Below are 113,670 nucleotides of genomic sequence, written 5' to 3'. Positions count from 1 at the left end.
GGCCGCGACGCTGCTCGGCTGGACGGAGGTGACCGAGGCGCGGATGCCCGAGGCCGCCGAGGCCCTGCGCCGCAGCGGAGCCGGAGCCGTGCTGGTCAAGGGCGGGCACCTCGTCGGGGACACGAGCACGGACGTGCTGGTGGACGACGACGGCGCGCTGGCCGTGGCGGCCCAGCGGGTCGACACGGCGAACACGCACGGCACCGGGTGCACCCTCGCCTCGGCGGTCGCGGCGCTCCTCGCGCAGGGGGTGCCGCTGCGCGACGCGGTCCAGGAGGCGAAGGCGTACCTCACGCGGGCGATCGCGGCCGCCGACGGGCTCGGCGTGGGGCACGGTCACGGGCCGGTCCACCACTTCGTCGACTGGTGGGAGCCCTCCCGCGGCCGTCGCTAGAGTGGCCGCCGACCGTCCAGCGAGGCACCGTCCCCCTCACCCGAGGAGCTCACCCTTGAGCAAGCCCGTCGTCCTCATCGCCGAAGAGCTGTCGCCCGCCACCCTCGAGGCCCTCGGGCCGGACTTCGAGACCCGCTCCTGCAACGGCGCCGACCGCGGCGAGCTGCTCGAGGCCATCAAGGACGTCGACGCGATCCTCGTCCGTAGCGCCACCAAGGTCGACGCCGAGGCCATCGCCGCCGCCAAGAACCTCAAGGTGATCGCCCGCGCGGGCGTCGGCCTCGACAACGTCGACGTGCCCGCCGCGACGCAGGCCGGCGTGATGGTCGTCAACGCGCCGACCTCCAACATCGTCAGCGCCGCCGAGCTCGCGATCGCCCTGCTCCTCTCGGTCGCGCGCAAGATCCCCGCCGCGCACGGGAGCCTCAAGGCCGGGGAGTGGAAGCGCTCGAAGTTCACGGGCGCCGAGCTGTTCGAGAAGACCGTGGGCGTCGTCGGTCTCGGCCGCATCGGCGTGCTCGTCGCGCAGCGGCTGAGCGGCTTCGGGATGAAGGTCCTGGCCTACGACCCGTACGTCCAGGCCGGCCGCGCCGCGCAGATCGGCGCCCGCCTCGTTCCCCTCGACGAGCTGCTGGCCGAGGCGGACTTCATCACGATCCACCTGCCCAAGACCCCCGAGACCGTCGGCCTCATCGGCGAGGAGGCGCTGCGCAAGGTCAAGCCGAGCGTGCGCATCGTCAACGCCGCGCGCGGCGGGATCATCGACGAGAAGGCGCTCTACGACGCCATCGTCGACGGCCGCGTCGCCGGTGCCGGCATCGACGTGTGGGCGAAGGAGCCCACGACCGACTCGCCGCTCATGACCCTCGAGCAGGTCGTCGGCGTCCCGCACCTCGGTGCCTCGACCGACGAGGCCCAGGAGCGCGCGGGCATCGCGGTCGCGAAGTCGGTGCGCCTGGCGCTCGCCGGCGAGCTCGTGCCCGACGCGGTCAACGTGCAGGGCGGGGTCATCGCGGAGGACGTGCGCCCCGGCATCCCGCTGACCGAGAAGCTCGGCCGGATCCTCTCCGGGCTCACGGGTGCGGTGCCGCAGTCGCTCGACGTCGAGATCCGTGGTGAGATCGCCGAGCAGGACGTGCGCGTGCTCGAGCTCGCGGCGCTGCGCGGGCTGTTCGCCGACGTCGTGGAGGAGGCCGTGACGTACGTCAACGCTCCGGTCCTCGCGAAGGAGCGTGGCCTGGAGACGCGGCTCGTCACCGAGCGCACCAGCCCGGACTACCGCAACCTCGTGACGCTGCGGGCGACGGCGGCCGACGGGACGCAGACCAGCGTCTCCGGCACGCTGACCGGCCCGAAGCAGGTCGAGAAGATCGTGGCCGTCGACGGTCTCGACGTCGAGGTCGTGCCCACGGACCACATGCTGTTCCTCCGCTACGAGGACCGGCCCGGCATGGTCGGCGTCATCGGCAAGCACCTCGGCGAGGCCGGGGTCAACATCGCCGGCATGCAGGTGGCGCGCGCGGCGCAGGGCGGGGAGGCGCTCGTCGCCCTCACCGTCGACAGCGCGGTCCCGGCGAAGGTGCTCGAGGGCATCGTCAGCGAGATCGGCGCCACCTCGGGCCGCGTCGTCGACCTGGATTGAGGACGTCGCCCAGGGGCGGCGCGGCACGCCCGCGCCGCCCCTCGCCGCGGGGTGAGCGCTGATGCTCTACCCCCTCGTCCGCGCCGTGCTGACGCTCGCGCGGCTGGTCTACCGCCCGCGCGTCGAGGGCCGGGACAACGTGCCGCTGACGGGTCCGGTGATCCTCGCCAGCAACCACCTGTCGTTCCTCGACAGCATCGTCATCCCGCTGATGGCGCCGCGGGACGTCGCCTTCCTGGCGAAGGCGGAGTACTTCACCGGCCCCGGCAAGGGGGTGTGGTTCACCCGCGCGTTCTTCTCGGCGCTGCAGGCGATCCCCGTGCAGCGGCACGACACGGCGGCGGCCACCCGCTCGCTGCACTCGGCGCTCGAGGTGCTGCAGCAGGGCGGGGCGTTCGGCATCTACCCCGAGGGCACGCGCTCCCGGGACGGCCGGCTCTACAAGGGCCGCGCCGGCGTCGCGTGGCTGGCGCTCGAGTCGGGCGCGCCGGTCGTCCCCGTCGCGGTGCTGCGGACCGACCAGCTGCTGCCGGTGGGCGCGAAGGTCCCGCGGTTCGTCCGCATCACCGTGCGCTTCGGCACCTCGCTGTGCGCCGACGACCTTCCGCCCGGGCTGAGCCCGGCCGAGCTGCGCCGGGCGTTCACGGACCGGGTCATGGACGAGATCGCCGCGCTCTCGGGGCAGCAGCGCGCCGACGCGTACGCCGGTGGGAGCGACGCCGCCGTCTAGCCCCTTCCCCGTGATCATGCACATCCTGGGGCGCCCCTTCCCCGTGATCATGCAGATCCCGGGGGCGCGTCCACCCGTGATCATGCAGATCCCGGGGGCGCGTCACCCGTGATCATGCAGATCATGGAGTCCTTGCGTGAAGCGGCCGTTCCCGCTCCGTCGTGATCATGCAGATCCTAGGGCCCGGGACCTGCATGATCACGACGTACGCGGTGGTGGGCTGCGAGCCGAGCGCCCCCAGGATCTGCATGATCACGAGCCGGAGGAAGCGGAGGATCCCCTACGCCGCGCCCAGGATGTGCATGATCACGGGGAGCGCGGGCGGCGCGAGCGCCGATGCCGGACCCCAGGACGTGCATGATCACGGGAGTGATGGTGGGCCGGATGGCGAGACGGCTGTGCGCATGCTGGACAGCCCGAACTAGGCTGCCTCCCCGTGACGCAGACCTACCGCATCGCGACCATCCCCGGCGACGGCATCGGCCCCGAGGTGGTCGCGCAGGCCACGAAGGTGCTCGACGCGGTCCTCGCGTCGGAGGGGGCGAGCGCGGCATACACGGAGTACGACCTGGGCGCCCGCCGCTACCACGCGACCGGCGAGACGCTGCCGGACAAGGTGCTCGAGGAGCTGCGCGGCGTCGACGCGATCCTGCTCGGTGCGGTCGGCGACCCGAGCGTCCCGAGCGGCGTGCTCGAGCGCGGCCTGCTGCTGCGCCTGCGCTTCGAGCTCGACCACTACGTGAACCTGCGCCCCAGCAAGCTGTTCGAGGGCTCCACCACTCCGCTCGCCGGCAACCCGAGCATCGACTTCGTCGTCGTGCGCGAGGGCACCGAGGGGCCGTACGTCGGCAACGGCGGCGCGATCCGCGTCGGCACGCCGCACGAGGTGGCCAACGAGGTCAGCGTCAACACGGCGTACGGCGTGGAGCGCGTCGTCCGCGACGCCTTCCGCCGGGCCCAGGCCCGCGAGCGCAAGCACCTCACGCTGGTGCACAAGAACAACGTGCTCGTGCACGCCGGCCACCTGTGGTCGCGCACGGTCGCGGCGGTCGCGCCGGAGTTCCCCGACGTCACGACGGACTACCTGCACGTCGATGCCGCCACGATCTTCATGGTGACCAGGCCCGAGCGCTTCGACGTCATCGTCACCGACAACCTCTTCGGCGACATCCTCACCGACCTCGCCGCCGCGGTCACCGGTGGCATCGGCCTCGCGGCCAGCGGCAACGTCAACCCGGACCGTACGGCGCCCAGCATGTTCGAGCCGGTCCACGGCTCCGCGCCCGACATCGCGGGCAAGGGGATCGCCGACCCGACCGCCGCGATCCTGTCGGTCGCGCTGCTGCTCGAGCACCTGGGGCACGCCGACGCCGCCCGCCGGATCGAGGCCGCCGTCGCCGCCGACGTCGCCGAGCGGGGCAGCACCCAGCGCAGCACCGACGAGGTGGGCGCGGCGATCCTCGGCCGGCTGGCCTAGCTGGGCCTACGCGCTGGCGTACCCCACCCGGAGCAGGGCACGATGTCCTCGTGCGGCTGGTGCACTGGGGCCCCAAGCGCGCGCGAGGCACCACCCGGCCGCTGGACGACCATCGGGCCCGAGGGTTCCCCGCGCACCGCGCCCTGCTCGCGCGCACCCTCGTCGCGCCGCTCGCCCCGGGCCGCAAGCCCGACGTCATCTACGTCGCCCTCCACGCCGACGCGGTGACCGAGCGCGCGTGGACCGCCCGCGAGACCCGGGCGCAGGCCGAGCGGGCGGTGGCCGACCTGCTCGCCCACGTCGACGCCGTCACCGGGCTGCCGTGGGCGCTGGAGGCCGACCTGCTGGTGAGCGCCGCCGAGGAGATGGCCATCTACAGCCTGTTCGAGGGCGGGGTGTCGAGCCGGCAGGCGCAGCTCGCCTGGCGCCGGTGGAAGGACGAGCAGCCGTACGGGCCGGTGACCGGCCCGCGCGACGCGGTCACCGAGGCCAAGCGAGCCGCGGTCCGGGAGCGCGTGCTGCGGGCCGAGTGGGCGCAGGCGTGGGCGGTCTGGGCCGCCCGGGCGCGGGTGCGCGGCGACGACCCGCTCGAGCGGGCGCTCCGCTAGGACGCGCCGAGGTGCCGGCGGCTACCGTTGCCCCATGGCCCTCGTCCGCAAGCCCACCAGCAACCCGCTCGGCGCCGCCGAGCGCACCGCCCTGCTCGAGGACCCCGGTTTCGGCCGGGTGTTTACCGACCACATGGTGCACATCCGCTGGGACAGCGCGCAGGGCTGGCACGACGGCGAGCTGGTGCCCTACGGCCCGCTCGCGCTGGACCCGGCCACGGCGGTCTTCCACTACGCGCAGGAGATCTTCGAGGGGCTCAAGGCCTACCGGCAGCCCGACGGCAGCGTCGCGGTGTTCCGCCCGCAGGCCAACGCGGAGCGGCTGCGCCGCAGCGCCCGTCGCATGGCGATGGCCGAGCTGCCCGACGAGCTCTTCCTCGAGTCGGTCGAGGCGCTCGTCCAGCAGGACCTCGACTGGGTGCCGACGAAGGACGGTCAGGCGCTCTACCTCCGCCCGTTCGTCATCGCGACGGAGGTCGGACTCGGCGTGCGGCCGAGCGCGGCGTACTCCTACCTGCTCATCGCCTCGCCGGTCGGCGCGTACTTCCCCCGCGGCGTGCACCCCGTGACGGTCTGGCTGTCGACGGAGTTCACCCGGGCCGCACCCGGCGGCACCGGCGAGGCCAAGACCGGCGGCAACTACGCCGCGTCCCTCATCGCGCAGCAGCAGGCCGCGGCGCAGGGGTGCGACCAGGTCGTCTGGCTCGACGCGGCAGAGCACCGCTGGGTCGAGGAGATGGGCGGCATGAACCTCTGCTTCGTCTACGGCACGGGCTCGGACGCGCGCATCGTCACGCCCGAGCTGACCGGCACACTGCTCCCCGGCATCACCCGCGACAGCCTGCTGACGCTGGCGGGCGACCTCGGCTACGCGGTCGAGGAGCGGCGCATCTCCACCGAGGAGTGGCGCGAGGGCAACGCCTCGGGCGCGATCAGCGAGGTCTTCGCCTGCGGCACCGCGGCGGTCATCACGCCCGTCGGCCAGGTGAAGTCGGCGGCGGGGGAGTGGAGCGTCGGCGACGGCGGTTCCGGGCCGGTGGCCCTGCAGCTGCGCCAGGCGCTGCTCGACATCCAGCACGGCGCGGCGCCCGACCCGCACGGCTGGATGCACCGCATCGGCTGAGCGCTACGCGCGCACCCGCATGAGCACGCCCGCCTTCAGTGCCACGAGACCACTGAGGAGGGCGAGCGTGAGCCCGTTGGCGGCGCAGATCGCGACGTCGCGCTGCAGCACGCCGTAGACCAGCCAGCCGACGACGCCGCTGCCGAACACCAGCAGGTACGGCCAGGAGATGTCCTCCGCGCTGCCCCGCCGCCACGTGCGCAGCAGCTGGGGCAGCCAGGCGCCCGTGGTGAGGGCGCCGGCGAGCAGGCCGAGGGTGGCGAGGGTCATGACGTGCTCTCCCTGGCGACGAGGTGGTGCGGGGCGGGTGCGGTGGGGGTGGCGAGCAGGCCGGCGAGGCGCAGCACGCACTCCCGGCCCTGCTCGGCGAGGTCCTGGTGGACGGTGGTGAGGCTGGGGCCGCTCGTCGCGGCCTCCTCGACGTCGTCGAAGCCGACGACGCCGAGCCGGTCGGGGACGCTGACCCCGCGGTCGCGGGCGGCGGCGAGGACGCCGAGGGCGAGGACGTCGGTCGCCGCCAGCACGGCCGTACGTCGGTCGCCCATCGTGTCGAGCAGCCGCGCAGCGGTCGCGCGGCCCTCGGCGCGGGTGTTGCCGCGGCAGCGGAGGACCTCGGGCTCCACGGGCAGCGCCGCGCGGTAGCCCTGGAGGCGCTCGCGGGCCACGCCCGCGCCCAGCTCCCAGACGAGGACCACGAACCGCTCGTAGCCGAGGCCCACGGCGTGCTCGGCGGCCGCGCGCGCCCCCGCGAGGTTGTCCACGCCGAGGTGCGGGACGCCGGGCAGTGCCGGGCTGCCGAGCGTGACCAGCGGGATGCGCCGGTCGAGGACCGCGGCGAGCCCCGGGTCGTCCTCCTCGAGCGCGAGCGCGACGAACGCGTCGACCGCGCTGTCCATCACGCGGGTGCGCGCGCGGTCTCCCACGGCCTGGACGATCTGCAGCGACAGCTCCTGGGCGGCAGCCTCCTCGGCGAGGCCGCGCATGAACGACGAGGTGCCCGGGTCGGTGAAGGCGTACGGCAGGGCCTCGTTGAGCAGCAGCCCCAGCACGCCGGTCGACCCGCGCCGCAGGGTGCGGCCGACCGCGCTGGGACCGCCGTAGCCGAGCGTGCTGGCGGCGTGCAGCACCCGCTCGCGGGTGGCGGGGGCGACGCGCTCGGGGTAGCCGTACGTGTTGGACACGGTCATGCGCGAGACGCCCGCCTCGCGGGCGACGTCGTCGAGCGTGATCCTGGCCATGCGCTTACTGTATCCATACAACCCACGTCCGTGCAGCCCCTCCCGCGATCGCGCTCGGGCCGCTGTGGCAGACTGGTCGGCATGTCCGCCTCGACGGAGATCATTGGCTAGGCGCGCCGGCTCCCCGCCAGCGCGCAGACCTCTCGCACCCGCGGGGGGTCTTTTGCTTTTCCAGCCCCTGTCGCCCTCAGATCCGAAGGACCCCCATGAGCCCGGTCGACGACTTCCAGGTCTACGACACGACGCTGCGCGACGGCGCGCAGCAGGAGGGCCTCGCGCTCACCGTCGCCGACAAGCTGGCGATCGCGCGGCACCTCGACGACCTCGGCGTCGGCTTCATCGAGGGCGGCTGGCCCGGTGCGAGCCCGAAGGACACGGAGTTCTTCCGCCGTGCGCAGACCGAGCTCGAGCTCCGGCACGCGACGCTCGCGGCCTTCGGCTCGACGCGGAGGGCGGGCGTACGCGCCGCCGACGACCCGCTGGTCGCCGCCCTGCGCGACTCGCAGGCCCCGGTCGTGACGCTCGTCGCGAAGTCCCACGCGCTGCACGTGGAGAAGGCGCTGCGCACCGACCTCGCCGAGGGCTTGGCGATGCTGCGCGACACCGTGACGCACCTGCGCGCGGAGGGACGGCGGGTCTTCGTCGACGCCGAGCACTTCTTCGACGGCTACCGCTACGACCCGCAGTACGCCCTGGAGTTCGTCCGCGTCGCAGCCGAGTCCGGCGCCGAGGTCGTGGCGCTCTGCGACACCAACGGCGGCCTGCTGCCCGACGAGCTGACCGACACGGTGCACGCGGTCCTCCAGGGCAGCGCCGCGAAGCTCGGCATCCACTGCCACAACGACGCCGGCTGCGCGGTCGCGAACACGCTCGCCGCCGTCGAGGCGGGGGCGACGCACGTGCAGGGGACGCTCAACGGCTACGGCGAGCGCACCGGCAACGCCGACCTCGTGACGATCGTGGCCAACCTCGAGCTCAAGAAGCGCATGAAGCTGCTGCAGGGAACGGGGTTGGTGGAGGCGACGCGGGTCGCGCACGCCGTCAGCGAGATCACCAACATCCCGCCGTACGCCCGGCAGCCCTACGTCGGCAGCAGCGCGTTCGCGCACAAGGCCGGCCTGCACGCCAGCGCCATCAAGGTCGACCCCGACCTCTACCAGCACACCGACCCGTCCTACGTCGGCAACGACATGCGCCTGCTCGTCTCCGAGATGGCCGGCCGCGCCAGCGTCGAGCTCAAGGGCCGCGAGCTCGGCTACGACCTGTCGGGCGACCGCGTGCTCGTCACCCGGCTGACCGACCGGGTCAAGGCGATGGAGGCGCAGGGCTACACCTTCGAGGCCGCCGACGCGAGCTTCGAACTGCTGCTGCTCGAGGAGGTGGAGGGCAGGCGCCGCAGCTGGTTCGACGTCGAGTCGTGGCGCGTCGCCGTGGACTCCCGCGGCAACGCGCACTCCGAGGCCGTCGTCGCCGAGGCGACGGTCAAGGTGCACGCCGGGGGAGCGCGGCACGCGGCGATCGGCGAGGGCAACGGCCCCGTCAACGCGCTCGACGCGGGCCTCCGGCAGGCGCTGCGCACCGCGTACCCCGTCCTGGACGGGTTCGAGCTCGTCGACTACAAGGTGCGCATCGTCGACGCCGGCAACGGCACGGGCACGGGCGCGCTGACCCGCGTGCTCATCACGACGAGCGACGAGCGCGGCGAGACCTGGACGACGGTGGGCGTGGGGGCGAACATCATCCAGGCCTCGTGGGAGGCGCTGGTCGACGCGCTGTCGTTCGGGCTGCTGCGCGCGGGGGTCCCGGCGGCGGGCTGACCCCGGCTGGCCTGGCCCCTTTTGCGAACAAGGGCACCCAGTAGCGCTCGGAGTGCGACTAGGTGCCCCCGTTCGCTCGGGCCCGCACCGAACGGGGTGCCCCAGTGCTGCTCCGAGCGGCACTGGGTGCCCCTGTTCCGTCCGCGCGGCCCGCCCCATCGCGCACGCGGCCTTCCGCTGCGCCACCGAGTACGACAGCCTGCTCCCATGAGGAACTCGCTCGTCGTGCCCGCCCTCGTCACCACCGCGCTCGTCGTCGGCAGCGGCGTGGCGGCGGCCACGTCGCGCACCCCCGCGCTCACGAAGGTCTGCGTGAGCACGAAGACCCACGCGGTCACCGCCCCCGTCCGCAACCGCTGCGCGAAGGGCACCACGCTCGAGACGGTCGGCACGAGCGCCAAGCCCGGCCCGAGCGGGCCGGCGGGGCCCGCGGGTCCTGCAGGAGTCCCGGGGCCGCAGGGCGTGCCGGGACCGCAGGGGAGCCGCGGACCGGTCGGCTCGCCCGGGCCCACGGGGTCGCCCGGCCCCAAGGGCGACCCCGGTCTCACGAGCCGGCGCGTCGTCACCCAGCCCGACCCGCTGCCGGCCGGGCAGTCCATCAGCATCAACGCCAACTGCCTCGGCACCAACGAGGTGGCGGTCGGTGGTGGCGGGCAGACCAACGGCCTCGGCACGATCTCGGACTCGTACCCCAACGGTGCGACGACCTGGACCAGCGTCATGAAGAACACCTCGAGCGTGACCATCACGGTGACCGCGTACGCCGTCTGCGTCACCCTCGCCGCCTCCTGAGCGCCGGCGGCCGACGGAGGGACGCGCGCACCGACTAGCCTTCCGGGGTGCGTATCGCGAGGTTCTCCCGTGGCGACGCGGTGTCCTTCGGCGTGATCGACGGCGACCCGGCCCAGCCGGACTCCCTGTCGGTGACGGCGATCGCCGGGCACCCGTTCGCGCCCTTCCAGCTCGCCGGCGAGCCGACCCACCTCTCCGAGGTCCGGCTGCTGGCGCCCGTCCTGCCCAGCAAGGTCGTCGGCGTCGGCAAGAACTACGCCGAGCACGCGCGCGAGATGGGCGGCGAAGCGCCTCCGGTGCCGCCGATCTTCCTCAAGCCGAGCACGTCGGTCATCGGCCCGCAGGAGTCGATCTCGCTGCCGCACGGGCACGGCGAGGTCCACCACGAGGCCGAGCTCGCCATCGTCATCGGGCGGCTCTGCCGCGACGTGCCCGTCGCCCGCGCGCACGAGGTGATCCTCGGGTTCACGTGCGGCAACGACGTGACCGACCGCGACCTGCAGAAGTCCGACGGGCAGTGGGCGCGGGCCAAGGGCGCCGACACGTACTGCCCGCTGGGGCCGTGGATCGACACGACCGTCGATCCCGCGGACCTGCGGATCAGCGCGACCGTCAACGGCGAGGTGCGCCAGGACGGCACCACGGCGGACCTGCTGACAGGGGTCTCCGAACTGGTGGCCCTGGTCTCCGCGGCGTTCACGCTGCTCCCCGGCGACGTCATCCTCACCGGCACTCCTGCCGGCGTCGGCCGCATCGACGAGGGCGACGAGGTGGCGGTGTCCATCGAGGGCATCGGCACGCTGAGCAACAGGGTGGTGGCCCGTGCCTGACAGCCCGATCCGCGTCCGCTTCTGCCCGTCCCCGACGGGCAACCCGCACGTCGGCCTGGTCCGCACCGCGCTGTTCAACTGGGCCTGGGCCCGTCACGTAGGCGGCACCTTCGTCTTCCGCATCGAGGACACCGATGCCGCACGCGACTCCGAGGAGTCGTACGACGCCCTCCTGGACACGTTGCGCTGGCTCGGTCTGGACTGGGACGAGGGCCCCGAGGTCGGCGGCCCGCACGCGCCCTACCGCCAGTCGCAGCGGATGGACCTCTACGCCGACGTCGCGCGCCGGCTGCTCGAGGCAGGGCTCGCGTACGAGTCGTTCTCGACGCCCGAGGAGGTCGAGGCGCGCCGCCGGGCGGCCGGCCAGGACCCGAAGCTCGGCTACGACGGCGCCGACCGCGGGACGAGCGCGGAGCAGGCCGCCGCGTACCGCGCGGAGGGGCGGACCCCCGTCCTGCGCCTGCGGATGCCCGACGAGGACCTCGTCTTCGACGACCTGGTGCGCGGCGAGGTGCGCTTCGCAGCAGGCAGCGTGCCGGACTTCGTCATCGTGCGCGGTGACGGCTCGCCGCTCTACCCGCTGGTCAACCCCGTCGACGACGTGCTCATGGGCATCACCCACGTGCTCCGCGGCGAGGACCTGCTCTCCTCGACGCCTCGCCAGCTCGCGCTCTACCGCGCGCTCGGGCAGATCGGCGTCGGCAGCGGTGAGCCTCCGCTGTTCGGCCACCTGCCCTACGTCATGGGCGAGGGCAACAAGAAGCTCTCCAAGCGCGACCCGCAGTCCGCGATCGGCTACTACCGGGACGCGGGCTTCATCCCCGAGGGGCTGCTGAACTACCTGGCTCTGCTGGGCTGGTCGATCGCCGACGACCACGACGTCTTCTCCCTCGCCGAGATGGTCGAGGCGTTCGACATCAGCCGCGTCAACCCCAACCCCGCGCGCTTCGACCTCAAGAAGTGCGAGGCCATCAACGCGGAGTGGATCCGCCGCCTCGCGCCGGAGGACTTCGCGGTGCGGGCCGCCCGCCAGCTCCAGCTCGACGGGTACGTCGCCGACCCGCCCACTGCTGAGCAGCAGCGGCTCCTCGACGGCGCGACCCCGCTGGTGCAGGAGCGCGTGACGTTGCTGGCGCAGGTCTCCGCGATGACCGGGTTCCTGTTCACCGACGAGGTCGTCGTCGCCGAGGACGCCCGCGGCCAGCTCGACGCTGCCGTGCTCGACGCCGCGGCGTCCGCGCTCGAGGCCCTGGGGGAGTGGGACACTGCGGCGATCGAGGCCGCCCTGCGCGCCGCGCTCGTCGACGGGCTGGGGCTTAAGCCGAAGAACGCCTTCGGCCCCGTACGCGTCGCCGTGACCGGCCGCCGCGTCTCGCCGCCGCTGTTCGAGTCGATGGAGCTGCTCGGCCGGGAGTCCTCGCTGTCCCGGCTGCGCGCCGCGCGCGCCTCGCTCGGCTGATGGCCCGCGTCACGGCGGTCCTGTTCGACGTCGACGACACCCTCGTCGACCACAGCGGGGCCGTCGTCCGCGGCTTCCTCGCCAAGCTCGGCTCGGTGCTCCCCGACCTCGACGCGGAGATCCAGCAGCGCGCCGTCGAGGAGTGGCGGCGGCTGGAGGAGCTGCACTACACGCGCTACCTCGCGGGCGAGCTGACGTGGCAGGGGCAGCGCCGCGAGCGCGTCCGCGACGTCCTGCGCTGGCTCGAGCTGCCCGAGGTGAGCGACGAGCAGCTCGACGCGTGGTTCGAGGGCTACCGGCAGGCGTTCGACGCGACGACGGAGGTCTTCGCCGACACCCTCGAGACCCTCGACGCGCTCGGCGTCCCCACGGGCGTCATCAGCAACAACGAGACGGCCAACCTGCTGGCCAAGCTCTCGCGCGTCGGGCTCGGCGAGCGGTTCGATGTCGTGCTGTGCCCCGCGGAGGGCGGGCTGCCCGCCAAGCCGCACCCGGAGGCCTTCCTCGCCGGCTGCCGGCAGCTGGGGAGCGACCCGGCCACCACCGCGTACGTCGGGGACCGGCTGCGCACCGACGCCGTCGGCGCCCGCGACGCCGGGCTCGTCGGGGTGTGGCTCGACCGGCGCGGCCGGGAGCGCGAGCTGCCCGCGGGTGTCGTCCGGATCGGCGCGCTGCCCGAGCTGCTGGCCCTCGTCGGCTGACCTGCTGGTTCGCATCACCCGGCCGCGTCCGGTACAGTTCTTCCTCGTGGTCAGGGGCGGCCGAGAGGTCGAGCCTGAGCGCATTGGGGTATGGGGTAATTGGCAGCCCGGCTGATTCTGGTTCAGCTAGTCTAGGTTCGAGTCCTGGTACCCCAGCTCCGGGTCGTCGGCACGGGATCTGATCCACGTCGATGTCCAGGCACGGCCCCGTTGTGTAGTGGCCTAGCACGCCGCCCTCTCAAGGCGGTAGCGCGGGTTCGAATCCCGTCGGGGCTACCGAGCGGCCAAGGCCCGCACCTCTGCCGAGGTGCGGGCCTTCGTCGTTCCCGTGGTACGCGCCCGCCCCTGTCGCCGCCCCCTCTCGTGATCATGCACGTCCTGGGGCTCAGGATCTGCATGATCACCGCGACGACAGACTCCCGTGATCATGCACGTCCTGGGCCGCGTGCTGGGGGTTGCGCACCAGAGCCGCGTCCTGCAGCCATGGCCCGAGACCGGGCTCGGAGCTCCAGGATCTGCATGATCACGGCAACCCTTGGAGGTTCGTGATCATGCACGTCCTGGGGCTGACGCCCTGCGACCACGTTCCCCGCGGCCACGTCCGGACGCCCCAGGACCTGCATGCCACGGGGGAGTCAGGACGGGCGGGTCAGCGCCTCGGACAGCCGCGCCGCGGCCGCGAGCAGGGCGGGCGCGTGCAGGCGGCCGGGCTGGCGCGTGAGCCGCTCGATGGGGCCGGAGATGCTCACCGCGGCGACGACCTTCGCGCCGGGACCGCGTACGGGTGCGGAGACCGACGCGACGCCGGCCTCGCGCTCCCCGACCGAGGCCGCCCAGCCCCTGCGGCGGACGGCGGCGAGGTTCGGCGCGGTGAACTTCGCGCCGCGCAGCCCCTTGTGCATCCGCTCGGGCTCCTCCCAGGCCAGCAGCACCTGGGCCGCGGACCCTGCCGCCATGCTCAGCGCCGTACCCACGGGGATGCTGTCGCGCAGGCCGACGGCACGCTCGACCGCAGCGACGCAGACGCGGTTGTCCCCCTGGCGCCGGTAGACCTGCGTGCTCTCCCCGGTCTGCTCCTGCAGCGCGGTCAGCACGGGCCCGGCGACCGCGACCAGCCGGTCCTCGCCCGCCGCTGCCGCGAGCTCGCCGCACCGCGGCCCGAGCACGAACCTGCCCGAGATGTCCCGTGACACCAGCCGGTGGTGCTCCAGTGCGACGGCCAGCCGGTGCGCCGTCGGCCGGGCCAGCCCGGTGGCCGCGACCAGCGCGGCGAGGGTCATCGGACCCGACTCCAGGGCGTTGAGCACCGACGCCGCTTTGTCGAGTACGCCGACTCCGCTACCCTTGTCCATGAAGCAAGATTGCCGTCTCAGGTGACGAGATGGCAAGTCGATGGGACGGAGTCGTCGGTACGGCGCCGACGGCTCGACCGGAAGGAGTGCCGCGATGGGCAAGACGCTGGCGGAGAAGGTCTGGGAGTCGCACGTCGTGCGGAGCGCCGAGGGCGAGCCCGACCTGCTCTACATCGACCTGCACCTGGTGCACGAGGTGACGAGCCCGCAGGCGTTCGACGGGCTCCGGCTCGCCGGGCGCCAGGTGCGCCGGCCCGACCTCACCATCGCCACCGAGGACCACAACGTGCCGACCTTCGGCCCGTCGGTCACCGAGGGGGCGCCCATCGCCGACCTCGTCTCGCGAACGCAGGTCGAGACCCTGCGCCGCAACTGCGAGGAGTTCGGCATCCGCCTGCACCCCATGGGCGACCAGGGCCAGGGCATCGTCCACGTCATCGGCCCGCAGCTGGGCCTCACCCAGCCGGGCGCGACCGTCGTCTGCGGCGACTCCCACACGAGCACCCACGGCGCCTTCGGTGCGCTCGCCTTCGGCATCGGCACCAGCGAGGTCGAGCACGTCCTGGCCACGCAGACCCTGCCGCTCAAGCCGTTCAAGACGATGGCCATCACCGTCGAGGGCGAGCTGCCCGACGGCGTCACGGCGAAGGACATCATCCTCGCGGTCATCGCGAAGATCGGGACCGGCGGGGGCCAGGGCCACGTCCTGGAGTACCGCGGCGAGGCGATCCGCGCGCTCTCCATGGAGGGCCGCATGACCATCTGCAACATGTCGATCGAGGCCGGGGCCCGCGCCGGCATGATCGCCCCCGACGAGACGACCTTCGCCTACCTGCAGGGCCGTCCGCACGCTCCGCAGGGCGCGGACTGGGACGCCGCGGTGGAGAGCTGGCGCCAGCTCGTCACCGACGACGACGCCGTCTTCGACCGCGAGGTCGTGCTGCAGGCCGCGGACCTCGCGCCGTTCGTCACCTGGGGCACCAACCCGGGCCAGGGCCTGCCGCTGTCCGCCAGCGTCCCGGACCCGGCCGACTTCACCGACGAGCAGCAGCGCCAGGCCGCCCAGCGGGCGCTGGACTACATGGGCCTGCAGCCCGGCACCCCGCTGCGCGAGATCGCCGTGGACACGGTGTTCCTCGGCTCGTGCACCAACGGGCGCATCGAGGACCTCCGCGCTGCAGCGCAGGTCCTCGAGGGCCGGCGCGTGGCCGACGGCGTCCGGATGCTGGTCGTCCCGGGGTCGGTCCTCGTCAAGCAGCAGGCCGAGGAGGAGGGGCTGGACCGCGTGTTCTCCGCCGCTGGAGCCGAGTGGCGCGGGGCGGGGTGCTCGATGTGCCTCGCCATGAACCCCGACAAGCTCGCTCCCGGTGAGCGCAGCGCCTCGACGAGCAACCGCAACTTCGAGGGCCGCCAGGGGGCCGGGGGCCGTACGCACCTCGTCTCCCCGCAGGTGGCGGCGGCGACGGCGGTCACCGGGCGACTGGCCGCACCGGCCGACCTCCAGCCGGCGCCCGTCCCCGTCGGCGCCTGAGCGCCCCGCCGAACCCCTCCTCTCCCGCGCTTCCTAGGAGCGAACCGATGCGAGCCTTCACCGTGCACACCGGCACAGCGGTCCCGCTGCGCCGCAGCAACGTCGACACCGACCAGATCATCCCTGCCGTCTTCCTCAAGCGGGTCACGCGCACCGGCTTCGAGGACGCGCTGTTCTCCGCCTGGCGCCAGGACCCCGAGTTCGTCCTCAACGACCCGCGCTTCGCCACGGGCACGGTGCTCGTCGCCGGCCCCGACTTCGGCACCGGCAGCTCGCGCGAGCACGCGGTCTGGGCGCTCAACGACTACGGCTTCCGCGTGGTCATCTCCTCGCGGTTCGCGGACATCTTCCGCGGCAACTCGCTGAAGCAGGGACTCCTCACCGCACAGGTCGACCAGTCCGTCGTCGAGCGGCTGTGGGACATCGTCGAGGCCGACCCCACCACCGAGGTGACGGTCGACCTGCAGGCCAAGCAGATCCGCGCCGGCGAGCTCGTCGCGGACTTCGACGTCGACGACTACGGCCGTTGGCGCCTGCTCGAGGGGCTGGACGACGTCGACCTCACCCTCCGGCACGCCGACGAGATCACGGCCTTCGAGGAGTCCCGCCCCTCGTGGAAGCCGCGCACGCTGCCCGTCCTCGGCTAGCCGTACCCGCTCCGCCGCCTGCCCCGCCCGGCTCCTCCGGGCGGGGCAGCGTCGTCTCCCTGACGATCGGGGATCCGAAAGCGCCTCTCCCGAGGGCCTTTCTCGAGTGGCCAGTCGCACTTCCGGACGCCTTCTCGGGGCGGTTTCCTGCTCTTCCGGGGGCTTTTTCGGCTCATCCGAGCGAGAAACGCCGGTGCGGTCGTTGTGCTCGCGCCGTTTCCGCCCTACCGTCAGCGGGAAACGAGCCATCGGCTCCACATCTCGAGACCACCCCCGGAGGGGAGCAGTGAACAGAGCTCAGTTGATCGAGGAGCTTGCTGGGCGCCTCGACATCAGTCGCCGTGACTCGCAGGCCTACATCGAGGCCGTCGTCGACATCATCCAGCGCTCGCTGGCGAAGGGCGAGAAGGTCGGCATCACCGGCTTCGGCGTCTTCGAGAAGGTCGAGCGTGCCGCCCGTACGGCCCGCAACCCCGCCACGGGTGCGGCCGTCAAGGTGAAGAAGACCTCCATCGCGAAGTTCCGTCCCGGTACGGACCTCAAGGCGATCGTCTCCGGCCAGAAGAAGCTGCCGCGCGCGGCGGCCCCGGCCAAGAAGACGGCCACCAAGGCGACGGCCACGGCGACGAAGACGACCGCCACGAAGGCCGCGGCCACCAAGGCGGCTCCGGCGACGAAGACCACCGCGTCGCGCGCGACCACGGCGGCCACGAAGACGGCCTCCACCAAGGCGACCGCGACGAAGGCGGCGGCCACGAAGGCGCCGGCGACCAAGGCGGCCGCGACCAAGACCGCGGCGACGAAGACGGCTGCGCCCGCGCGTACCACGCGCGCCGCGGCCACCAAGGCGCCCGCCAAGTCGGCGGCTCCGGCCAAGACCGCTGCGACCAAGGCCACCCCGGCCAAGACCGCAGCGCCGGCGAAGAAGGCTCCGGCCAAGCGCGCCGCGAAGAAGGCCTGACCGCGCAGCTCCGCACTCCGGCTCCGGGCCGGGTCGCCCTCGGGCGGCCCGGCCCGAGGTCTGTCTGGAGCCGGGACCCGCGCCCCGGGAGCGCTAGGGCAGCGGGAGCGTGAGAGGCGCTGCTGCCACGGCGATCCCGCGCTCGTCGACCCGCAGCCGCACGCGCTGTCCGCGGGCCAGCCCCGGCAGCTCCCCCTGGGCGCCTGCCGCGAGCTCGACCCGCCGCCCGTCGTCGAGGACGGCGGTTCCGCCTGCTGCGGCGGTGAAGTCCAGCACGGTCCCCTGCAGGACGCTCACGCGGCGCTGGCCAGCAGGGCGCGCGTCGCCGGACCGAGACCCAGGGCGCGTGCGGCCTCGAGGTCCTCGGCGGTGTCGACATCGAGGCGGAGGTCGACCCCCGCCTCCAGCACGTGCGCTCCGTCGGCGAGGTGGGCCGCGCACGACCCCGGCCCGAACGACGGCCTCACGCGCGCGGGGTCCAGCGCGGCCAGCAGCGTCGTGCCCGTGCCGGCAGCGTCGGGCACCACGGCGTACGGCACCTGCTCGGCGGCCAGCAGTGCCCGCTGCAACGAGCTGCCGCGCAGCGCCGGCAGGTCGGCCGTCATCACGCCGACGGGGCCGTCTCCGCAACGGCCGAGGGCGAACGACACCGCCTCGTTGAGCCCGGGCGGGGCGTCCTCCAGGACCTCCACGGCGTCGCCCGCCCACTCGGCCCGGAACGCCGCCACCACCGAGGACGAGGACGTCGTCACGAGCACGGGCACGCCGACGGCGAGCGCCGCCGCGGTGGCGTCGAAGGCGAAGGCCAGTGCGAGGTCGGCGCGCTGCACGCCGACCGGTGGCACGAGGCGCGACTTGGCCGCGCCGAGGTCCTTGACCGGCAGGACCAGCCTCCAGCTGCGCACGCGCGCCATCCTCCCACGCGCCGCGCGGGGCCGTCCGTGCCGACCACTGCGCCCTGGCTGGGAGACTAGGCCCGACGACACCGGGAAGGACCGGGCCCGCGCGCGGGCCCGGCGTCCCGGCTCGAGGAGGAAGGACGTCGCCGTGGTGCTCGCCCGTCGCCCCAAGGAGGGCCCGTTCCGCCAGGGCCCGGCCTACCGCACGGCCGTGGACGTGCTGAAGCCCCTGCTCATGGTGCTGACGCACAAGGACTGGTCCGGGCTCGAGCACGTCCCCGCCGACGGCGGCGTGATCCTCGTGGTCAACCACCTCTCGGTCGTCGACCCCATCGGCACCGCGCGCTTCGTGCACGACACGGGCCGCCGCCCGCGCTTCCTCATCAAGTCGAGCCTGTTCGAGGTGCCGCTGGTGGGCTGGGTGTTCCGCGGCTCGGGCCAGATCCCCGTGCACCGCGACTCCCGCGACGCCGCGAAGGCCTTCCGTGCGGCCGTGAAGGCCGTGCAGGAGGGGGAGTGCGTGGTCATCTACCCCGAGGGCACGACCACCAAGGACCCCGGGATGTGGCCGATGCAGGCCCGCACCGGTGCTGCCCGCATCGCGCTGCTGACCAAGTGCCCCGTCATCCCCGTCGCCCAGTGGGGGGCGCAGGAGATCCTCCCCCGCGGGGCGAAGGTCCCGAAGCTGCTGCCCCGCAAGCGGCTCGCCTTCCGCGTCGGTCCGCCGGTGCCGCTGGAGGACCTGCGTGAGCGCCCGATGACCGCGGAGGTCCTGCGCGACGCGACCGAGCGGATCCTCGGCGCCATCACGCACGAGCTCGAGGTCCTGCGCGGGGAGCAGGCTCCCGCGGAGCGCTACGACCCCAAGGGCGACGAGAAGTCCGGCGGAGCTGCATGACCAGCAGCGTCGCCGTCCTCGGCGCCGGGTCCTGGGGCACCGCGTTCTCCCAGGTGCTCGCCGACGCCGGCAACGACGTACGCCTCTGGGCCCGCCGCTCGTCGGCCGCCGAGGAGATCCGCAGCAGCAGGCAGAACGCCGCCTACCTGCCGGGGATCCACCTCCCCGAGGCCGTACGCGCCACCGCCGACGCCCGCGAGGCGCTCGACGGGGCCGAGGTCGTCGTGCTCGCCGTGCCGTCGCAGACGCTGCGCGCGAACCTCGCGGCCTGGGCGCCCGACCTCCCCGCGGGCGCGGCGTTCCTCAGCCTGGCCAAGGGGATCGAGTCCGGCAGCTGCCTGCGGATGAGCGAGGTGGTGACGCAGAGCCTCGCCGTCGCCGAGGAGCGGGTCGCCGTCCTCACCGGCCCCAACCTCGCCCGCGAGATCGCCGAGCGGCAGCCCGCCGCGGCCGTCATCGGCGCCCGCGACGAGGAGGTCGGGCGGCGGTTGCAGGAGGTCTGCGCCACGGCGTACTTCCGCCCCTACACCAACCCCGACGTCGTCGGCTGCGAGCTGGGTGGCGCGGTGAAGAACGTCATCGCCCTCGCCGTCGGGATGGCGGTCGGCATGGGGCTCGGCGACAACGCGAAGGCGAGCCTCGTGACCCGCGGGCTCGCCGAGACCGCGCGGCTCGGTGCCGCGCTCGGCGCCGACCCGCTGACGTTCGCCGGCCTCGCCGGGCTGGGCGACCTGGTGGCGACGTGCTTCTCGCCCCTGTCGCGCAACAGGTCCTTCGGGGAGCGGCTCGGTCGCGGTGTGCCGCTCGAGGAGACGAAGGCGCTCATCCACCAGACCGCCGAGGGCGTCGGGTCGGCGGAGTCCGTGCTCGAGCTGGCCCGGAGCCACGGCGTCGACATGCCCATCACCGAGCAGGTCGTGCGCGTGGTCCGCGAGGGAGCGTCGCCGCGCGAGGCCGTGGAGGCCTTCATGGCGCGGAGCACGAAGCCCGAGCGCTAGCGCGCGTCCAGCGCGTCGCTGAGGTCCGCCCAGAGGTCCTCGACGTCCTCGACCCCGACCGAGAGCCGGACGAGGCCCTCGGGGACGTCGGCGCTCTCCGCGGCGTGCCGGCGGCGGCGCTCGAGCGTCGACTCGACGCCGCCGAGGCTCGTCGCGGGCAGCCACAGCCGGCAGCCGGCGACCAGCCGCTCCGCGGGCTCCGCGCCACCCCGGACGTCGAGGCAGACGATCGAGCCGTAGCCCGCCAGCTGCTCGGTCGCCCGCGCGTGCCCCGGGTCCGAGGCGAGCCCGGGGTAGCGCACCCGCTCGAGCGCCGGGTGGCCCTCGAGCCGTCGGGCGAGCTCGAGGGCGTTGGCCTGCGAGCGCTCCACGCGCAGGTGCAGCGTGCGCAGGCCACGGAGCACCAGCCAGGCCTCCATCGTCCCGGGGATCGCCCCGCCCGCGGAGCGCGACTCGACGAGCGCCGCGGAGAGCTCCTCGGAGCGCGTGACGGCGACGCCGAGCAGCGCGTCCGAGTGCCCGGCGAGGTACTTCGTCGCCGAGTGCACGACGACGTCCGCCCCCAGGTCGAGCGGTCGCAGCACCAGCGGGGAGCAGAACGTCGCGTCCACGGCGACGAGCGCGCCCACCTCGTACGCGGCGGCGACGAGCGCGGGCAGGTCGGCCACGGCGAGCAGCGGGTTGGTCGGCGACTCCACCCAGAGCAGGTCCGCCCCGGGCAGCGCCGCCACGACCGCGGCGGTGTCGGCGGGGTCGACGAGGCGGACCTCGCCGACCCGCCCGAGGCGGTGCAGCCGCTCCAGCCCGACGAGCGTGCCGCTGTAGCAGCCGACGGGCGCGACGACCGTGCCGCCGACCGGCACGCGGTCCAGCACGGCGGAGACGGCGGCGGTCCCCGATCCGTACGCCGTGGCCGTGCCGCCGTCGAGCGTCCCCAGCACCTCCTCGAGCGCGGCCCACGTGGGGTTGCCGAACCGGCCGTACGCGACGGCACCGTCCTGCACGTAGGTCGAGCTGAACACCGGCGGGACCACCGCCGGGGCGCCGGGGAGGCGCTCGGGCCGCCCGCCGGCGACGACCTGGGTGGCGGGGGAGAGGGCGCGGGAGCGGGGCTGCATCGGTCCAGCCTGCCGTGCCAGGGAGCGTCGGTCGCAGGCGGTAGGGTCGCCGCGATGTCGACCCCTGCAGCACCGACCCCGGCCGCACCGGCAGAGCCGGCCACCCCGGTAGAGCCGGCGAAGCCGCGCGTCGCGCTGCTGTTCGGCGGCCGCAGCTCCGAGCACGCGGTCTCCTGCGTCTCCGCGGGCTGCGTCCTGCGCGCCCTCGAGGGCTCGCGGTGGGAGGTCGTGCCCGTCGGCATCACGCTCGAGGGCCGCTGGGTGCTCAGCGAGGGCGACGCGGACGCGCTCGCCATCACCGACGGCACGCTGCCGGAGGTGGCGGGCGACGGCCCGTCTCTGCTGCTCGCCGCCGACCCGACGACGCCGCCGCTCGTCGTGCGCGACCCCGCCGACGTGCCGGCCGTGCTGGGTGCGGTCGACGTCGTGCTGCCGCTGCTCCACGGCACGTTCGGCGAGGACGGCACCGTCCAGGGCCTGCTCGAGCTGGCCGGGGTGCGCTACGTCGGCAGCGGCGTCTTCGCCTCGGCCGCCGCCATGGACAAGGGCCACATGAAGGCCGCGCTCGTCGCGGCCGGCCTCCCCGTCGGCCCGTACGCCCTGGTGACCGACCGCGAGTGGCGCAGCGACCGCGCGGGCGCGCTCGACCGCGTGCGTGCGCTGGGCCTGCCGGTCTTCGTCAAGCCCGCGCGCGCGGGCTCCAGCGTCGGCATCACCAAGGTCTCCGACTGGGCCGACCTCGAGGGTGCGGTCGAGCTGGCCCGCCGGCACGACCCGCGGGTCATCGCCGAGGCGATGGTTCCCGGCCGCGAGATCGAGGTCGGGGTGCTCGAGGGCGAGGACGGCGCGGCGCCGGAGGCCAGCGTGGTCGCCGAGATCCACGTCGACCCGGCCCACGAGTTCTACGACTTCGCCGCGAAGTACCTCGACGGCTCCACCCGCATCAACGTCCCCGCCGACCTGCCGCCGGGCGTCGCGGACGAGGTCCGGGCGCTGGCGGTCCGCGCCTTCGACGCGCTCGGCTGCGAGGGGCTCGCCCGGGTGGACTTCTTCCTCGCCGCGGACGGCACCCCCGTCCTCAACGAGGTCAACACGATGCCGGGCTTCACCCCCGCCTCGGTGTTCCCGCAGGCGTGGGCGGCGAGCGGGGTCGACTACCCCGCGCTCGTGGACCGGCTGCTGCGCACGGCCCTGGCCCGCCCGCTCGGCCTGCGCTAGCCGCTCAGCCCGCGGGCACCACGTCGGTGCAGCCGGTGCCCCTCTCCGCCGTCGTGCGCACCGCGGCGTCGAGCGCCTGGAGCGGCGCCGTCGCGTACGCCCCCGGCACCACCAGCTCCACGGCCGGCGTGCGCGCGAAGCTCACGAGCAGCGTGCTGCCGGTCTGCGGCACGACGATCCAGTCGACGGTGCCGCCCGACATGCAGTCGAGGTCGGGGGAGGGGCCGGGCTCGCGCACGCCGCAGCGCAGCGTGATCGCGGGATACCCGTACGCCGCGGTCAGCGGGCTGCCCGGCCGGGTCGTGCGGCGGGGCTGGCCGGCGAGGGTCGCGGGGAGCGCGGCGGTGACCTTCGTGCAGGCGGCGGTCGCGGCCGCCGAGAGCCCGGGCGGCGGAGTGACGGCCGGCGGCAGGGACGAGCGGACGAGGGCGACGCCGCCCAGTCCCGCGGAGGCGACGGCGAGGACGCCGAGGGCGGGGGCGGCGAGGGCGGTGGCGCGGTTCAGAGGGCGACCACCGAGCAGGTCAGCGTGCGGGTGACGCCCTCGATCGACTGCACCGGCGTGATGACCGCCGTGCCGAGCTCGTCGAGGGTCGGGGCGGAGGCCCGCACCACCACGTCGTACGGGCCGATGACCGCCTCCGCGCTGGCGACCCCGGGCACGGCCGCGGCGGCCGTGGCGACCGCGGCGGAGGCGCCGACCTCGGTCTGGACGAGGATGTAGGCATGCACCACGGCGACTCCCTCGCTCCTGCTGCGGACCCGGCGGCCGCCGTGGACGCCGAGGTGCAGGCTACTCCGACCACCCCGACGGTCCGCGAGGCCGGCGAGTTCGCGGTCGTGGCCGCCGTCACCGCCCGCCTGCCGCAGTCCGCGCTCGTCCTGCTCGGGCCCGGCGACGACGCCGCGGTCGTCCGCGCGCCCGACGGCCGGGTCGTCGTGACGACCGACGTGCTCGTCGAGGGCGTGCACTTCCGCCGCGACTGGTCGAGCGCACTCGAGGTCGGCCGGAAGGCCGCCGCGCAGAACCTCGCCGACGTCGCGGCGATGGGCGCGGTCCCCACCTCGGTCGTCGTGGGGCTGGCGGCGCCGGCCGACCTGCCGGTGGCGTGGGCGGAGTCCCTGGCGGACGGCCTGCGGACGGAGTGCGCCGTCGTCAGCGTCAGCGTGGTGGGGGGCGACATGACGCGCGCCGGCCAGGTCGTCATCAGCGTCACCGCGCTGGGCGACCTCGAGGGCCGCGACCCGGTGACCCGCTCCGGCGCGCGGCCGGGCGACCTCGTCGTGGTCGCCGGCCGGCTCGGGCGCTCGGCGGCGGGGCTGGCCCTGCACCTGCGGGGCGACGCCGGCCTGCTGCAGCGCCACGCGGAGCTGGCGGCGGCGCACCGGGTCCCGGCCCCGCCGTACGCCGCGGGCCCGGCGCTCGCCCGCGCGGGCGCGAGCGCGCTGCTCGACACCAGCGACGGGCTGCTGCAGGACCTCGGGCACGTGGCGCGGGGGAGCGGTGTGCGGCTCGAGCTGGACGCTGCCGCCCTGGAGGACGACGTGCGCGCCCTCGCCGCGTGCGCGGAGGAGCTGGGCGAGGACCCGTGGGCGTGGGTGCTCGGCGGGGGCGAGGACCACGCGCTGGCCGGGTGCGTCCCGGCCGGGACGGCGCTCCCGCCGGGCGTGCGCGTCGTCGGCAGGGTCGTGGCGGGGAGCCCGGAGGTGGTCGTGCCGGGCGTGGCGCGGCCCGGCTCCACGGGCTGGGACTCCTACCGCTGACGCGAGCAGGCCGGCCGCCCGAGGGGCGACCGGCCTGGTGCTCAGGGCGCGACGAGCGCGACCCGGAGGGCGCTAGGCGCGCGCGACCTTGCCCGCCTTGAGGCAGGAGGTGCAGACGTTCAGGCGCTTCGGCGTGCGGCCGACCAGCGCGTGCACCGTCTGGATGTTGGGGTTCCAGCGGCGACGGGTGCGGCGGTGCGAGTGCGAGATGCTGTTGCCGAAGCCCGGGCCCTTGCCACAGACGTCGCAGTGGGAAGCCACGGAGCTCCTCCGGAGGGGGTCGTTGCGATCAGGAGTGCGCCCGGGTCGGTGCCCGGGCAACCGCAGTAGCGTACCGGACCCGGGGCGCCCGGCACCAATCCGCACCCGGGAGCGGGCCGCAGCGGACCCGCAGCGCCGGACGGCCTCCTGTCGGTGCCCCCGGCTAGTCTGCTGCGACGCCGGCAGGCGCAGGGCTGACGAGCAGGAGTCGACGTGAGCGGGAGCGGGGCGGCTGCAGCGCTCGCGGCCCCGGCCGACGCGGTGGACGGGCCGGCGATGCGGGCCTGGACGCAGCTCGCCCTGCACGCGCTGGGCGCCGCGCGCGCGGAGATCGACGCGCTCAACGTCTTCCCGGTCGCCGACGGCGACACCGGCACCAACCTCTACCTCACCCTCGAGGCCGCGGCGACGGCCGCCGCGGCCCTGCCCGACGACGCCGACCTCGCCGCCACCGTGCGGACCGTCGCGCGCGGCGCGCTGATCGGCGCGCGGGGCAACTCCGGCGGCATCCTCAGCCAGCTGCTCCGCGGCATCGCGCGCACGCTCGCCGACGAGGAGGCCCGGGCGACGCCGTGGGCCAACGCCGACCTGCTCGCCGAGGCGCTGCGCTGCGCCGCCGACAGCGCCTACGACGCCGTCGTCACGCCCGTCGAGGGGACGATGCTGAGCGTCGCCCGCGCCGCCGCCGAGGCCGCGGCGGCCGAGCCCGTCCGCGCGGTCGAGCCGGTCGTGGTCGCCGCCGCGCGCGGTGCCCGCGAGGCGCTCGCCCGCACCCCCACCCAGCTCGAGCCGCTCGCCCGCGCGGGTGTCGTCGACGCGGGCGGCCAGGGGCTCGTCGTCCTGCTCGACGCCCTGGTCGCGGTCGTGACCCGCACCCCGCTGCCGCCGCGCGCGACCGCTCCGGCCGCGGCGCCCCTGCCGCACGAGCCCGGCACCGACGGCGAGTTCGAGGTGATGTACCTCCTCGACGCCACCGACGAGGCGGTCGACGCCCTGCGACCTTCCCTCGCCGCGCTCGGCGAGAGCGTCGTCGTCGTGGGCGGCGAGGGGCTCTGGAGCGTGCACGTGCACACCGACGACGCCGGTGCCGCGGTCGAGGCGGGCATCGCCGCCGGTCGCCCGCACCGGATCCGGGTCAGCGCCCTGCGCACTCCCGCCGCCAGCGCGGCGAGGCGGGTGGTCGCCGTGCTCGTCGCCGAGCCCGCGGTGGCCGAGCTCGTGGCGGCCGCCGGCGCCCTGCCGCTCGCCGCGACCGCCGACGACGTGCTGCGGGCCGTGCGCGGCGCCCACGCCCGGGAGGCGGTGGTCGTCGCCGGGCCGGACGGACGGCCAGCGGCGGAGGTCGCCGTCCGCGCGCTCTCCCGCGACGGCGTACGCGCCTCCCTCGTCCCGCTCGAGCACGACCTGCAGGCGCTGGCCGCCGTGGCCGTCGCCGCGCCCGAGCAGCCGCTCGAGGAGGACGCCGCCGCGATGCGCGCAGCCGCGGGGGCCATGCGCTGCCGTCGGGTGGCGCCGGACCGCCTCGACGCCGAGCTCGACGGCCTGCTCGCGGGGGGCGGCGAGCTCGTGACCGTGCTCGCCCCCGAGCAGCGCGCGGCCGCTGTGGAGTCCGCGCTCCGGGCGGCGAGGCCGGCGCTGGAGGTCGTCGTCCACGCCGTCGGTGCCGCCTCCGACCTGCTCGTCGGGGTGGAGTGAGGTGCGGACCGACGAGGTGCTGGGCGCGCCGCTGTCGCGCGCCGTGGGCAGCAGCGCGGCGGCGCTCGAGAAGTCGCTGGGGCTGCGCACGGTCGGCGACCTGCTGCACCACTACCCCCGGCGCTACCAGGACCGCGGCAAGCTCACGGACCTCACCCGGCTCCCGCTCGACGAGCACGTCACGGTCATGGCCCGCGTCGAGCGCTCGAGCAGCCGGCGGACCAACGGCGGCAAGTACCTCACCACCGTCGTCGTCACCGACGGGCGGGGCAGCGTCGAGCTCACGTGGTTCGGCCGCGACCACCGGCTGCGCTCGCTCACGACCGGCAAGGTCGGGCTGTTCTCCGGCAAGGTGAGCCGCTTCCGCACGACGCTCCAGCTGCTCCAGCCCGACTTCATGCTCCTCGACCAGGACGACGACGGCCTGGAGGCGGTCGACGCCTTCACCGGCGCGCTCGTCCCGGTCTACGCCGCCTCCGCGCAGATGCCGACGTGGAAGATCGCCAAGGCCGTGCGCGTGGTCCTCGACACCCTGCCTCCGCTCGACGACCCGCTCCCGCCCGAGCTGCACGCCGAGCAGGACCTCATCTCGCTGCGCGAGGCGCTCCAGCTCGTCCACCAGCCGCGCGACCTGCGCGAGGCCGAGCAGGCCCGGCGGCGGCTGCGCTGGGACGAGGCCTTCGTGCTGCAGACCCTGCTCGTGCAGCGGCGCGTCGCCGCCCGCTCCCTGCCGGCCACGCCCCGGCCGCGGAGGGCGGGGGGACTGCTCGACGCGTACGACGCCCGCCTGCCCTTCGAGCTCACCCGCGGCCAGGTCGAGGTCGGCGCGGCGATCGAGGCGGACCTCGCCCGCACGTACCCGATGAACCGGCTGCTCCAGGGCGAGGTCGGCTCGGGCAAGACGCTGGTCGCGCTGCGCGCGATGCTCACCGTCGTCGACGCCGGCGGGCAGGCGGTGCTCCTCGCGCCCACCGAGGTGCTCGCCCAGCAGCACGCCCGCTCGATCCGCGCCGCGCTCGGCCCGCTCGCCGAGGGCGGGCTCCTGGGCGGCGCCGACAGCGGCACCCGGGTCGCGCTGCTCACCGGGTCGCTGTCGACCGCGGCGCGCCGCCGGGCGCTGCTCGAGATCGCGAGCGGCGACGCGGGCATCGTCGTCGGCACGCACGCCCTGCTCGAGGACAGGGTGCAGTTCCTCGACCTGGGGCTCGTCGTCGTCGACGAGCAGCACCGCTTCGGCGTGGAGCAGCGCGACGCCCTGCGCGCGCGGAGCACCGACCCGCCGCACGTCCTCGTCATGACGGCGACGCCGATCCCGCGCACGATCGCGATGACGGCGTTCGGCGACCTCGAGGTCTCCGAGCTCACCGAGCTGCCCGCCGGTCGCTCTCCCATCGCCACCCACGTGGTGCCGGCGGGGGAGAAGCCGCACTTCCTCGAGCGGACCTGGCAGCGGCTGCGCGAGGAGGTCGCGCAGGGCCGGCAGGCCTACCTCGTCTTCCCGCGGATCGGCGACTCGCCCACGGGCGAGGGGGGCGTCGAGGACGAGCGCGAGGAGCCGCCCGACGACGGCGAGCGCCGCCCGCCGCTGGGGCTGCTCGAGGTGGCGCCCGGGCTGGCCGAGGGCCCGCTCGCCGGGCTGCGCACCGAGGTCCTCCACGGCCGCATGCACCCGGACGACAAGGACCGGGTGATGCGGGCCTTCGCCGCGGGCGAGGTCGACGTGCTGCTCGCGACGACCGTCATCGAGGTGGGCGTCGACGTGCCCAACGCGACCGTCATGGTCGTGCTCGACGCCGACCGGTTCGGGGTCTCGCAGCTGCACCAGCTGCGCGGGCGCGTCGGGCGCGGCGGGCACGCGGGGCTCTGCCTGCTCGTGACCGACGCGGCTCCGGGGAGCGGCGCGCGCGAGCGGCTCGACGCCGTCGCGGCGACGACGGACGGCTTCGCGCTGTCCCGGCTCGACCTCGAGATGCGCCGCGAGGGCGACGTGCTCGGGGCCCGCCAGTCCGGCACCCGGTCCAGCCTGCGGCTGCTCTCCGTGCTGCGCGACGAGGACGTCATCGCCGAGGCGCGCGCCGCGGCCGAGCGCGTCATCGCCGAGGACCCCGCGCTCCAGCGCCAGCCGCTGCTGCGCCTCGCGATCGAGCAGGTCGTCGACCCGGACCGCGTCGACTACCTGGACAAGGCATGACGGGGAGCAGGGCGTGACGCGCGTCATCGCGGGCGCCGCCGGCGGGAGGCGGCTCGCGGTGCCGCCCTCCGGGACGCGACCGACCTCGGACCGCGCCCGCGAGGGGCTCTTCTCCACGCTGCAGGCGCTGGCCGGGCCGCTCGACGGGCTGCGCGTCGCGGACCTCTACGCCGGGTCCGGCGCCGTCGGCCTCGAGGCGCTCAGCCGCGGCGCCGTGGGCGTGGTCCTCGTCGAGTCGGCGCCCCGTGCCGTCGCCGTCGTCCGCGCCAACGCCGCGTCGCTGGGCCTGCCCGGCGCCGAGGTCCTCGCGCTGCCGGTCGAGCGGGCCGCCGCCGCGCCGCCGCCCGGGGGACCGGTCGACGTCGCGTTCCTCGACCCGCCGTACGCCCTCGAGGCGAGCGCCCTCGCCGCCGTCCTCGCCGACCTCGCCGCCTCGGGCTGGTTCGCCCCCGAGGCGGTCGTCGCCGTCGAGCGCGCGACGCGCGGGGGAGCGTTCCCGTGGCCGGCGGGTTTCGCGGCGCTGCGCGAGCGGGCCTACGGCGAGGCCACGATCTGGTACGCCGCGGCCCCCTAGCCCCGGCGCGCGATCAGGTCCACCACGGCGTGGCCCTTGGCGAGGCCCTGCTGCTCGAAGCGCGTCACCGGCCGCCAGTCGGGCCGGGCCCCCTCGTGCTCGACCGTCCACGCGGGCGAGGCGTGCAGCAGGGCGCTCATCTGCCCGGCGTAGTCGGCCCAGTCGGTGGCGAGGTGCAGGCGGCCACCGGCGCGTACCCGGTCGGCGGCGAGCGCCAGGAAGTCCGGGCTCACGAGCCGCCGCTTGTGGTGGCGGGCCTTCGGCCACGGGTCCGGGAAGTACGCCCGCACCTCGTCGAGCGACCCCGGCCCCAACCGGTCGCGGAGCACCTCGACCGCGTCGCCCACGACGACGCGCACGTTGCCCAGCCCGAGCGCCGCGACCTCGCCGAGCAGGGCGCCGACGCCGGGGGTGTGGACGTCGACGGCGAGCACGTCGCGCGCCGGGTCGGCGGCCGCCATGCGCGCGGTCGTCTCGCCCATCCCGAACCCGATCTCGAGCACGAGCGGCGCGGTGCGCCCGAAGAGCCCGGCCACGTCGAGCGGCCCGTCGCCCTCGACTCCCCAGTGCGGCCAGCCCGCGTCGAGGGCCCGCTGCTGGCCGGCGGTGACACGGCTGCGGCGGGGATGGAAGGAGCGGATGTGGCGCGGGTGCTCGAGGTGCACCGGGGGAGCCTAGGCCCGCCCGGCTGGTACGTTGCCCGGCGTCCGCGGCGCAGGCGGCTCCCAGCAGAGCCCCGCCCAGCAGACCCGTGCCATCAGCAGACCGTCCAGCAGGGAGGTGCTCGTGACCAGCGGTGCCAGCACGACCGTCCGCCGGTGCATCTGCCCCGGCTCGTTCGACCCCGTGACCAACGGGCACCTCGACGTCATCGGCCGTGCCGCGCGGCTCTACGACGAGGTGACCGTCGGCGTCCTCGTCAACGCCACGAAGCGCGGGCTGTTCGACCTCGACGAGCGCATGGAGATGCTGCGCGAGGTCACCGCCGGCCTCGGCCGGGTCGAGGTCGTCGCGTTCAAGGGCCTGCTCGTCGACTTCTGCCGCGACCGCGACATCCCGGTCGTCGTCAAGGGCCTGCGCGCCGTGACGGACTTCGACTACGAGCTGCAGATGGCCCAGATGAACCACCGCCTGTCCGGGCTGGAGACGGTCTTCGTCGCCACCAACCCGGAGTACTCCTACCTGTCCTCGAGCCTCATCAAGGAGGTCTCGGCCTACGGGGGAGACGTCTCGGGGCTCGTGCCCCAGACTGTGCACGCGCGCCTGCTCGAGCGGCTCCAGCCGCCCGCCGGCGCCTAGCGCCGGCCCCGGCCGGCGCGGGAGGAGGGAGCCCGATGGACGTCCACACCAAGCTCGACGAGCTCACGGCGATGGTGACCGAGGCGCGCTCGATGCCGATGTCGGCCTCGTGCATCCTCAACCGGGCCGAGGTGCTCGCGCTGCTCGACGAGGTCCGCGAGCTGCTCCCCGAGGAGCTCCACCACGCCGAGACCGTGCTCGAGGAGCGCGACGCGGTGCTCGACGACGGGCGCCGCGAGGCCGAGCGGATCATCGAGGACGCCCGCGCCGAGCAGGCCCGCCTGGTCGACGAGCAGGAGGTCGTCCAGGAGGCGCACCGCCGCGCGGTGCAGATCGTCGACGACGCGCGGTCGCTCTCGGCGCAGATGCGCGACGAGACCGACGACTACGTGGACGCGAAGCTCGCCTCGTTCGAGGTCGCGCTGGGCAAGACGCTCGCCGCGGTCACCCGCGGGCGGGAGAAGCTGCGCGCGCGCAGCGCGGAGGAGCTCGCCGCCGACGACGGCGAGGAGCTCGAGCAGGCGCCGGAGGGGGCCTACCTCGGCGACCCGTACGCCGGCGCGGGCTACGCCGAGGAGGGCGACGAGCCCGGCACGTACGCTGGTCAGCGCACCGCCCCGGGTGGCGCCGCTCGCGACGACGTGGAGCGCGGCCGCCGGATCCGGTAGTGTTGACCCTCGGTCCGACACCGGTCGTGCCGTCCTGCCCCAGGACGGGTCGTCTGGAGTCGAGCCGCCGTGGCCTCCCCCGAGGCCGTCGTGAAGGACCGCCACCATGCCACGCCGAGACAGAGAGCCGGACACGGCTCGCCTCGACCCGCGCGACCCGTTCGTGATCGACACCCGCGAACTCGGCCGCCGACCGGGCTCGATGCGCAGCCTGACCCGCTCGGTGCCCGCGCCGAAGCACCTGGGGACGGACGTGATCGGCGTGCCGGAGGGCTCCACGATGGAGCTCGAGCTTCGGCTCGAGGCCGTCATGGAGGGGGTCCTCGTGTCGGGGACGGCGCAGGGCCAGGTCCGCGGGGAGTGCGTGCGGTGCCTGGAGCCGCTCGAGGAGACCCTCGAGGTGGACCTCCAGGAGCTCTACGCCTACCCCGGGTCGTCGTCGGCCGAGGCCGACGAGGACGAGGTGCACCAGCTCGAGGGCGACCTGCTCGACCTCGAGCCCGTGGTGCGCGACGCGGTGGTGCTCGCACTGCCGCAGCAACCGGTGTGCGAGGAGGACTGCGCCGGGCTGTGCGTCGAGTGCGGCGCGCGCCTGTCGGACGACCCCGAGCACACGCACGAGGCGCTCGACCCGCGCTGGGCCGCCCTGGGCGGCCTGCTCGGGGAGCAGCGCCCCGAGCAGCCCTAGCACCACCGCACCACCCAGCAGCACCCGCAACCCCAAGCCCCACCAGTACGAGGAGTTCGTCGTGGCCGTTCCCAAGCGCCGGATGTCGCGCAGCAACACCCGCTCCCGGCGCGCGCAGTGGAAGGCGACGCCCGTCACCCTCGTCGCCTGCGAGCGCTGCCGCTCGCCCAAGCTGCCGCACACCGCGTGCGGGACGTGCGGGACCTACGCCCGCCGCCAGGTCCTGGACGTCTGAGGCCGGGCGCGCCCGTGGCGCCCGCCGCCGGCCCGGACGCGACGCGTCCGGGCCCGTCCCACCCGCGCGAGCTCGCCGAGCGGCTCGGCGTCGACTACACCGGCGCCACGCTCGAGCGTGCGCTGACGCACCGCTCCTACGCTTACGAGCACGGTGGCCTGCCCACCAACGAGCGGCTCGAGTTCCTCGGTGACGCCGTGCTCGGGCTGGTCGTGACCTCGACGCTGTACGAGCGGCACCCCGACCTGCCCGAGGGCCGGCTCGCCAAGCTGCGCGCCGCGGTCGTCAACATGCGCGCGCTCGCCGACCTCGGCCGCGCCCTCGACGTCGGGGCGCACCTGCGCCTCGGGCGCGGCGAGGAGTCCACCGGCGGGCGGGACAAGTCCTCGATCCTCGCCGACACCATCGAGGCGCTCATCGGCGCGGCGTACGTCGACGTCGGCCTCGACGAGGCCGCCGCCCTGGTGCACCGCCTGGTCGACCCGCTGCTGGACTCCGCGGCGGAGCTCGGCGCCGGGCTGGACTGGAAGACCTCGCTGCAGGAGCTCGCCGCCGCCCAGGGCCGCGGGGCCCCGCACTACGCCCTCACCAGCGACGGGCCCGACCACGCGAAGACCTTCGTCGCCGTGGTCTCGGTCGACGCCGAGCCCTTCGGCACCGGCACGGGGCGCAGCAAGAAGGAGGCCGAGCAGGAGGCCGCCGCGCAGGCGTGGGCGGCGCTGCGCGCGCTCGACGGCGCTGCCGACGCTGCTGGGACGGCTGCTGACGCCGCTGCTGACGGCGCGGCGCTCCCCACCGCCGGCTAGCCGTGCCGGAGCTGCCCGAGGTCGAGGTCGTCCGGCGCGGCCTCGAGGCCCACGTCACCGACCGCGAGCTCGCGGCCGTCGACGTCCTGCACGCCCGGGCCGTGCGCCGCCACGTCGCCGGTGCGGGCGACCTCTCCGACCGCCTGGCCGGGCGCGTGCTGCGCCGGCCCCAGCGGCGGGGGAAGTACCTCTGGGTGCCGCTCGACTCCCTCGAGGGCCCGGGCGAGGCCCTCGTCGTCCACCTCGGCATGAGCGGCCAGCTGCTCGTGCAGGACCCGGCCGCACCGGACGAGCGCCACCTGCGGGTGCGCCTGCGCTTCGCCGACGGCGGGCCCGAGCTGCGCTTCGTCGACCAGCGCACCTTCGGCGGCGTCGCCCTCGTGCCCACCGGGGCCGACGGCGTGCCGGTCATAGTGGAGCACATCGCGCGCGACCTGCTCGACCCGCTCGAGGACGACGCCGCGGTCGCCCGGGCCCTGCGGGCGAAGCGGACCCAGCTCAAGCGCGCCCTGCTCGACCAGACGCTGGTGAGCGGCATCGGCAACATCTACGCCGACGAGGCCCTCTGGCGCGCGCAGCTGCACTGGGCGCGGCCCACCGACCGGCTCAGCCGGGGCGACGCGCTCGCGGTCCTCGGCGCGGCCCGCGAGGTCATGGTCGAGGCGCTCGACCAGGGCGGCACGTCGTTCGACGCGCTCTACGTCAACGTCAACGGGCAGAGCGGGTACTTCGACCGGTCGCTCGCGGCCTACGGCCAGGAGGGCCGGCCCTGCCCGCGCTGCGGGACGCTGGTCGTGCGCGACCCCTTCATGGGGCGCTCGTCGTTCTCCTGCCCGCACTGCCAGCGCCCGCCCCGGGGCTGGCGGCGCGAGGTGCCCGCGCGCGCCCGCGAGAGCGTACGCGGCTGAGCCCGCGCCGCGCGACGACCGTCACCGGATCGAGACCGACCGTTGACGTCGTCGCAACCTGGTGAGACCCTTGAAGCCCGCCCGCAGCACATCCCGCCGTCCGCACCCGGACCGGCGAGGCGCTCGCGAGCCCGGAGACCCCGGAATCCCAGGTGGAGGACGTTCAACATGGCGAAGGCGCTCTTCGGTCACGTCGGTGGCCCGGACCCGCGGATGCTCGCGGACGTGCGCCGGCTCCAGCAGCGCGTGCGCGACCTCGAGGCCGAGGTCGCCCGGCTGCAGGCCGACAACGACACCCTGCGCACCCTCGGCGCCCTCGAGCACGAGCTCGACGGCGTCAAGATGGACCGCGTGCAGGAGCCCGCGCTCGCCTAGCGGCGGCGCGTCCCCGCGACGCAGCGCACCAGCGCAGCAGCACCCGAGCCGGTCCGCCCTGCGGGCCGGCTCGTCGCTGTGCCCGCTGGTCGCTGTGCCCTCCCGTCACGAGGCCCTGGCGCCGCCGCTCGCCCGGCCAGGGCCGACGGCCGCGTCGGCTAGCGTGCTCCTGCCGCGCACCGCGCCGGCCGCCGTCCCCGCAGACCTGTCCCGTACGCCGCTGGAGGGGGTCCCGTGCACCTCAAGAGCCTGACGCTGCGGGGCTTCAAGTCCTTCGCCTCCGCCACGACGCTGCGCTTCGAGCCGGGCATCACGGCGGTCGTCGGCCCCAACGGCTCCGGCAAGTCCAACGTCGTCGACGCCCTCGCCTGGGTCATGGGCGAGCAGGGGGCGAAGAGCCTGCGCGGCGGCAAGATGGAGGACGTCATCTTCGCCGGCACGTCCGGCCGGGCGCCGCTCGGGCGCGCCGAGGTGAGCCTCACGATCGACAACGCCGACGGGGCGCTGCCGATCGCGTACTCCGAGGTGACCGTCACCCGCACGCTGTTCCGCAACGGCGGCAGCGAGTACCAGATCAACGGCTCGGCCTGCCGGCTGCTCGACGTGCAGGAGCTGCTCTCCGACTCCGGCATCGGCCGGGAGATGCACGTCATCGTCGGCCAGGGCCAGCTCGACGCGGTGCTGTCCGCGACGCCCGAGGACCGCCGCGGGTTCATCGAGGAGGCCGCCGGCGTCCTCAAGCACCGCAAGCGCAAGGAGAAGGCGCTCCGCAAGCTCGACGCGATGCAGGGCAACCTCACCCGCCTGCAGGACCTCACCGGCGAGCTGCGCCGCCAGCTCAAGCCGCTCGGCCGCCAGGCGGAGGTCGCACGCCGCGCCCAGACCGTCCAGGCCGACGCGCGCGACGCGCGGCTGCGGCTGCTCGCCGACGACCTGGTGCAGCTCACCGCGCAGCTCGAGGCCGACGTCGCGGACGAGCGGGCGGTGCGCGCCCGCCGCGCCCAGGTGGAGGAGGCGCTCGCCGCCGCGCGCACGCAGGAGGCCGAGCTCGAGGCCCGCGCCCAGGCCGAGGCGCCGCGCGCGGCCCGCGCCCAGGAGACGTGGTACGCGCTGTCCTCCCTGCGCGAGCGGCTCACCGGCACCGCCGGGCTCGCCGGGGAGCGGCTGCGCGGCCTGGTCCGCCAGCTCGAGGCGCCGCCGGAGCGCGGGGGCGAGGGCCGGGACCCCGACGCGATGGAGCAGCAGGCCGCCCGGGTCCGCGAGGAGGAGGCGGGCCTGCTCGCCGCCGTGGGCACCGCGAAGGAGCAGCTGGGGACCGTCGTCGAGCAGCTCCGCGACGCCGAGCGCGCGCTGACGGAGGAGGAGCGGGCCCTCGCCACCGCCGTACGCGCCCGCGCCGACCGCCGCGAGGGCCTCGCGCGCCTGGCGGGCCAGGCGTCGGCAGCGCGCAGCCGCGTGGACGCCGCCGAGGCGGAGCTGGGCCGGCTCGCCTCCGCGCGCGACGAGGCGCTCACCCGCGCCGACCAGGCCAAGGTGCGCTTCGCGGCGCTCGAGACCCAGGTCGCGGGCCTCGACGCGGGCGAGGAGGACCTCGACGACGAGCACGAGCAGGCGAGCGCGGCCCTCGACGAGATCGCCGAGCGGGTCGAGGCCCTCGTCACCGAGGAGCGCGAGGCCGAGCGCGAGCGCGCCGCGCTCACGGCGCGCGTGGAGGCCCTGCGCCTCGGGCTGGCCACGCGCGACGGGGCCGGCGCGCTGCTGGCCGACGGGAGCCCCGTCGCCGGCGTGCTCGGGACCGCCGCGCGGCTGGTCGAGGTGCGCCCGGGCTGGGAGACCGCCGTGGCCGCCGCGCTCGGCGAGGCCGCCGAGGCCGTCGTCGTCGAGGGGCTGACGGGCGCGGTGAGCGCCGTCGAGCACCTGCGCGCGGGGGACCACGGGAGGGCCGGGCTGCTCGTCGCTGGCGCACCCGCCGCGGCGACGCAGCCGCTCGCGCTGCGGGAGGGGGAGACCGCCGCCCGCGAGCTGGTCTCCGCGCCCGAGCAGCTGCTGCCGGCGCTGGGCCTCCTGCTCGACGGCACGGTCGTCGTCGACGACCTCGCCGCTGCGGCCGCCCTCGTCGAGCGCGAGCCGGGGCTGCGCGCGGTGACCCGGGACGGCGACGTCGTCCGGGCCGGGTTCGTCCGCGGCGGGTCCAGCGCGGCTCCCAGCCTGCTCGAGGTGCAGGCGGCGGTCGACGAGGCGGAGCGCGCCCTGGCCGAGGCCTCCCACCGTGTCGAGCGCGCCCGCTTCGGGCTGTCGGCGGCGCGGACCGAGGGACGCGCCGCCGAGGAGCGCGTGGAGGCGGCGCTCGCCCGGCTGCACGAGTCCGACGCGCGGATGGCGGCGGTGGCTGAGGAGCTCGGGCAGCTGGGGGCGGCGGCCCGCGCCGCGGCCGCCGAGGCCGAGCGGCTCGCCACCCGGCTCCAGTCCGCGCAGGACGGGCTGGCCGGACTGCGGACGGCGGCGGAGGAGCTCGAGCAGCGCCACACCGCCGCGCAGGAGGCGCCCGACGAGGGTGAGCCGAGCCGCGAGCAGCGCGACCGGCTCGCCGAGCGCGGCGCCGAGCTGCGCCGCGCCGAGATGGAGGCGCGGCTCGCCGTCCGCACGGCGGAGGAGCGCGCCCGCGCGCTGGCCGGTCGTGCCGACGCGCTCGAGCGCGGCGCCCGCCAGGAGCGGGAGGCCCGCCAGCGCGCGGCCGAGCGCCGGGAGCGCCAGGAGCGCGAGGCCGCGGTCGCCCGCGCCGTCCTCGACGGCGCCGAGCAGGCGCTCGGCCGCCTCGCGGCCTCCCTCGAGCTCGCCGCCGAGGAGCGCACGGCCGCCGACGCCGCGCGCGCCGCCGTGGCCGAGCGGCTCGCGGCCGCCCGCTCGACCACTCGCGGGCTCGCCGCGGAGCTCGAGCAGCTCGTCGACTCCGTGCACCGCGACGAGGTCGCCCGCGCCGAGCAGCGGATGCGCGTCGAGGCGCTGCGCCAGCGCGCGGTCGAGGAGCTCGGGACCGACCCCGACGCCCTCGTCGAGGAGTACGGCCCCCACCAGCTCGTCCCGCCCTCGATCCCCGTCCCGGGCGAGCCCGAGCCGGAGGAGGAGCCGCAGCCGCACCCGTACGTCCGGGCGGAGCAGGAGAAGCGGCTCCGCACGGCCGAGCGCGCGCTGACCGCGCTCGGCAAGGTCAACCCGCTCGCGCTGGAGGAGTTCGCCGCGCTCGAGGAGCGGCACAAGTTCCTCACCACCCAGCTCGAGGACCTCAAGGCGAGCCGGCGCGACCTGCTCGACATCGTCAAGGAGGTCGACGAGCGCGTCCAGCAGGTCTTCACCGAGGCCTACGCCGACACCGCGCGCGAGTTCGAGGGCGTGTTCTCGCGCCTGTTCCCGGGCGGCGAGGGCCGGCTGGTCCTCACCAACCCGGACGACATGCTCACCACCGGCATCGAGGTCGAGGCGCGACCGCCGGGGAAGAAGGTGAAGCGGCTCTCGCTGCTCTCCGGCGGCGAGCGCTCGCTCACCGCCGTGGCCCTGCTCGTCGCGATCTTCAAAGCCCGGCCGAGCCCGTTCTACGTCATGGACGAGGTCGAGGCCGCGCTCGACGACACCAACCTCGGGCGGCTGCTCGTCATCCTCGAGGAGCTCCGCGCGAGCAGCCAGCTCATCATCATCACGCACCAGAAGCGCACGATGGAGATCGCGGACGCGCTGTACGGCGTCACCATGCGCGGCGACGGCGTCACCACCGTGATCAGCCAGCGGCTGCGCGAGCCGGGGGAGCGGCAGCCGGTCGAGGACGGGCCGCCGGAGGAGCTCCCAGCCCCCGCACAGGCGGCGACGGTATCCTCATGACCGTTATGAGTGCATTCCTGGCTGGCATCGCCGTGTCCCTGCTCCTCGCCGCGCTCGTCCTGGCGCTCGTGGCCTACCCCCACCGCGGGCGCCGCGTCCCCGGTCCCGAGGTTCTCAGCGGCGCCCTCGACCGGGTCGGCTCGAAGGTCACCGACGCCCTGGACGAGGTCTCGGCCTGACATCCGCTCCCCGCTCGGGCCCCGCTCCGGGCGGGCCCGTCCGGGTGAGAGGCTGAGGCGTGGTCACCGTCATCGTCCTCGTCGTCGTGCTCCTGCTGGTCCTCGCGGGGGTCGCCGCCGCGGCGCTGCTCGCTCCCCGCCGCCGCCGCGTGGTCCCGCCGAGCGGCGGCCGGGGTTCGACCGTGCTGCAGCCCGGCGTGGACTACCCGCCGGGCGTGGGCGACGACGTCACCGTCCCGCGGGACACGCCGACCCGTACGCTCGAGGACCTCCCGCTCCCGGGCGTCGAGGAGCCGCTGGAGGTCGACGAGACCCCGGAGCTCCTCCTCGAGCGCCCCGAGCCCGTCGCGGGCCGGCTCGTCCGGCTGCGCGCCCGGCTCTCCCGCTCCCAGACCAGCCTCGGCCGCGGCCTGCTCGCACTGCTCTCCCGCGACTCCCTCGACGAGGACACGTGGGAGGAGGTCGAGGACACCCTGCTGACCGCCGACGTCGGCGTGGGCCCGACCCAGGAACTCGTCGAGCGGCTGCGCACCCGCGTGCGCGTGCTCGGCACCCGCAGCCCCGAGCAGGTGCGCGACCTGCTCCGCGAGGAGCTGCTCGCCCTCGTCGCCCCCGAGCTCGACCGCACGCTCGCGACGACCCGGCACCCGGACGGCCGCCCCGCCGTCGTCCTCGTCGTCGGCGTCAACGGCACCGGCAAGACGACGACCGTGGGCAAGCTCGCCCGGGTGCTCGTGAGCGAGGAGAAGGACGTCGTGCTCGGCGCGGCCGACACGTTCCGCGCGGCCGCGGCCGAGCAGCTCACCACGTGGGGCGAGCGCGTGGGCGTCCCCACCGTGCGCGGCCCGGAGGGCGCCGACCCGGCGTCGGTCGCGTACGACGCGCTCGAGCAGGGCACCCAGCTCGAGGCCGACGTCGTGCTCGTCGACACGGCGGGGCGCCTGCAGAACAAGGTCGGGCTCATGGACGAGCTCGGCAAGGTCAAGCGCGTGCTCGAGCGCAAGGGCCCGGTCGACGAGGTGCTGCTCGTGCTCGACGCCACCACGGGGCAGAACGGCCTGATCCAGGCCCGCGTGTTCTCCGAGGTCGTCGCCGTCACCGGGATCGTGCTCACCAAGCTCGACGGCACGGCCAAGGGCGGCATCGTCGTCGCGGTCCAGCGCGAGCTGGGCGTCCCGGTCAAGCTCGTCGGGCTCGGCGAGGGTCCCGACGACCTCGCGCCGTTCGAGCCCGCGGCGTTCGTCGACGCCCTGGTGGAGTAGGCGGACCGACGCCTTAACGGGCCCGTAACACCCGGGCAGCCGCTGTTACGTCCCTGGAACACGTCCTCCTAGGACGCGAAACGTCGGCGCATCACTCTCTGGACCACAGTCGGTCCCCAGAGAGGTGCGGGATGCAAATCAACTCGGGTGATGCCGCGTGGATGCTCGCGAGCTCCGCGCTGGTGCTCTTCATGACCCCAGGCCTGGCGTTCTTCTACGGCGGCATGGTCCGGTCGAAGAGCGTGCTCAACATGCTGATGATGAACTTCGCGTGCATCGGCGTGGTCACGCTGCTGTGGGTGCTGTTCGGCTACTCGCTCGCCTTCAAGGGCACCAACCCGGTGATCGGCAACTTCGACGCCTTCGGCCTCAAGGGCACGATCACCGGCATCTTCGGGGCGAAGGGTGACCAGTACCCCGAGCTCATCTTCTCGGCCTTCCAGCTGATGTTCGCCATCATCACCCCGGCGCTCATCAGCGGCTCGATCGCCGACCGCGTGAAGTTCGGCGCGTGGATCACCTTCGTCGCGCTCTGGACGACGATCGTGTACTTCCCGGTGGCGCACTGGGTGTTCTACTTCAACAACGGCCAGGGCGGCTGGATCGCCGACCACCTGCACGCGATGGACTTCGCCGGTGGCACCGCGGTCCACATCAACGCCGGCGCCGCCGGTCTCGCCCTCGCCATCGTCCTGCGCAAGCGGGTCGGCTGGCCGCGCGAGCCCATGCGCCCGCACAACCTGCCGCTCGTCCTGCTCGGCGCCGGCATCCTGTGGTTCGGCTGGTTCGGCTTCAACGCCGGCTCCGCGGTGACCGCCGGCTCGGGTGCCGCCCTCGCCTTCATGAACACCCAGGTGGCCACGGCCTCCGCGGCCATCGGCTGGATCGTCGTGGAGAAGGTGCGTGACGGCCACTCGACGACCCTCGGCATCGCCTCGGGCGCCGTCGCCGGCCTCGTCGCCATCACCCCGGCCTGCGGCTCGATCAACCCGATCGGGGCGATCATCCTCGGCATCGCGGCCGGCGCGATCTGCGCCTTCGCCGTGGGCCTGAAGTACCGCTTCGGCTTCGACGACTCGCTCGACGTCGTGGGCGTCCACCTCGTCGGCGGCATCGTCGGCACGCTCGCCATCGGCGTCCTGGCGACGGGCACCGCCATCAAGGCGACCGGCTCGCTCGGCCAGGCCGGCTTCTGGGACGGCGGCGACTTCACCCAGCTCGGCAAGCAGGCGCTGGCCGCGGGTGCGGTCCTCGCGTACTCCTTCATCATCGCCGCGATCCTCGGCTTCGCGATCGACAAGACGATCGGCTTCACGGTCGACGAGGAGACCGAGGTCAACGGCATCGACCAGGGCGTGCACGCCGAGACCGGCTACGAGTTCAGCGGCTTCGGCGGCTCGCTCGGCGGTGCGGCGCGCTCGGTCATCGGCACCCAGGGCTCGCAGGAGAGGATCGACGCATGAAGCTCGTGACGGCCGTGCTGAAGCCGTTCAAGCTCGACGACGTGAAGACCGCGCTGGAGGCCTTCGGCGTCCACGGGCTGACGGTCTCCGAGGCCAACGGCTACGGCCGGCAGAAGGGCCACACCGAGGTCTACCGCGGTGCGGAGTACACCGTCGACCTCGTCCCGAAGGTCCGCCTCGAGGTCCTCGTCGACGACGCGGACGCCGAGGACGTCGTGGACGTCATCACGAAGTCCGCGCAGACCGGCCGGATCGGCGACGGGAAGGTCTGGGTCGTCCCGGTCGACACCGTCGTGCGGGTGCGCACCGGCGAGCGCGGGGCAGAGGCCCTCTAGCCGACAGGCCCGAGCGACCAGCAGGACGGCAGGAGGAAGGCGGGGGATGACGCTCTCAGGTGCACGGCCCGAGTCGGTCACCCCGCGCACCCCCGCCGAGTTCGTCGCCGAGCGCAAGGCGCTGCTGGCCCGGCCGGGACTCCCCGGTCCGGGCCGGCGGCGCGCGCTGGCCGACGCCACGGACGACTGGCTGCGGGAGATGTACGCCGCCGCCCTCCCCGGCGCGCAGGAGGGGGTCGCCCTCGCCGCCGTCGGGGGACACGGCCGGGGGTCCCTCTCCCCGGCGAGCGACCTCGACCTCGTGCTCCTGCACGACGGCGCCCGCGGGCCCGAGGAGGTCGCCCGGGTCGCCGAGGCGCTCTGGTACCCCATCTGGGACTCCGGGCTGCGGCTCGACTACTCGGTCCGCACCCCCGGCGAGGCGCGCAAGGTCGCCTCGCAGGACCTCTCGGTGCTGCTCGGCCTGCTCGACCTGCGGGTGGTCGCCGGCAGCGAGGCGCTGGGGGCCAAGCTGCGCAGCGCCGTCCTCGACGACTGGCGCTCGAGCGCCCGCGGCCGGCTCGGCGAGCTGCTCGAGTCCTGCCGGGAGCGCTGGCGCCGGGCGGGGGAGGTCGCCTTCCTCCTCGAGCCCGAGCTCAAGGAGGGCCGGGGCGGCCTGCGCGACGTCGTCGCCCTGCGCGCGGTGGCGGCCTCCTGGGTCGCCGACCGCCCGCACGGCGACCTCGACGGCGCCGCCGAGCGGCTGCTCGACGTGCGCGACGCCCTGCACCTCTCCTCGGGGCGCGCGCTCGACAAGCTGCTCCTCCAGGAGCAGGACGCCGTCGCCGCGGCGCTCGGCATCGCCGACGCCGACTCCGTGCTCCGCGTCGTCGCCGACGCGGCCCGCACCATCGCGTACGCCGGGGACACGACGTGGCGCCGGGTGGAGCAGCTGCTCGCCCCGCGCCGCCGGTCCCCGCTGTTCACCGCCCGTCGTCCGCCCCGACCCCGGATCCTCGCCCCCGGGCTCGCCGAGCACGAGGGGGAGCTGGTCTTGGGCCGAGACGGCGTCCTCGACACCGATCCCGTCCTCCCGCTGCGCGCCGCCGCGGTGGCCGCGCAGGCGGGGCTCCCGCTGTCGCCCGGCACCGCCGAGCGGCTGGCGGCGTCGAGCCCGCGCATGCCCGAGCCCTGGCCGCAGGAGGCGCGCGACGCGCTCGTCACCTTCCTCGGCGCCGGGGCGGGCACGGTCCGCGTCTGGGAGGCCCTGGACCAGGCCGGCGTCATCGAGGCGCTGCTGCCGGAGTGGGCCCTCGTGCGCAACCGCCCGCAGCGCACGCCCGTGCACCGCTGGACCGTCGACCGGCACAGCGTCGAGACCTGCGTGCAGGCGGCGTCGCTGACCCGCCGCGTCACGCGCCCGGACCTCCTGCTCGTCGCGGCCCTGCTCCACGACATCGGCAAGGGCAAGCGCCGCGGTGACCACGCCCGGGAGGGCGCCGTGCTCGCCGGGCCGGTCCTCGCCCGGCTCGGCTTCGCGCCGGCCGACGCCCAGGTGGTCGTCACGCTCGTCCGGGAGCACCTCCTGCTCGTCGACACTGCCACGCGGCGCGACATCGACGACCCGGCGACCGCGGTGCGGGTGGCCGACGCCGTCGGGTCGGTCGAGGTGCTCGACCTGCTCGCGACGCTGACCGAGGCGGACGCCCTCGCCGCCGGCCCGGCCGCGTGGTCCGACTGGCGAGCCGGGCTCGTCGCCGAGCTCACCCGGCGCGTGCGCGCCCACCTGCGGGGGGAGCCGCCGCCGCCGGCGACGCCGCTCACGCCGGAGCAGCTCGCCCTGGTCGACCAGGGCGACCTCGCGGTCGCGGTGCGCCCGGAGGGCGGCGGCTGGGCCGTCACCGTGGTCGCACCCGACCGGCGGGGCCTGCTCTCCACGGTGGCGGGCGTGCTCGCGCTGCACCGGCTCTCGGTGCGCTCCGCCGCCCTGCGCACCGAGCGCGGCATCGCCGTCGACACGTGGTCGGTGACCGCGGAGTTCGGCGACCCGCCGGTGCTCGAGGCGCTGCGCGACGACATCGACCGCGCCCTCGACCGGCGGCTCGACGTGGCCGCCCTGCTCGAGCGGCGCGAGGCCTCCCGCCCGCCCGCGCGCGGCCCGAAGGTGCCGGCCTCCGTCGAGGTGGTGGAGGGCGCGAGCGAGAGCGCCACCGTGCTGGAGGTGCGGGCGAGCGACCGGCTCGGGCTGCTCCACCGGCTGGGCCGCGCCCTCGCGTACGCCGGCATCGACGTGCGCTCGGCGCGGGTCGCGACCCTCGGCGCCGAGGCGGTCGACGTGTTCTACGTCGTCGACGGCGACGGCAGCCCGCTGGTGGCCGAGCGCGCGCGCGAGGTCTCGCGGATCCTCCGCGACGTGGCGAGCTAGCGCGCGAAGGGGCCGTCGAGCGCGGCCCACTGGAGCAGCAGCACGGTCTTCGCGTCGGCGATCCGCCCGTCGCGGACCATCGCGAGCGCCTCCGCGAAGGGCAGCTCGAGCACCTCGATGTCCTCGCCCTCCTCGGCGACGCCGCCGCCCGCGCCCGTGCGGTCGGTGGCGGTGTACGCCGCGGCGAAGCAGTGCAGCCGCTCGGTCACCGAGCCGGGGCTCATGAACAGCTCCATCACCGGCGTCAGCTCCCGCACCTCGACACCGAGCTCCTCCCGGGTCTCCCGGCGCACGGCGGTCTCGGGGTCGTCGGCGTCGAGCAGCCCGGCGGCGACCTCGACGAGCATGCCGTCCGGGTGGTCGTTGACGTACGCCGGGAACCGGAACTGCCGCGTGAGCAGCACGCACCCGCGCTCGGCGTCGTGGAGCAGGACGGCGGCACCGTTCCCGCGGTCGTAGGTCTCGCGCTGCTGGCGCTCCCACGTCCCGTCGGCGCGGCGGAGGTCGAACGTCGTACGGCGCAGGACGTGCCAGCCGTCGGAGACGACCTCCACGTCGCGCACGACGACGTCGGGGTTGCGCGCGAGGTCGCGGCCGACGGCGTCGAGGCCCGTACGCCCGCGGGAGTCCGGGACGTCCGTCCCTGCGCGGCTCACCCGACCCGCCGCTCGGGGAGGTCCTCGACGCGCTCGTAGACGGGCAGCCCGCGCTCGCGGGCGATGGCGACGTCCTGGTCCGCGCCGCGGGACTCGCCCGGCAGGCGGAGCACGGCGTCGCAGTGCTGGAGCAGCCGCTCGGCGGTCGGGTAGAGCACCTGCTCGGCCAGGGGGTCGGTCACGCCCGTGGCGCCGGCGCTGCGCAGGACCGGGAGGGCCACCCACTCGCCGATGACCGGGACGTGGCCGCGCTCGAAGACCGGCCAGGAGGCCTCCTCCAGGCGGGCGAGGTTCTGGGCCAGGAGTGCCGGGTCGTCCCCGGTCCCCGAGCGGTACGGCCCGGCGATGAGCACGAGCAGCGGTCGGTCGGTCGTGGTGGTCGTCATGGCGCTAGGATAGTCGGCAACATCGTGCAACAACAAGGGAGAACGTGCAGATGCTTGCCGCCGAGCGCAAGGAGCTGCTGCTCGCCCGCCTCGCCGCCGACGGCAAGGTCCTCGCCAAGGAGGCCGCTCTGCAGCTCGGCACCTCGGAGGACACGGTGCGGCGCGACCTGCGCGAGCTGGCGGCCGCCGGGCTCTGCCAGCGCGTCTACGGCGGGGCGCTGCCCGCGTCCCCCGCCGTCGTCGACTACGGCGCCCGGGCCGCTGTGGAGCCGGGGAGCAAGCGCCGCGTGGGTGCGGCGGCGGCCCGCCTCGTCCGGCCCGGCAGCGTGGTCGTCCTCGACGGCGGCACGACCACCCTCGCGGTCGTCGCCGCGCTCCCGCTCGAGCTCGCCTGCACGGTCGTCACGCACAGCCCGACCATCGCCTCCGCCCTGCTGCACCACCCGGCCGTCGAGGTCCTCCTCATCGGCGGGCGGCTCTTCAAGCACTCCGCGGTCGCCTGCGGCGCCGCCGCGGTGGAGGCGGCCCAGGCGTACTCCGCCGACCTGTTCCTCCTCGGCGTCACCGGCGTCCACCCCGATGCCGGCCTGACGACGGGAGACGCGGACGAGGCCGCGATGAAGCGGGCCCTGGCGGCGCGCAGCGCCGAGACGTGGGTGCTCGCGAGCGCGGAGAAGGTCGGCGCCGCCTCGCCGTACGCCGTGCTGCCGCTCGCCGAGGTCGCCGGCATCGTCACCGACGCCCCGTCGGGCTCGCCCGTCCTCGCCGCGCTCGAGGAGCGCGGCGTGCGCGTCCTCCGCACCGAGGAGGAGCCCGACGGGCGCGGCTAGGCTGGGGATCCGCGCTCGCGCACGTCTGACCCCGCCGTCGATCCCCCTGGGAAGCCGCCACCGTGTTCACCACCCTGCAGGACCGTCTCGCCGCGACCTTCAAGGGCCTGCGCGGCAAGGGCCGGCTGAGCGAGGCCGACATCGAGGCCACGACCCGGGAGATCCGGACCGCGCTGCTCGAGGCCGACGTCGCCCTGCCGGTCGTGCGGGAGTTCATCGCGGCGGTCCGCGAGCGGGCCCGCGGCGCCGAGGTCTCGCAGGCGCTCAACCCGGTGCAGCAGATCATCAAGATCGTCAACGAGGAGCTCATCGGGATCCTCGGCGGCGAGACCCGCCGGCTGCGCTTCGCCAAGACCCCGCCGACCGTCATCCTGCTCGCCGGCCTCCAGGGCGCGGGCAAGACGACGCTCGCCGGCAAGCTCGCGCTCTGGCTCAAGGGCCAGGGCCACCAGCCGCTCCTCGTGGCGGCGGACCTGCAGCGCCCCAACGCGGTCAACCAGCTGCAGGTGGTGGGGGAGCGCGCCGGTGTCGTGGTCTTCGCGCCCGAGCCGGGTAACGGCGTCGGCGACCCGGTGGCCGTCGCGCGGGCGGCCATGGCGTACGCCCGCGACAAGCAGCACGACGTGGTCGTCGTCGACACCGCCGGCCGGCTCGGCATCGACGCCGAGCTCATGCAGCAGGCGGCGGACATCCGCGACGCGGTCTCGCCCGACGAGATCCTCTACGTCGTCGACGCGATGGTCGGCCAGGACGCCGTCACCACCGCCCAGGCCTTCCTCGACGGCGTCGGCTTCTCCGGCGTCGTGCTGACCAAGCTCGACGGCGACGCGCGCGGTGGCGCGGCCCTCTCGGTCGCCAAGGTGACCGGCCGGCAGGTGATGTTCGCGAGCAACGGCGAGGGGCTCGGCGACTTCGACGCCTTCCACCCCGACCGCATGGCCTCGCGCATCCTCGGCATGGGCGACATGCTCACGCTCATCGAGCAGGCCGAGCGGACGTTCGACCAGGCGCAGCAGGCCGAGATGGCCCGCAAGTTCAGCGAGGGCGAGGACTTCACCCTCGACGACTTCCTGCAGCAGATGCAGCAGCTGCGCAAGATGGGCTCGATGTCGAAGATCTTCGGCATGCTGCCCGGGATGGGCCAGTTCCGCGAGCAGATCGAGAACATCGACGAGCGCGACCTGGACCGCACCCAGGCGATGATCCAGTCGATGACGCCGACCGAGCGGCGCGACCCGAGGATCCTCAACGCCTCCCGGCGAGCGCGCATCGCGCGCGGCTCGGGGTCCTCGGTCTCGGCGGTGAACGACCTCGTCGAGCGCTTCGGCCAGGCCCAGCAGATGATGCGCTCGCTGCGCGGCGGGGGCGGCATGCCGATCCCGGGGATGCCGGGCTTCGGCAAGAAGTCCAAGGGCCGCCAGGCGCCCCAGCAGAAGAAGGCCAAGGGCGGCAAGGTCTCGGGCAACCCCGCGAAGCGCGCGCAGCAGGTGGCCGCGCAGCCGCAGCGCACGGGGGAGAGCCCGTTCGGGCCCGCCGCGGGCGCTCAGGGCAGCGCGCCGTTCGAGCTGCCGCCGGGCCTGCGCGACCTCCTCCCGCCCGGCGGCCGCTGACCCGCGGCTGCCTTCCCGTACGGCCGCCGCTGACCCTCCGTGCGGTCCCGCGGGCGCTCGTCCAGCGCCTCCCACCCTGCTCGTGATCATGCACGTCCTGGGGGGGCCGGGGCGGGCGTGACCTGCCCGGCTGGTGCCGGGGCCCCTGCGTCTGGCACAATCGCAGGCTGCACCGGTCCGTGCGCTGGCCCTCTCTCCGGCGTCCTGGACCCCCGCAAACCCCGAGCGCCGCAGGACCGGACCCCACCCGGCGAGCCGGCGCCCGACCGCGTCCGACGAGGAGAACCCAGCCCCGTGGCTGTCAAGATCAAGCTGATGCGCATGGGCAAGATCCGCGCGCCCTACTACCGCATCGTCGTGGCCGACGCCCGCACCAAGCGCGACGGCCGCTTCATCGAGGCGATCGGCAAGTACCACCCGACCGAGGAGCCCTCGCTCATCGAGGTCGACGGCGAGCGGGCGCAGTACTGGCTCGGCGTCGGCGCCCAGCCGACCGAGCCGGTCCAGGCGATCCTGTCCAAGACGGGCGACTGGCAGAAGTTCAAGGGCCTGCCCTACGAGGAGGGCACGCTCAAGGTCGCCGCCCCCAAGGCGGACAAGAAGGCCGCCTTCGACGCCGCCGCCCGCTCGGCCGGCGACGAGAAGTCCGCGCCCGCGACCACCCCGCGCGGCGGCGGCGCCAAGAAGGCCGACGAGGCCCCCCAGGCCGCCGACGTCGAGGTCGCACCCGAGCCCGCGGCCGCAGCCGACCAGCCCGCCGAGGCGTAGGTGCTCGAGGAGGCGCTCGAGCACCTCGTCCGCGGCATCGTCGACAACCCCGACGACGTCGCCGTCGTGCGCCGGGAGAACCGGCGCGGGCGGGTCCTCGAGGTGCGCGTGCACCCCGACGACCTCGGCAAGGTGATCGGCCGCAGCGGGCGCACGGCGTCCGCGCTGCGCACCGTGCTGGGCGCCCTCGCCGGGGGCCGCCCGGTCCGCGTCGACTTCCTCGACGTCGACGAGCGGCGCTGACGCAGCGGTGGTGCAGCTCGTCGTGGGGCGCATCGGCCCCGCGCACGGCATCCGCGGCGACGTCCTCGTCGAGCCGCGCACGGACGACCCCGGGACGCGCTTCGCGCCCGGGGTCGTCCTCGTGACCGACCCGGCCGAGCGCGGTCCCCTCGAGGTCGCCGACGCCCGCGACCACTCCGGACGCCTGCTCGTGCGCTTCGCCTCCGTCGCGGACCGCTCGGCGGCCGAGGCGCTGCGCGGGACCTGGCTGGTCGTTGACGTGCCCGACGACGAGCGGCCGGAGGACCCCGAGGAGTACTACGACCACCAGCTGGTCGGCCTGCGCGCCGTCTCGCCCCAGGGCGTCGACCTGGGCGAGGTGACCGACGTCGTGCACCTGCCCGCGCAGGACCTGCTCGCGGTGCAGACCCCGGGCGGGGAGCGGCTCGTGCCGTTCGTCGCGGCGATCGTCCCCGTCGTCGACCTCGACGGCGGGCGCGTGGTCGTGGACGCGCCGCCGGGGCTGCTCGACGACGGCGAGGGCGGGGCCTGAGCGTGCGGATCGACGTCGTCACGATCTTCCCCGACTACCTCGCGCCGCTCGGCCTCTCGCTCATCGGCCGCGCCCGCGAGCAGGGGATCCTCGACCTGCACGTCCACGACCTGCGCAGCTGGACCGACGACCGGCACCGCACGGTGGACGACACGCCGTACGGCGGTGGCGCCGGCATGCTCATGAAGCCCGAGCCGTGGGGCCGGGCGCTCGACGCCGTGCGCGCCGCCGGTCCCGAGGGGGTCCGCCCCACGCTCGTCGTGCCCACGCCCGCGGGGCCTCCGTTCTCCCAGCCGCGGGCGCGCGCGTACGCCGCCCGGCCCTGGCTGGTCTTCGCCTGCGGGCGCTACGAGGGCATCGACGCCCGCGTCGCCCTGGAGGCGGCCACGGCGTACGACGTCGAGGAGCTGTCGCTCGGCGACTACGTCCTCAACGGCGGCGAGGTCGCGGTGCTCGCGGTGGTCGAGGCCGTGGCGCGGCTGCTGCCGGGCGTCGTCGGCAACGCCGAGAGCCTCGTCGAGGAGTCGCACGAGACGGGCCTGCTCGAGGCCCCGGCCTACACCAAGCCGGCCGTCTGGCGCGGGCACGCCGTGCCCGACGTGCTGCTCAGCGGCCACCACGCCGCCGTCGCCCGGTGGCGCCGGGACGAGGCGCTGCGGCGCACCGCCGCGGTGCGCCCGGACCTGCTCGCCGCCCTGCCGGAGGGCGCGCTCGACGCCGCCGACCGCCAGGTGCTCCACGAGGCAGCGGAGCCCGGCGGCGCTTGACGGGTTCGCCGGAGCCCGCCGCCGTGTGCGACACTGGTCCGTCGCGCCACCAGCTCGACGGCCGCGCCCTGCCGCAGGGGGGCACGGACGGAGACGAGCGGCGCACCACCTGACCGATCCCGGGCCGGCTCCGGCTGCGCCCGCCCACCAGGGTGACCTGTGGCACCCGAGGAGAAGCTGTGCAGAAGCTCGACGCGCTCGACGCCGCCTCGCTGCGGTCCGACATCCCGGCGTTCGCCCCCGGGGACACCCTCAAGGTCCACGTCCGGGTCGTGGAGGGCAACCGCTCCCGCATCCAGGTCTTCCAGGGCGTCGTCATCCGCCGCCAGGGCGGTGGCGTCCGCGAGACCTTCACGATCCGCAAGGTGAGCTTCGGCACCGGCGTGGAGCGCACCTTCCCGGTGCACTCGCCGATCCTCGACAAGATCGAGGTCGTCACCCGTGGTGACGTCCGCCGCGCGAAGCTCTACTACCTGCGCGACCTGCGCGGCAAGGCCGCGAAGATCAAGGAGAAGCGCGACGCCTCGGGCGCTCCCGCTCGCTGACGCGCCACCGCGCCCCGGCCCAGCGGCCGGGGCGCGCTGCTCCGGCGGCTCCTGACCGACGCACGAGAGGCCCTGCTCGCATGAGCTCGTCCGACCCGCTCGAGGGCGGGGCTCCCGCCGCCGCGGAGGCGCCGCACGGGACCTCCGGGCCGGACGGCGCAGTCGCGGCCGGCGCGCAGGTGGCGCTCGACGAGCAGGCCGCCGAGGAGCACCCCCGGGGTGCCGTGCGCCGCTGGTGGCGCCGCCTGCCGGCGTGGGCGGAGCTCCCCGTCCTCGTCGTGGTCGCCCTGCTGCTGGCGATGCTCGTCAAGGCGCTCCTCGTGCAGGCCTTCTTCATCCCCTCCGGCTCGATGGAGGACACGCTGCGCGTCGGGGACCGCGTCCTCGTCGACAAGGTGTCCTACCGCTTCGGGTCCATCTCCCGCGGCGACGTCATCGTCTTCAACGGCGCCGACTCCTTCACTTCGGAGTCGCAGTTCCCCGACGAGGGCAACGTGCTGCAGCGCGCCGTGCGCGAGGTCGGCAGCTGGGTCGGCGTGGCCCCGCCCGACGAGCGCGACTTCATCAAGCGCGTCATCGGCCTCCCGGGCGACCACGTCCAGGCCGACGGGCACGGCGCGGTGCGCGTCAACGGTGTCGCGCTGAGCGAGTCGGCGTACCTCTTCCCGGGCGACGCGCCGTCGGACACCGCCTTCGACGTGACGGTCCCCGCCGGCAAGCTCTGGGTCATGGGCGATCACCGCAGCGAGTCCGCGGACTCCCGCGAGCACATGGGGGAGCCGGGCGGCGGGTTCGTGCCCGAGAGCGAGGTCATCGGCCGCGCGTTCGTCGTCGTGTGGCCGTTCGGCCACTGGCGCGGGCTCGGTGCGCCGGGCACCTTCTCCCAGCCCGGCATCGACGGGCGCGGCTAGGCGCCCGCCCCGCGCGTCCTGCCCTAGCCTGGTCCCGTGCCCGCCACGACCCCGACGCTGCGCTACGAGCGCCAGCTCTGGCGCTCGGGAGCCGGCCCGGTCGCGGCCGTCGACGAGGTGGGGCGCGGCGCCCTGGCGGGACCCGTCTCGGTCGGTGTCGTGGTCCTCGACGAGGACGCACGCACCGCGCCGCAGGGCCTGCGCGACAGCAAGCTGCTGACCCCGGAGGCGCGCACCGCGCTCGTGCCGCGGGTCCGCCGGTGGGTGCTCGACGGCGCCGTGGGCCACGCCTCCGCCGCCGAGATCGACGCGTGGGGCATCCTCACCGCCCTGCGGGTCGCCGCCACCCGGGCGTGCGCGCAGCTGCGGGTGCCGTTCTCCTGGGTCCTGCTCGACGGCAACTACGACTACCTCTCGCGGCCCTCGCTGTTCGAGGACGAGCTGCCGGCGTGGTCCTGGGACGTCCCGGTGCGCACCCTCGTCAAGGCCGACATGCGCTGCTCCTCGGTCGCGGCCGCGAGCGTGCTCGCGAAGACCGAGCGCGACGGGATGATGGTCGAGCTCGCCCGGGAGCACCCGGTCTACGCCTGGGAGCAGAACCGCGGCTACTCCGCCCCCGCGCACCTCGCGGCGCTGGCCGAGCACGGGCCGAGCCCGTTGCACCGGCAGTCGTGGCGGCTGCCCGGCGTGGGGGAGCGGGCGGACGCGCTGCTGCCCGGGACGGACCCGTACCCCGACGAGCTGGAGCAGCTCGACCTCGAGGCGCTGCCGCGCCAGCACGTACGCGGTGGCGGAGGCACGATGGAGGCCCACCCCGACCCCGTGCCGGCTGCCGCCGGTCCTCACGGGCGAGGGACACGAGAGCAGGAGCGGGTGTGAGCGCCGAGGACCTCGAGAAGTACGAGACCGAGATGGAGCTGCAGCTCTACCGGGAGTACCGCGACGTCGTCGGGCTCTTCTCCTACGTCGTCGAGACCGAGCGGCGCTTCTACCTCACCAACTCGGTGCAGCTGGAGCCGCGGACCACCGACGGCGGGGAGGTGTGGTTCGAGGTGCGCATGTCCGACGCGTGGGTCTGGGACATGTACCGCCCCGCCCGCTTCGTGAAGAACGTCCGCGTCGTCACCTTCAAGGACGTCAACGTCGAGGAGCTCGCCAAGAGCGAGCTGGAGCCCCCGCCGAGCACCTGAGCCGGCTGGGGCGCGTCGTCCACAGCGCGCAGCTGCGTCGCAGGTCGCCGTCCTCCACAGGGACGCCCGGGACCCGGTCACCGTGCTCCGCCGAGCGCCACGATCGGGCCCGGAGGTGGTCCGCGTGGCGGTGGCGAGCAGTGCGACCAGCAGCGGGAGTCCCGCTGGTGGGCTCCCGGGCGGGAGGGGCGGGGAGCCGCGCTCGGCGGCGGCCCTGGCACCGGGGCGGGGTGCGCGGAGTCCCGGCGACCGCTCGCGCGCCGGGCTGGGCCGCTACGGCGAGGACGTCGCCGCCCGGTTCCTCGTCGAGCGCGGCCTGGTCGTGCTCGAGCGCAACTGGCGCTGCGAGCTCGGGGAGATCGACATCGTCGCCCGCGAGGGCGCGACGCTCGTGGTCTGCGAGGTGAAGACCCGCCGGTCCGGGCGGCACGGCTCGCCGCAGGAGGCGGTCACCGGCCCGAAGCTCGCGCGGCTGCGCCGGCTGGCGGTGCGCTGGCTGCTCGAGCGCGGGGTGCACCCGGGGGAGGTGCGCATCGACGTGGTGGCGGTGACCCGCGGGCGCACCGGTGCGGCGTCGGTCGAGCACCTGCGGGGCGTGGCCTGATGCCGCTCGGGAGGACGACGGCGGTCGCGCTCGTCGGTGTCGAGGGCGCGCTGGTGGACGTCGAGGCGCACCTGGCGCCGGGCCTGCCCGCCTTCGTCCTCGTGGGGCTCCCCGACACCGCCCTGTCCGAGGCGCGCGACCGGGTGCGCGCGGCGGTCGCGAACTCCGGCGAGCGCTGGCCCGGCGTGCGGATCACCGTCGGCCTCGCCCCGGCCAGCCTGCCCAAGCGCGGCTCGGGCTTCGACCTCGCCATCGCCACGGCCGTCCTGCTGGCCGCCGGCGACCCGGACCGCACGGCCCTGGACCCCGCCCTGCTCGAGCGGACCGTGCTGCTCGCCGAGCTGGGCCTGGACGGCAGGCTGCACCCCGTGCGGGGCGTCCTCCCCGCCGTGGCGGCGGCCGCGCGCTCCGGCGTGACGCGCGTCGTCTGCGCCGAGGGCAACGCCGCGGAGGCCGCCCTGGTCCCCGGCGTGAGCGTGCGGGGGCTGCGCTCGCTGCGCCAGGTCACCGCGCTGCTGCGGCACGAGCCGCTGCCGGAGGAGCCGGACCCGCCCGTCCGCGCGGGGGGAGGGGAGCCGGCCCCGGCGGGACCGCCGCCCGACCTGGCCGACGTGCTCGGGCAGCACCAGGCGCGGCACGCCCTCGAGGTCGCCGCCGCGGGCGGCCACGCCCTGCACCTGACCGGACCGCCCGGCACCGGCAAGACCATGCTCGCGGAGCGCCTCCCCGGGCTGCTGCCCGAACTCTCGACCGAGCAGGCGCTGGAGGTCACGGCCCTGCACAGCCTCGCGGGCATCCTGGACCCCGACGTCCCGCTCGTGACCCGTCCTCCGTTCCAGGCCCCGCACCACAGCGCGTCGACCGCGGCCGTCGTCGGGGGAGGGAGCGGCGTGCCCCGGCCCGGAGCGGTGTCGCTGGCCCACCGCGGTGTGCTGTTCCTCGACGAGGCGCCGGAGTTCGCCGCTCCGGTGCTCGACGCCCTGCGCCAACCCCTCGAGTCCGGTCGCGTGGTCCTCGCCAGGGCCGCCGGCACCGCCCGCTACCCGGCGCGCTGCACGCTCGTCCTCGCCTCGAACCCCTGCCCCTGCGGCCTCGCGACCGGGCGCGCGCTGGAGTGCACCTGCTCCTCGCTGGCCCGGCGGCGCTACGCCGCCCGGCTGTCAGGGCCGCTGCTCGACCGGGTGGACCTGCGCGTCGACGTCGTGCCCCCGCTGGGCGCGCTGGACGTCGGGGAGAGCACGGCCGCCGTCGGAGCCCGGGTCACCGCCGCGCGCGAGCGCAGCGCCGGCCGGCTCGCCGGCACCCCCTGGCGCACGAACGCCGAGGTGCCCGGGCGCGAGCTGCGCGCGCGCTGGCGGGTGGCCGACGACCGGCTGGTGCGGTCGGCCGTGGAGTCGGGGGCGCTGAGCCTGCGCGGCGCCGACCGCGCCCTGCGCGTGTCGTGGACGCTCGCGGACCTCGCCGGGCGCGACCGGCCGAGCGGGGACGACGTCGCGCTGGCCCTCGCGCTCCGCCTCGCCGGCACCTCGGGGCGTGCCGCGTGAGCGGGCCGGGGACCAGCGGTCCGCCGGCTGTCTGGTCATCGTCAGGACGTCAGGCGCCGCCGGTCCCGTCCTCGGCCGCCGAGGCCGAGCGGCGGGCGCTCACCGCCCTCACCCGGCTCGTCGAGCCCCCCTGCCCGCCGCTGGTCCGGCTCGTGGAGGCGTGGGGCGCGTGCGAGGTGCTCGAGCGCATCGCCTCCGACGACCCCGCGGCCGCGCTGCCGCCGGACTCGAGCGGGGGAGCGGGGGCCCGCGAGCGCCGGGAGCGCTGGCGCCAGCGGCTCGGCCGGGTGGACGTCGACCGCGACCTCGCGCTGGCGGCGCGCAGCGGGGCCCGGCTGGTCGTGCCCGGGGACGGCGAGTGGCCAGCGGAGCTCGCCGACCTCGGGGACGACCGCCCCCTCGCGCTGTGGTGCCGCGGCGCGGCCCTCGACGCGCGTCCGGCACGCGTCGCGGTCGTCGGTGCGCGGGCGGCCACGCCGTACGGCGAGCACGTGGCGGGCACGCTCGCCGGCGGCCTCGCGCAGGCCGGGCGCTCGGTCGTGTCCGGAGGGGCCTTCGGCATCGACGCCGCCGCCCACCGCGGGGCGCTGCTCGCGGGCGGGACGACCTGCGCGGTCCTCGCCTGCGGGGTGGACGTCAGCTACCCGAAGGGCAACGAGGGCCTGCTGCGGCGGGTCGCGGAGCACGGCACCCTCGTGAGCGAGTACCCCCTGGGCACGGGGGTGACGAGGGGGCGGTTCCTCGACCGCAACCGGCTGCTCGCGGCCCTGGGCCAGGGGACCCTGCTCGTCGAGGCGGGGCTGCGCAGCGGCGCGCGGAGCACCGTCGGCCACGCCCGGCGGCTGCACCGCCCGGTCATGGTCGTGCCCGGCCCGGTGACGAGCCCGGCGTCCGCCGGGTGCCACGTGGAGCTGAGGCGCGGCGACGCGGTCCTCGTCACCTGCGTGGAGGAGGTGCTCGACGTGGTCGGCCAGCTGGGCGGGGATGCCGTGGCCGACCCCAGCGACCCGCACCTGCGCCGCACCGACGCCCTCGGGCCGGACGAGCTGCGGGTGTGGGAGGCGATGCCGCTGCGCGGCGTGCTCCGCGTCGACGAGCTGTGCGGTGCCGCGGGGCTCACGGCGCCCGAGGTGCTCGGGAGGCTCGGAGCGCTCGCCGCCCGCGGGCTCGTGCAGCCGGAGGGCGGGGGGTGGCGGCGGACGTGACGGGCGCGGGAGGCGGAGCTGGCCGACACGCCGCGCGCCGAGGTGGCGCGGTGCTTGACCGTCACGAGCGCCCGGGTGACCGTGTGCTGCGATGGCAGCGTCGACGGCACCTGCGCGGGCGGCCGGGAGTGCGGACCGCGAGGAGCCGCTCCCGCCCGAGCTGGCGCGTGCCCGGGTGGAGTTCACCGAGTTCCTCCGCCTCGAGCGCGGGCTGTCCGCGCACACCGTCCGGGCGTACTCGGCGGACGTCGCCGCGCTGCTGGAGCACGCCCGGCGCATGGGCCGCACCGAGCTCGACCGCGTCGACCTCGCCGTGCTGCGCAGCTGGCTGGCCCGTCAGCGCTCCTCCGGCTGCGCCCGCGCCACGCTGGCGCGACGGGCAGCGGCCGCCCGGGCCTTCACCGGCTGGGCGGCGCGCAGCGGGCGCACCGACGGCGACGCCGGGGCCCTGCTGGCGAGCCCGCGCGGGCGCCGCACGCTCCCGTCGGTGCTCGGGAAGGACGACGCGCGCTCCGTCCTGGAGGCCGCCGCGCAGGCCGCCGAGGGCGGCGAGCCCCTCGCGCTGCGCGACTGGGCGCTCGTGGAGCTGCTCTACGCCACCGGCATCCGCGTCTCGGAGCTCTGCGCCCTCGACACCGCGGACCTCGACCGGGGGCGCCGGCTGCTGCGCGTGGTGGGCAAGGGGGACAAGGAGCGCTCCGTCCCGGTCGGGCTGCCGGCCCTGGACGCGCTGGAGCAGTGGCTCGCCGTGGGCCGGCCCGCGCTGGCCGTCGCCGCGAGCGGGGACGCCGTGCTCCTCGGCCGCCGCGGTGGCCGGCTCGACGTCCGCACCGCCCGGCGCGTGGTGCACCGGATGCTGCTCGCGGTGCCCGGAGCACCCGACCTCGGGCCCCACGGGTTGCGCCATTCGGCGGCAACAGCGCTCCTGGAGGGGGGTGCTGACCTGCGCAGCGTCCAGGAACTGCTGGGCCACGCTAGTCTCGACACGACGCAGATCTACACCCACGTGTCCGTCGAGAGGCTGAAGGCCACCTATGAGCGAGCGCACCCACGGGCGTGAGCTCCGTCCTGCCGCGGGCGGGACGACCGTGGCAGGGGGAGCGGGGAGCCAGGTGGCGGGTGCCGACCACGGCGACGAGCAGGTGCCGGGCGCGGAGCGGGTCCTCGACGCCGCTGGCGGGCTGCTGCACAGCAGCGGCACCAGTCTGTCCGCCGCCGACGCGCCCACGCTGCTCGACACGACGGACGACGACGGCCACCGCGCCGACGCGCAGCTCGACGACGCCCAGCTCGACGGTGCCCAGCTCGGCGGTGCCCAGCTCGACGGTGACCTGGTGGAGGACGCGCACCCGGACGACGCGCACCCCGGTGACGCCGCCGTCGACGAGGTCCCGGACGGGCAACCCGCCGCCGACGAGCAGCCTGCCGCCGCGCCGGCAGCCGGACCGGTCCGCCAGCCCGTGGACGAGGCGCTCATGGCGCTGTGGGTGGAGTTCAAGGAGACCCGCGCGACGGCGCTGCGCGAGCGGCTGATCCTGCACTACTCCCCGCTGGTGAAGTACGTCGCGGGCCGCGTCGGCGTCGGGCTCCCGCCCAACATCGAGCAGGCCGACCTCGTCTCCTACGGCATCTTCGGCCTGATGGACGCGATCGAGAAGTTCGACCTCGAGCGCGGCTACAAGTTCGAGACCTACGCGATCAACCGCATCCGCGGCGCCATCATCGACGAGCTGCGGGCCATCGACTGGATCCCGCGCTCGGTCCGCTACAAGGCCCGCGAGGTCGAGAAGGCCTACGCGGCGCTCGAGGCCCGGCTGCACCGCTCGCCCACGGAGGCCGAGGTCGCCGGCGAGCTCGGGATCTCGCTCGAGGAGCTGCACCAGGTCTTCAGCCAGGTCTCCTTCGTCAACGTCGTCGCGCTCGACGAGCTCATCAGCGTCGGCGGGGAGAAGGGCGACAAGCTCAGCCTCGTCGACACCCTCGAGGACACGCGCGTCGAGGACCCGGTCGCCGCGTTCGAGGGCGAGGAGACCAAGCGGCTGCTCGCCGGCGCGATCAACCTGCTGCCCGAGCGGGAGAAGATCGTCGTCACCCTCTACTACTACGAGGGCCTGACGCTCGCCGAGATCGGACAGGTGCTCGGCGTCACCGAGAGCCGCATCTGCCAGATGCACACCAAGGCGGTCCTGCAGCTGCGCAGCCGGCTCTCCGAGGGCCAGGACTAGCGAGCAGCAGCTGCTCGACGACCGGGCCGCCGCACCCGGCCGGCCGGTCTGCGACCAGGGCACGGCGCGGCGCCGGCGCGACCGGGCCGAGGGTGACCGGACCCGTCTGCGGGAGCAGCCGGACGACCGGCTCGCCGAGCAGCGCCAGCGGGTCGAGGTACGCCGTCCCCCGCAGCAGCCCCCAGTGCAGGCACGCCCCCGGGGCGCAGTGGCTGCCCGCCGTGACGAGGGTGCCGATCACCTCGCCCGCGCGCACGGCCCGGCCCACCGCCACGACCGCGACGACCGGCTCGTACGTCGTGCGGAGCGCCCCGCTCGCCACGACGGCGACCGGCAGCCCGCCGACGCGCCCCGCGAAGCCGACCCGGCCGTCGCCGGCGGCGAGCACCTGCTCCCCGTCGCTCCCGGCGAGGTCGACGCCCCGGTGCCCCGCCGCCCAGGGCACGGGCGGTGGCGCGAAGCCGCGCACGACGACCAGCGGTCCGGCGAGGGGTGCGCGCCACCCCGGGAGCGCCCAGGCGGTGCGCGCGGGGAGGGCGCCCGGGACGGGCAGCAGGCCGGGGAGCAGCCCGAGCCCGGCGACGAGCAGCGCCCGCACGAGCGCCCGGTGCCGGGGCGCGGCGGCGAGTGGGGGGCGGGGGTCGGAGGACCGTGGCTGGAGCGGCACCCCGCCACCCTGGGCGCCGAGCCCGGAGGCGGCCACCGACGACCGCCGGGCTGGGGACGGGCGGGCCTCCGCGCGCGGGGCGGGGCTGTGGACGACGGGCGGCGCCGCGTACCCGCGGCAGCGGCTAGACTGGCCCTGCGACCCGTCCGCGGGTCGACTTCGCATGCCTGCAGCAGACCCGGAGCACCGCACCGGGTCCTGTGCTCCCGGCGGCGCTCCGACGGTCCCGGCCTCGTCCGGGTGGAGCGGCGCCCGCAGGCGTCAGGCGCGCCGGGCACCCGTCCGGGGCGGACAACCGCGGCGCCCGTCCGGGCGCCATGACCAGAGGAGCGCCGGCCATGGCCGTCGTCACCATGAAGCAGCTGCTCGACAGCGGCGTGCACTTCGGGCACCAGACCCGCCGCTGGAACCCGAAGATGAAGCGCTTCATCTTCACCGAGCGCAACGGCATCTACATCATCGACCTGCAGCAGTCGCTGTCCTACATCGACCGCGCGTTCGACTTCGTCAAGGAGACCGTCGCGCACGGCGGCTCGGTCCTCTTCATCGGGACCAAGAAGCAGGCCCAGGAGGCCATCGCCGAGCAGGCGACGCGCGTGGGCATGCCCTACGTCAACCACCGCTGGCTCGGCGGCATGCTGACCAACTTCTCGACCGTCCACAAGCGCCTCCAGCGCCTCAAGGAGCTCGAGCAGATCGACTTCGACGACGTGGCCGGCTCGGGCATGACGAAGAAGGAGCTCCTCGTCCTCCAGCGCGAGAAGGAGAAGCTCGAGAAGACCCTCGGCGGCATCCGCGACATGTCGCGCGTGCCGAGCGCGGTGTGGATCGTCGACACCAAGAAGGAGCACATCGCCGTCGGCGAGGCCCGCAAGCTGGGCATCCCGGTCGTCGCGATCCTCGACACCAACTGCGACCCCGACGAGGTCGACTACAAGATCCCCGGCAACGACGACGCGATCCGCTCCGTCACGCTGCTGACCCGCGTGCTGGCCGACGCGGTCGCCGAGGGCCTCGTGGCCCGCTCCGGCGCCCGCGGCGGCGAGCAGCCCGCCGGTGACGTCGCCGGCGGCGAGCCGCTCGCCGAGTGGGAGGAGCAGCTCCTCGCCGGCCAGGGCGGGGAGCAGGCCGAGGCCGCTGCGCCGGCCGAGGCCGCTCCCGCCGCCGGCGCCTGACCCTCCGGGGTCGCCCGACCGCCGCGCCCCTGCCCGGAGCCCCGAGCTCCGGGCAGGGCCGCGGGGGTCCACGCACTGCCGCCCCCCGGTGCGGGGGCACTACCCGTACCTCCCCCGACAGAGGAGCCAGAGCTATGGCCACGATCAGCGCTGCGGACGTCAAGCGGCTCCGCGAGCTCACCGGCGCCGGCATGATGGACTGCAAGAGGGCGCTCGAGGAGTCCGACGGCGACTTCGACAAGGCCGTCGAGGTCCTGCGCGTCAAGATGGGCGCGAAGGTCGACAAGAAGGCCGGTGAGCGCACCGCCGCCAACGGCATCGTCGCCGCCGCCGAGGGCGCGCTCGTCGAGCTGCGCTGCGAGACCGACTTCGTCGCCAAGAACGAGCAGTTCCAGCAGCTCGCCAGCGACATCGTCGCCCACGTCGCCAAGACCGGCGTCGCCGACGCCGAGAAGCTGCTCGCCGAGCAGCTCAGCGACGGCGAGGTCGTCGCCGACGCGCTGAAGTCCGCCTCCGCGGTCATCGGCGAGAAGATCGAGCTCGGCTCGGTCGCGTACTTCGACGGCAAGGTCGCCGCCTACATGCACCGCCGGAGCAGCGACCTGCCCCCGCAGGTCGGCGTGCTCGTCGAGTTCGAGGGCGACGACGCGGAGGCCGCGCGCGGCGCCGCCATGCAGATCGCGGCCATGCGCCCGCTCTACGTCACCCGCGACGAGGTCCCGGCCGACCAGGTCGAGAACGAGCGCCGCATCGCCGAGGCCACGGCCCGCGAGGAGGGCAAGCCCGAGGGCGCGCTCCCCAAGATCGTCGAGGGTCGCGTCAACGGCTTCTTCAAGGACGTCGTCCTGCTCGAGCAGGCCTCCGTCCAGGACAGCAAGAAGTCGGTCAAGGCGCTGCTCGACGAGCGCGGCGTGACCGTGAGCCGCTTCGTCCGCTTCGAGGTCGGCGCGTAGCCTCCTCCCTGGAGCACCTCCCTCCGGCTCCCCGGGCTGCTGCCCGCGGGGGCCGGAGGCGCGAGGAGCCGACCCAGCGACGGGACCCGCACCACGACCGAGCAGAGGAGATCATCCCGGTGACCGCAGCCGAGCTGGACGGGGCCGCTGGCCCGCGCTACCACCGTGTGCTCCTCAAGCTCTCCGGTGAGGTCTTCGGCGGCGGCGGCTTCGGCGTCGACCCCGACGTGGTGCACTCGATCGCCGCCCAGATCGCCGACGTCGTCCGCTCCGGCTCCCAGGTCGCGATCGTCGTCGGTGGCGGCAACTTCTTCCGCGGCGCCGAGCTGCAGCACCGCGGCATGGACCGCGCGCGCAGCGACTACATGGGCATGCTCGGCACGGTCATGAACTGCCTCGCCCTCCAGGACTTCCTGGAGAAGGAGGGCATCGACACCCGGGTGCAGACCGCCATCACGATGGGGCAGGTCGCGGAGCCGTACATCCCGCGCCGCGCGATCCGGCACCTCGAGAAGGGCCGCGTCGTGATCTTCGGCGCGGGCGCCGGCATGCCGTACTTCTCGACCGACACCGCCTCGGCCCAGCGCGCGCTGGAGATCGGCGCCCAGGTCCTGCTCATGGCGAAGGCGGTCGACGGCGTCTACGACGACGACCCCCGCACGAACCCCGACGCCAAGCGGTACGCGACGGTGAGCTACCAGGAGGTCCTGCACAAGGGGCTCAAGGTCGCCGACGCGACGGCGTTCAGCCTCTGCCAGGACAACCTGCTCCCGATCATCGTGTTCAACCTGCTCGAGCACGGCAACATCGCCCGTGTCGTGGAGGGTGAGAGGATCGGGACGCTGGTGTCGAACGCGGGCTGAGCCCGCCGGACCACCGCGGACGCAGGACAGCGCTAGACAGCGCAGGACAAGGGCACGACAAGGGCACGACCAGAGCAGGACTGAAGGGGCACGCCGTGATCGACGACACCCTCCTCGAGGCCGAGGAGAAGATGGGCAAGGCCATCGAGGTGGCGCGCGAGGACTTCGCGACCATCCGCACCGGCCGGGCCAACCCGGCGCTGTTCAACAAGATCGTGGTCGAGTACTACGGGTCGTACACCCCGGTCAACCAGCTCGCGTCCTTCCAGACGCCGGACCCGCGGCTCATCGTGCTCTCGCCGTTCGACAAGTCGTCGATGGCGGCGATCGAGCGGGCCATCCGCGACTCCGACCTGGGCGTCAACCCGTCCAACGACGGCAGCGTCATCCGGGTCCCGCTGCCCCCGCTGTCGGAGGAGCGCCGCCGCGAGTTCGTCAAGCTCGCGAAGACCAAGGCGGAGGACGCCCGCGTCTCCATCCGCTCGGTGCGCCGCCACGCGAAGGAGGCCCTCGACCGCCTCGCCAAGGACGGCGACGCCGGCGAGGACGAGGTGGCGCGCGCGGAGAAGCAGCTCGAGGCGCTGACCAAGAAGCACACCGACGCCGTCGACGACCTGCTCAAGCACAAGGAAACCGAGCTCCTCGAGGTCTGAGTGAGGGACGACCGCACGGGCCCGCCCGTCGACGCGCAGCCCGCCCCGTCCGCGACAGCGGCGCGGCCCGGGCGGCGCAGCCGTCCCCACCGGCTGGACGCCCCCGTGCCGGCGCTCCCCCCGCAGGGGGACCCCCGCCACCAGGCCCCGGGCACCTCAGCCGAGGGGGAGCCGCCCGTGCCGCCCACGGGTCCGCGCCGCTCCCGGCGCACCGCGCGGCGGGCCGGCCGCAACGTCCCGCAGTCGATCGCCGTCGGCGTGGCGCTCATCGCCGTCCTGCTGGCCTCGCTCTACGTCGAGCGGGCCGCCTTCGTGGGGCTCGCCGCCGTGGCGGTCCTCGTCGCGGTCTGGGAGATCGCCGGCGCGCTGCGCACCCGCGGCGTGCGCGTCCCGGTGCTGCCGCTGGGCACGGGGTCGGTCGCGATGCTCGTCACGGCGTACACCGCGGGGGCGGGGCCGCTGCTCGGCGTGCTGCTCGTGACGTGCGCCGCCGTCCTGGTCTGGCGCGCCGTCGACGGCCCGGAGGGGTTCGTCGCCGACGCGACGGCCGGGGTGTTCACCGCCGCGTACGTCCCGCTGCTCGCGTCCTTCGCCCTGCTGCTCCTGCGCGAGCACGACGGCCCGGACCGCATCGTCGCCTTCATCCTCGCCGTCGTCGGCAGCGACGTGGGCGGCTTCGTCACGGGCGTGCTGTGGGGCCGGCACCCGATGGTGCCGCGGATCAGCCCGCGCAAGTCCTGGGAGGGCTTCGCCGGCTCCCTCGTGCTCGGCACCGGCGTCGGCGCGGCGGTCGTGCCCTGGCTGCTCGACGGCCCGGCGTGGGGCGGCGCCCTGCTCGGGCTTGCCGCGGTGGTCACGGCGACCGCCGGCGACCTCGCGGAGTCCCTCATCAAGCGCGACCTCGGCGTCAAGGACATGGGCTCGGTCCTTCCCGGCCACGGCGGGGTCATGGACCGGCTCGACTCGCTGCTCCCCACCGCTCCGGTGGCCTACCTGGTGCTCTCCCATGTCCTCTCCCGCTGAGCCCGCCCCCTCCGCCCCCGAGCCCGGGGACCGGCCCCGCCTCGTCATGGCCGCCCCGCGGCGCGGGAAGCCGCCGCGGCACCTCTCCGATTTGACGCTCGAGCAGCGCCGCGAGGCCGTCGCCGAGCTGGGGCTGCCCGGCTTCCGCGCCAACCAGCTCTCCACGCACTGGTACTCCCGCCTCGTCGACGACCCGGCGGCGATGCCCGACCTGCCGGCCCCGGTGCGCGAGCAGCTCAGCGCCGCGCTGCTGCCGGACCTGCTCCACGCCGTACGCCGCTGGGAGACCGACGCGGGCGCCACCGTCAAGACGCTCTGGCGGCTGCACGACGGCGCGCTCGTCGAGAGCGTGCTCATGCGCTACGGCGCGCGCGCCGGCTCCGACCTGCCGGGCGCGGCGACCGCGCTGCAGGGCCTCGGCGACGAGGCGGACGACGACGGCCCCGCGCCGCGGCGCAGCCGCGTGACGATGTGCGTGAGCAGCCAGGCCGGCTGCGGCATGGCGTGCCCGTTCTGCGCCACGGGGCAGCAGGGCCTCACCCGCAACCTCTCGACGGCGGAGATCGTCGAGCAGGTCCTCGCCGGGGCCCGCAGCCTGGCGCGCGGCGAGGTCGCCGGCGGGCAGGGGCGGGTCAGCAACGTCGTCTTCATGGGCATGGGCGAGCCGCTGGCGAACTACTCCGCGGTCGTCGGCGCCGTCCGCCGCCTCACCCAGCCGGCCCCCGACGGGCTCGGCATGTCGCGGCGCGGCATCACCGTCTCGACCGTGGGGCTCGCCCCGGCGATCGACCGCCTCGCCGACGAGGGGCTGCCGGTGACGCTCGCCGTGAGCCTGCACGCGCCCGACGACGAGCTGCGCGACGAGCTCGTGCCCATCAACACCCGCTACAAGGTGGCCGAGGTGCTCGACTCGGCGTGGCGCTACGCCGCGCGGACCGGGCGACGCGTCAGCATCGAGTACGCGCTGATCCGTGACGTCAACGACCAGGCCTGGCGCGCGGACCTGCTCGGCCGGCTGCTCAAGGGACGCCTCGTGCACGTGAACCTCATCCCGCTCAACCCCACACCGGGGTCGAAGTGGACCGCCTCGCGCTCGCGCGACGAGCGGGCCTTCGTGCGCGCCCTGGAGGCGCACGGCGTGGCGGTGACGGTCCGCGACACCCGCGGTCGCGAGATCGAGGGGGCGTGCGGACAGCTCGCCGCGCTCGAGCCGGGTGACGCCGGCGGCAGCGCCGGGGCCGCCGCCGGCGCGCCGACGGGGAGGGCCTGACGATGGCGAGGCTGCACCGGGTGGGGCGGCTGCGCCGCGGCTACCGGCCGCGCCAGGTCGAGGCGGCGCTCGCCGCGGTGGAGCAGGCGCTCGCCGAGGGGCGTCCGCCGAGCGCCGGCGAGGTGCGCCGGCTCGGCTTCGACCTCGTGCGCCACGGCTACGACGTGGTGGCCGTCGACCGCGCGCTCGACCGCCTCGAGCTGCGCTGCCTCGAGCGCAGCATGGCCGGCAGCCCTCCGTGGCAGGTGAGCGACGAGCTGGCGCGCGACCTCGCGGACCTGCGCGTCCTGCTCGCCGGACCGCCCGGGGCACGCCTGCCGCGGGCCGGGCTGCTGCGCAAGGGCTACGCGCAGCACGACGTCGACGCGCTGCTCGACCGGCTGCTCGACGACCTGGAGACCGCCAGCCGCGCCCTCGGCAGCGGCGCGAGCGTCGTCGAGCCCGGCCTGCGGGTCGAGGAGGTCCGCCTTGCGGTCTTCGGCCGCCGTCGCCGCGGCTACGCCGAGCGCGGCGTCGACGAGGTCCTCGACCGCGCGGTCGACCTGCTGCTGCGCCGCGACCTGCTCTCGCTGCTGCTCGGCGCGCCGGTCCGCACCCCCGAGCCGCTCGCTGAGGCGGAGCCGAGCGCCGTCCTCGGGCACGACGGCTCCGCGCTCGGCCAGACGGGCTGACCCCTCAGAGCCCGCGCGAGCGCAACCTGCGGTCCACCGCGATCTCCAGCACGACCCGCTGCGGGTTCGGGCGCGGCTCCCGGTAGCGCGCCGCGTACGCCGCCTCCGCCGCTGCGACCTCCTCCGGCGCGTCGAGCACGCGCGCAGGGCCCTCGAGCGTGAGCCACCGCGCGCGGTCCACCTGGCAGACGGCGGCCCGCCCGCCAGCGGCGGCGTGGACCGCTTTGCGCGACTCGCCGGAGGTGATGACGCGCACGACGGTCCCCCCGTCGAGGCGGCGGACGGTGAAGCCGACGGGCACGACGTGCGGGGAGCCGTCGGGGCGCAGCGTGGTGAGCGTCGCGAGGTGGCGCTCGGTGCAGAAGGCGAGCTCGTCGTCGGAGAGCACCACCCCCAGCGCCTTCTCGTACGCGCGCGCGAGCGGCTCGCCCGCCCAGTAGCCCCAGCCCTCGAGCGCGCGCCAGCCGGACGCCTCGTACAGCGCGATGGCCTCCGGCTGCCGGGTGCCGGTCTCGAGGCGCAGCGCGCGCAGGCCTCGGGCCCGCGCCTCGTCCTCGACGGCGGCGAGCAGGGCCCGCGCGACGCCGGTGCGGCGGGCGGGCTCCGCGACGTACATCCGCTTGAGCTCGCCGACGCCGGGCTCGGGCAGGTCGCAGAGCGCGACCGTCCCCACCGGCACGCCCTCGCGCTCGGCGACGACCCAGGCGAGCGGGTGCACGTCGGGCCCCAGGTCGTCGTCCTCCGGGTAGCGCACCGCCAGCTCCACCTCGGCGAGGCGGGCGAGCGCGAGCGCGGCGGGGTCGTCGGGGGCGGCCGTACGGACCTGCAGCGGAGCGGGGGAGGGCACGACCGGACCCTACGCGGGCGGCGGCGGGCCCCCGCGCGGAGGACAATGGCGGGGTGAGCTCCCGCAGCGTGGTCGTCCTCGGCTCGACCGGGTCCATCGGCACCCAGGCGGTCGACGTCGTCCGGGCCGACCCCGAGCAGCGCCTGCGCGTCGTCGGGCTCGGCGCTGGCGGCGGCCGGGTGGACCTGCTCGCCGAGCAGGCGCTCGAGCTCGGCGTGGAGGTGGTGGCCGTCTCCCGCGCGACCGCGGCGCAGGACCTCCAGCTGGCGCTGTACGCCGGGGCGCAGCGCCGCGGGTGGAGCGCGGGGGAGACCTCCCTGCCGAAGGTGCTCGCCGGCCCGGACGCCATGACCGAGCTCGCGGCCTGGGACTGCGACGTGGTGCTCAACGCCATGACGGGCTCCGTCGGGCTCGGCCCCACGCTGGCCGCGCTCGAGGCGGGTCGCACGCTCGCGCTCGCCAACAAGGAGTCGCTCGTCGCCGGCGGTCCACTCGTCCGCGCCGTCGCGCGCCCGGGCCAGCTCGTGCCGGTCGACTCCGAGCACTCGGCGCTGGCGCAGTGCCTGCGCGGTGGCCGCGCGGAGGAGGTGCGCCGGCTCGTCCTCACCGCCTCCGGCGGGCCCTTCCGCGGCCGGCGCCGCGAGGAGCTGGGCGACGTCACGCCGGAGCAGGCGCTCGCGCACCCCACGTGGTCGATGGGCCCTGTCGTCACCGTCAACTCGGCGACGCTCGTCAACAAGGGGCTCGAGGTCATCGAGGCGCACGAGCTGTTCGGGACGGCGTACGACGACATCGAGGTCGTCGTGCACCCCCAGTCGGTCGTGCACTCGATGGTGGAGTTCGTCGACGGCTCGACCCTGGCGCAGGCCAGCCCGCCGGACATGCGGCTCCCGATCGCGCTCGCGCTGGCCTGGCCCGAGCGCATCCCGGGAGCCGCCCGCCCCGTCGACTGGTCGACGGCGGCGACGTGGGAGTTCGCGCCGCTCGACGCCGCGGCCTTCCCCGCGGTGGAGCTCGCGAAGGAGGCGGGACGCCGCGGCGGCACGGCTCCGGCGGTGCTGAACGCGGCCAACGAGGAGTGCGTGGCCGCGTTCCTCTCAGGTCGGCTGCGCTTCCCGGCGATCGTCGAGACGGTGGCGCGCGTGGTGGAGGAGCACGACGGCGGGAACGCCGCGTCGCTCGACGCGGTTGTCTCTGCGGAGCAGTGGGCGCGCACCCGCGCGCAGGAGCTGCTCGCGCGGTCGGCGGACAGGGGCTGAGGGTTGTTCTGGCTGGGTGTGGTGCTGTTCGCGGTCGGGCTGCTCTTCGCGGTCTGCCTGCACGAGGCCGGCCACATGGTCATGGCCAAGGCGTTCGGCATGAAGGTGACGCAGTACTTCGCCGGCTTCGGGCCGACCGTCTGGTCCTTCCGCCGGGGCGAGACGGAGTACGGCGTCAAGGCCGTCCCCGCCGGCGGCTTCGTCAAGATCGTGGGGATGACCCCGCTCGAGCCCGTCGAGCCGGGCGACGAGGGGCGCGCGTTCTTCCGGCGCCCGCTGTGGCAGCGCACGGTCGTGCTCTCGGCGGGCTCGATCACGCACTTCCTGCTCGCCGCGGTCGTCACCTACGTCGCGGCGGTGACCACGGGACTGCCCAACATCCGCGGGGCCGAGCACTTCAGCCTCGCCTCGGCACCGCCGGTCGTGCAGGCGTACTGCGTCCCCGCCTCGACCACCGCGACGTCGTGCGCGGCGACGGACCCGGCCCCCGCGAAGCAGGCGGGGATGCAGACGGGTGACCTCGTCACCGCGGTGGGCAGCACGCGGGTCTCGACCTACGAGCAGCTCGTGCACGCGCTGCAGGCGCTGCCGGCGGGTCCGGTGGGGATCACGGTCGACCGCGCCGGCGCCGCGAAGACGCTGACGGTGACGCCCGTCCGCGTCCAGCGCACGGTCGACGGGGTGAGCAAGCAGGTCTCGGCGATCGGCGTCACCCTCGCCGACTCGGCGTACCCCGCCCCGGTCCTGCACTTCGGGGCGCTCTCCGCGTTCGGCGGGTCGGCGACCTTCGGCCAGGAGGTCGTGAGCGCCACGTTCTCCGCGATGGCCGCCTTCCCCGGCAAGGTGCCGAAGCTCGTCGACGCGCTCGAGGGCCACCCCCGCGACCCCAACACCCCGGTCAGCGTCGTCGGCGCCAGCCGGATCGGCGGCGAGGCCGTCTCCTCCGGGCACACGGTCATCGCGCTGACGGCGTTCGCCCAGCTCAACGTCTTCATCGGCATCTTCAACCTCGTGCCGCTGCTCCCGCTCGACGGCGGGCACGTCGCGGTCGCGTGGTTCGAGGCGGTGCGCAGCCGGGTGGCCCGCCGACGCGGCCTGCCGGACCCTGGACGCGTCGACTACAACAAGCTCATGCCGGTGACCTACGCCGTCATCCTCGTGTTCGGCCTCACGAGCCTGCTGGCGGTCGCCGCCGACATCGTCAACCCGATCCGCCTCAACTAGCCGCGGGCCCTGGCTCGACTAGCCTCGGACCGTCCTCCCACGACAGGAGCCCCGCCACCGTGACCGTCCCCGTCCAGCTCGGGATGCCCGCCGCCCCGCCGCGGCCGCTCGCCACGCGCCGCCGCTCGCGGCAGCTGCAGGTGGGCAGCGTCAAGGTCGGCGGCGACGCTCCCGTCAGCGTGCAGTCGATGACCACGACGCTCACCTCGGACATCGGCGCCACCCTCCAGCAGATCGCCGAGCTGACGGCCAGCGGCTGCGAGATCGTCCGGGTCGCCGTGCCGAGCCAGGACGACGCCGACGCGCTGCCGGTGATCGCGCGCAAGTCGACGATCCCCGTCATCGCCGACATCCACTTCCAGCCGAAGTACGTCTTCGCCGCGATCGACGCCGGCTGCGCGGCCGTCCGCGTCAACCCCGGCAACATCAAGCAGTTCGACGACAAGGTCAAGGAGATCGCGAGGGCGGCGGGTGACGCCGGGACGCCGATCCGCATCGGCGTCAACGCGGGCTCGCTCGACAAGCGGCTGCTCGCGAAGTACGGCAAGGCCACCCCCGAGGCGCTCGTGGAGTCGGCGCTGTGGGAGTGCTCGCTGTTCGAGGAGCACGGCTTCCGCGACATCAAGATCTCGGTCAAGCACAACGACCCCGTCGTCATGATCAACGCCTACCGGCTGCTCGCGGAGCAGTGCGACTACCCGCTCCACCTCGGCGTCACCGAGGCGGGCCCGGCGTTCCAGGGCACGATCAAGTCCTCCGTGGCGTTCGGCGCGCTGCTCGCCGAGGGCATCGGCGACACCATCCGCGTCTCGCTCTCCGCCCCGCCGGCGGAGGAGGTCAAGGTCGGGATCGCGATCCTCGAGTCGCTCGGCCTGCGCCAGCGCGGCTTCGAGATCGTCTCCTGCCCCAGCTGCGGGCGCGCGCAGGTCGACGTCTACACCCTCGCCGAGCAGGTGACGAGCGCGCTGTCCGACATCGACGTCCCCATGCGCGTCGCGGTCATGGGCTGCGTCGTCAACGGACCGGGCGAGGCGCGCGAGGCGGACCTGGGCGTCGCGTCGGGCAACGGCAAGGGCCAGATCTTCGTCAAGGGCGAGGTCATCCGCACCGTCCCCGAGGCCGAGATCGTGGACACGCTGATCGTCGAGGCCGGGCGTCTCGCCGACGCGATGCGGGCCAGCGGCGTACCCTCCGGTGAGCCCAGCGTCAGCTGGGCCTGAGCGAGCAGCGACGGGAGGGCGGGTGCTGCGTACCTCCGCCCTCCGGCTGCTCAACGTCGCCGACACCGCCGAGGCGCTCGCCCTCGTCGACGGCGACCCCGTCACCAACGCCTTCGTCGGCGCCCGGCTCCACGCGGTCGGGCTGAACGGCTGGCGGCTCGGCGCCGAGGTCTGGGGCTGGGCACCGGACGGCGTGCTGCGCTCGCTGTGCTACGCGGGCGCCAACCTCATCCCGGTGGCCGCGGACGCCGAGGCCGTCGAGGCGTACGCCGAGCGGGCCCGCGCCTCCGGGCGCCGCTGCTCCTCGATCGTCGGGCCGGCCGAGGCCGTGCTCGACCTGTGGGCGCGGCTCGAGCCGTCGTGGGGCCCGGCGCGCGAGCTGCGTCCCTGCCAGCCGCTGCTCGCGACGAGCCGGCCCTCCCCGGTCCTCGCCGACCCGCTCGTGCGCCGGGTCCGCCCGGACGAGCTCGACGTGCTGCTCCCGGCCTCGCTCGCGATGTACACCGAGGAGATCGGGGTCTCGCCGCTCGCGGGCGACGGGGGTGCGCTCTACCGCGCGCGGGTCGCCGAGCTGGTCGCCGCCGGCCGGGCGTTCGCGCGCATCGAGGACGGCTCGGTCGTCTTCAAGGCCGAGGTGGGCGCCGTGGTGCCCGGCGCCTGCCAGGTCCAGGGCGTCTGGGTCCGGCCCGACCGCCGCGGCGAGGGGCTCTCGGTCGCCGGGATGGCCGCCGTCGTCGACGCCGCGCTGCGCGACATCGCCCCGGTCGTCTCGCTCTACGTCAACGACTTCAACGCGCCCGCGCGGGCGGCGTACGCGCGGGTCGGCTTCGAGCAGGTCGGCACCTTCGCCTCGGTGCTGTTCTAGCCGCTGCTCAGCCCGCCGTGCAGGCGAGGTGCACGAAGCCCGTCGACGTGCGCGGCTCGGCGAGGTCGAGGCGCTCGCCCCCGCCGGTCCAGGCGCCGTCGACGCGCAGGCCGGCGGCCGCCAGCTCGCGGAGCACCGCGTCGACGGTGCTGAAGTGGCACAGGAAGCGGAAGCCGTGCACCTCGAGCGGCCAGGTCGCCCAGTCCTCGCCACGCTGGGCCCGGGCGGCCGTGCGCCAGTAGCCGACCAGCGCCCGGGGGTAGCGCAGCGCGCGCACGGCGCTGCGCGGCGCCTGCCGCAGCGAGGAGGGCCGTTCGAGGTAGCGCTCGAGGCGGGGCACCCGGGCGTACTCCGGGCCGTCGAGGTTGAGCGTGCTCAGCACGAAGCGGCCACCGGGTCGCAGCACGCGCCGGACCTCGGCGAGCACCCGCGCGCGGTCCTCGTGGGCGACGCAGTCGATGCCGTTGTAGCTGAAGACCACGAGGTCCTGGGACCCGCTCGCGACCCCGTCGAGGCTGCGGGCGTCGCCCACCCGGAGCTCGACACCGGGGAAGCGCGCGCTCGCGCGGGCGAGCATCCCGGGGCTGCTGTCGATGCCCTGGTAGTGCCGCGCCGACGGGGCCAGCAGGGCCGTGGTGCGCCCCGCGCCGACGCCGATGTCGAGGACGTCGCCCCGGGAGGCCTCCTCCACCGCCTCCAGGGCGGCGGTCTCGCCCGCGTCGACCGGGCCCTCGAGCACCTCGTAGCCGCGCGCGACCGCCCAGGACCCCCACGCGTCGCCGCGCGCCCGCGTCAGGGCTGCACGAAGGTCCGCCACGCCGCTCCTCTGCTGGTCCCGGAGCCCGCACCCTAGCCGCTGCCCGTCGTGCCGCTCCCTACAGCGCACCCACGGCGACGTCGCGGTGGTCGTCCAGCGTGGTGAACCCCACGGCCGAGGCGTCGCGGACCCGCATGCGCACCTGGAGGGTGACGTGGCAGTCGGTGTCGTACGCCGTCCAGGTGCCCGCCGGCACCCGTGTGCCGTCCGGCCGCTGGAGCCAGAACCCGTAGGTCCGGTGCAGCGTCATGCCCCTCGCGGCGACGGTGATGGTCGTGGTGCCGTCGTGCTGGGCGACCTGGGCGCTGCCCGAGACGGAGGCGCCGCCCACGGCCGTCAGCTGGACGCGCTCGGGCCCGCCGCCCCCCATCTGGGGCAGCACGAGCGCCAGCGCGGCGACCAGGCACGCGGCTGCGGCCCCGACGCCGACGAGGAGGCGGGTCCGCCGCTGGCGCGGCAGGGCCACCGGAGCCGCCGCGCGCTCGGCGCGCAGCGCGGTGAGCACGTCGTCGCGCAGGCGCGGAGGAGGCCCGGGCGGCACGAGCTCGCCCACGTCCGGGTCGACGGTGCCCAGCAGGGTCACGACGGGCCGCAGCTCCTCCAGCTCCGCAGCGCATCCCGGGCAGTGGGGCAGGTGCGCCTCGAGCTCGGCCGCCTCCGCCGGGGACGCCCTCCCGAGGAGGTACGGGCCCAGCCCGGAGCGCAGCTGCGCGCAGTCGCGCTCGCTCATCCGGTCCACCCCATCTCCTCCAGTGCCAGGCGCAGCGCCTTGAGCGCGTAGAACGTGCGGCTGCGCGCCGTCCCCTCCGGGATGGCGAGCTCGCCCGCGACCTCGGCGTACGACCTGCCGCGCAGGTGGACCTCGACGAGGATCCGCCGGTGGTCCGGCCGCAGCCGGCGCAGCGCGTCCTCGACCATCCAGGTGTCGAGCACCCGGTCGAGCTCGTCCGCCGGCCCGGCCCGTTCCGGTTCGTCGCCCAGGGCCAGCCGGGGCCGCACGCTCGCCGCCCGGGACGCGTCGACGAGCACGTTGCGCAGGATCGCGAAGAGCCAGGCCCGCAGGGTCGCGATCCCCGGGTCGAACCGGTCGGCCGCCCTCCAGGCCCGGACGAAGGTCTCCTGCACCGCCTCCTCGGCGGCGTGGTGGTCGCCCGTGCGGCGCAGCGCGAAGCCGTACAGCTCCCCGCCGTGGGCGTCGTAGCCGTCGCGCAGCAGCGCCTCGAGCTGGTCCGGGCCGGCAGCAGGAGCCGGCGCAGGGGCCAGCCCTGCCTGCGCCTGTCCACCGCCTCGTCCGAGCACGCCCCTGTATACGCCGGCGGAGCCGCGGTCGTTCACGCGACGGGCGGACCGGCTGTCGGCGCCCGCGGATACCCTGGCCACCTCACCGGACGCCACGTCCCCGTGCACAAGGAGCCCCCACGCGATGCTGCGGATGTCGACGCTGTTCCTGCGGACGCTGCGGGACGACCCGGCCGACGCGGAGGTCGTGAGCCACCGGCTCCTCGTCCGGGCGGGCTACGTGCGCCGCGCGGCTCCCGGCATCTACACCTGGCTGCCGCTGGGCTGGCAGGTGCTCCGCAACGTCGAGCGCGTCGTGCGCGAGGAGATGGACCGCGCGGGCGCGCAGGAGGTGCACTTCCCGGCGCTGCTGCCGCGCGAGCCCTACGAGGCCACAGGGCGCTGGACGGAGTACGGCGACAACCTCTTCCGCCTGCAGGACCGCCGCGGCGGCGACTACCTGCTGGGCCCGACGCACGAGGAGATGTTCACGCTCCTCGTCAAGGACCTCTACTCCTCCTACAAGGACCTGCCGCTCTCGCTCTACCAGATCCAGAACAAGTACCGCGACGAGGCGCGTCCCCGCGCGGGCATCCTGCGCGGGCGCGAGTTCGTCATGAAGGACAGCTACTCCTTCGACGTCGACGACGCGGGCCTGCAGGCGTCCTACGACGCCCACCGGGTCGCCTACCAGCGCATCTTCGACCGCCTCGGCCTCGACTACGTCATCGTCTCCGCTGTGTCGGGCGCCATGGGCGGGTCGGCGTCCGAGGAGTTCCTCGCACCGACCGGCAGCGGCGAGGACACCTTCGTGCGCTGCACGTCCTGCGACTACGCCGCCAACACCGAGGCGGTGCGCGTGCCCGTGCCGGACGCCCTCGACCCGGCAGCGACGGGGCCCGCGCACGTCGAGGACACGCCCGGCACGCCCACCATCGCGAGCCTCGTCGAGCTGCTGCAGGAGCGCTTCCCGCGCACCGGCCGGGCGTGGACGGCGGCCGACACGCTCAAGAACGTCGTCGTCATGCTCGTCGCGCCCGACGGCACGCGCACCCCGCTCGTCGTCGGGGTCCCCGGCGACCGCGAGGTCGACCTCAAGCGGCTCGAGGCCAACGTCGCGCCGGCCGAGGTCGAGGCCTTCACCGAGGACGACTTCACCAGGCACCCCGCGCTCGTCCGCGGCTACATCGGCCCGCGGGCGCTGGGCGAGGAGAGCGCGAGCGGCATCCGCTACCTCGTCGACCCGCGCGTCGTCACCGGCACCGCCTGGGTGACGGGGGCGGACGAGCCCGGCAAGCACGTCATCGACCTCGTCGCCGGGCGCGACTTCACCCCGGACGGCACGGTCGAGGCGGCCGAGGTGCGCGAGGGCGACCCGTGCCCGGTCGACGGCGCGCCGCTGACGATCGCGCGCGGCATCGAGATCGGCCACATCTTCCAGCTGGGCCGCAAGTACGCCGATGCCCTCGAGCTCAAGGTGCTCGACCAGAACGGCAAGCAGGTCGTCGTCACCATGGGCTCCTACGGCGTCGGCGTCTCGCGGGCGGTGGCCGCGATCGCCGAGCAGCGGGCCGACGGCATCGGACTGGTGTGGCCGCGCGAGATCGCGCCCGCCGAGGTCCACATCGTCGCCACCGGCAAGGACGACGCGGTCTTCTCCGCCGCCGAGGAGCTCGCCCGCGAGCTCGAGTCCCGCGGCCTGCGCACGCTGCTCGACGACCGCCGGGGCGTCTCGCCCGGGGTGAAGTTCAAGGACGCCGAGCTGCTCGGCATGCCGTGGATCGTCGTCGTCGGCAAGGGGCTCGCGGACGGCGTGCTCGAGGTCCGCGAGCGCGCGACGGGCGAGAAGCACGAGGTCGCCGTCGAGGGGGCGGCCCAGGCGGTGCTCGGCCTCCTCGCGGGCTGAGGGTGCCGCACCTCCCGGCGCTGCTCGGGCTCTGCGGTGCGGCCTTCCTCGCCGGGTGGGTCGATGCGGTCAGCGGCGGCGGCGGGCTGGTCCAGCTCCCCGCCCTGCTCGTCCTGCTCCCCGGGGCGGCGCCGGCGACGGTGCTCGCGACCAACAAGCTCGCGGCCGCGAGCGGCACAGCGGTGGCGGCGTGGACGTACCTGCGCCGGGTGCGTCCCGACCTGCGCACCGCCCTGCCCATGGCGGGGGCGGCACTGACGGCGTCCGCCGGCGGCGCGTTCTGCGCGACGCTGGTGCCGGCGCGGGTCTTCCGCCCGGTGGTCCTCGTCGTGGTCGTGCTGGTGGGCGCGTACACCCTGCTGCGGCCGCGGGCGGGCGAGCTGCAGCAGCTGCGCTGGTCGGGGAGCCGGCACCTGCTCACCGCGCTGGCGGTCGCGGTGGTGATCGGGTTCTACGACGGGGCGATCGGGCCGGGGACCGGCAGCTTCCTCGTCTTCGCCCTCGTCACGCTGCTCGGCTACTCGTTCCTCCAGGCCTCGGCGAAGGCCCGCATCGTCAACCTCGCCACCAACGCCGGCGCGCTCGTCGTGTTCGTCGCCCACGGCGCCCCCGACTACCCGCTGGGCGCGCTCATGGCGGTGAGCAACATCGCGGGCGGTCGCCTCGGCGCCGTGACCGCGATCTCGCGGGGCACCAGGTTCGTGCGGGTGGTCTTCCTCGCCGTCGTCGTGCTGCTGGTCGCCTCGCTGGTCCGGCAGCTCTAGCCGGGGAACGCCGTCGTGCGGCCCCGCCACAGCGCGGCGCGCACCGCGCAGGCCGCCGCTCCCGCCGCCCCGAGCTCCAGCAGCGCGGGCGATGCAGTCACCTCCACGAGGTCGAGGTACGCCGCGGCGAGCCGGTCCTCGACCCCCGCCGCGAGCTCCGCGGGGGCGACCGCCGGCACGTCGTAGCCGGGCAGCGCGGCGGCCGGGCTCGCGCCGCCGGCGGTGACCGCGGCGGCCAGCACGTCGCGGGCGGCGCGGTGCTCGGCCAGGTCGCGCCGGGCCCGGCTCGCCAGCCGGGCGGGGACGCGGGCGGCGACCACGCCGTACGCCCACGCGGCGGCGTGCTCCCCGGCCAGCGCGGCCTGGAGCGCCGCGGCCTCCGCGGGCTGCGGGCGCAGCGCGGGCGGGCTCGGCAGCGCGGGCAGCACGGGGCTGGCCAGGAGGGCGGCATGCGCCTGCTCGCTCGCGGCCACGGAGGCCAGCAGCCGGCGTACGCGCGGGGGAGCCGCCGCCAGCGCGCGCACGTCCTCAGCGGCGGAGGCGAGCTCCTCGCGGGCCAGCTCGGCCGGTCCCGCTACGGACGTGCTCCCGGGGGACGGCGTGCTGCTGACGCTGGGGGAGGCGCTCGGAGCTGCCGAGCCGGGACCGACGAGGGCCGCGAGGTGCGCGCGGTGGTCGGCGGCGGTGCGCAGCAGCAGCTCGCGCCGGGCTCCCGAGGCGGCCGCGGCGGCTCCCGCGTACGCCGTGGCGAGGGCGTCCTCGCGTGCCCGCGCCGCCGTGAGCAGGCCGGGCAGCGGGTCGGGCGCCGGGGTCGCGCTCGGGCGGGGGAGGGGGGCGTCGTGCCGGGCCACGCGGCAGCCGGCGGTGGCGGTGAGCAGCAGCAGGCCGAGGGCGCGCCGGCGGGGAACAGCGGGACTCGGCGGCACCCGACCAGCCTCGCACGCCGCCACCAGCGGGTCCGGCCCCTCCCCGCGAGCGGTACGCTGTCGTGCCGTCCGCGCCCCGCGCTGACGCCGCTGGACGACAACCGCAGAGAGGAGGGTCGACGTGGCCAGAGCCGCTTCCCGCGAAGCCCTCCTCGCGCTCCTCGAGCCCGTCGTGGCCGGGTCGGGGTGCGACCTCGAGGACGTCGAGGTGACCCCCGCAGGCCGTCGCCGGCTCGTCCGCGTGACCGTCGACCGCGACGGCGGCGTCCCCCTCGACGTGGTCGCCGACGTGTCCCGCGCGGTCTCGGACCGGCTGGACGCGGCCGACCCCTTCGGCGAGACGCCGTACGTGCTCGAGGTGTCGAGCCCCGGCGTGGGCCGTCCGCTGACCGAGCCCCGGCACTGGCGGCGCGCGGCGGGGCGGCTGGTCGAGGTCGCCGTCGACGGGGCAGCCCCGCAGGTCGCCCGGGTGGTCTCGGCCGACGACGAGGCGGTCGAGCTCGAGGGGCTCGGGCGGGTCGCGCACGCGCGGCTCGGGACCGGGCGGGTGCAGGTCGAGTTCTCCCGTCCCGGGGACGATGAGGCCGGGACGGACGAGCTCGACGAGGGCGAGCTGGACGACGACGAGCTGGACGAGGACGGGGAGGCGTAGTGGACATCGACATGGCGGCCCTGCGCGGGCTCGTGCGGGAGAAGGAGATCTCCTTCGACCTGCTCGTGGAGGCGATCGAGCAGGCGCTGGTCGTCGCGTACCAGCGCACCGAGGGCCACGCACGGCGCGCCCGCGCCGAGCTCGACCGCGGCACCGGCCACGTGACCATCTGGGCCCGCGAGGAGGACGACGCCGCCGACGGCGCCGAGCCCGAGGAGTACGACGACACCCCCGACGGCTTCGGCCGCATCGCCTCGACGACCGCGAAGCAGGTCATCCTCCAGCGGCTGCGCGAGGCCAGCGACGAGGTGACCTTCGGCGAGTTCACCGGCAAGGAGGGCGACATCGTCTCGGGCGTGGTCCAGCAGGGCCGCAACCCCGGCGACGTCATGGTCGACCTCGGCAAGATCGAGGCGCTGCTCCCGCCGCACGAGCAGGTGCCGGGCGAGCGCTACGCCCACGGCTCGCGGCTGCGCTGCTACGTCGTGGCCGTGCGCCGCGGGCCCAAGGGGCCGCAGATCGCGCTGAGCCGCAGCCACCCCGGTCTGGTCCGCAAGCTGTTCGCGCTGGAGGCCCCCGAGGTGGCCGACGGCAGCGTCGACATCGCGGCGATCGCCCGTGAGGCCGGGCACCGCACCAAGATCGCCGTGCGCGCGACGCGCCCCGGGCTCAACGCCAAGGGCGCCTGCATCGGCCCGATGGGCGCCCGCGTGCGCGCCGTGATGAACGAGCTGCACGGCGAGAAGATCGACATCGTCGACTTCTCCGAGGACCCCGCGACCTTCGTCGCGTCCGCGCTGTCGCCGGCGCGGGTCACCTCGGTGGAGGTCGCCGACCTCGAGGCGCGGGCGGCCACGGTCGTCGTGCCGGACTTCCAGCTCAGCCTCGCCATCGGCAAGGAGGGGCAGAACGCCCGCCTCGCCGCCCGGCTCACCGGCTGGCGCATCGACATCCGCAGCGACGCGGCCCCCGACCAGCGGCTGGGGCGGGCCGTCGAGCGCGAGGGTGGCGCTGCCCCTTCCGCCCGCGGCTCGGCGGGGTAGACTCGTCCGTGGTCGGTCGTGATCTGCGGCCCGACGGCGGTCCGGTCCGGACCTGCGTCGGGTGCCGGCGGCGCTCGGCCAAGCCAGACCTCGTGCGCGTGGTGGCGGTCGGGACCTCCGTGGTCGCGGACCCCGCGGCGCGCATGCCGGGGCGGGGGGCCTACCTCCACCCCGACCTGGAGTGCCTCGCGGCCGCGGAGCGGCGACGGGCGTTCGGGCGCGCACTGCGCGTGCCGGCCCCGCTCGACACCACGGCCCTGCACGACGCCCTCGCGGGCGCCGCGCGCAGCGAGGAGCCGCCCCCCCGGGCGGCAGCGAGGTCCGTTCGACCCGTGGAGGCGTCCGGTGCGCCGCGCGGTGCAAGCACCGGTTCCGTGAGAAGGCAGGTCGAGAAGCGATGAGCGCTCGATGAGCAGCCAGCGATGACCGTGCACGTCTGATAGCGGCCCGACCCAGCAGGGGACCCGGGCCAGACGAGGAGAGCAGTGGCGAAGGTCCGGGTCTACGAGCTCGCGAAGGAGCTCGGGGTCGAGAGCAAGGTCTTGCTGACCAAGCTCCAAGGCATGGGGGAGTTCGTGCGGTCGGCGTCGTCGACCATCGAGGCTCCCGTCGTGCGCAAGCTGAGGTCGGAGTTCCCCGGCACGGGGTCCGCCTCCTCGGGTGCTGCCGCGCCCGCGCCCTCCGGCGCGCCCGGCCGCCCCGCCCCCGGGCCGCGCCCGGGTCCTGCCGCAGGTCCGCGACCCGGCCCCGCGCCGGCGCCCGCTGCGGCCCCTCCCGCTCCGGCGGCTCCGGCTCCCAGCGTCGCGGCCGCCCCGGCGCCCGCTGCGCCGACGGGTCCCCGGCCGTCCGGCCCCACCCCTGCGCCGCAGGTGCCGGTGGCCCCCGCCGCGCAGGCTCCTGCTGCTCCGGTCGCCCCGGCGGCCCAGCACGGCGCTCCGAGCGCTCCCGCTGCCCCCGGCGCCCCGCGTCCGGGCGCCTCGGCCCCGCGTCCGGCTGCGGCCGGCGGCGCGCGGCCGGCTGAGGGCGGTGCCGGTCGCCCCGGCGCGGCTCCGCGTCCGGGCCCGCGCCCGGGCAACAACCCGTTCTCGTCGGGCGGCAGCAGCGGCATGCAGCGCCCGGCGGCTCCGCGTCCGGGCAACAACCCGTTCACCTCGGGCGGCACGACCGGCATGCCGCGTCCCGGTGGCACCGCCGGCCCGCGTCCCGCGCCCGGCCCCCGTCCGGGTGCTCCTGGCGCTGCCGGCCCGCGCCCCAACCCCGGCATGATGCCGCCGCGCCCGCAGCGCCCCGCCGGTCCCGGTGCGGGCCGTCCCGGCGCTCCCGGCCGTACCGGCGCTCCCGGTCGTCCCGGTGCTCCGGGCGGCGCGGGTCGTCCCGGTGGTGGCGGCGGCGGCTTCGCCGGTCGTCCCGGCGGCGGTACCGGTGCCCCCGGTGCCGGCGGTGGTGGCGGCGGCTACGCCGGTCGTCCCGGTGGTGGCGGCGGCGGTCCCCGTGGCCGCGGCGGCACAGCCGGTGCCTTCGGCCGGCCGGGCGGCAAGCCCGTCCGCGGCAAGAAGTCGAAGAAGCAGCGGCGCCAGGAGTTCGACAACATGCAGGCGCCGTCGATCGGCGGCGTCTCGGTCCCGCGCGGCGACGGCACGACCCCGGTCCGCCTGCGCCGCGGCTCCTCGCTGACCGACTTCGCGGAGAAGATCGGCGCCAACCCGGCGGCGCTCGTCACCGTGCTGTTCCGCCTCGGCGAGATGGCCACGGCGACGCAGTCGCTCGACGAGGACACGTTCCGCCTGCTCGGGGCCGAGCTCGGCTTCGACGTGCAGGTCGTGTCCCCGGAGGACGAGGACCGCGAGCTGCTCGAGTCGTTCGACATCGACCTCGAGTTCGAGGACGACGAGGACGACATCGTCGCCCGCCCGCCGGTCGTCACGGTCATGGGCCACGTCGACCACGGCAAGACCCGCCTGCTCGACGCGATCCGCAAGACCAACGTGCAGGCGCGCGAGGCCGGTGGCATCACCCAGCACGTCGGTGCCTACCAGGTCGAGCACGTGCACGAGGGCGTCGAGCGGGCCATCACCTTCATCGACACCCCGGGCCACGAGACCTTCACGGCCATGCGCGCTCGCGGTGCCAAGACGACCGACATCGTGATCCTCGTGGTGGCGGCCGACGACGGCGTCATGCCGCAGACGATCGAGGCGCTCAACCACGCCCAGGCGGCCGACGTGCCGATCGTGGTCGCGGTCAACAAGGTCGACAAGGAGGGCGCGGACCCGACGAAGGTCCGCGGCCAGCTCACCGAGTACGGCCTGGTCGCCGAGGAGTACGGCGGCGAGACGATGTTCGTCAACGTCTCGGCGCTGTCCGGGGTCGGCATCGACGACCTGCTCGAGGCGGTCCTGCTCACCGCGGACGCCGCCCTCGAGCTGACCGCCAACGCCAGCGCCGACGCGCGCGGCACCGTGATCGAGGCCCGCCTCGACCGCGGCCGCGGCCCGGTGGCGACCGTCCTCGTCCAGCGCGGCACCCTCCGCGTCGGCGACGCGGTGGTGGCCGGCGACGCGTACGGCCGCGTGCGCGCCCTGCTCGACGAGAACAACGACCCGATCGAGGAGGCCGGGCCCTCGCGCCCGGCGCAGATCCTCGGCCTGACCTCGGTGCCCGGCGCGGGGGACACGTTCCTCGTCGCCACCGAGGACCGCGTCGCCCGGCAGATCGCCGAGCGCCGCCAGGCCGCGGAGCGCAACGCCCAGCTCGCGCGGGCCCGCAAGCGGGTCAGCCTCGAGGACTTCCTCGAGCAGAGCAAGGTCGAGACGCTCAACCTCATCCTCAAGGGCGACGTGTCGGGCTCGGTCGAGGCGCTCGAGGACGCCCTGCTCCAGCTCGACGTGGGTGCCGAGGTCGACCTGCGGATCATCGACCGCGGCGTCGGCGCGATCACCGAGAACAACGTCATGCTGGCCGTGGCGTCCGACGCGGTGATCATCGGCTTCAACGTCCGGCCCGAGGGCAAGGCCCGCGAGCTCGCGGACCGCGAGGGCGTCGACGTCCGGTACTACTCGGTCATCTACCAGGCGATCGAGGAGGTCGAGGCAGCGCTCAAGGGCCTGCTGAAGCCGGAGTACGAGGAGGTCCAGCTCGGCACGGCGGAGATCCGCGAGGTCTACCGCTCGAGCAAGTTCGGCAACATCGCCGGCTGCCTCGTGCGCAGCGGGGAGATCCGCCGCAACTCCAAGGCGCGGCTCATCCGCGACGGCGTCGTGGTGGCGGACAACCTGTCCATCGGCTCGCTGCGCCGCTTCAAGGACGACGCGACCGAGGTCCGCGAGGGCTTCGAGTGCGGCATCGGCCTGGGGTCGTTCAACGACATCAAGGTCGACGACGTCATCGAGACGTTCGAGATGCGCGAGAAGCCGCGGGCCTAGGCCCGTCCCCGGTGCCGCCGGTGGGGAGACCCGCCGGCGGCACCGGCATGCCGCCCGCAGGGGTGGGACCGCGCGCGGAGGGGGAGGGGACGGCCATGTGGGTCGGCAGCCTGGAGCTGGACCTCCTCCTCGGCGACGTGCACTCGCTGAAGGAGAAGCGCTCGCTCGTCCGCCCCGTCGTGGCCGAGCTGGCCCGGCGCTACGCCGTCTCCGCGGCCGAGACGGACTCCCACGACCTGCACCGGCGCGCGGAGATCGGGGTGGCGGTCGCCTCCCCGGACGCGCGCCACGCCACCGAGGTGCTCGACGCCTGCGAGCGCCTCGTGGCGGAGCGTCCCGAGCTCGAGCTGCTGTCGGCCCGCCGACGGCTGGTCGGGCCGGAGGACGAGTAGTGCGCACGCGCCCCGAGCAAGACGGGGCGCACGACTCCGAGAGGGAACCCCGTCATGGCTGACGTCGCACGTGCCCGCAAGCTGGCGGACCGGATCAAGGTCATCGTGGCCGAGACGCTGGAGATGCGCGTCAAGGACCCGCGGCTCGGCTTCGTCACCGTCACCGACGTGCGGGTGACCAACGACCTGCAGCAGGCGACCGTCTACTACACCGTGCTCGGTGACGACGCGGAGCACGCCTCGACCGCCCTGGCGCTGGAGAGCGCCAAGGGCGTGCTGCGCAGCGAGGTCGGCCGGCAGACGGGCGTGCGGCACACGCCCTCGCTCGCCTTCAGCGCGGACGCGGTGCCCGAGACCGCCCGGCACATCGAGGACCTGCTCGCCCGCGCCGCCGCCGCCGACGCCGAGGTCTCGCGGGTGGCGGCCGGGGCGACGTACGCCGCGGGCCCCGACGCGTACCGCACCAAGGACGTGGAGGAGGACGAGGCCGGGTGAGCGCCCCGACCGGTGCGCACCCGGTCGCGGCCGTCCAGGCGGACTGGCGTGCGGCGCTCGACGACGTCGCGGCGCTGCTCGAGCGCCCGGCGGGCCCGGTCGTCCTGGCGGCGCACGTGGCTCCCGACGGCGACGCGCTCGGCAGCGTCCTCGCCGTCGCGCGCGCGCTGCGCCAGGTCGGCGTCGAGGCGCTGGTGAGCTGGGGCGAGGAGCCCCTCGAGGTGCCCCGCTCGCTCGGCGCGCTGCTCGCGCTCGACCCCGCGCTGGCGGCGGCGCTGACCCCGCCGTCCCGGCTCCCGGAGCACGTCGGGGTGCTCGCCTGCTTCGACCTCGCCTCGCGCGGGCGGCTCGGGCTCCTCTCGCCCCTGGTCGACACCGCCGAGGCCGTCGTCGCGGTCGACCACCACACCTCGCACGTGCCGTTCGCGCACGTCACCGCGCTCGACCCTGCCGCGCCGGCCACCGCCGTGCTCGCGGCGGAGCTCGTCGAGCGGCTCTCGGTGCCCCTGGACGCGGTGCTCGCGGGCTGCCTTTGGGTGGGCCTCGTCACCGACACGGGGTCGTTCCGCCACCCGTCGACGACACCGGCCGCCCTCCGGCTCGCCGCGCGGCTGCTCGACGCGGGAGCGGAGGGCGCGCGGCTCAGCCGCGCCGTCCTCGAGGAGGTGCCGGGTGCGCTGCTGCCGGTGCTCGGCGAGGCCGTGGCCGGGGCCCGCCTCGAGCCCGGCGCCCTCGGCGGCGCCGGCCTCGTGCTGGCCACGGTCCCGCGCGAGCGGCGCGCGGCCGCCGGGCTCGCCGTCGAGGAGCTCGTGCCCGTGCTCGACGTCGTGCGCCGGGCCGCCGAGGCCGACGTCGCCGCCTGCCTGCTCCAGCAGGACGACGGCGCCTGGCGGGTCTCGCTGCGCTCGCGCGGTCCGCTCGACGTGTCCGTCGCGGCCGTCGCGCTCGGCGGCGGCGGGCACCGGATGGCCGCGGGGACCACCCTGACCGGCAGCGAGGACGAGGCCGTGGCCGCCGTGCGCGCCGCGCTGGAGGCGCTCGCGTGAACGACGGGCTCCTCGTCGTCGACAAGCCCGCCGGCTGGACCTCGCACGACGTCGTCGCGCGGGTGCGCCGGCTGGCCCGTACGCGCCGGGTCGGGCACGCCGGCACCCTCGACCCGATGGCCACGGGCGTCCTCGTGCTGGGGATCGGCCGCGCGACCCGGCTGCTCGGCCACGTCGCGGCGGGGGACAAGGCGTACACCGCCACCGTGCGGCTGGGCGCGGCGACGACGACCGACGACGCGGAGGGCGAGGAGGTGTCGCGCGCCCCGGCCGCCCACCTGACGCTCGACGAGGTCCGCGCCGCGGCGCTCCCGCTGACCGGGGAGATCGCGCAGGTCCCCTCGACGGTGAGCGCGATCAAGGTCGACGGCGAGCGGGCGTACGCCGTGGCGCGCTCCGGCCGCGAGGTGGCCCTCGCCGCCCGCCCGGTCACCGTGGCCGAGTTCGCGCTGTCGGACCCGCGGGTCGTCGGGGAGTACCTGGACCTCGAGGCCTCCGTCGTCTGCTCGAGCGGCACCTACGTGCGGGCCCTCGCCCGCGACCTCGGCGCCGCGCTCGGCGTCGGGGGCCACCTCACGGCGCTCCGGCGCACCCGGGTCGGTCCCTGGACGCTGGACGCGGCGCGGACGCTGGAGCAGCTCGAGGAGGAGCTCGTCGTCCTTCCCCTGGCCGACGCGGTCGCCCGGGCGTTCCCCCGCCGCGACGTCGACGCCGGGGCAGCGGCACGGGTGCGCGTCGGCGCGCGGCTGCCCGTCGCCGGGCTGCCCTCGCCGTACGGCGTGTTCGGGCCCGGGGGCGAGGTGCTCGCGCTCGCCGAGGAGCGCGACGGGCGCAGCGCGTACCTCGCGGTGTTCGCGGCCCAGGGCTGAGGGCCCCGACCACGGGTCTGGCAGGCTTGCCCCGTGGATCTCTGGCAGGGCCTGGCGGCCGTCCCACCGGCGTACGGGCCCTCCGCGGTCGCGGTCGGCGTCTTCGACGGCGTGCACCGCGGGCACCGCGCGGTCGTCGCCCGGGCCGTCGCGGACGCGGCGGCGAGCGGCGCCGCCCCCGTCGTCGTCACCTTCGACCCGCACCCGCTCGAGGTGCTGCGCCCGGCCGCCGCGCCGCGGATGCTGACCTCGGCGCGGCACCGCGCCGAGCTGCTCGACGCGCTCGGGGTCGCGGGCGTGCTCGTGCTGCCCTTCGACCGGGAGATGGCCGCCTGGCCGCCGGAGCGCTTCGTGGCCGACGTCCTGGTCGGAGCCCTGCAGGCGCGCACGGTGGTCGTGGGGGAGGACTTCCGCTTCGGCGCGCGCGCCGCGGGTGACGTGGCGCTGCTGCGCACCCTCGGGGCGGCGGCCGGCTTCACCGTCGACGCCGTGGCCCCGGTGGGCGCGAGCGGGCACCGCTGGTCGAGCACCTTCGTGCGCGACCGCATCGCGCTCGGGGAGGTCGAGACCGCGGCCGATGCGCTCGAGCGCCCGCACCGGGTCGAGGGCACGGTCGTCACCGGCGACCAGCGCGGCCGCGAGCTGGGCTTCCCGACGGCGAACCTCGCCTTCGCGTACCGCGCGGCGGTGCCGGCCGACGGCATCTACGCCGGCTGGCTCGTGCGCCCGTCGGGGGAGCGGCTCCCCGCTGCGGTGTCGATCGGGACCAACCCGACGTTCGACGGCGTCGAGCGCCGGGTGGAGGCCTACGTGCTCGGCTTCGACGACCGCCCCGAGCAGCTCGACCTCTACGGCGAGCGCGTCGCGCTGGAGTTCGTCGCCCGCATCCGCGACACCGTCCGCTACACCGGCGTCGAGGCGCTGGTCGAGCAGATGCACCGCGACGTGCGGCGGGTCGCCGGGATCCTCGGCGTCGGGTGACGCGCGAGCAGGCTGGTAGCCTGGGTAGCGCCGTTCGATCGGCCACGGATCGAGAGCGCCCTGCGGACCAGCCCGGGGCACCGTGCAACGAAGCCCCTCGAGGAGCCCCATGCCCCTGGACGCCGCGACCAAGCAGCGCATCATCTCCGAGTACGGCGTGACCCCTGGCGACACCGGGTCCCCCGAGGCCCAGGTCGCGCTGCTCAGCCAGCGCATCCGTGACCTCACGGAGCACCTGAAGACGCACAAGCACGACCACCACAGCCGTCGCGGGCTGCTGCTCCTCGTCGGCCGTCGCCGCCGGCTGCTGCAGTACCTGGCCAAGACGGACATCAACCGCTACCGCTCGCTCATCGAGCGGCTCGGTCTGCGCCGCTAGCGCGGCAGGGAGGAGGGAGCGGCCCGCGCGGGCCGCTCCCTCCTCCTACGACAGGCCCCCCACCCCGGGCCGGCGGATCCTCCGACGGCCCCCGCAGCGGGGAGCCGCCCGACGAGGACGTCGACCGGTCCTCGGCAGTGGCCCTCGGGCCGGCCCAGCGGCCCTCCCGAGCGCTTCTCTCGAAGACCGGATGCGCCCCCCGCACGTGCGGCTCCTCCTGAGCAGAACAGGAGGGACCCGTGACGGGTTCTCAGGCCACCACCAGCGAGGGCGTCACCACCGCCTCGGCCGTCATCGACAACGGCCGCTTCGGCACCCGCACCGTCCGGTTCGAGACCGGGCGCCTCGCCCAGCAGGCCGCGGGCTCCGCGGTCGCGTACCTCGACGACGAGACGATGCTGCTGTCGGCGACGACCGCGTCGAAGTCGCCGAAGGAGCAGTTCGACTTCTTCCCCCTCACCGTCGACGTCGAGGAGCGGATGTACGCCGCGGGCCGCATCCCCGGCTCGTTCTTCCGCCGCGAGGGCCGTCCGAGCGAGGACGCGATCCTCACCTGCCGGCTCATCGACCGCCCGCTGCGCCCCAGCTTCGTCAAGGGCCTGCGCAACGAGGTCCAGGTCGTCGTGACGGTCATGGCGCTCGACCCGAAGGACCTCTACGACGTCGTCGCGATCAACGCGGCGTCGCTCTCGACGCAGATCGCCGGCCTGCCCTTCAGCGGCCCGATCGGCGCCACCCGCGTCGCGCTCATCGAGGGCCAGTGGGTCGCCTTCCCGACGCACGAGCAGCTGCAGGGCGCGACCTTCGACATGGTCGTCGCCGGCCGTGTGGTGGGCGATGACGTCGCGATCATGATGGTCGAGGCCGAGGCCACCGACCAGACTTGGCGCCTGGTCAAGGACGAGGGCGCGCAGGCGCCGACCGAGGAGGTCGTCGCCCAGGGCCTCGAGGCCGCCAAGCCCTTCATCCGCCAGCTGTGCGACGCGCAGTCGGCGATCGCCGCGCAGGCCTCGAAGGCCACCCGCGAGTTCCCGACCTACCCGGACTACCAGCCCGACGCGTACGACGCGGTGGCCGGTTCGGTGACCGACGAGCTCGCCGCCGCGCTGACGATCGCGGGCAAGCAGGAGCGCGAGGCCGAGCTCGACCGCGTCAAGGGCCTCGTGCACGAGCGCCTCGGCGAGCAGTTCGCCGGCCGCGAGAAGGAGCTCTCGGGCGCGCTGCGCAGCCTGACCAAGAAGCTCGTGCGCCAGCGCATCCTGCGCGACAAGCTGCGCATCGACGGCCGCGGCCTCACCGACATCCGCTCGCTGGCCGCCGAGGTCGAGGTCGTCCCGCGCGTCCACGGCTCGGCGCTGTTCGAGCGCGGCGAGACCCAGATCCTCGGGATCACGACGCTGAACATGCTCCGCATGGAGCAGCAGCTCGACACGCTGGCGCCCGAGACGCGCAAGCGCTACATGCACAACTACAACTTCCCGCCCTACAGCACGGGCGAGACGGGCCGCGTCGGCTCGCCGAAGCGCCGCGAGATCGGCCACGGCGCGCTCGCCGAGCGCGCGCTCGTGCCGGTCCTGCCGTCGCGCGAGGAGTTCCCCTACGCGATCCGCCAGGTCTCCGAGGCGCTGGGCTCCAACGGCTCGACCTCGATGGGCTCGGTCTGCGCCTCCACGCTGGCCCTGCTCAACGCGGGCGTCCCGCTGCGCGCGCCGGTCGCCGGCATCGCGATGGGCCTGGTCTCCGACGAGGTGGACGGCGAGACGCAGTACGCCGCGCTCACCGACATCCTCGGCGCCGAGGACGCGTTCGGCGACATGGACTTCAAGGTCGCCGGCACCAAGGAGTTCGTGACCGCGATCCAGCTCGACACCAAGCTCGACGGCATCCCCGCCTCGGTGCTGGCCGGCGCGCTGACCCAGGCCCGCGAGGCCCGGCTCGAGATCCTCGACGTCATGGGCGAGGCCATCGACGGCCCCGACGAGATGTCGCCCTACGCGCCGCGCATCATCACGGTGAAGATCCCGGTCGACAAGATCGGCGAGGTCATCGGCCCGAAGGGCAAGATGATCAACCAGATCCAGGACGAGACCGGCGCTGAGATCACCATCGAGGACGACGGCACCATCTACATCGGTGCTGCCGACGGCCCGAGCGCGGAGGCCGCGCGCCAGACGATCAACGGCATCGCCAACCCGACGATGCCGGAGATCGGGGAGCGCTACCTCGGCACCGTGGTGAAGACGACGACGTTCGGCGCCTTCGTCTCGCTGCTGCCCGGGCGTGACGGCCTGCTGCACATCTCGCAGCTGCGCAAGATCGCCGGCGGCAAGCGCGTCGAGAACGTCGAGGACGTCGTCAAGGTGGGCCAGAAGGTCCAGGTCGAGATCGCCGAGATCGACCCCCGCGGCAAGCTCTCGCTCGTCCCCGTCGTCGAGGACGAGGCCGGCGATGCCGCCGCGTCCGCCGACGCCGTGACGGCCGACGCCTGACCGTGGCCCGGAGCCTGCCAGCAGCCGTGCCCCCCGCCCGTCGGGCGGGGGGCGCGCTGCGCGTCCAGCGGGTCGGGACGACCCGCACCCTCGCCGAGCAGAGCGCCGGCGGCGGCGTCGTGCGCCGCACCGTGCTGCCCGGCGGCCTGCGGGTCGTGACCGAGGCCGTCCCCGGCGTGCGCTCGGTCGCCGTCGGCATCTGGGTCGGGGTGGGCTCGCGCGACGAGACGCCCTCGCTCGCGGGGGCCTCGCACTACCTCGAGCACCTGCTCTTCAAGGGCACGCGGTCGCGCTCCGCGCTCGACATCTCGGTGGCGATCGACGCCGTCGGAGGCGAGATCAACGCCTTCACGAGCAAGGAGTACACCTGCTTCTACGCCCGGGTCCTCGACACCGACCTGGCCCTGGCGATCGACGTGGTCAGCGACCTCGTCACCTCCTCGGTGGTGAGCAGCGCGGACGTCGAGGCCGAGCGCAGCGTGATCCTCGAGGAGATCGCGATGCACGACGACGACCCCGCCGACGCCGCCCACGAGGTCTTCACGGCCGCGGTCTTCGGCGACACCCCGCTGGGGCGCCCCGTGCTCGGCAGCGTCGACTCGATCGAGTCGCTGTCCCGCCAGGCCATCGCGGGCTACTACCGCCGCCGCTACCGCCCCGAGTCGATGGTGGTCTCGGTCGCCGGCGGCATCGACCACGCGACGGTGGTCCGCCTGGTGCGCAAGGCCTTCTCCCGCTCGGGGCTGCTGGAGTCCGGAGCGCTCCCGGCTCCCGCCCGTCTCGGCGCGACCAAGCCGCTGCGCCCGGTCGCCCCGGTCCGCGTCGTCCACCGCCCGACCGAGCAGGCCAACGTCGTGCTCGGTGTCGGGGGTGTGGCGCGCACCGACCCGCGGCGCTTCGCGCTCGGGGTGCTCAACGCCGCGCTCGGCGGTGGCATGAGCTCCCGGCTGTTCCAGGAGGTGCGCGAGAAGCGGGGCCTGGCGTACTCCGTCTACAGCTACACCGCGCAGTACGCCGACGCCGGCACCTTCTCCGTCTACGCCGGGTGCCAGCCGAAGAAGGTCGACGACGTCCTCGCCATCTGCCGCGAGCAGCTCGCGCTCGTCGCCGAGCGGGGGCTCACGGAGGAGGAGCTGCGCCGCGGGCAGGGCCAGCTGCGCGGCGGGCTCGTCCTCGGGCTCGAGGACACCGGCTCGCGGATGAGCCGGCTCGGCAAGGCCGAGCTCGTCTACGGCGAGCTGCTCGGCGTCGACGAGCTGCTCGCGCAGATCGACGCGGTCACCCTGGACGACGTGCAGGCCGTCGCCGGCCAGCTGCTCGGCGCCCGGCCGGTCGTGGCGGTCGTCGGGCCGTTCGGCGAGGACCGCGACTTCGGCGCAGCCGTCGCCTGACGCGCGCCCCCCAACACCAGCAGCAGAAGGCAGGACTCGCAGCGTGACGATGAAGGTGGCCGTCCTCGGCGCCCGCGGGCGCATGGGCTCGACCGCGTGCCGCGCGGTGGAGGCAGCACCGGACCTCGAGCTCGCGGCCGGGCTCGACGTGGGGGACGACCTCGCCGCCCTCGTGGGTGCTGACGTCGCCGTCGACTTCACGCGCCCGGACGCGGCTGTCGGCAACGCGCGAGCCTGCGTCGAGCGGGGCGTCAGTGTCGTCATCGGCACGAGCGGGATCACGGCGGAGCGGCAGGCGGAGCTGGAGGGGGTCCTCGAGGGGGCGACGGGGGCCAGCGTGCTCGTCGTGCCGAACTTCAGCATCGGCGCGGTCCTGCTGACCCGCTTCGCCGCGACGGCCGCGCGCTTCTACGAGTCGGTCGAGATCGTGGAGATGCACCACCCGCAGAAGATCGACGCCCCCAGCGGGACGGCGCGGCGCACCGCCCAGCTCGTCGCCGCCGCGCGCCGCGAGGCCGGGCTCGGCCCGCTGCCCGACGCGACCACCGACGACCCCGACGGCGCGCGCGGCGCCCGCGTCGACGGGATCCCCGTCCACGCGGTCCGGCTGCGCGGCATGGTCGCCTCCGAGGAGGTGCTGCTCGGTGCACCCGGTGAGGCGCTCACCCTGCGCCACGACTCCTTCGACCGCGAGAGCTTCATGCCCGGCGTGCTGCTGGCCCTGCGCCGCGTGCGCGAGCGGCCGGGGCTCACCGTCGGGCTCGAGGCGTACCTCGACCTCGGCTGAGCCGTGCGCGCCCGCACCGTCGTCGGGGTCCTCGTCGCCCTCGTCGTCGTCTACGCCGTCCTGCTCGGCCGGTACGCCCTCGCCCTCATGACCGACGGCGGCGCCGTCGGCGTCGCCCTGGGGACCGGCGTGCTCGGCCTGCCCGTCGTGGGGCTCGTGCTCGTCGGGCTCGAGACGCGCTTCGGGCTGGCGACGCAGCGGCTCGGCCGCACCCTCGAGGTCGAGGGCGGCCTGCCGGTCGACGACCTGCCGCGCCGCCCGAGCGGCCGGCCCGAGCGGGCCGCCGCGGACGCGCGCTTCGCCGAGCGCCGGGCCGAGGTCGAGCAGGCGCCGGGGGACTGGCGGCGGTGGTACCGGCTCGCCCTCGCGTACGACGACGCCGGCGACCGGCGGCGGGCGCGGTCCGCGATGCGCCGGGCGGTGGCGCTCGAGGCGGGCCGGACCCCGCCGTCCTGACGCGCGCGCGGGCGGGCTCCCGGCCGGGAAGTCGATCAGGTTGCCTGATCATGATCGCGGCCGACCGTACGGAGTGGTGCCCGGCCGCACGGGATCTCGTGCGGACGGCGTGCACCTGGTGGGGTCGGCCCGTGCGGCGGCCTCCGGCGCGTGCGGTCCGCCCTTCGACCGGGCAAGCACCAGCGGGCGCGCCGAGCACGAGCAACTGGGGGCGATCTCGACGAGATGTCCTCGGTGCGGCCCCCACCTGATCGGGGACCCCGATCAAATGGGGCCGAGCGTCAGCCGCGGGCGGCGGCCTCGATCTCGAACAGCTCGCTGACGCCCGCCAGCTCGAGGAAGCGGGCGAAGCGGCCGCCCGGCGTCACCCGCAGGACGAGCCGCGTGCCGAGCAGGCCGGCGCGGCGGTGGGTGGCGACGAAGGCCTGCAGGCCGCTGGAGTCGCAGAAGGTGACGCCCGTGGCGTCGACGACGAGCTCGCCGCTGTGCAGCTGGGCCAGCTCGGAGGCCAGGGACTCGCGCAGCCGCGGGCCGCTCTCGAGGTCGACCTCGCCGGTCACGACGACGGTGGTACGGCCGGGAGCGTGCTCGGCGTACCAGCTGCTGAGCTCCACCCGGTCACCTCTCCCGCGGACGCACCGGCGCACCCCCGCGCGCCTGTGCGGCGGCACGACTCCGGACCGCCTGCCTCGAAAGTACCGCTCCCCGGGGACACGGCGCACCCCGGCTCCTGGCGGTGTCCGCTCCGTGGGCAGCCGCCCAGGGCGCGGAGGGCCGGTAGGTTGTGCACATGTCCGAGGTTCCGACGGCGCCGTTCGGCCGCGTCCTGACCGCGATGGTCACGCCCTTCCTGCCCGACGGTGCGCTCGACGTCGAGGGGTGCGCCCGGCTGGCCCGGACCCTCGTCGACGCGGGCAACGACGGCCTCGTCGTCAACGGCACGACGGGGGAGTCGCCCACGACGAGCGACGAGGAGAAGCTCGTCGTCGTGCGCACCGTGCTCGACGCGGTCGGCGACCGCGCGCAGGTCGTCGCGGGCGTCGGCACCAACGACACCCGGCACAGCATCGAGCTCGCGCAGGCCGCGGCCGAGGCCGGGGCCCACGGCACGCTCGTCGTCACGCCGTACTACTCCAAGCCGCCGCAGGCCGGGCTGGTCGGCCACTTCGCCGCGGTCGCCGACGCGACGCCGCTGCCGGTCATGCTCTACGACATCCCCGGCCGCACCGGCGTGCCGATCCGCACCGAGACCCTCGTCGAGCTCGCGGCGCACGAGCGGATCGTCGCCGTGAAGGACGCCAAGGAGGACCTCGCCGCCAGCGCCGAGGTGCTGGCGCGCACGGACCTCGCCTACTACTCGGGCAGCGACGCGCTCAACCTCCCGCTGCTCAGCGTCGGAGCCGTGGGCGTCGTCAGCGTCATCACCCACGTCGTCACCGCCCGGGTCGCGCAGATGATCGCCGCCTTCGCCTCCGGCGACGTCGCCCGCGCGCAGGCCCTCAACGCCGGGCTCATCCCGGTGTCGACCGGGATCTTCCGCACGCAGGGCGTCATCCTCACCAAGGCCGCGCTCGGCCTGCTCGGGCTGCCCGGCGGTCCGGTCCGCAGCCCGCTCGCCGACGCGACGGCTGCCGAGCTCGCCCAGCTGCGGGTGGACCTCGCCGCCGGCGGCCTACCGCTGGACCGGCCGGTGCTGGAGGCCTCGGCGTGAGCCACGCGCACCCCGAGCTGACCGCGCCCCCGCCGCTCGCGGACGGCGCGCTGCGCATCACCCCGCTCGGGGGGCTCGGCGAGGTCGGTCGCAACATGACCGTCTTCGAGCACCGCGGGCGGCTGCTCGTCGTCGACTGCGGGGTGCTGTTCCCCGAGGACTTCCAGCCGGGCGTGGACCTCATCCTCCCGGACTTCGAGTCCATCCGGGACCGCCTCGACGCGATCGACGCGGTGATCCTCACCCACGGCCACGAGGACCACATCGGGGCCCTGCCGTACCTCCTGCGCGAGAAGCCGGACATCCCGATCATCGGGTCGCGGCTGACGCTGGCGCTGGTCGAGGCGAAGCTGCAGGAGCACCGGATCACGCCGTACTCCCTCACCGTGCGCGAGGGCCAGCGCGAGCGGCTCGGGCCGTTCGACTGCGAGTTCGTCGCGGTCAACCACTCGATCCCGGACGCGCTCGCCGTCGCGATCCGTACGGACGCCGGCCTGGTCCTCCACACCGGCGACTTCAAGGTCGACCCGCTGCCGCTCGACCGGCGCGTCACCGACCTGCGCGCGCTCGCCCGGCTCGGGGACGAGGGCGTCGACCTCTTCCTCGTGGACTCAACCAACGCCGAGGTGCCGGGCTTCGTCACCCCCGAGCGCGACATCGCCCCGGTCATCGACCGCGTGTTCAGCGGCGCGGAGCGGCGGATCATCGTCGCCTGCTTCGCCTCGCACGTGCACCGCGTCCAGCAGGTCCTCGACGCCGCGGCGAAGCACGGCCGCAAGGTGGCGCTCGTCGGGCGCAGCATGGTCCGCAACATGGGCATCGCCCGCGACCTCGGCTACCTGCGCGTGCCCGACGACACGGTCGTCGACGTCAAGGCCCTCGAGGGCATGCCGGACGACCGGGTCGTGCTGGTGTGCACGGGGTCGCAGGGCGAGCCCATGTCGGCCCTGTCGCGCATCGCCAACCGCGACCACTGGATCCGCATCAGCGAGGGCGACACCGTCGTGCTCGCCTCCTCGCTGATCCCGGGCAACGAGAACGCCGTCTTCCGCGTCATCAACGGGCTGACCCGCTGGGGCGCGAAGGTCGTCCACAAGGGCAACGCGCTCGTGCACACCTCCGGCCACGCGAGCGCCGGCGAGCTCCTGCACGTCTACAACATCGTCGGCCCGCGCAACGTCATGCCTGTCCACGGCGAGGTACGGCACCTGCGCGCCAACGCCGACCTCGCCATCGCCACCGGCGTCGACCCCGCCCGCGCGCTCGTCGTCGACGACGGCGCGGTCGTCGACCTGGTCGACGGCGTCGCGCGCGTCGTCGGGGCGGTGCCCTGCAACTACGTCTACGTCGACGGTTCCACGGTCGGCGACGTCACCGAGTCGGCCCTCAAGGACCGGCGCATCCTGCGCGACGAGGGGTTCATCTCGGTGTTCGTCGCCGTCGACTCCTCGAGCGGCAAGGTGCTCGCCGGCCCGCAGATCTCCGCGCGCGGTGTCGTCGAGGACGACTCGGTCTTCGACGAGGTGCGCCCGCGCATCGAGGAGGCCCTCGCCCGCGCCGCGCAGGACGGGGTCACCGACGCGTACCAGATGCAGCAGCTGGTCCGCCGCGCCGTCGGCTCCTGGGTGAGCGGGTCGTTGCGCCGCCGGCCGATGATCGTGCCGGTCGTCGTCGAGGTGTGAGCACCTCCCAGCTGGCCGCGCGCGTCCGAGCCGGGTCTCCTGCGCGCGACGCGGCCGGCTGGCGCGACGCCGTCCGCGACGGGCTCGGGATCTGGCTGCTCAGCCGGTTCGCGCTGACGCTCGTCGTCGTGCTCGCCTCGTGGCTGCTCCGGTTCTACCGGACCTACCCGGCGCGCTACCCCGGCCTCGGCCCCTTCGACCGGTTCGTGCAGTGGGACTCGTTCCACTACCTGCGCATCGTGCGGACCGGCTACTTCGGCGAGGGCCGCTCCTGCTGCGAGCAGGCCTTCTTCCCCGGCTACCCGCTCTCGGTCAGGGCGCTGGTGCCGCTCGTCGCCGGGAACGACCAGCTCGCCGGGCTGCTCGTCACCTGGGTCGCGGCGGCCGTCGCAGCCGTGCTGCTCTGGCGGGTCGCGTACGACGCCACGGGCAGCCGCTGGTCGGCGCGGGCGGCCGTCGGGTTCCTCGCCGTGGCGCCGTACGGCGTGTTCCTCTCCGCGATGTACTCCGAGGCGCTCTTCCTCGCCCTCGCGCTCGGCGCCTGGTGGGCGGGGACGCGGCAGCACTGGTGGCTGGCCGGCGTGCTCGCGGGACTCGCCTGCCTCGTGCGGGTCAACGGGCTCTTCCTCGCGGTGATGCTCGCGCTCGCCTACCTGGGTGCGCGCCGCACCCGGGGGAGGCTGCTCCGCCTCGACGCGCTCGCGCTGCTCCTCCCGTGGGCCGCGGTGCTGGGGTACTTCACCTGGCTGCACGCGCGGACGGGGTCATGGTCGTCGTGGAGCCACGCCGAGGACCTCGGCTGGCACCGGACGACCGAGCCGCCGTGGCGTGCGCTGCCGCTCGCGTGGAAGGCGGCGGTGCACGCCCCCGCGCCGGACGTCACCGTCGCGTACTGGGCGGAGCTGGTCACCGCGGCGTTCGGGCTCGCGCTGACCGTCGCGCTGCTCGTCCGCCGGCGCTGGCCCGAGGCGGCGTACATCGGGCTGAACCTGCTCGCCGCCACGAGCTCGGTGCCCATGGCCTCGAGCCCGAGGTACGCGCTGCTCTGGTTCCCGGGCTACGTCCTCGCCGCGCAGGTGGCGCTGCGGTGGCGCTGGCTGGTCCCGGTGGCGGCCGCGCTCTGCGTGCCGTTCCTCGTCGCGCTCTCGCTGGCCTTCGCCGCCCACCTCTGGGTGGCCTGACACCCGACGTTGTGGGGCTGGTTCGCGTGATAGCCCTGAAAGAACCCCACAACGTTGAGGGTCAGTCGCGGCGGGTGTGGCGCAGGAAGGTCCACGGCCCCTGCGGCGTGAGCCCGAGCACCTCGAGCGCGGCGACGGCGTTCGCCACGAGCGCGGGGACCTCGGCCAGCGGCAGGTCGTTGCGGTAGTTCGTGGTCGAGGCCGCCGTGTCCGGCTGCTCGCCCGGCGCGTACCAGCCGAGGGCGCGGATCGCCGCGTCCTGCTCGGGGGTCGTCTCCCAGTCGCCCCCGAAGACCGTGGCACCGACCACCTCGGCCGACATCCACGGGTCCACCCGCAGGAACTGCACGAAGCGGCCGGGCAGCGGGCGCGGCTTCTTGCGGAGCAGGCCCGTGGGCGGCCCGTAGGTCACCGGCTCGGTGAGGACGACGTTCTCCAGCTCCTCGAGGCGCGCGACCTCGTCGAGCAGGTGCGCCCGCAGCGCCTCCCACGACGGCTCCGACCAGGTCTGCTCGGTCTCGCCCTTCACTCCGGCTCCTCGCGACGACAGGTGTGAGACGCGCTGACGTCCGGGAATGCTGCCCCCGTGGCAGACGGCTACAACATCGACACCACGGTGGTGGCGGGCGTCGCGGGCGACCTGTCGACCACGTCGGGCACGCTGTCCGGGCAGGTGGGCGCGCTCGCGGTCACGCCCGACGCGGGGAGCTCGAGCGGCGAGGTCGCCGGCGCGTTCGCCGCGCTGAGCTCCGCGCTCCGGGGCCTCGCCGAGACGGTGCAGGGGCTCTCCGTCGGCGTCTCCGACGCCGTCTCGACCTACACGGGGTCGGACTCCGGTGCCGCGCGGTCGTTCTCCGGACCCGGGGCGACGCCGTGATCGACCTCAGCGTCCACGGCGACCCGGGCGCCTGCCGCGCCGCCGCGCAGGCCGCCAGGACCGTCGCGAGCACGGTCGACGACGCCGTGAGCGCGCTCAAGCAGGCCGGCTCCACCAGCACGAGCGCGTGGACCGGGGAGGCCGCGGACGGCTTCCGTGCCGTCCTCGGCGACACGCGTACGGGCCTGCAGGACCTGGCCGACCGGATCCTCCCGGCGACCACTGCGCTCGACACGTTCGCCGGCGACCTCGACGCGGTCAAGGCGCAGTTCGCCTCGATCCGCGGCGACGCCCTCGCCGGCGGTCTCGACGTCTCCGGCGACAGCATCGCCCCGCCGAGCGAGCCCGCGGAGGCGGCCGACGACGCGGAGGTACGGGCCTACGACGCGAAGGTCGACGTCTACAACGCCTGCTTCGACCAGGCGGAGTCCGCGCGGGGCAAGGAGCGGGCCGCGCACGACGCGCTCGAGTCCGCGATGAGGGCCACCGACGACGACGGCTGGGTCGAGAACCTCGCGCAGAAGCTCGGCTTCCTCCCGCCGGACAGCACGGACCCCTGGGACCGGGCGAGCTGGGTCGCCGGTCGCGGCACCTGGGCCTTCGGCCTGGGGAGCAGCTGGATGCTCAAGCAGCGGCTCCAAGTGTTCCAGCCCAAGAACGGCCGCCTCTGGGGCCCGATGGGGCGCAACCTCGACCCGTGGCAGCGCTTCACGCGCAGCTTCGACCCGACCGCCTGGCACGCCAAGCCGTACCAGGCCGCGACGCGCGACAGCTGGGCCACCGGCGCGACGTGGGTGGGCCGGGCCGGCCTCGTCGTCACGGCCGCGACCGCCGGCTGGGACCAGTGGCAGAAGGACGCCGACGACCCCTCGCTCGACACGGGCGAGCGCGTCGACCGCACCGTGACCAAGGCCGGGTTCACCGCCGGGGGAGCCTGGGCCGGGGGCCTCGCGGGCGGGGAGCTCGGCGGCGCGATCGGCACCGCGATCTGCCCCGGCGTCGGCACGGTCGTCGGGGGCGCCGTGGGCGGCCTCATCGGCGGCTTCGCGGGCTCCACCGCGGGGGCCTGGGTCGGGGACCAGCTCAACGACGCCGCGGACGGCATCGGGCACGCGGCTGTGGACCTCGGCAAGGGCGCCGTGGACGTGGCCAAGGACGTCGGCGACGCCATCACCTTCTGGGACTGAACCATGACCCTCGACCTCGTCCTCGCGGCCGTCCTCCTCGTCATCGGGGTCGGTCTCGTCGTCCTCGGCGTCTGGCTGCGGCTGGGCCGGAGCACGGGTGCCCGCTCCTGGGTCGACGACGTCTGGCCCTGGAGGGAGCGGTTCTACCTGCTCCTGCCGGTGCTCGGCGTCATCGTGGGCGCGTGCGCCGGCTTCGTCCTCGACCGCCGCGGCGGGGACCTGGCGCACGCCTGCGCCGAGGTCATCGCGCTCCCGGCGGTCGCCGTCGTCGTCTTCGGGGTGTGCGAGGTGCCGATGCCGCGCTGGTCGCTGCCCGGGTGGTACCGCCCGCACCTCGACGCCCGCAAGGCACGGGAGCGCGCGCAGAAGGAGCGCCGCCGCGCCCGGAAGCCCGCGCGGAAGGCGGCGCGCACGTGACCGTGCTCGAGCACCCCGCGAGCGGGGCGCGCTGCGGCGTACCCGACGGGTGGGGGACGACCACGGACGAGGGCACCGGCGCGGCGCTCGCGCTGGAGCCGGAGCACGACGGGTTCAGGGCGAGCCTCGTGCTGACGGTCGAGGACACCGGAGCGTCCTTCCGCGAGTGGCAGGTGGGCGCCGATGCCCTGCTGCCCTCGGTGCTGCACGACTACCTCCTGCTCGACCTCGAGCGCCCGCACGTCGCGGGGCGGCCCGGAGGACGGCGGCTCGCGCACCACGTGACCGAGGACGGTGCGGACGTCACGCTCGAGCAGTGGATGGTGCTCGTCGACGGGAAGGGCTTCACCCTGACGGCCACCGTCGACACCCTGCGCTACGACGCGCTCGCCGACGAGCTGGCGGCGTGCGCCGCGACCCTGGTGGTGCCGTGATCCTCGACGTCGCCGCCGGGACGGGGGTCGTGCGCGTCGACCCCGACGGCCTCGCCCGCCTGCGGGAGGCGCACGCGGCGGGGGCGGCCGAGGGGCCGGCGGCCTCGGCGCTCGCGGTCCAGGGCGTCCCCGAGGCGCTCGACGCGCTGTCCGCCCCGCTCGTGGTCGCGGAGCTCGTGGTCGCGGGTCCGGACCTCGTGACGAGCTCCACCGCCTTCCTCGACCGCGACGTCTGCGCGCTGCTGCTCGCCGTGCACGACGAGGTGGCCCAGCTGCTCGTCACGGCACCGGCGGCGTTCCCCGCCGCCGTCGCCCGCGTCGTGCGGCTCGGCCCTCGGCACGGACGCCGGGAGCCCGCCCCCGTGGAGCAGGAGGTGCTCGAGGACCTGGCGCACGCGGACGGGCTGCGGCGCTCCTCGGCGTACGCCGTGCTCGGCGCGGACTGGTCCTGGACGCTCGACGTGCGGTGGCAGGCGGGGGAGCGCCAGCTGGCCGCTGTCGATGGCAGCGCCGGCCTCGCGCTCGTCGAGCGCGAGGGGGAGGGCTGGGCCCTGCGTCCCGCGACGGCGACGGAGGTCTGGAGGCTGCTGACCCGCGCGCTGCCGGGCGACGAGGAGCTCGCCGGCTGAGCGGCGCGCTGGTGCTGCTGCGACTCCTGTGAACAGTGGGACGGGGGGCTACCCTCCTCCCATGGCGACCCGGCCCCCTGGCGGCACCCGTCCCGGCACTGCGGCGCGGCCCGCCCCGCGCGCGTCGGGCTCCGGTGCACGCCGTACGCCGGCGCCCCGCACCTCGCCCGGCCCCCGCGCCGGCGGCGGTCGCCCGGCCCCGTCCGGCCGCCGTCCCGCCCCGAAGCCGGCTCCCACTGGTCCCGGGCTCGGCGCCCGGCTGCTCCGCGCCGTCGTCCGCGGGCTCGTGCTCGCCTGGACCTGCCTCGGGCACGTCCTCGGCGGCGCCGTGCGCCGGCTGGGCAACGGCGCGCGCGACCTCGACCCGGCCCTGCGCCGCGACGGCGCGGGCCTCGCGCTGCTGGCGCTCGCCGCGATCACGGCCGCCGCCGCGTGGTTCGGGCTCGACGGCCCGCTCGGCCGCACCACCACGGACATCGTCGCCGGCACCGTCGGCCGCGCCGGCGTGCTGGTCCCGCTCGCGCTGGGCCTGCTCGCCTGGCGCGTGCTGCGCCACCCCGACCGCGAGCTGGCCAGCGGCCGGCTCGTCATCGGCTGGGCCGCGGTCCTGCTCTCCGGGCTCGGCCTGCTCCACCTGCTCTGCGGCTCGCCGGAGCCCTCGGGCACGGGCGGCGGGGTGCACGCCCTGCAGCACGGCGCCGGCGGCGCGGGCTGGCTCGCCGCCTCGCCGCTCGAGGACGCTGCCGGGCCCTGGCTCGCGGGCCTCCTGCTCGCGCTGCTGCTCGCCTTCGGCGTCCTCGTGGTCACGGCCACGCCGGTGGCCGAGGTCCCCGACCGGCTGCGCGCGCTCACCGGTGGGCACCTGCGGACGGCGCTCGGTGCGGACCGGCCCCGCCGCGAGCGCACCTCGCTGCGCCACGAGCGCGCGGGGGACTCGCCGTACGACAGCCCGCTGCTCGCCGACGACGAGCCGGAGGCACCGGAGGAGGGCGAGACCGACGTCTTCGACGTCGCCGCGCTCGAGGACGCCCCGGCCCCGCGCCGCACCCGGAAGCGGCCGGCGCCCGAGCCCGAGCCGGAGGTCGACCTCGACCCGCCGACCGAGGCGTTCGTCCGCCCGGGCCGCGTACGCCCGGCGCCGCCCGCGCCCGCCGCCGAGCGGCCCGTCCTCGAGCCGCCGCCGCACACGCCCGCGCCGCCGCGCGTGGAGCAGCTGCTGCTCTCGGGCGACGTGACGTACTCGCTGCCCGACCCCACGACACTGCAGACGGGGTCGGTGCACAAGGCCCGCACGCCCGCGAGCGACGCCGTCGTCGAGTCGCTCCAGGGCGTGCTCGAGCAGTTCGAGATCGACGCGCACGTCACGGGCTACACCCGCGGCCCGACCGTCACCCGCTACGAGGTCGAGCTCGGCACCGCGGTGAAGGTCGAGCGCGTCACCGCGCTCTCCAAGAACATCGCGTACGCCGTGGCGAGCGCCGACGTCCGCATCCTCTCGCCGATCCCTGGCAAGTCGGCGATCGGCATCGAGATCCCCAACACCGACAAGGAGATCGTCGCGCTCGGCGACGTCCTCCGGTCGCGCACGGCGACGACGAGCACGCACCCGCTCGTCGTCGGGCTGGGCAAGGACGTCGAGGGCGGCTTCGTCGTCGCGAACCTCGCGAAGATGCCCCACCTGCTCGTCGCGGGCGCCACCGGCTCCGGCAAGTCGAGCTTCGTCAACTCCATGATCACCTCGATCATGGTGCGGGCGACCCCGGACGAGGTGCGGCTCGTCCTCATCGACCCCAAGCGCGTGGAGCTGACGGCGTACGAGGGCATCCCGCACCTCGTCACGCCGATCATCACGAACCCGAAGAAGGCCGCCGAGGCGCTCGAGTGGGTCGTGCGCGAGATGGACCTGCGCTACGACGACCTCGCAGCGTTCGGCTTCCGCCACGTCGACGACTTCAACAAGGCGGTCCGGGAGGGCACGCTCAAGCCGCTCGAGGGCAGCGAGCGCGTGCTGCGGCCGTACCCGTACCTCCTCGTCATCGTCGACGAGCTCGCCGACCTCATGATGGTCGCGCCGCGCGACGTCGAGGCGAGCATCCAGCGCATCACCCAGCTCGCCCGCGCCGCCGGCATCCACCTCGTGCTCGCCACGCAGCGCCCGAGCGTCGACGTCGTCACCGGCATCATCAAGGCCAACGTCCCCTCGCGGCTCGCCTTCGCGACCTCGAGCCTCGCCGACAGCCGCGTCATCCTCGACCAGCCGGGCGCGGAGAAGCTCGTCGGGCAGGGCGACGGGCTGTTCCTGCCGATGGGGGCGAGCAAGCCGGTCCGCATCCAGGGCGCGTGGGTGACCGAGGCCGAGGTCGTCTCGGTCGTCGAGCACTGCAAGACCCAGCTGCAGCCGACCTACCGCGAGGACATCGCGGCGCCGGCGCAGAAGAAGGAGGTCGACGAGGAGGTCGGCGACGACCTCGACCTGCTCGTGCAGGCGGTCGAGCTCGTCGTCACGACGCAGTTCGGCTCCACCTCGATGCTGCAGCGCAAGCTGCGCGTCGGCTTCGCGAAGGCCGGCCGGCTCATGGACCTCATGGAGAGCCGCGGGATCGTCGGGCCGAGCGAGGGGAGCAAGGCGCGCGACGTGCTCATCAAGCCCGACGAGCTCGACGGGGTCGTGTTCGAGCTGCGCGGCGGCTGAGCACGGGCCGTGCGGCGTGCGGCCGATCGTTCCGTAGACTCCTCGCAGGGCTCGTTCGCCCGGTTTGTGACGTGACCACGATCAGCTCGGGGGAGGCCCAGTGACGGTCGGCAGCGACCTCGCCGCGGCGCGCCAGGCGGCCGGGCTCTCCCTCGAGGAGGTCGCGGACAAGAGCCGCATCCGGCGCAGCGTGCTCGCCGCCGTCGAGCGCGACGACTTCTCGCTGTGCGGGGGCGACGCGTACGCCCGGGGGCACCTGCGCACGCTCGCGCGCATCGTCGGCACCGACGGCGACGCGCTCGTGGCGTCCTACGACCGCGAGGTGGCGCGCCCCGAGCCCGCCCTGCTCCCCAGCGAGAAGATCGACCTCGTCGGCGGCCTCGACCGGCGGCGCTGGTCGCTGAACTGGTCGGCCGTGCTCGCCGCCTCGCTCGTCGTCGTGCTCGTCTACACCGTGGGCGTCGTGCTGCGCGGCGGCAGCGGCGGGGGCTCGCCGGCCGCGGCCCCGCTGACCTCGACGCCGGCCGTCGCGACCAGCTCGGCGTCGAGCGCGCCGCGGCCCTCGGCCCGCCGCACGGCCACGCCCGCGCCGGTCGCCCAGGCGCCGCGCAGCGGGGTGAGCGTCATCGTCGCCGCGAGCGGCGGGGCGAGCTGGCTGCGCGCGACCACCGCGGCGGGGGCGACGCTGTTCGAGGGGATGGTCGCCAAGGGCGGCAGCAAGCAGTTCACCGACCGCAAGGGCGTGCGCCTCGTCATCGGCAACGCCGGAGCGGTCGCCCTCACGGTCAACGGCAAGCAGGTCGGCGCGCCCGGGGCCAAGGGCCAGGTCGCCAACGTCAGCTTCGGCCCGCAGGACCCCGCCTAGCCCGTTCGTGCCGCTGCCCGCGCCCCGCCGCGGGCGCGACGCCCTACCCTGGTGACTCGTGTCCTCCGCTGCAGCCGCCCCCCGCACCGTCGCCCTCGTGACCCTGGGCTGCGCGCGCAACGAGGTCGACTCGGAGGAGCTCGCCGGGCGCTTGGCCGCCGACGGCTGGCAGCTCGTGGACGACGCGGCCGACGCCGACGTCGCGGTGGTCAACACCTGCGGGTTCGTCGAGTCGGCGAAGAAGGACTCGGTCGACGCGCTCATCGAGGCGGCCGAGCTCAAGGGCTCCGGCCGCACCCAGGCCGTCGTCGCGGTCGGCTGCATGGCCGAGCGCTACGGCGCCGAGCTCGCCGGGGCGCTGCCCGAGGCGGACGCGGTCCTCGGCTTCGACGACTACGCCGACGTCTCCGCCCGCCTGCAGACGATCCTCGCCGGCGGGTCGCACACGTCCCACGTGCCGCGCGACCGCCGGGCGCTGCTGCCGCTCTCGCCCGTGGCGCGCCAGGCGGCGGCGGTCGCGACGCCGGGCCACGGCGTGGCGGACCTGCCAGAGGGGGTCGCCCCGGCCTCGGGCCCGCTGGTCCTGCGCCGGCGGCTGGGGGAGGGGCCCGTCGCCCCGCTCAAGCTGGCCTCCGGCTGCGACCGGCGCTGCGCGTTCTGCGCGATCCCGAGCTTCCGCGGGGCGTACGTGTCGCGCCCGCCGGCCGACGTGCTCGCGGAAGCCCGCTGGCTCGCCGAGCAGGGCGTGCGCGAGGTCGTCCTGGTGAGCGAGAACTCCTCCTCCTACGGCAAGGACCTCGGCGACATCCGCGCGCTGGAGGGCCTGCTGCCCGAGCTCGCCGCGGTCGACGGCCTGCTCCGCGTGCGCGTGTCCTACCTCCAGCCCGCCGAGGTGCGCCCCGGGCTGCTCGACGTCATGGCCGGTACGCCCGGGATCGCGCCGTACTTCGACCTCTCCTTCCAGCACGCGTCGGGCCCGGTGCTGCGCCGCATGCGCCGCTTCGGCGACACCGAGCGCTTCCTCGAGCTGCTCGAGCAGGTGCGCACGCGGGTCCCGCTCGCCGGCGCCCGGTCCAGCTTCATCGTCGGCTTCCCCGGCGAGACCGAGGAGGACGTCGCGGAGCTGCAGCGCTTCCTCGAGTCCGCGCGGCTCGACGCCATGGGGGTGTTCGCCTACAGCGACGAGGAGGGGACCGAGGGCGCGACGCTCGAGGGCAAGCTCCCCGAGCACGAGATCGCCGCCCGCCACGAGCACCTCTCCCGGCTCGTCGAGGAGCTCGTCGCCCAGCGCGCCGAGGACCGCATCGGCGAGACCGTCGAGGTGCTCGTCGAGCGCGAGGAGGACGGCCGCTGGGTCGGGCCGGCCGGCCACCAGGCGCCCGAGGTCGACGGGGTCACGGCCCTGCTGGCCCCCGCGCCCGTCGGCAGCCTCGTCCGCGCCCGCGTCGTCGCCGCGGAGGGCGTCGACCTCGTCGCCGAGCCGCTGCCCGCCCCCACCGGGCAGGTCGGCGCGTGACCGGAGTGGCGTCCTCGGGGACCGGGGGAGCCACCGAGCCCCCGGGCACGCTCAACATCCCCAACACCCTGACGGTGCTGCGGCTGCTGCTCGTCCCCGTCTTCGTCGTGCTGCTCGTGCAGCGCTCCGGCACCAGCGACGCGTACCGCATCGCGGCCTGGGCGGTGTTCGCCCTGGCCTGCGTCACCGACGTCGTCGACGGCGACCTCGCCCGGCGTCGCGGGTCGGTGACGGAGTTCGGCAAGCTCGTCGACCCCATCGCCGACAAGGCGCTGACCGGTGCCGCGCTCGTCACGCTGTCGGCGCTGGGGGACCTGCCCTGGTGGCTCACGGTCGTCGTCCTCGTGCGCGAGTTCGGCGTGACGGGCCTGCGGCTGTGGGTCATTCGGCACGGCGTCATCCCCGCCAGCCGCGGCGGGAAGGTGAAGACGCTGCTGCAGGACGTCGCCATCGGCCTGTTCGTCCTGCCCCACCCCGGCGTCCTCGCGGTGCTCCCGTGGGCGGTTATGGTCCCCGCCCTCGTCATCACGCTCGCCACGGGCGGCGACTACGTCGCCCGGGCGCTGCGGCTCCGGCGGGAGGCGCGTGCCCAGCGCTGAGGTGGTCTGCGTCGGGGACGAGCTGCTCTCCGGTCGGGTCACCGACACCAACTCCGGCTGGCTCGGTGCCCGGCTCGCCGAGGCCGGCTGGCGGCTCGTCCGCGTCGCGACCGTGCCCGACGAGCTCGACGCCGTCGCCGACGCGGTGGCCGCTGCGTGCGCCCGCGTCCCCCTCGTCCTCGTCACCGGCGGTCTCGGGGGCACCTCCGACGACCTCACGCGGGAGGCGCTCGCCCGGGTGGCCGGGCGGCCCGTGGTCCGGGACCCCCGGCTCGAGCAGGCGCTGCGCGACCGCTACGCCAAGCGCGCTGCCGAGCCGCCTGCCGGTGCGCTCGCGATGGCCGACGTCGTGGAGGGCGCGGAGGTGCTCGCCAACCCGGCCGGCACCGCGCCCGGGCTCCGCCTCCGCGTGGGTGGTGCGCAGGTCGTCGCGCTGCCGGGCGTCCCCGCCGAGGTGCGGGCCATCGCCGCCGCCTCCGTGCTCCCGGGGCTCGCGGGCGGGGAGCGCACCACCACCAGCCTGTGGCTCCCCCTCGCCGACGAGGCCGCCGTCGGTGATGCGCTCGGTCCGCTCGAGGCGGCGCTGCCGGACGGCGTACGGCTCGGCTACCTCGCCGGTGGCGGCAGCACCGAGGTGCGGCTGACCGGATTACCCGAGGTGGTGGCACCCCTCGCCGCGCGGGCGCGTACGCAGCTGCGGGCCGCGCTGCCCGCCGCCCTCGTGCTCGACGAGCCGCTGCCGGCCTCGGTGCTCGCTGTCCTGCGCGGTGCCGGGGAGACCCTCGCCGTCGCCGAGTCGCTCACGGGCGGGCTCGTCACCGCCGCGCTCGTCGCCGTGCCCGGCGCCTCGGCCGTGCTGCGGGCCGGCGTCGTGTCCTACGCGACCGAGCTCAAGGCGGGTCTCCTGGGCGTGGACGCCGGACTGCTCGCCGAGCGCGGCGCCGTGGACCCCGACGTGGCCCGGCAGATGGCGGAGGGGGTGCGCCTGCGGACCGGCGCGACCTGGGGCGTCGCCACGACCGGCGTCGCGGGGCCCGAGCCGCAGGACGGCCGGCCCGTCGGCGAGGTGCACGTCGCCGCTGCGCGCGAGGGGGAGGTGCGGGTGCGCTCGGTGCAGCTGCGCGGGGACCGCGACCGGGTCCGGACGACCGCCGTCGTCACGGCCCTCGTCCTGCTGCGGGAAGCGATACAGTGATTACACTGTTGCACACGACAGCCACCGGAATCGTCTGCTAGCGAACGCTACGGTCCCCGCCGACGCGTGACGAGCAGAGGCGGGTACGGTGGTCTCCACCGTCCCAGAAGGGAGCACCGCGATGGTTCTCTTGCGTCGCCTGCTCGGGGACGTGCTGCGCACCCAGCGCCAGCGGCAGGGCCGCACGTTGCGCGAGGTCTCGGCCGCCGCCCGGGTGTCCCTCGGCTACCTCTCCGAGGTCGAGCGAGGGCAGAAGGAAGCCTCCTCCGAGCTCATCGCCTCGATCTGCGCGGCGCTCGACGTCCCGATGTCCGAGGTGCTGCGCGAGGTGTCCGACGGGCTCGTCGTGGCCGAGGCGGAGTCCGCCCTGCGCGACGCGGCCCTGCGCGAGGCCGTCCGCCAGCCCGGCGTCCCGCTGCTCGCCCCCGCGGGCGAGACCGACGGGCCTGCCCGCGTCCCGGTCGACGTCGCCGCCTAGCCCCTCGCACGCGTCCAGCGCCCGGTCCCCTTGAGGGGCCGGGCGCTGCTGCGTCTAGCCGCAGGAGACGTTCGATACGCCCTTGCGGCCGCCGCGGTCGTCGCAGGCGACGCGGTTGCCGCTCCCGGCCTTCGGCGGGTAGATCCCGACGGTCCAGCCGGGCACGCCGCCGGTGACGCGGTTCGCCCGGAAGGCGTTGCCGCGCCCCCAGCCGTCGACCACCTGGTGCACCTGGAAGGCGTCGAGCAGCGTGGTGCTGCCGGAGTTGCCGGTGACGGTCCAGCCGTTGCCCTTGACGTCGACCCAGGAGTCGGCGCTGTTCTGCCCGCTGGTGCCGTCCCTGGTGAAGCGCACGCCGCGGATGACCCCGCCGGTCGTGCCCTCCTTGACGTCGATGCCCTCCGCCGCCGCGTCGGAGATGGTGTCGTCGGCGATGAGGACGTGGTCCGTACGGTCCGGCTGGCCGCCGGTCACGTCGGCCCAGTTGGAGTGGGCCGTGCCGACGTAGACGCCCTCGCCGTAGCGCGCCTGGAAGAGCCCGGTGTCGTGGACCGTCGAGCGCACGATGGCATTGAGGCTGGAGCCGGAGCGGAAGTGCACGCCCTCCTCGCCGATCATGCCGACGTCGAGCGAGTCGAGCACGGTGCCGACCGAGCCGTCGAGAACGATGCCCTTCTTCGCGTTGCGCACGCTGAAGCCGACGAGGCGCCAGAAGCTGCCGGTGACGTGCAGGGCGTAGCCGCCGTGCTCGGTGTCCCCGGTGGTGAGCACGGCCTGCGGTGAGCCCTCGAGGACGACCGGCCGCGCGGCGGTGCCTGAGGCCGCGGCCTCGAACTGGTCCGACGTGTAGGTGCCGTCCGCCAGGTGGATGCGGTCGCCCGGCTGGGCCTCGGCGAGCGCGACCGAGAGCCCGTCGGAGTCGGAGACGTCGATCGTCTGCAGCGGCGCGGGGAGCGTCGGCAGCCGCTTCGTCGGGTCGGGCCCGACGGGCCGGACCGCGGGCGCGCTCGGGACGGGCGTACGGCGCGGCGCCGTCCCCGTGACGTGGAAGCGCACGCGCACCGAGGAGCGGACGCCGTCCCGCAGCATCCGCGCCTCGAGCCGGTGCCGGCCCGGGCCGAGCGCCAGGCGCACGGCGTACGGCGCTGCGGTGTCCTTCTCCTTGAAGCGCCCGTCGATGATCCACCGCACGGCGGACGCGCCGGTCGGCGCGGCCACGGTCACCGAGGTGCCGACGGCGGCGCCCTGCAGCTCGGCGATCGGCACGGCGCCCTTGACGACCGGCGCAGGGGACGGGCTCGTGCTCTCGGCCGGTGCGCTCGTCTCGGCGGCGTCGGGCGTGGTCGCCGGCGCGGCGACGGGCCGCGCACCCGGCGACGGTGCTCCGGGGCGGCGCGTCCCGAACGGCGAAGGCACCCGCGGCGAGGCGGAGGAGTGCAGGGTGACGAACCCGCTGGTGACGACGGCCGCGCTCGTGACGACGGTCGCGAGCACCGCGCCCGCGACGCGGTGCCCTCTGCCCTCCACGCGCCAGAGGCTACCGGGCGCGTGTTACGGGGAGGGGCGCTCTGCTCCCACGCCCCCCTCTCGGGGGACGCCCGGGTCCTGCGCCGGCGGTGCTGCGCCGGGCAGCGCCTGGCAGGTCGGGCACCAGTAGCTCAGCCGCTCCTGGGTGAGCGGACCGTACTCCTCGACCTCGATGCGGGTCCCGCACACGCGGCAGGGCTTCCCGCCCCGGCCGTAGACCCAGTGGTCGGCCCCGCGCTCGAGGCTCCCCGTCGTCGACTGCTCCGGGCGGTTGCGGTTGCGGTGGAGCAGCGCGTGGCCGCGGCGCACGGGCTTGGCGAGGTCGGGCACGCTGCCCACCGGCAGCCGCGGGTGCAGCCCCTCGAGGAACAGCACCTCCGCGCGGTAGACGGTGCCCATGCCCGCCACGTTGCGCTGGTCGAGCAGCGCCTCGCCGATGCTGGTGGCGGGCGCGGCGGAGAGCCGGCGCACCGCCTCGGCGACCATGGGCTCGCCCCAGTCGTCGGCGAGCAGGTCGGGCCCGAGGTGCCCCACCGCCTCGTCCTCGTCGGCGGTGGGCAGCAGCTCGACGACGGGCAGGCGGTAGCCGACCGCCGTCCACGGCGCGGTCTGCAGCACGACCCGGACCTGGAAGTCGGGCCCGCCGCCCCAGCGCCGCCCCGGTCGGTAGAGGTGCCAGCTGCCGTCCATGCGGAAGTGGGTGTGCAGCGTCGTCCCGCCCTCGATGCGGAACAGCAGGTGCTTGCCGCGGGACGCGACCTCCAGCACCCGGCGGCCGCTGAGGTCGGCGGTCGCGTGCTGCGGCACGCGGAAGTCGGTCCGCGTCAGCACCTGGCCGCGCAGGGCCGCGTCCAGCCGTCGTCCGGCGAGCCAGACCGTGTCACCCTCGGGCACGGCTCACCCCCGCATCCGCAGCCCGCGCGGCGTGACGAGGAAGCCCGCCGCGGTGAGCGCCTCGCTGACGGGCGCGGGGGCGCCTCCGAGGACGGCGCTGCCGTCGGCCCGCTCGATCGTCAGCCGGCCGAGCGCGCCGTCGCGCACGGCGAGGGCGAGGGCGTCCGCCGCGGGCTGGAGCTGCGCGGGGTCCTCGGTCCAGGTCAGCAGCGAGCGCCCGCCCCGCTCGACGTAGGCCACGAGCTCGCCGTCGACCAGCACGACGACCGCGCCCGCCTTGCGCCCCGGCTTGTGCCCCCCCGCGGTCTCGCCCGGGCGCTCCGGCCACGGCAGCGCAGCGCCGTACGCGTTGGCGGGGTCCGTCGCGGCGAGGACCAGCGCGTCGCCGCCGGCCGCCCGCCCGCTCGTCGGGCGTCCGGGGCGCAGTCCGCCCGACGCCCAGTCCGGGACGGTGAGCCGCTCGACGGCGGGGTCCTCCCAGCCGCGGGCGGCGTCGTCCCGCTCCGCGGCCTGCTGGAGGGCGCGCATCCGGTCGACCGCGCCGGGCAGGGCGAACTGCGCGGCGCCGAGGCCCTCGACGAAGTAGCCCCGGCGCACCCGGCCGTGCTCCTCGAACGCGCGCAGGACCGAGTAGACGCCGGCGAAGCCGCCGGGCAGGTGCTCGGCGCCGACGGCGCCGCGGGTGACGACGCCGTGCCGTTCGAGGAGCAGCTCGGCGGCGGCGGTGGCCCGGAGGGTCGCGTCGGTCTCCCGCTCGGGCAGCAGCGACCAGCGCCCCCCCAGCGTGGCGGGGGCGCTGCGCGCGGCGGTGCCGAGCGTGCGCATGCTGCGCACCGAGGGGCGTCCCGGCCGGGCGGGGCGCCCGCTCGTCCGCCTGGTCGACGCCCGGTCGCCGAGGACGGCGCGCAGCGGCGCGAGCGTGTCGTTGGTGGCCCAGCCGCCCCAGACGAGGTCCCAGAGCGCCGCGCCGAGGACCGTCTCGAGCACGGGCTCGTCGAGGGCGCCCGCGACCGCGTCGGACAGCTGGCGGAAGAACCAGCCCCCGCCGCGCCCGAGCGCGTCGAGCAGGGCGGCGTGGACCGGGGTGGAGACCGCCTCCTCCACCGGCAGCGGCAGCGTGAGCGCGGCCCCGTCGGCGAGGTGGAGGCCGACCCAGCCGTCGCCCCCGGGCAGCGCACCTGCGCCCGCCCAGAGCACCTCGCCGCTCGCGCAGAGCTCGTCGAGGTGACCGGGGTCGTAGCCCGCGACGCGCAGCGGGAGGACGAGCGACTCCAGCGCGGTCGCGGGCAGCGCGGCTCCGCTGAGCTGGGCGGCGGCGCGCAGGACCCCGTCGAGCCCGCGCTCGGGACTGCCGATGGAGTGCCAGGCCGGCAGGAAGCGGGCCAGCGCGCGCGGGGCGACGGGCTCGACCTCCTTGCGCAGGGCGGCGAGCGAGCGGCGGCGCAGGGTGCGCAGGACGCCGGCGTCGCACCACTCGGTACCGGCCGCGCCAGGGCGGAACTCGCCCTCCGCCACCCGCTGCGCCGCGGCGAGGCGGCGCAGCGCGTCGGTGGCCACGGCGACGCCGATGCCGAAGCGGGCGGCGACGTCCAGCGCGGTGAACGGGCCGTGGGTGCGCGCGTAGCGGGAGACGAGGTCACCGAGCGGGTCGGCGGCCAGCTCGAGGAACGCCTCCGGGACGCCGACGGGCAGGGGGGCGCCGAGCGCGTCGCGCAGGCGGCCGGCGTCCTCGACCGGCGCCCACTGCTCCTCGCCCGCGATGCGCGTGCGGAGCACCCGCCGCCGCCCCTCGAGCTCGACGAGCCAGTCCGGCTGCGCCCCGCGCTCCACCGCCTCCGCCGTGCTCAGCGGGCCGAGCGTGCGCAGCAGGTCGGAGGTGCCCTCGAGGTCGCGGACGCGGCGCTCGTCGGTGAGCCACTGCAGCTCGCGGTCGAGCTGCGCGACGACGTCGGGCTCCAGCAGCTCGCGCAGCTCGGCCTGCCCGAGCAGCTCGGCGAGCAGCGCGGGGTCGAGCGCCAGGGCCTGGGCGCGGCGCTCGGCGAGCGGCGAGTCGCCCTCGTAGAGGTACTGCGCGACGTAGCCGAAGACGAGCGAGCGCGCGAACGGGCTCGGCGTGGGCGTCTCCACCTCCACGACCCGCACCTCGCGGGCGGCGACCTGGCGCATGAGCTCGACCAGCCCGGGGACGTCGAACACGTCCTGCAGGCACTCGCGCACGGTCTCGAGCACGATCGGGAACGAGCCGTAGGAGCTCGCGACGCTGAGCAGCTGGGCGCTGCGCTGGCGCTGCGCCCACAGCGGCGTGCGGCGGCGGGGGTCGCGCCGGGGCAGCAGCAGGGCCCGCGCGGCGCACTCGCGGAAGCGGGCGGCGAACAGCGCCGACGCGCCCACCTCGCCGGTGACCTGCGGCTCGACCTCCTCGGGGTCGAGCACGGCGGCCTCGGCGCCGGCGGCGGCTCCGGCCGCGGGGTCCTCGGCGTCGCCGGGGAGCACGTCGACGTCCGGCAGTCGCAGCACGATGCCGTCGTCCGCGTGCATGACCTGGACGTCGAGGCCGGTCCGCTCCCGCAGGCGGGCGGAGAGGGCCAGCGCCCACGGCGCGTGCACCTGTGCGCCGAACGGCGAGTGGACGCAGACCCGCCAGTCGCCGAGCTCGTCGCGGAACCGCTCGACGACGATGGTCCGGTCGTCGGGCACGACGCCCGTCGCGGCGCGCTGCTCGTCGAGGTAGGCCAGCAGGTTGCTCGTGGCCCACTCGTCGAGCCCCGCGCGCGTGACCCGCTCCGCGGCGGCGGCGGGGTCGAGCCTGCCGAGCTCGCGGACGAACGCGCCGAGCGCCCGGCCGAGCTCGAGCGGGCGGCCGAGCGAGTCGCCGTGCCAGAACGGCAGCTTGCCCGGCACGCCCGGGGCGGGGGAGACGAGCACGCGGTCGTGCGTGATGTCCTCGATGCGCCAGCTGCTGGAGCCGAGCGTGAAGACGTCGCCCACGCGCGACTCGTAGACCATCTCCTCGTCGAGCTCGCCGACGCGGCGCGAGGCGCCCTCGCCCGAGGCGAGGAACACCCCGAACAGCCCGCGGTCCGGGATCGTGCCGCCGCTGGTCACGGCGAGGCGCTGCGCGCCCGGGCGGCCGGTGAGCTCGCCCGTCGTGCGGTCCCAGACGATGCGCGGCCGCAGCTCGGCGAACTCGTCGCTGGGGTAGCGGCCGGCGAGCATGTCGAGCACCGCGTCGTACGCGCTGCGGGGCAGCTCGGCGAACGGCGCCGCCCGCCGCACGAGCTCGAGGAGGTCGTCGACGTCCCAGGGCTCCATGGCGACCATCGCCACGACCTGCTGGGCGAGCACGTCGAGGGGGTTGCGCGGCACGGTGAGCGACTCGATCGCGCCCTCGCGCATGCGCTCGGTGACGACCGCGGTCTGCAGCAGGTCGCCGCGGTACTTGGGGAAGACGACACCGCGGCTCACCGCCCCGACCTGGTGCCCGGCGCGGCCGACGCGCTGCAGCCCGCTCGCCACGGAGGGCGGGGACTCCACCTGGATCACCAGGTCGACCGCGCCCATGTCGATGCCGAGCTCGAGGCTGCTCGTGGCGACCACCGCCGGCAGCAGGCCCGCCTTCAGCGCCTCCTCGGTGAGCGCGCGCTGCTCCCGACTGACCGAGCCGTGGTGCGCCCGCGCGATCTCCGCCCCGGCGGGGACGCCGCGGCTGGCCCCCGCCTGTGCCATCACCGCCGCGGGCTGCTGCTCGCCGGAGGGGGCGAGCTGCTCGCCCTGCGCCCGCTCCCAGGCGATCTCGTTCAACCGCGCGGTGAGCCGCTCGGCCAGCCGTCGGGAGTTGGCGAAGACCAGCGTCGAGCGGTGCGCCGCGACGAGGTCGACGATCCGCTCCTCGACGTGCGGCCAGATGCTGGCGCGCCGCTCACTGCCCGCGGCGGAGCCGAACGGCTCTCCGGGCTGGGGCGCGCTGGCCGAGGGGCTCGCCCCGGGCTCCGCCATGTCCTCGACGGGGACCACGACCGAGAGGTCGAACTGCTTGCTGCTCGGCGGGCGGACGACGACGGCCGACCGGCTGCCGGACAGGAAGCGGGCGACCTCCTCGGCCGGGCGGACCGTGGCCGACAGGCCGATCCGCTGGGCCGGTCGCTCGAGCAGGGCGTCCAGCCGCTCCAGGCTCAGCGCGAGGTGGGCGCCGCGCTTGGTGCCCGCGACCGCGTGGACCTCGTCGACGATGACCGTCTCGACCCCGCGCAGGCTCTCGCGCGCCTGCGAGGTGAGCACGAGGAAGAGCGACTCGGGCGTGGTGATGAGGATGTCGGGTGGGCGGCGTGCGAACGCGCGCCGCTCGTCGGCGGGGGTGTCGCCGGAGCGGACCCCGACGGCGACGTCCGGCACTGCGAGGCCCAGCCGGGCCGCCGACTGCCGGATGCCCGTGAGCGGCGCGCGCAGGTTGCGCTCCACGTCGACGGCCAGCGCCTTGAGCGGCGAGACGTAGAGCACGCGGCAGCGCTGCTTCGCGTCGTCGGGCGGGGGAGCGGCGGCGAGCCGGTCGAGCGACCAGAGGAACGCCGCGAGCGTCTTGCCGGACCCCGTCGGCGCGACCACGAGCGCGTCGCGCCCGGTGCTGACCGCCTCCCAGGCCCCCCGCTGCGCCTCGGTCGGTGCGGCGAACGCACCGGTGAACCAGGCGCGGGTGGCGGGGGAGAAGCGGTCGAGCACGTCGGTGCCGGGTGCGGGAGCGTCGCCGGCCGGGCTGGTGGGTGTCGGGGCCGTCGGTGCTGGGTCCGTCAGTGCCGTGCCCGCGGTGGCCGCGTCCGGGTCGGACGGGGTGGGGGTGGCATGGCGGCGGGGCACCCTCCCAGCATGCCCCGCGGCACCGACACTCACCGCCCGGCGAGCGGGGGGAACGGCCTGACCTGCGGCTCCCCTCGGCTGAGCCGGCTCCGGAGGCTGGTCCTGCCGGCTGCCCCTGCTGGGCCTGCCGGCTCCTCCCGCTGGGCCTGCCGGCTCCTCCCGCTAGGCCTGTCGGCCGAGGCCCAGGACGCCGCCGCCCCCGTGCTTGCGGTGCACGGACTGCTTCGTCACCCCGAGCTGCGCGGCGACCTCGGCCCAGGAGAGCCCGGCGTTGCGGGCCCGGCGCACCAGCTGCGCCTCGAGCCGTTCGGTCTCCCGGCGCAGCTCCGCCGCGGCGCGGAGCGCCGCCCGCGGGTCGTCGTCACCTGCCGCCTGGGCGAGTGCCACCAAGGTCCCCACCTCCACTGGAGCGTCTCCTCATCGTCAGCACGTGCTGACGATGACGGTACGCACGGAGGAGCCCGGCGTCAACACGTGCTGACGGGCGGGAGGGGTCCGGGTGCCGCGAGGGCGCGTCAGCGCGCGGTCTCGGTCGCCCGGGACTCCCGGACGACGACGACCTTGATCTGCCCCGGGTAGGTGAGCTCGTCCTGGATCTGCTTGGCGATCTCCCGGGCCAGCACCTGCGCCTGGATGTCGTCCACGCGGTCGGGCAGCACCATGACGCGCAGCTCGCGCCCGGCCTGCATCGCGAAGACCTTGTCGACGCCCTCGTGCGCGTGG

Annotated in this window: 115 protein-coding genes, 2 tRNA genes and 1 pseudogene (2 of these 118 cut by a window edge); 92 read left to right on the top strand and 26 right to left on the bottom strand. The window is 75.5% G+C overall.

The window, feature by feature from the left end; genetic code table 11:
* The 6 genes from thiD to EV189_RS12095 all read left to right on the top strand — a co-directional run.
* Positions 1-394 carry the end of a bifunctional hydroxymethylpyrimidine kinase/phosphomethylpyrimidine kinase gene (gene thiD, locus EV189_RS12120; protein ID WP_130493224.1) on the top strand. The gene continues 425 nt to the left of window position 1, outside the view, so only the last 394 of its 819 coding nucleotides appear in the window; its start codon lies off the left edge, out of view; it ends in the stop codon at positions 392-394.
* Between the two features lie 55 nt (positions 395-449).
* Entirely contained in the window at positions 450-2,036 is a 1,587-nt protein-coding gene (serA, locus tag EV189_RS12115) for a phosphoglycerate dehydrogenase (protein ID WP_130493223.1), read from the top strand.
* 61 nt (positions 2,037-2,097) lie between these two features.
* Positions 2,098-2,766 (top strand): lysophospholipid acyltransferase family protein, encoded by a 669-nt coding sequence (locus EV189_RS12110; protein WP_130493222.1) that lies wholly within the window; start codon positions 2,098-2,100, stop codon positions 2,764-2,766.
* A gap of 436 nt (positions 2,767-3,202) precedes the next feature.
* Positions 3,203-4,243 carry a 3-isopropylmalate dehydrogenase gene (locus EV189_RS12105; protein ID WP_130493221.1) on the top strand — a complete coding sequence of 347 codons (1,041 nt, stop codon included), beginning with the start codon at positions 3,203-3,205 and terminating at the stop codon, positions 4,241-4,243.
* 50 nt (positions 4,244-4,293) lie between these two features.
* Positions 4,294-4,851, top strand: coding sequence for a hypothetical protein (locus EV189_RS12100; RefSeq protein WP_130493220.1), 558 nt, complete (start codon positions 4,294-4,296; stop codon positions 4,849-4,851).
* A 34-nt stretch (positions 4,852-4,885) separates the two neighbouring features.
* Positions 4,886-5,974 carry a branched-chain amino acid aminotransferase gene (locus tag EV189_RS12095; RefSeq protein ID WP_130493219.1) on the top strand — a complete coding sequence of 363 codons (1,089 nt, stop codon included), beginning with the start codon at positions 4,886-4,888 and terminating at the stop codon, positions 5,972-5,974.
* A 3-nt stretch (positions 5,975-5,977) separates the two neighbouring features.
* On the opposite strand, the gene EV189_RS12090 is transcribed toward EV189_RS12095, so the two are convergent.
* Together EV189_RS12090 and EV189_RS12085 are read right to left on the bottom strand one after the other, a co-directional pair.
* Complete coding sequence (locus EV189_RS12090; RefSeq protein ID WP_130493218.1) at positions 5,978-6,244, bottom strand: SemiSWEET family sugar transporter; 267 nt, start codon at positions 6,242-6,244, stop codon at positions 5,978-5,980.
* Positions 6,241-7,212 (bottom strand): LacI family DNA-binding transcriptional regulator, encoded by a 972-nt coding sequence (locus tag EV189_RS12085; protein WP_130493217.1) that lies wholly within the window; start codon positions 7,210-7,212, stop codon positions 6,241-6,243. The genes EV189_RS12090 and EV189_RS12085 overlap by 4 nt, the downstream gene beginning before the upstream one ends.
* A gap of 206 nt (positions 7,213-7,418) precedes the next feature.
* Here EV189_RS12085 and cimA point away from each other — a divergent pair, with 206 nt between their 5' ends.
* From cimA to EV189_RS12050, 7 genes are all read left to right on the top strand, one after another.
* A complete protein-coding gene (gene cimA, locus EV189_RS12080) occupies positions 7,419-9,029 on the top strand; it encodes a citramalate synthase (RefSeq protein WP_130493216.1) in 1,611 nt (536 codons plus the stop codon).
* A gap of 207 nt (positions 9,030-9,236) precedes the next feature.
* Complete coding sequence (locus tag EV189_RS12075; protein ID WP_130493215.1) at positions 9,237-9,821, top strand: collagen-like triple helix repeat-containing protein; 585 nt, start codon at positions 9,237-9,239, stop codon at positions 9,819-9,821.
* Positions 9,822-9,868: 47 nt separating this feature from the next.
* Entirely contained in the window at positions 9,869-10,651 is a 783-nt protein-coding gene (locus EV189_RS12070; protein ID WP_130493214.1) for a fumarylacetoacetate hydrolase family protein, read from the top strand.
* On the top strand, positions 10,644-12,110 hold the full coding sequence (gltX, locus tag EV189_RS12065; protein WP_130493213.1) for a glutamate--tRNA ligase: 1,467 nt from the start codon (positions 10,644-10,646) through the stop codon (positions 12,108-12,110). The genes EV189_RS12070 and gltX overlap by 8 nt, the downstream gene beginning before the upstream one ends.
* Complete coding sequence (locus EV189_RS12060; RefSeq protein ID WP_130493212.1) at positions 12,110-12,811, top strand: HAD family hydrolase; 702 nt, start codon at positions 12,110-12,112, stop codon at positions 12,809-12,811. The genes gltX and EV189_RS12060 overlap by 1 nt, the downstream gene beginning before the upstream one ends.
* Positions 12,812-12,895: 84 nt before the next feature.
* A tRNA-Gln gene (locus tag EV189_RS12055) sits at positions 12,896-12,967 on the top strand.
* A gap of 47 nt (positions 12,968-13,014) precedes the next feature.
* A tRNA-Glu gene (locus tag EV189_RS12050) sits at positions 13,015-13,087 on the top strand.
* A gap of 359 nt (positions 13,088-13,446) precedes the next feature.
* Here EV189_RS12050 and EV189_RS12045 read toward each other — a convergent pair.
* Entirely contained in the window at positions 13,447-14,163 is a 717-nt protein-coding gene (locus tag EV189_RS12045; RefSeq protein ID WP_130493211.1) for an IclR family transcriptional regulator, read from the bottom strand.
* Between the two features lie 94 nt (positions 14,164-14,257).
* Here EV189_RS12045 and leuC point away from each other — a divergent pair, with 94 nt between their 5' ends.
* From leuC to EV189_RS12030, 3 genes are all read left to right on the top strand, one after another.
* Positions 14,258-15,694: a 3-isopropylmalate dehydratase large subunit gene (leuC, locus tag EV189_RS12040; protein WP_130493210.1), complete on the top strand. Its 1,437-nt coding sequence runs from the start codon at positions 14,258-14,260 to the stop codon at positions 15,692-15,694.
* A gap of 47 nt (positions 15,695-15,741) precedes the next feature.
* Complete coding sequence (gene leuD / locus EV189_RS12035) at positions 15,742-16,341, top strand: 3-isopropylmalate dehydratase small subunit (RefSeq protein ID WP_130493209.1); 600 nt, start codon at positions 15,742-15,744, stop codon at positions 16,339-16,341.
* Positions 16,342-16,642: 301 nt separating this feature from the next.
* On the top strand, positions 16,643-17,302 hold the full coding sequence (locus tag EV189_RS12030) for an HU family DNA-binding protein (protein ID WP_231116328.1): 660 nt from the start codon (positions 16,643-16,645) through the stop codon (positions 17,300-17,302).
* Positions 17,303-17,395: 93 nt separating this feature from the next.
* On the opposite strand, the gene EV189_RS12025 is transcribed toward EV189_RS12030, so the two are convergent.
* Positions 17,396-17,599, bottom strand: a complete 204-nt coding sequence (locus EV189_RS12025; protein ID WP_130493207.1) for a hypothetical protein — start codon at positions 17,597-17,599, stop codon at positions 17,396-17,398.
* Positions 17,596-18,207, bottom strand: a complete 612-nt coding sequence (gene cofC, locus EV189_RS12020; protein ID WP_231116327.1) for a 2-phospho-L-lactate guanylyltransferase — start codon at positions 18,205-18,207, stop codon at positions 17,596-17,598. Before cofC ends, EV189_RS12025 begins: the two co-directional genes overlap by 4 nt.
* Before the next feature lie 142 nt (positions 18,208-18,349).
* Here cofC and EV189_RS12015 point away from each other — a divergent pair, with 142 nt between their 5' ends.
* Both EV189_RS12015 and EV189_RS12010 read left to right on the top strand, forming a co-directional pair.
* Entirely contained in the window at positions 18,350-19,099 is a 750-nt protein-coding gene (locus EV189_RS12015; protein ID WP_231116326.1) for a lysophospholipid acyltransferase family protein, read from the top strand.
* The gene (locus tag EV189_RS12010; protein WP_130493205.1) at positions 19,096-20,097 is read left to right on the top strand and encodes an NAD(P)H-dependent glycerol-3-phosphate dehydrogenase; all 1,002 of its coding nucleotides are present in this window, start codon (positions 19,096-19,098) and stop codon (positions 20,095-20,097) included. Before EV189_RS12015 ends, EV189_RS12010 begins: the two co-directional genes overlap by 4 nt.
* On the opposite strand, the gene EV189_RS12005 is transcribed toward EV189_RS12010, so the two are convergent.
* Entirely contained in the window at positions 20,094-21,215 is a 1,122-nt protein-coding gene (locus EV189_RS12005; RefSeq protein WP_130493204.1) for a trans-sulfuration enzyme family protein, read from the bottom strand. The genes EV189_RS12010 and EV189_RS12005 overlap by 4 nt on opposite strands.
* 54 nt (positions 21,216-21,269) lie before the next feature.
* Between EV189_RS12005 and EV189_RS12000 the strand changes: the two genes are divergently transcribed.
* Entirely contained in the window at positions 21,270-22,433 is a 1,164-nt protein-coding gene (locus EV189_RS12000) for a D-alanine--D-alanine ligase family protein (protein WP_130493203.1), read from the top strand.
* A 4-nt stretch (positions 22,434-22,437) separates the two neighbouring features.
* Here EV189_RS12000 and EV189_RS11995 read toward each other — a convergent pair whose 3' ends face one another.
* Both EV189_RS11995 and EV189_RS11990 read right to left on the bottom strand, forming a co-directional pair.
* Positions 22,438-22,845, bottom strand: coding sequence for a DUF3515 family protein (locus EV189_RS11995; protein WP_231116426.1), 408 nt, complete (start codon positions 22,843-22,845; stop codon positions 22,438-22,440).
* An 89-nt stretch (positions 22,846-22,934) separates the two neighbouring features.
* Positions 22,935-23,168 (bottom strand): Lrp/AsnC ligand binding domain-containing protein, encoded by a 234-nt coding sequence (locus tag EV189_RS11990; protein WP_130493201.1) that lies wholly within the window; start codon positions 23,166-23,168, stop codon positions 22,935-22,937.
* On the opposite strand from EV189_RS11990, the gene EV189_RS11985 reads away from it, so the two are divergent.
* A complete protein-coding gene (locus EV189_RS11985; protein ID WP_130493200.1) occupies positions 23,160-24,197 on the top strand; it encodes a thiamine-phosphate kinase in 1,038 nt (345 codons plus the stop codon). The genes EV189_RS11990 and EV189_RS11985 overlap by 9 nt on opposite strands.
* Before the next feature lie 72 nt (positions 24,198-24,269).
* Here the strand turns inward: EV189_RS11985 and rpmB are convergent, their stop codons facing one another.
* On the bottom strand, positions 24,270-24,458 hold the full coding sequence (rpmB, locus tag EV189_RS11980) for a 50S ribosomal protein L28 (protein ID WP_130493199.1): 189 nt from the start codon (positions 24,456-24,458) through the stop codon (positions 24,270-24,272).
* A gap of 213 nt (positions 24,459-24,671) precedes the next feature.
* Here rpmB and EV189_RS11975 point away from each other — a divergent pair, with 213 nt between their 5' ends.
* The 3 genes from EV189_RS11975 to rsmD are packed head-to-tail and all read left to right on the top strand — an operon-like array spanning position 24,672 to position 28,918.
* The gene (locus tag EV189_RS11975; RefSeq protein WP_231116325.1) at positions 24,672-26,153 is read left to right on the top strand and encodes a DAK2 domain-containing protein; all 1,482 of its coding nucleotides are present in this window, start codon (positions 24,672-24,674) and stop codon (positions 26,151-26,153) included.
* A 1-nt stretch (position 26,154) separates the two neighbouring features.
* Positions 26,155-28,344 carry an ATP-dependent DNA helicase RecG gene (gene recG / locus EV189_RS11970; protein WP_231116324.1) on the top strand — a complete coding sequence of 730 codons (2,190 nt, stop codon included), beginning with the start codon at positions 26,155-26,157 and terminating at the stop codon, positions 28,342-28,344.
* A 13-nt stretch (positions 28,345-28,357) separates the two neighbouring features.
* Positions 28,358-28,918: a 16S rRNA (guanine(966)-N(2))-methyltransferase RsmD gene (rsmD, locus tag EV189_RS11965; protein ID WP_130493198.1), complete on the top strand. Its 561-nt coding sequence runs from the start codon at positions 28,358-28,360 to the stop codon at positions 28,916-28,918.
* Here the strand turns inward: rsmD and trmB are convergent.
* The gene (gene trmB / locus EV189_RS11960) at positions 28,915-29,583 is read right to left on the bottom strand and encodes a tRNA (guanosine(46)-N7)-methyltransferase TrmB (RefSeq protein ID WP_130493197.1); all 669 of its coding nucleotides are present in this window, start codon (positions 29,581-29,583) and stop codon (positions 28,915-28,917) included. The two genes, rsmD and trmB, sit on opposite strands and share 4 nt — an antisense overlap.
* Before the next feature lie 121 nt (positions 29,584-29,704).
* On the opposite strand from trmB, the gene coaD reads away from it, so the two are divergent.
* The 13 genes from coaD to EV189_RS11900 all read left to right on the top strand — a co-directional run bounded on the left by coaD (position 29,705) and on the right by EV189_RS11900 (position 43,413).
* The gene (gene coaD, locus EV189_RS11955) at positions 29,705-30,217 is read left to right on the top strand and encodes a pantetheine-phosphate adenylyltransferase (protein WP_130493196.1); all 513 of its coding nucleotides are present in this window, start codon (positions 29,705-29,707) and stop codon (positions 30,215-30,217) included.
* 35 nt (positions 30,218-30,252) lie between these two features.
* Positions 30,253-30,885 (top strand): ATP synthase subunit B family protein, encoded by a 633-nt coding sequence (locus EV189_RS11950; protein WP_196788567.1) that lies wholly within the window; start codon positions 30,253-30,255, stop codon positions 30,883-30,885.
* Between the two features lie 106 nt (positions 30,886-30,991).
* Positions 30,992-31,573, top strand: coding sequence for a YceD family protein (locus EV189_RS11945; protein ID WP_130493195.1), 582 nt, complete (start codon positions 30,992-30,994; stop codon positions 31,571-31,573).
* Between the two features lie 61 nt (positions 31,574-31,634).
* Entirely contained in the window at positions 31,635-31,808 is a 174-nt protein-coding gene (gene rpmF, locus EV189_RS11940) for a 50S ribosomal protein L32 (RefSeq protein WP_130493194.1), read from the top strand.
* 14 nt (positions 31,809-31,822) lie between these two features.
* Entirely contained in the window at positions 31,823-32,614 is a 792-nt protein-coding gene (rnc, locus tag EV189_RS11935; protein WP_130493193.1) for a ribonuclease III, read from the top strand.
* Between the two features lie 2 nt (positions 32,615-32,616).
* Positions 32,617-33,522, top strand: coding sequence for a bifunctional DNA-formamidopyrimidine glycosylase/DNA-(apurinic or apyrimidinic site) lyase (gene mutM, locus EV189_RS11930; protein ID WP_130493192.1), 906 nt, complete (start codon positions 32,617-32,619; stop codon positions 33,520-33,522).
* Between the two features lie 168 nt (positions 33,523-33,690).
* Positions 33,691-33,897 (top strand): hypothetical protein, encoded by a 207-nt coding sequence (locus tag EV189_RS11925; RefSeq protein ID WP_130493191.1) that lies wholly within the window; start codon positions 33,691-33,693, stop codon positions 33,895-33,897.
* Between the two features lie 234 nt (positions 33,898-34,131).
* Positions 34,132-37,770, top strand: a complete 3,639-nt coding sequence (gene smc / locus EV189_RS11920) for a chromosome segregation protein SMC (RefSeq protein WP_130493190.1) — start codon at positions 34,132-34,134, stop codon at positions 37,768-37,770.
* Between the two features lie 5 nt (positions 37,771-37,775).
* Positions 37,776-37,949, top strand: a complete 174-nt coding sequence (locus tag EV189_RS20210) for a hypothetical protein (RefSeq protein WP_165400273.1) — start codon at positions 37,776-37,778, stop codon at positions 37,947-37,949.
* Positions 37,950-38,008: 59 nt separating this feature from the next.
* Positions 38,009-39,211 (top strand): signal recognition particle-docking protein FtsY, encoded by a 1,203-nt coding sequence (gene ftsY / locus EV189_RS11915; RefSeq protein ID WP_165400272.1) that lies wholly within the window; start codon positions 38,009-38,011, stop codon positions 39,209-39,211.
* Positions 39,212-39,342: 131 nt separating this feature from the next.
* The gene (locus EV189_RS11910; RefSeq protein ID WP_196788566.1) at positions 39,343-40,674 is read left to right on the top strand and encodes an ammonium transporter; all 1,332 of its coding nucleotides are present in this window, start codon (positions 39,343-39,345) and stop codon (positions 40,672-40,674) included.
* Positions 40,671-41,009, top strand: a complete 339-nt coding sequence (locus EV189_RS11905; protein WP_130493189.1) for a P-II family nitrogen regulator — start codon at positions 40,671-40,673, stop codon at positions 41,007-41,009. The genes EV189_RS11910 and EV189_RS11905 overlap by 4 nt, the downstream gene beginning before the upstream one ends.
* A gap of 46 nt (positions 41,010-41,055) precedes the next feature.
* Complete coding sequence (locus tag EV189_RS11900) at positions 41,056-43,413, top strand: [protein-PII] uridylyltransferase (RefSeq protein ID WP_130493188.1); 2,358 nt, start codon at positions 41,056-41,058, stop codon at positions 43,411-43,413.
* Here the strand turns inward: EV189_RS11900 and EV189_RS11895 are convergent.
* On the bottom strand, positions 43,410-44,069 hold the full coding sequence (locus EV189_RS11895) for an NUDIX domain-containing protein (RefSeq protein ID WP_130493187.1): 660 nt from the start codon (positions 44,067-44,069) through the stop codon (positions 43,410-43,412). The two genes, EV189_RS11900 and EV189_RS11895, sit on opposite strands and share 4 nt — an antisense overlap.
* Entirely contained in the window at positions 44,066-44,455 is a 390-nt protein-coding gene (locus EV189_RS11890; RefSeq protein WP_130493186.1) for a DUF4406 domain-containing protein, read from the bottom strand. The genes EV189_RS11895 and EV189_RS11890 overlap by 4 nt, the downstream gene beginning before the upstream one ends.
* Positions 44,456-44,505: 50 nt before the next feature.
* Between EV189_RS11890 and EV189_RS11885 the strand changes: the two genes are divergently transcribed.
* From EV189_RS11885 to whiG, 15 genes are all read left to right on the top strand, one after another.
* The gene (locus EV189_RS11885) at positions 44,506-45,285 is read left to right on the top strand and encodes a DeoR/GlpR family DNA-binding transcription regulator (RefSeq protein ID WP_130493185.1); all 780 of its coding nucleotides are present in this window, start codon (positions 44,506-44,508) and stop codon (positions 45,283-45,285) included.
* Between the two features lie 62 nt (positions 45,286-45,347).
* Positions 45,348-46,895 carry a signal recognition particle protein gene (gene ffh / locus EV189_RS11880; protein WP_130493184.1) on the top strand — a complete coding sequence of 516 codons (1,548 nt, stop codon included), beginning with the start codon at positions 45,348-45,350 and terminating at the stop codon, positions 46,893-46,895.
* 294 nt (positions 46,896-47,189) lie between these two features.
* Complete coding sequence (rpsP, locus tag EV189_RS11875) at positions 47,190-47,663, top strand: 30S ribosomal protein S16 (RefSeq protein ID WP_130493183.1); 474 nt, start codon at positions 47,190-47,192, stop codon at positions 47,661-47,663.
* Positions 47,664-47,906, top strand: a complete 243-nt coding sequence (locus EV189_RS11870) for an RNA-binding protein (protein ID WP_130493182.1) — start codon at positions 47,664-47,666, stop codon at positions 47,904-47,906.
* Between the two features lie 10 nt (positions 47,907-47,916).
* Positions 47,917-48,438 carry a ribosome maturation factor RimM gene (gene rimM / locus EV189_RS11865; protein ID WP_130493181.1) on the top strand — a complete coding sequence of 174 codons (522 nt, stop codon included), beginning with the start codon at positions 47,917-47,919 and terminating at the stop codon, positions 48,436-48,438.
* Between the two features lie 2 nt (positions 48,439-48,440).
* Positions 48,441-49,205: a tRNA (guanosine(37)-N1)-methyltransferase TrmD gene (trmD, locus tag EV189_RS11860; protein ID WP_130493180.1), complete on the top strand. Its 765-nt coding sequence runs from the start codon at positions 48,441-48,443 to the stop codon at positions 49,203-49,205.
* A 179-nt stretch (positions 49,206-49,384) separates the two neighbouring features.
* On the top strand, positions 49,385-49,750 hold the full coding sequence (gene rplS / locus EV189_RS11855) for a 50S ribosomal protein L19 (protein ID WP_130493179.1): 366 nt from the start codon (positions 49,385-49,387) through the stop codon (positions 49,748-49,750).
* Positions 49,751-49,830: 80 nt separating this feature from the next.
* Entirely contained in the window at positions 49,831-50,661 is an 831-nt protein-coding gene (gene lepB, locus EV189_RS11850) for a signal peptidase I (protein WP_130493178.1), read from the top strand.
* 36 nt (positions 50,662-50,697) lie between these two features.
* A complete protein-coding gene (locus EV189_RS11845) occupies positions 50,698-51,540 on the top strand; it encodes a ribonuclease HII (RefSeq protein ID WP_130493177.1) in 843 nt (280 codons plus the stop codon).
* A complete protein-coding gene (locus tag EV189_RS11840; RefSeq protein WP_130493176.1) occupies positions 51,537-51,851 on the top strand; it encodes a DUF2469 domain-containing protein in 315 nt (104 codons plus the stop codon). Before EV189_RS11845 ends, EV189_RS11840 begins: the two co-directional genes overlap by 4 nt.
* A 124-nt stretch (positions 51,852-51,975) precedes the next feature.
* Positions 51,976-52,455 (top strand): YraN family protein, encoded by a 480-nt coding sequence (locus EV189_RS11835; protein WP_231116323.1) that lies wholly within the window; start codon positions 51,976-51,978, stop codon positions 52,453-52,455.
* A complete protein-coding gene (locus tag EV189_RS11830; protein WP_130493175.1) occupies positions 52,455-53,999 on the top strand; it encodes a YifB family Mg chelatase-like AAA ATPase in 1,545 nt (514 codons plus the stop codon). Before EV189_RS11835 ends, EV189_RS11830 begins: the two co-directional genes overlap by 1 nt.
* Entirely contained in the window at positions 53,996-55,204 is a 1,209-nt protein-coding gene (dprA, locus tag EV189_RS11825; protein WP_231116322.1) for a DNA-processing protein DprA, read from the top strand. Before EV189_RS11830 ends, dprA begins: the two co-directional genes overlap by 4 nt.
* 91 nt (positions 55,205-55,295) lie before the next feature.
* A complete protein-coding gene (locus EV189_RS11820) occupies positions 55,296-56,264 on the top strand; it encodes a tyrosine recombinase XerC (protein WP_130493174.1) in 969 nt (322 codons plus the stop codon).
* 274 nt (positions 56,265-56,538) lie between these two features.
* On the top strand, positions 56,539-57,429 hold the full coding sequence (gene whiG, locus EV189_RS11815) for an RNA polymerase sigma factor WhiG (RefSeq protein ID WP_407938141.1): 891 nt from the start codon (positions 56,539-56,541) through the stop codon (positions 57,427-57,429).
* Here the strand turns inward: whiG and EV189_RS11810 are convergent.
* Positions 57,350-58,096 (bottom strand): M23 family metallopeptidase, encoded by a 747-nt coding sequence (locus EV189_RS11810; protein ID WP_231116320.1) that lies wholly within the window; start codon positions 58,094-58,096, stop codon positions 57,350-57,352. The genes whiG and EV189_RS11810 overlap by 80 nt on opposite strands.
* Positions 58,097-58,434: 338 nt before the next feature.
* Here EV189_RS11810 and rpsB point away from each other — a divergent pair, with 338 nt between their 5' ends.
* The 7 genes from rpsB to EV189_RS11775 all read left to right on the top strand — a co-directional run bounded on the left by rpsB (position 58,435) and on the right by EV189_RS11775 (position 64,704).
* A complete protein-coding gene (gene rpsB, locus EV189_RS11805; protein ID WP_130493172.1) occupies positions 58,435-59,271 on the top strand; it encodes a 30S ribosomal protein S2 in 837 nt (278 codons plus the stop codon).
* Between the two features lie 134 nt (positions 59,272-59,405).
* Positions 59,406-60,224 (top strand): translation elongation factor Ts, encoded by an 819-nt coding sequence (tsf, locus tag EV189_RS11800; protein WP_130493171.1) that lies wholly within the window; start codon positions 59,406-59,408, stop codon positions 60,222-60,224.
* Positions 60,225-60,343: 119 nt separating this feature from the next.
* Complete coding sequence (pyrH, locus tag EV189_RS11795; protein WP_231116319.1) at positions 60,344-61,087, top strand: UMP kinase; 744 nt, start codon at positions 60,344-60,346, stop codon at positions 61,085-61,087.
* Between the two features lie 95 nt (positions 61,088-61,182).
* Entirely contained in the window at positions 61,183-61,740 is a 558-nt protein-coding gene (gene frr, locus EV189_RS11790; RefSeq protein ID WP_130493170.1) for a ribosome recycling factor, read from the top strand.
* 177 nt (positions 61,741-61,917) lie between these two features.
* The gene (locus EV189_RS11785) at positions 61,918-62,763 is read left to right on the top strand and encodes a phosphatidate cytidylyltransferase (RefSeq protein ID WP_231116318.1); all 846 of its coding nucleotides are present in this window, start codon (positions 61,918-61,920) and stop codon (positions 62,761-62,763) included.
* Between the two features lie 46 nt (positions 62,764-62,809).
* On the top strand, positions 62,810-64,033 hold the full coding sequence (gene rlmN / locus EV189_RS11780) for a 23S rRNA (adenine(2503)-C(2))-methyltransferase RlmN (protein ID WP_407938140.1): 1,224 nt from the start codon (positions 62,810-62,812) through the stop codon (positions 64,031-64,033).
* 2 nt (positions 64,034-64,035) lie between these two features.
* Entirely contained in the window at positions 64,036-64,704 is a 669-nt protein-coding gene (locus EV189_RS11775) for a hypothetical protein (RefSeq protein ID WP_130493168.1), read from the top strand.
* 4 nt (positions 64,705-64,708) lie between these two features.
* Here EV189_RS11775 and EV189_RS21155 read toward each other — a convergent pair whose 3' ends face one another.
* Positions 64,709-65,101 (bottom strand): TIGR03618 family F420-dependent PPOX class oxidoreductase, encoded by a 393-nt coding sequence (locus EV189_RS21155; protein ID WP_231116425.1) that lies wholly within the window; start codon positions 65,099-65,101, stop codon positions 64,709-64,711.
* Positions 65,102-65,164: 63 nt separating this feature from the next.
* A pseudogene (locus EV189_RS21150) lies at positions 65,165-65,422 on the bottom strand (GNAT family N-acetyltransferase); the annotation flags it as partial.
* Positions 65,423-65,604: 182 nt separating this feature from the next.
* On the opposite strand from EV189_RS21150, the gene dxr reads away from it, so the two are divergent.
* The 4 genes from dxr to EV189_RS11750 all read left to right on the top strand — a co-directional run bounded on the left by dxr (position 65,605) and on the right by EV189_RS11750 (position 70,119).
* A complete protein-coding gene (gene dxr, locus EV189_RS11765; RefSeq protein WP_130493166.1) occupies positions 65,605-66,810 on the top strand; it encodes a 1-deoxy-D-xylulose-5-phosphate reductoisomerase in 1,206 nt (401 codons plus the stop codon).
* Between the two features lie 3 nt (positions 66,811-66,813).
* Positions 66,814-68,034 carry a M50 family metallopeptidase gene (locus EV189_RS11760; RefSeq protein ID WP_130493165.1) on the top strand — a complete coding sequence of 407 codons (1,221 nt, stop codon included), beginning with the start codon at positions 66,814-66,816 and terminating at the stop codon, positions 68,032-68,034.
* Positions 68,035-68,117: 83 nt separating this feature from the next.
* Positions 68,118-69,254 (top strand): flavodoxin-dependent (E)-4-hydroxy-3-methylbut-2-enyl-diphosphate synthase, encoded by a 1,137-nt coding sequence (gene ispG / locus EV189_RS11755; RefSeq protein ID WP_130493742.1) that lies wholly within the window; start codon positions 68,118-68,120, stop codon positions 69,252-69,254.
* Between the two features lie 25 nt (positions 69,255-69,279).
* A complete protein-coding gene (locus EV189_RS11750; protein ID WP_130493741.1) occupies positions 69,280-70,119 on the top strand; it encodes a GNAT family N-acetyltransferase in 840 nt (279 codons plus the stop codon).
* A 7-nt stretch (positions 70,120-70,126) separates the two neighbouring features.
* On the opposite strand, the gene EV189_RS11745 is transcribed toward EV189_RS11750, so the two are convergent.
* From EV189_RS11745 to EV189_RS11735, 3 genes are read right to left on the bottom strand one after another with little or no spacing between them, the layout of a single operon-like run.
* Positions 70,127-70,936 (bottom strand): class I SAM-dependent methyltransferase, encoded by an 810-nt coding sequence (locus EV189_RS11745; RefSeq protein WP_165400271.1) that lies wholly within the window; start codon positions 70,934-70,936, stop codon positions 70,127-70,129.
* Positions 70,937-70,994: 58 nt separating this feature from the next.
* Complete coding sequence (locus EV189_RS11740; RefSeq protein ID WP_231116424.1) at positions 70,995-71,666, bottom strand: anti-sigma factor; 672 nt, start codon at positions 71,664-71,666, stop codon at positions 70,995-70,997.
* Positions 71,663-72,199 (bottom strand): sigma-70 family RNA polymerase sigma factor, encoded by a 537-nt coding sequence (locus tag EV189_RS11735; RefSeq protein WP_130493740.1) that lies wholly within the window; start codon positions 72,197-72,199, stop codon positions 71,663-71,665. Before EV189_RS11735 ends, EV189_RS11740 begins: the two co-directional genes overlap by 4 nt.
* Before the next feature lie 160 nt (positions 72,200-72,359).
* On the opposite strand from EV189_RS11735, the gene EV189_RS11730 reads away from it, so the two are divergent.
* Together EV189_RS11730 and EV189_RS11725 are read left to right on the top strand one after the other, a co-directional pair.
* Entirely contained in the window at positions 72,360-74,120 is a 1,761-nt protein-coding gene (locus EV189_RS11730; protein WP_231116314.1) for a proline--tRNA ligase, read from the top strand.
* A 2-nt stretch (positions 74,121-74,122) separates the two neighbouring features.
* Positions 74,123-74,884 carry a sulfite exporter TauE/SafE family protein gene (locus EV189_RS11725; RefSeq protein ID WP_231116313.1) on the top strand — a complete coding sequence of 254 codons (762 nt, stop codon included), beginning with the start codon at positions 74,123-74,125 and terminating at the stop codon, positions 74,882-74,884.
* On the opposite strand, the gene EV189_RS11720 is transcribed toward EV189_RS11725, so the two are convergent.
* Positions 74,881-75,810, bottom strand: coding sequence for a DUF4439 domain-containing protein (locus tag EV189_RS11720; RefSeq protein WP_165400270.1), 930 nt, complete (start codon positions 75,808-75,810; stop codon positions 74,881-74,883). The genes EV189_RS11725 and EV189_RS11720 overlap by 4 nt on opposite strands.
* Before the next feature lie 121 nt (positions 75,811-75,931).
* Between EV189_RS11720 and rimP the strand changes: the two genes are divergently transcribed.
* The 14 genes from rimP (at position 75,932) to EV189_RS11650 (ending at position 90,212) form a co-directional block, all read left to right on the top strand.
* Positions 75,932-76,462 (top strand): ribosome maturation factor RimP, encoded by a 531-nt coding sequence (gene rimP / locus EV189_RS11715; protein WP_130493162.1) that lies wholly within the window; start codon positions 75,932-75,934, stop codon positions 76,460-76,462.
* The gene (gene nusA, locus EV189_RS11710) at positions 76,462-77,505 is read left to right on the top strand and encodes a transcription termination factor NusA (RefSeq protein ID WP_130493161.1); all 1,044 of its coding nucleotides are present in this window, start codon (positions 76,462-76,464) and stop codon (positions 77,503-77,505) included. The genes rimP and nusA overlap by 1 nt, the downstream gene beginning before the upstream one ends.
* Before the next feature lie 8 nt (positions 77,506-77,513).
* A complete protein-coding gene (locus EV189_RS11705; RefSeq protein WP_130493160.1) occupies positions 77,514-77,906 on the top strand; it encodes a YlxR family protein in 393 nt (130 codons plus the stop codon).
* Positions 77,907-77,990: 84 nt separating this feature from the next.
* The gene (gene infB, locus EV189_RS11700; protein WP_130493159.1) at positions 77,991-80,927 is read left to right on the top strand and encodes a translation initiation factor IF-2; all 2,937 of its coding nucleotides are present in this window, start codon (positions 77,991-77,993) and stop codon (positions 80,925-80,927) included.
* A 95-nt stretch (positions 80,928-81,022) separates the two neighbouring features.
* The gene (locus tag EV189_RS11695; RefSeq protein WP_130493158.1) at positions 81,023-81,319 is read left to right on the top strand and encodes a DUF503 domain-containing protein; all 297 of its coding nucleotides are present in this window, start codon (positions 81,023-81,025) and stop codon (positions 81,317-81,319) included.
* A gap of 54 nt (positions 81,320-81,373) precedes the next feature.
* Positions 81,374-81,814, top strand: a complete 441-nt coding sequence (gene rbfA / locus EV189_RS11690; RefSeq protein ID WP_130493157.1) for a 30S ribosome-binding factor RbfA — start codon at positions 81,374-81,376, stop codon at positions 81,812-81,814.
* Positions 81,811-82,860 (top strand): DHH family phosphoesterase, encoded by a 1,050-nt coding sequence (locus EV189_RS11685; RefSeq protein WP_130493156.1) that lies wholly within the window; start codon positions 81,811-81,813, stop codon positions 82,858-82,860. The genes rbfA and EV189_RS11685 overlap by 4 nt, the downstream gene beginning before the upstream one ends.
* Complete coding sequence (truB, locus tag EV189_RS11680) at positions 82,857-83,729, top strand: tRNA pseudouridine(55) synthase TruB (protein WP_130493155.1); 873 nt, start codon at positions 82,857-82,859, stop codon at positions 83,727-83,729. The genes EV189_RS11685 and truB overlap by 4 nt, the downstream gene beginning before the upstream one ends.
* A gap of 33 nt (positions 83,730-83,762) precedes the next feature.
* Positions 83,763-84,710: a bifunctional riboflavin kinase/FAD synthetase gene (locus EV189_RS11675; RefSeq protein ID WP_130493154.1), complete on the top strand. Its 948-nt coding sequence runs from the start codon at positions 83,763-83,765 to the stop codon at positions 84,708-84,710.
* A gap of 109 nt (positions 84,711-84,819) precedes the next feature.
* Positions 84,820-85,089, top strand: a complete 270-nt coding sequence (gene rpsO, locus EV189_RS11670) for a 30S ribosomal protein S15 (protein WP_130493153.1) — start codon at positions 84,820-84,822, stop codon at positions 85,087-85,089.
* Positions 85,090-85,328: 239 nt separating this feature from the next.
* Positions 85,329-87,578, top strand: coding sequence for a polyribonucleotide nucleotidyltransferase (locus EV189_RS11665; RefSeq protein WP_130493152.1), 2,250 nt, complete (start codon positions 85,329-85,331; stop codon positions 87,576-87,578).
* A gap of 26 nt (positions 87,579-87,604) precedes the next feature.
* Entirely contained in the window at positions 87,605-88,969 is a 1,365-nt protein-coding gene (locus tag EV189_RS11660) for a M16 family metallopeptidase (protein WP_231116311.1), read from the top strand.
* 49 nt (positions 88,970-89,018) lie between these two features.
* Positions 89,019-89,756, top strand: coding sequence for a 4-hydroxy-tetrahydrodipicolinate reductase (gene dapB, locus EV189_RS11655; protein WP_196788578.1), 738 nt, complete (start codon positions 89,019-89,021; stop codon positions 89,754-89,756).
* Positions 89,757-89,759: 3 nt separating this feature from the next.
* Entirely contained in the window at positions 89,760-90,212 is a 453-nt protein-coding gene (locus EV189_RS11650; protein ID WP_130493151.1) for a hypothetical protein, read from the top strand.
* A gap of 281 nt (positions 90,213-90,493) precedes the next feature.
* Here EV189_RS11650 and EV189_RS11645 read toward each other — a convergent pair whose 3' ends face one another.
* Entirely contained in the window at positions 90,494-90,826 is a 333-nt protein-coding gene (locus tag EV189_RS11645; protein ID WP_165400269.1) for an STAS domain-containing protein, read from the bottom strand.
* A gap of 176 nt (positions 90,827-91,002) precedes the next feature.
* On the opposite strand from EV189_RS11645, the gene dapA reads away from it, so the two are divergent.
* The 3 genes from dapA to EV189_RS20205 are packed head-to-tail and all read left to right on the top strand — an operon-like array spanning position 91,003 to position 94,786.
* Positions 91,003-91,923: a 4-hydroxy-tetrahydrodipicolinate synthase gene (gene dapA, locus EV189_RS11640; RefSeq protein ID WP_130493149.1), complete on the top strand. Its 921-nt coding sequence runs from the start codon at positions 91,003-91,005 to the stop codon at positions 91,921-91,923.
* Positions 91,920-93,605: a ribonuclease J gene (locus EV189_RS11635; protein WP_130493148.1), complete on the top strand. Its 1,686-nt coding sequence runs from the start codon at positions 91,920-91,922 to the stop codon at positions 93,603-93,605. Before dapA ends, EV189_RS11635 begins: the two co-directional genes overlap by 4 nt.
* Entirely contained in the window at positions 93,602-94,786 is a 1,185-nt protein-coding gene (locus EV189_RS20205; RefSeq protein WP_165400268.1) for a mannosyltransferase family protein, read from the top strand. Before EV189_RS11635 ends, EV189_RS20205 begins: the two co-directional genes overlap by 4 nt.
* A 61-nt stretch (positions 94,787-94,847) precedes the next feature.
* Here EV189_RS20205 and EV189_RS11620 read toward each other — a convergent pair whose 3' ends face one another.
* On the bottom strand, positions 94,848-95,315 hold the full coding sequence (locus EV189_RS11620) for a TY-Chap domain-containing protein (protein ID WP_130493146.1): 468 nt from the start codon (positions 95,313-95,315) through the stop codon (positions 94,848-94,850).
* A 57-nt stretch (positions 95,316-95,372) separates the two neighbouring features.
* Here EV189_RS11620 and EV189_RS11615 point away from each other — a divergent pair, with 57 nt between their 5' ends.
* From EV189_RS11615 to EV189_RS11565, 11 genes are all read left to right on the top strand, one after another.
* Positions 95,373-95,663 (top strand): hypothetical protein, encoded by a 291-nt coding sequence (locus EV189_RS11615; RefSeq protein WP_130493145.1) that lies wholly within the window; start codon positions 95,373-95,375, stop codon positions 95,661-95,663.
* Positions 95,660-96,850, top strand: coding sequence for a WXG100 family type VII secretion target (locus tag EV189_RS11610; protein ID WP_130493144.1), 1,191 nt, complete (start codon positions 95,660-95,662; stop codon positions 96,848-96,850). The genes EV189_RS11615 and EV189_RS11610 overlap by 4 nt, the downstream gene beginning before the upstream one ends.
* A 3-nt stretch (positions 96,851-96,853) precedes the next feature.
* Positions 96,854-97,267: a hypothetical protein gene (locus EV189_RS11605; RefSeq protein WP_130493143.1), complete on the top strand. Its 414-nt coding sequence runs from the start codon at positions 96,854-96,856 to the stop codon at positions 97,265-97,267.
* Positions 97,264-97,701: a hypothetical protein gene (locus tag EV189_RS11600; RefSeq protein ID WP_130493142.1), complete on the top strand. Its 438-nt coding sequence runs from the start codon at positions 97,264-97,266 to the stop codon at positions 97,699-97,701. The genes EV189_RS11605 and EV189_RS11600 overlap by 4 nt, the downstream gene beginning before the upstream one ends.
* Positions 97,698-98,330, top strand: a complete 633-nt coding sequence (locus EV189_RS11595) for a hypothetical protein (RefSeq protein ID WP_165400267.1) — start codon at positions 97,698-97,700, stop codon at positions 98,328-98,330. Before EV189_RS11600 ends, EV189_RS11595 begins: the two co-directional genes overlap by 4 nt.
* Positions 98,331-98,391: 61 nt before the next feature.
* Complete coding sequence (locus EV189_RS11590; RefSeq protein ID WP_130493140.1) at positions 98,392-101,022, top strand: DNA translocase FtsK; 2,631 nt, start codon at positions 98,392-98,394, stop codon at positions 101,020-101,022.
* Between the two features lie 100 nt (positions 101,023-101,122).
* Positions 101,123-101,887, top strand: coding sequence for a helix-turn-helix domain-containing protein (locus tag EV189_RS11585; protein ID WP_130493139.1), 765 nt, complete (start codon positions 101,123-101,125; stop codon positions 101,885-101,887).
* A 58-nt stretch (positions 101,888-101,945) separates the two neighbouring features.
* Positions 101,946-103,403, top strand: a complete 1,458-nt coding sequence (gene rimO, locus EV189_RS11580; RefSeq protein WP_130493138.1) for a 30S ribosomal protein S12 methylthiotransferase RimO — start codon at positions 101,946-101,948, stop codon at positions 103,401-103,403.
* On the top strand, positions 103,400-104,002 hold the full coding sequence (gene pgsA / locus EV189_RS11575) for a CDP-diacylglycerol--glycerol-3-phosphate 3-phosphatidyltransferase (RefSeq protein ID WP_130493137.1): 603 nt from the start codon (positions 103,400-103,402) through the stop codon (positions 104,000-104,002). The genes rimO and pgsA overlap by 4 nt, the downstream gene beginning before the upstream one ends.
* A complete protein-coding gene (locus EV189_RS11570; RefSeq protein WP_130493136.1) occupies positions 103,989-105,197 on the top strand; it encodes a nicotinamide-nucleotide amidohydrolase family protein in 1,209 nt (402 codons plus the stop codon). Before pgsA ends, EV189_RS11570 begins: the two co-directional genes overlap by 14 nt.
* A gap of 121 nt (positions 105,198-105,318) precedes the next feature.
* Entirely contained in the window at positions 105,319-105,675 is a 357-nt protein-coding gene (locus EV189_RS11565; RefSeq protein WP_130493135.1) for a helix-turn-helix domain-containing protein, read from the top strand.
* 54 nt (positions 105,676-105,729) lie between these two features.
* Here the strand turns inward: EV189_RS11565 and EV189_RS11560 are convergent, their stop codons facing one another.
* The 5 genes from EV189_RS11560 to rny form a co-directional block, all read right to left on the bottom strand.
* Entirely contained in the window at positions 105,730-107,202 is a 1,473-nt protein-coding gene (locus EV189_RS11560; protein ID WP_130493134.1) for a chondroitinase-B domain-containing protein, read from the bottom strand.
* Between the two features lie 24 nt (positions 107,203-107,226).
* The gene (locus tag EV189_RS11555; protein WP_130493133.1) at positions 107,227-108,096 is read right to left on the bottom strand and encodes a DNA-formamidopyrimidine glycosylase family protein; all 870 of its coding nucleotides are present in this window, start codon (positions 108,094-108,096) and stop codon (positions 107,227-107,229) included.
* 3 nt (positions 108,097-108,099) lie between these two features.
* Positions 108,100-112,812, bottom strand: a complete 4,713-nt coding sequence (locus EV189_RS11550) for an ATP-dependent helicase (protein WP_407938139.1) — start codon at positions 112,810-112,812, stop codon at positions 108,100-108,102.
* Between the two features lie 297 nt (positions 112,813-113,109).
* Positions 113,110-113,334 carry a helix-turn-helix domain-containing protein gene (locus EV189_RS11545; RefSeq protein ID WP_231116421.1) on the bottom strand — a complete coding sequence of 75 codons (225 nt, stop codon included), beginning with the start codon at positions 113,332-113,334 and terminating at the stop codon, positions 113,110-113,112.
* A 128-nt stretch (positions 113,335-113,462) separates the two neighbouring features.
* Positions 113,463-113,670: the end of a ribonuclease Y gene (gene rny, locus EV189_RS11540; protein WP_231116309.1), read on the bottom strand. 1,307 nt of this gene lie beyond the right edge of the window; the window shows 208 of its 1,515 coding nt (coding positions 1,308-1,515); its start codon lies off the right edge, out of view; the stop codon is at positions 113,463-113,465.

Source organism: Motilibacter rhizosphaerae (assembly GCF_004216915.1).
GTDB lineage: Bacteria > Actinomycetota > Actinomycetes > Motilibacterales > Motilibacteraceae > Motilibacter > Motilibacter rhizosphaerae.
This window is presented reverse-complemented; position numbering and strand designations above follow the sequence as displayed.

Excerpts from the sequence above, each read along its gene's own strand:
- EV189_RS12110 (WP_130493222.1), top strand. The coding sequence starts at position 2,098 with ATGCTCTACCCCCTCGTCCGCGCCGTGCTGACGCTCGCGCGGCTGGTC.
- EV189_RS12095 (WP_130493219.1), top strand. The coding sequence starts at position 4,886 with ATGGCCCTCGTCCGCAAGCCCACCAGCAACCCGCTCGGCGCCGCCGAG.
- EV189_RS12090 (WP_130493218.1), bottom strand. The coding sequence starts at position 6,244 with ATGACCCTCGCCACCCTCGGCCTGCTCGCCGGCGCCCTCACCACGGGC.
- EV189_RS12085 (WP_130493217.1), bottom strand. The coding sequence starts at position 7,212 with ATGGCCAGGATCACGCTCGACGACGTCGCCCGCGAGGCGGGCGTCTCG.
- cimA (WP_130493216.1), top strand. The coding sequence starts at position 7,419 with ATGAGCCCGGTCGACGACTTCCAGGTCTACGACACGACGCTGCGCGAC.
- EV189_RS12075 (WP_130493215.1), top strand. The coding sequence starts at position 9,237 with ATGAGGAACTCGCTCGTCGTGCCCGCCCTCGTCACCACCGCGCTCGTC.
- EV189_RS12060 (WP_130493212.1), top strand. The coding sequence starts at position 12,110 with ATGGCCCGCGTCACGGCGGTCCTGTTCGACGTCGACGACACCCTCGTC.
- EV189_RS12045 (WP_130493211.1), bottom strand. The coding sequence starts at position 14,163 with ATGGACAAGGGTAGCGGAGTCGGCGTACTCGACAAAGCGGCGTCGGTG.
- leuC (WP_130493210.1), top strand. The coding sequence starts at position 14,258 with ATGGGCAAGACGCTGGCGGAGAAGGTCTGGGAGTCGCACGTCGTGCGG.
- leuD (WP_130493209.1), top strand. The coding sequence starts at position 15,742 with ATGCGAGCCTTCACCGTGCACACCGGCACAGCGGTCCCGCTGCGCCGC.
- EV189_RS12010 (WP_130493205.1), top strand. The coding sequence starts at position 19,096 with ATGACCAGCAGCGTCGCCGTCCTCGGCGCCGGGTCCTGGGGCACCGCG.
- EV189_RS12005 (WP_130493204.1), bottom strand. The coding sequence starts at position 21,215 with ATGCAGCCCCGCTCCCGCGCCCTCTCCCCCGCCACCCAGGTCGTCGCC.
- EV189_RS12000 (WP_130493203.1), top strand. The coding sequence starts at position 21,270 with ATGTCGACCCCTGCAGCACCGACCCCGGCCGCACCGGCAGAGCCGGCC.
- EV189_RS11985 (WP_130493200.1), top strand. The coding sequence starts at position 23,160 with ATGCACCACGGCGACTCCCTCGCTCCTGCTGCGGACCCGGCGGCCGCC.
- EV189_RS11950 (WP_196788567.1), top strand. The coding sequence starts at position 30,253 with ATGGACGTCCACACCAAGCTCGACGAGCTCACGGCGATGGTGACCGAG.
- EV189_RS11945 (WP_130493195.1), top strand. The coding sequence starts at position 30,992 with ATGCCACGCCGAGACAGAGAGCCGGACACGGCTCGCCTCGACCCGCGC.
- EV189_RS11925 (WP_130493191.1), top strand. The coding sequence starts at position 33,691 with ATGGCGAAGGCGCTCTTCGGTCACGTCGGTGGCCCGGACCCGCGGATG.
- EV189_RS20210 (WP_165400273.1), top strand. The coding sequence starts at position 37,776 with ATGAGTGCATTCCTGGCTGGCATCGCCGTGTCCCTGCTCCTCGCCGCG.
- EV189_RS11910 (WP_196788566.1), top strand. The coding sequence starts at position 39,343 with ATGCAAATCAACTCGGGTGATGCCGCGTGGATGCTCGCGAGCTCCGCG.
- EV189_RS11905 (WP_130493189.1), top strand. The coding sequence starts at position 40,671 with ATGAAGCTCGTGACGGCCGTGCTGAAGCCGTTCAAGCTCGACGACGTG.
- EV189_RS11900 (WP_130493188.1), top strand. The coding sequence starts at position 41,056 with ATGACGCTCTCAGGTGCACGGCCCGAGTCGGTCACCCCGCGCACCCCC.
- EV189_RS11890 (WP_130493186.1), bottom strand. The coding sequence starts at position 44,455 with ATGACGACCACCACGACCGACCGACCGCTGCTCGTGCTCATCGCCGGG.
- EV189_RS11885 (WP_130493185.1), top strand. The coding sequence starts at position 44,506 with ATGCTTGCCGCCGAGCGCAAGGAGCTGCTGCTCGCCCGCCTCGCCGCC.
- lepB (WP_130493178.1), top strand. The coding sequence starts at position 49,831 with ATGAGCTCGTCCGACCCGCTCGAGGGCGGGGCTCCCGCCGCCGCGGAG.
- EV189_RS11830 (WP_130493175.1), top strand. The coding sequence starts at position 52,455 with ATGCCGCTCGGGAGGACGACGGCGGTCGCGCTCGTCGGTGTCGAGGGC.
- EV189_RS11820 (WP_130493174.1), top strand. The coding sequence starts at position 55,296 with ATGGCAGCGTCGACGGCACCTGCGCGGGCGGCCGGGAGTGCGGACCGC.
- rpsB (WP_130493172.1), top strand. The coding sequence starts at position 58,435 with ATGGCCGTCGTCACCATGAAGCAGCTGCTCGACAGCGGCGTGCACTTC.
- tsf (WP_130493171.1), top strand. The coding sequence starts at position 59,406 with ATGGCCACGATCAGCGCTGCGGACGTCAAGCGGCTCCGCGAGCTCACC.
- rlmN (WP_407938140.1), top strand. The coding sequence starts at position 62,810 with ATGGCCGCCCCGCGGCGCGGGAAGCCGCCGCGGCACCTCTCCGATTTG.
- EV189_RS11775 (WP_130493168.1), top strand. The coding sequence starts at position 64,036 with ATGGCGAGGCTGCACCGGGTGGGGCGGCTGCGCCGCGGCTACCGGCCG.
- ispG (WP_130493742.1), top strand. The coding sequence starts at position 68,118 with ATGCCCGCCGCCCCGCCGCGGCCGCTCGCCACGCGCCGCCGCTCGCGG.
- EV189_RS11740 (WP_231116424.1), bottom strand. The coding sequence starts at position 71,666 with ATGAGCGAGCGCGACTGCGCGCAGCTGCGCTCCGGGCTGGGCCCGTAC.
- EV189_RS11730 (WP_231116314.1), top strand. The coding sequence starts at position 72,360 with ATGCTGCGGATGTCGACGCTGTTCCTGCGGACGCTGCGGGACGACCCG.
- EV189_RS11695 (WP_130493158.1), top strand. The coding sequence starts at position 81,023 with ATGTGGGTCGGCAGCCTGGAGCTGGACCTCCTCCTCGGCGACGTGCAC.
- rbfA (WP_130493157.1), top strand. The coding sequence starts at position 81,374 with ATGGCTGACGTCGCACGTGCCCGCAAGCTGGCGGACCGGATCAAGGTC.
- rpsO (WP_130493153.1), top strand. The coding sequence starts at position 84,820 with ATGCCCCTGGACGCCGCGACCAAGCAGCGCATCATCTCCGAGTACGGC.
- dapB (WP_196788578.1), top strand. The coding sequence starts at position 89,019 with ATGAAGGTGGCCGTCCTCGGCGCCCGCGGGCGCATGGGCTCGACCGCG.
- dapA (WP_130493149.1), top strand. The coding sequence starts at position 91,003 with ATGTCCGAGGTTCCGACGGCGCCGTTCGGCCGCGTCCTGACCGCGATG.
- EV189_RS11605 (WP_130493143.1), top strand. The coding sequence starts at position 96,854 with ATGACCCTCGACCTCGTCCTCGCGGCCGTCCTCCTCGTCATCGGGGTC.
- EV189_RS11590 (WP_130493140.1), top strand. The coding sequence starts at position 98,392 with ATGGCGACCCGGCCCCCTGGCGGCACCCGTCCCGGCACTGCGGCGCGG.
- EV189_RS11565 (WP_130493135.1), top strand. The coding sequence starts at position 105,319 with ATGGTTCTCTTGCGTCGCCTGCTCGGGGACGTGCTGCGCACCCAGCGC.